The organism is Arthrobacter sp. ERGS1:01, from assembly GCF_001281315.1.
Taxonomy (GTDB): Bacteria; Actinomycetota; Actinomycetes; order Actinomycetales; family Micrococcaceae; genus Specibacter.
Genome location: NZ_CP012479.1, coordinates 3,782,994 through 3,898,336, shown reverse-complemented (window position 1 = coordinate 3,898,336; position 115,343 = coordinate 3,782,994). Strand labels below are relative to the sequence as shown.

Genomic DNA, 115,343 nt, shown 5'->3' with positions numbered 1-115,343 from the left:
CCAGCACCAACTCCGTCAATGCCGTGGGAGCCCCGCGGCCGTCCAGTGCGGCGGCCACGGCCCGCACCACCTGGCTCCCCAGCCAAAATCCCGCCCCGTCATCCCCGAGCAGCCAGCCCGTGCCGTCCGCCACGGCCGCGAGCCGGCTTTCCGTCACGCGCGCGGCAACCGCACCGGTTCCGGCTATCAAAGCGTATCCATTGTCCTGATAGGTGCCGGAGTAAAAAGCCGCTAATAGATCAGATTCAATCAGTACTTCATGGGCAAGTCCGAGCGTAATGAAGCGTTGCTGAAACAAATGTGTCGGCAATTCAAGGGATGCACCGGCCATTCCGAGGGTCACCGAATGGAACCGGTTGCCGGTGCCCCCGAGTGCCTTTTCGGAGGCCTCGAGGAGTGAGTCGATAGCCCCCTCAAATCCCCTGGAAACCGGGTTTCCTCCGCCCGAAATGCCATAGCCGAGGCACTCGCCGCGGGCACTTAAAAACACTGCCCGCGTGGAGGTTCCGCCGGCATCAATCGCAAGGTAATTAATCATCGTTACCATTCTGTGTCTGAGTGTGACTTGACTTACATCTGCCTCGATAATAGTTTTCAGTTAGCAATCAACGAAAAGAAACGGATTTTCACATGTCGACGTTCACGCATTCCCCCGCAGCAGTCAGCGCTGCCGGCGTCGTGAACCGCATTCAGGCAAAACTACCCGACATGCCCGCGGCCATGGCCAAGATCGGCGCGTTCCTTTTGGAGCATCCGCAGGCGCCGTTGGAACTGTCCATCATGGAGCTCGCCGAGCAGACCAAGACGTCGCCGGCAACCGTGACGCGTTTTTGCCGCCTGCTGGGTTACGCCGGGTACGTGCCGTTCCGCGTGAGCATCGCCTCCGACGTCGGACGCAGTGACGCCCGCGAATCCTGGAAGGCCGATATTGGCCGCGCGTTCGGCCCCGACGACTCGGCCCGCGACGTCCTCAGCACCCTGGTCAACGCCCATACGCGTTCGCTGGAAGAGACTGCGGCGCTCATGGACCTGGCGCTCATGAACAAGATTGCCCGCCGGATCGCCATGAGCACCCATGTGGACATCTACGGCATCGGCGGCAGTGCCGTCATGGCCAAGGAGCTGCAGTCGCGCCTTTACCGGATCGGCATCAACGCCCACCACTGGTCCGAGGTCCACGCCGGCCTGACAAGCGCCGCCATCCAGGACATGAACTCCGTGGCCATCGGCATTTCCAACACCGGCCGCACCGAAGAGACCATCCAAATGCTGCGCGAAGCCGGTGAGGCCGGCGCCCTGACGGTGGCATTGAGCAACAACCCCGGCTCGCCCCTGGCCGAGGGTGCCGACGCGGCAATCATCACCTCGGTGCACGAGCAGTTCCTGCAGCCCGACGACCTTTCCGCCAAGCATGTGCAACTGCTGGTGCTCGACCTGATCTACCTGCTGGTGGCCCAGGTGAACTTCTCCCAAACCACCTCGAAGCTGGCCGCGTCCGCGATGGCCGTCTCCCCGCACCGCCGCCCCACTCGCGCCGCCCGGCTGGAACTGGGCAACCACCGCGGGGCGCGCAACGGCGAAAGGAACCGCAAGAATGTCTGAATCCATCACCACCTTCAGCCGTGAGGTGTCATCCCGGCTGGATGCGCTGACCCAGTGGGCAATGGACGGCGGGGTTGCCGAGGCTGCCGATGCACTGGCCCAAACCCTGGCCGACGGCGGTGTCATTCAGGCTTTTGGTACCGGCCACTCCGAGGCGTTTGCCATGGAGATTGCCGGCCGCGCCGGCGGATTGATTCCCACCAGCAAGATCGCCCTGCGCGACCTGGTGCTGCACGGCACGCGCGAGGTTGGCGTGCTTGATTCCCTCGAGGGCTCCGTGCTGGAGCGCGAGACCGGTGTCGCCGAAGAACTTTTTGACCTCTCCCTGGTGGATCCGCGCGACATATTTGTCATCGCCTCCAACTCCGGAGTGAATGGATCCATTGTTGGTTTGGCCCTTGTTGCCAAGGAGCGCGGCCACAAAGTGATTGCCGTGACCAGCCTGGAGCACACCAACGCCGTCGAAACAAAACACCCAAGTGGTATGCGTCTCAGTGAGATTGCAGATATTGTTATCGATAACAGGGCGCCTTTCGGCGATACCACCCTTGAAGTTTCCGGCGGAGGAGGTGTTGGAGCGGTCTCATCGATCACGGCAGCGTACATAGCGCAGCTGCTGACCATTGAGACGGTCCAGAACCTTGTCCGAGCGGGGAAGAAACCGCCCATCTATATTTCGGCAAATATCCCGGGCGGGGACGAACACAATACCGCACTGGTAGGCCAGTATGTTGGCCGACTCAGGCGTGACGCGTGATACGCAACCGCATGCAAGTTGACGTCAGCTCCATCGCATGAAGTCAGCCACATGAAACGCATTGCCCGTACAAAAAGTACAAAGTAGTACCGATTTAGCGTTCGTACCATCAATGGAAGGCAGTACATAGAATGACTATTTTGAACAAGCCTCTGCAGCGTCGCGGTTTCCTCCGCGGTGCACTGGCCACCGCGGTTCTCGTGCCCCTCGGCGGCGCACTGGCTTCCTGCGCCGGCGGCTCCTCTTCCTCGACGAGCTCCGCACCCGCCGGTGCCGTCTCCGCCACCAACCCGTTCGGCCTCGCCAAGACCGGCGCACTCGACGCCGTCATCTTCAAGGGCGGCTACGGCATCGACTACGTCGACTTCGCCGGCGCCATCCTCTCCAAGGAATTCCCGGGCGTGACGGTCAAGATCAGCCCGTCCACCGACATCGCCACGGAATTGCAGCCGCGTTTCGTCGGTGGCAACCCGCCGGACCTGATCGACAACTCCGGCGCCAAGGCCATCGGCTTCAGCACCATCCTGGACCAGCTCGAGGACCTCACCACCGTCACCGAGGCGAACAACCTCGAAGGCACCAAGATTGCCGACACCCTGTACGCCGGCGTGCTTGCTCCGGGCACGTTCGACGGCAAGGTTGCCGCCATCAACTACGTGCTGACGGTTTACGCAATGTGGTACTCGGCCAGCCTGTTCAAGACGAACAACTGGAAGGTTCCCACCACCTGGGACGAGGCGCTGGCACTGGGTGCCGAGGCCAAGAAGCAGGGCAAGTACCTGTTCCTGTGGGGCAAGGAAGCCGCAACCTACTTCCAGGAAATGTCCATCGCCTCCGCCATCAAGGAAGGCGGCGACCAGGTTCGCCTGGACCTGGAAAACCTCAAGCCCAACGCCTGGTCCGCTCCGGCCATCCAGAGCGTCTTCGGTGCACTCGAGAAGATCATCAAGGCCGGCTACATCAAGCCCGGCGGCTCCGGAACCCAGTTCACGGCCGCACAGGCACAGTGGTCCAACAACCAGGACGCCCTGCTGTACCCGTCCGGTTCCTGGATCGAGAACGAAATGAAGGACCAGACCAAGGCTGACTTCCAGATGACGGGTGCACCGGTTCCGGTTGTCTCCGCCAGCCCGAAGATCGCCCAGACCGGCCTGCACTCCGCAGCCGGCGAGCCCTTCATTGTCCCCTCCAAGGCTGTCAACGTGGCCGCAGGCAAGGAATTGCTGCGCGTCATGCTCTCCAAGGAAGCTGCCACCAACTTCGCCAAGACCAAGCTGGCTCCCACCGTCGTCAAGGGCACCGTCCCGGCCGACGGCTTCGGCTCCACCGCGCTGGTCTCCCAGACGGCCATGCTGGACGGCGCCAAGGCTGACATCTTCACCTGGAACTTCATTGACCTGTACGGCATGAACGGCGACATGCTCGTTCCCTGGAACTCCTTCCTGGACAACAAGCTCGACACCGCCGGCCTGACCAAGGCCCTGCAGGACATCACCGACAAGGTGGCCAACGACAGCTCGGTCAAGAAGATTGAAGTGAAGTGACACAAGTAACAAACAAAGTGCAGTCGGGCAGCGGCGTTCCAGCCGCTGCCCGGCGGCGCCGGAAAAAACTGACATTCGACAAGGTCAGCTTCATGGTGGTCTTTTTGGGACTGCCGTTGGCGATCTATCTGGTCTTCGTCATCTCGCCGTTTGTCCAAGCGGTGTACTACTCGATGACCAGCTGGGGCGGCTTCAACAACAACATGCCGTTCGTTGGCTTCGACAACTACGTCAAGCTCTTCAATGACGACATTTTCATGCTTTCGGTCCGCAACAGCATCACCCTGGCCATCTTCCTGCCCGTGATCACCGTGATCCTGAGCCTGATCCTGGCCACACTCGTCACGATCGGCGGCAGCAGCCGCGGCCAGATCAAGGGACTCAAGGGTGCCGGTTTCTACCGCATCGTCTCCTTCTTCCCCTACGTGATTCCCGCCGTCGTCATCGGCCTCATCTGGGCACAGATCTACGACCCCAGCTCAGGTTTGCTCAACGGCATGCTCACCGGCCTCGGCCTCGACGGCTTTGCCTCCTACGCCTGGCTCGGTGACCCCCGCACGGCCATGATCGCCTCCATGGTGGTCATTGTCTGGGGCTTCGTTGGCTTCTACATGATCCTGTTCATCGCGGCCATCAAGGGAATCCCGGCCGAGACGTTCGAGGCTGCGCGCATTGACGGTGCCGGGCGTTTCCGCACGGCCATCACCATCACGATCCCGCTGATCCGTGACAACATCCAGACGGCGTACGTATACATGGGCATCCTGGCCCTGGACGCGTTTGTCTACATGTCGGTGTTGAACTCCACCGGCGGTCCCGCCAACTCCACCCTGGTCATGTCGCAGAAGCTGTTCTCCACCGCATTCCAGAAGGGCCAATTCGGCCTGGCTTGTGCCATGGGCGTGGTGCTGGCGGCAATCACATTGATCTTCTCGGCGCTCGTCTTCCTGGTGAACCGCCTCACGGGCGGCAGCAAGGATGTGTCTGAATAATGTCACTTAAACTTTCAAGGAAGCCGGCCGTTGCCGGACATGTGGAGCGCAAGGCCCAGGAGACCAGGGGCGACACGATCGTAGCGGGTGTTTCACACACCATGCTCAGCCTGTGGTCGCTGATGGTGCTCATCCCGCTGGCCTGGACCTTCATGTCGTCCTTCAAGACGACCAAGGAGATCTTTGCCTCGCCGTTCGCACTGCCCCAGAAGTGGCAGTTCCAGAACTACGTCAACGCGTGGAACACCGCCGGAATCGGCAGCTACTTCCTGAATACGGTCATCGTGGTCGGTTGTGCGCTGGTGCTCGTGATGATCCTGGGTGCCATGTGTGCCTACGTCCTGGCACGCTACGTCTTTCCGGGCAGCAAGGCCATCTACTACCTGATGCTGGCCGGCCTGACGTTCCCGATCTTCCTGGCCATCGTGCCCCTGTTCTTCATCCTGAAGAACATTGGACTCCTGGGTACGCTGCCCGGACTGATCATTGTATACGTGGCGTTCGCGCTGCCGTTCACCGTGTTCTTCCTGTTCTCCTTCTTCAAGGCTCTGCCGCACGAAATTGGCGAGGCCGCGGCGATTGACGGAGCCGGTGAATGGCGGACCTTCTTCCAGGTCATGTTGCCCATGGCCAAGCCGGGCCTTGCCTCGGTGGCCATCTTCAACTTCCTGGGCCTCTGGAACCAGTACCTGATCCCCGTGGCAATCAACGCCGGCAATCCAAACAACTGGGTGCTTTCCCAGGGCATTGCGGCCTTCGCGGGCCAGCAGGGCTACGCAGTGGACTTCGGCTCGCTGTTTGCCGCAGCCATCATCGTGGTGGTTCCGGTACTCGTCGCCTACATCATCTTCCAGCGCCAGCTGCAAGGCTCGGTGTCGGCGGGAACTATGAAGTAACCCCCAAACACCCCCGCAGTACCCCGGCCCGAGTGGGCGCCCGGTGGCAATGTTCCTCCAGACATTGTCATCGAGTGCCCGCTCGGGCTACTTCTTTTCCAGCTGACGACGCCGGTACGCGGCCACGTGGGCCCGGTTGCCGCAGTTCCCGGTGTCGCAGTACTGCCGGGAGCGGTTCTTGGACAGGTCGATCAGCACGGCCCGGCAATCCGGGGCCGCGCAGACCTTCAGCCGGCCCAGCTCCTTGCTGCGGATCACGTCCACCAGGGCCATGGCGGCCTCCACGCCCATGCGTTGGGCCAGCGGCGCGGCCGGGGCCGTGGCGTGCAGGTGCCAGTCCCATTGGTCGTGCCTGACCAGCTGGGGGAGTGCGTCTGCCCGGGCCAGCAGGGCGTTGACCATGGTGACGGCCAGGTCCTCGGGTGCCGTCCAGATGGTGCGCAGTTCCTCGCGCATGGCGCGCACGGCCGCAAGTTCGCCCGCGGTCCGCTCTCGGGATCCGGTGAACTGTTCCCGCAGCACAAAGTCGTCGAGCTCCGCCAGGTCCTCCAGGCTGTCCGTTCCCGGATCGCCCACGGGGGCGGTGTTGATCAGATTCGCGGCGGAGACCAGCGCCACTTCCGTGTCATTGGCAAAGACCATGTTGACTCCTGACATTTTGCGGGCGTAATGTCATGAGTCTAACGCCTTTTACTCATGACTTACGGATGTTTCCATGCCCTCGACGACGATCGCCTCCCCGCCCACCACCCGCCTGGCTCCGCCTGCCCTGCTGTTTGCGCTGGCCTCCGCGGCAACCTTTGCGCTGTCCGGATCCTTTGCCAAGTCGCTTTTTGAGGCCGGCTGGTCCCCGGGCGCCGCCGTGGCGGCCCGCATTGGCGGTGCCGCCGTCGTGCTGTTGATTCCGGTGATCGTGACGCTCGTGCGGCAGTGGGACACCGTGAAGGGTTCGCTGCTGCGCATCGCCGTGTACGGCGTGGTGCCCATTGCCCTGTGCCAGCTGTTTTACTTCAACGCCGTGTCCCATCTCTCGGTGGGGGTGGCACTACTGTTGGAGTACCTGTCGCCCGTGCTGCTGGTGGGCTGGGCGTGGCTGACCACGCGCACCCGGCCGCGCACGCTGACCATCCTGGGTGCCGTGTTCGCCATGTTCGGCCTGGTGCTGGTGCTCGATCTTGCCGGCGGCGCCCACGTCAGCGTCGAGGGAATCCTGTGGGGCCTGGCCGCAGCCGTGTGCTCGGCCGTCTTCTTCATCATGAGCGCGCGCAGCAATGACAACGTCCCGCCCATCCTCATGGCCGGCGGCGGCATGGCCGTGGGCGCGGTGCTGATCCTGGTGCTGGGCATCTCCGGCCTGATGCCGCTGGCGTTCACCACCTCCGACGTCCTCTTTGCCGGCCACCAGGTGCCGTGGTTCGTGCCCGTCCTGGGCCTGGTGCTTGTCACCACGGTGTTCGCCTACGTGGCGGGCATTGTGGCCACCCGCGGGCTGGGCTCGAAGGTGGCGTCGTTCGTGGCGCTCTTCGAGGTGCTGTTTGCCGTGGTGTGGGCGTGGATCCTGCTGGGCGAGATGCCGCGGCTCGTCCAATTGCTGGGCGGGCTGTGCATCATGGGCGGGGTGGTGATGGTGCGCCTGGACGAGCTGCGCGGCGTGAACCGGCGCGGCCCGTCCTATGCCGTGGACCTGGAAAATGCCGACGCCGGCCCCGCGGTCCGCGGCGAGCTGAACTAGGGTTACTTGCCGAAGCGCCGCAGCCGCAGCGAGTTGGCCACCACCAGCACGGAGCTGGCGGCCATGGCCGCGCCGGCGATCATCGGGTTCAGCAGGCCCAGCGCGGCGACGGGGATGCCGATCGCGTTGTAGAAGAACGCCCAGAACAGATTCGTCTTGATGGTCCCAAGCGTCTTCCGCGACAAGGCGATGGCGGTGGCCACCTGGCCGAGGTCGTTGCCCATGACGGTCAGGTCCGCTGCCGCAATGGCGACATCGGTGCCGGACCCCATGGCGATGCCGAGGTCGGCCTGGGCCAGTGCGGCGGCATCGTTCACGCCGTCCCCGGCCATGGCCACGGTGGCCCCAGCCGCCTGCAGCTTACGCACGGCGTCCACCTTGCCCTCGGGCAGGACCTCGGCAAACACGTCCTCCGGTGCGATGCCGACGACCGCTGCAACCTGGGCCGCCACGGCTGCGTTGTCGCCCGTGAGCAGGATGGGCCGCAGGCCCAGCTCCTTGAGCGTGGCGATGGCCTCCGCCGAACCGGCCTTGATGGTGTCCTCCAGGGCAATCAGACCGGCGGCCTCGCCGTCCACGGCCACCCAGATGGCCGTGGTGCCGCGCTGTTGCTGTTCGGCCAGGGCCGCACGGTCGCCAGCGGAAAGCACGACGCCGTTTTCCTCAAGCCAGCCTGCCCGGCCGGCCAGCACGGTGCGCCCGCCAACCGTGGCGCGCACGCCGCCGCCGGGTGCGGAGGCGAAGTCCTGGATTGCGGGCAGCTCGCCACGGGTCCGGGCGTGGGTGGCTATGGCGTGGGCGATGGGGTGTTCGCTGTGGGATTCCACGGCGCCGGCCAGGGCCAGGATGTCGGCCTCGGGCAGTTGGGTGAGGCTGACGACGTCGACCACGCCCAGCTTGCCTTCGGTGACGGTGCCGGTCTTATCCAGCAGGATAGTGTCAACCGTGCGGGTGTCCTCCAGGACCTGCGGGCCCTTGATCAGGATGCCCAGCTGGGCGGCCCGGCCGGTTCCCGTCAGCAGGCCGACGGGTGTCGCCAGGCCCAGTGCGCAGGGGCAGGCGATGATCAGGACCGCGACGGCGGCAGTGAACGCGGCCTGCACGTCGCCGCTGAGGAACAGCCACAGGGCAAAGGTCAGGACGGCGACGGCCAGCACGATCGGCACGAACACGGCGCTGATCCTGTCCGCCAGGCGGGCGATCGGAGCCTTGCCGGCCTGCGCCGCGCTGACCAGCCGACCCATCTGGGACAGCGTGGTCTCGGCGCCGACGCGGGTTGCCTTGACCAGCAGCCGGCCGGAGGTGTTGATGGTGGCACCCGTGACGGAATCACCCGTGGCGACGTCCACGGGCAGGGATTCGCCGGTGATCAGCGAGGTGTCGACGGCGGAGGTGCCGTCCGTGACGACTCCGTCGGTGGCGATCTTCTCGCCGGGGCGGACCACGAAGACCTCATCGACGGCCAGCTCGGCCGCCGGGATCTTGACCTCGACGCCGCCGCGCAGCACGGTGGCTTCCTTGGCGCCCAGGCTCAGCAGCGCCTTGAGGGCGTCGCCGGCCTTGGTCTTGGCCTTCGCTTCGAGGTAGCGGCCCAGCAGCAGGAACGTGACCACCACGGCGGAAACCTCAAAGTACAAGGGTGCGTGGCCGCTCATGTGCGCACCGTGCGCCGTCAGCATCGGGTTCAGGGCCAGGGTCGCCGCGGAGAACAGGAACGCCGCGCCGACGCCGATCGAGACCAGGGTGTCCATGGTGGAGGCGAGGTGCCGGGCGTTGATGGCCGCGGCGCGGTGGAACGGCCAGGCCGACCATGTGACCACGGGCAGTGCCAGCACGCCAACCACCCAACCCCATTGCGGGAATTGCAGGGCCGGGAACATGGAGATCAGGAAGATGGGGGTGGTCAGGATCGCGGCCAGGATCAGCCGGGGGCGCAGTGAGGCGGCCGTGCCGCCGTGCGCCATGTGATCCATGCCCTCGTGGTGTTCGTGCGCGGCCGGGGTGCCGGCGTCGTGCTTGGCAAGGGGGCATTCTTGACGGTGGCCTTATAGCCGGTGGCGTTGACGGTGTCGATGATTTGTTGGTTGGTAATGCCGGCGGGGACCGTGACCTGGGCTGATTCCAGCGGGAGGTTCACGGAAGCGCTGACGCCCTCGAGTTTGCCCAATTTACGCTCCACCCGGCTGACGCATGAGGCACAGGTCATGCCTTCGATGTCGATCTCGACCATGCGGGGTCCGGAGGTGGCGGTTTGGGACAACATGTCTGAGGCGCTCATGGCGCTCCTTAACTTGGTGGGTTAGGCGTTGGTGGCGACCATGAGGTAGCCGGCTTCGGCGATGGCTTCGCCGATCTCGGCCGGGTCCAGGGTCAGGGTTGAGGTGATGGTGACTTCCGAGAGGCCGCCGGAGTTCAGCTCGACGGCGACGTCCTGCACGCCCTTGAGTTCGGTCAGCTCCTCGGTGACGGAGCTGATGCAGTGTCCGCAGGTCATGCCGGAGACGTTGACGGTGGTGGTGTGGCTGTTCATGGTGCTTAGCTCCTGAGTAGGCGGGAAATGGCGGCGGTGGCTTCGGCGACCTTTTCGGAGACGATCTCCGGGTTGCCGGTTGTGGCGGATTCGTTGGCCGCCCCCACCACGCAATGGGCGATGTGGTCGTCCAGCAGGCCGATGCTCACGGCGTGCAGGGCCTTATTGACGGCGGCGATCTGCGTCAGGATGTCGATGCAGTATTTGTCTTCCTCGACCATGCGGGCGATCCCGCGGACCTGGCCCTCGGCGCGCTTGAGGCGTCGCAGATAAGCCTGCTTTTCCTCGCTGTAGCCGTGCGGGCCCGCGAGCTCTTCTTCTGTGGTGGTCATGCCCTCAATTTATACCCCCCTAGGGTATAAGTCAAGTACCCCCTGGGGGTATCCACTCAGGCGTCGGTGGGCTGCGGTTCGGTCAGCAGCGGGCCGATTCTCTCCGTGCTGGCCCGGGCCCAGGCGGTGGTGGCGAGAATGCCGAGCGCCGCAATGGCCAGCCCGCAGCCAATCACGATCCACCACAGCGGGTGGGTCGCCGCCGCAAAGGATGCCGAGATGGCGTGGGCGGCGCCCACCCCCGTCACGGTTCCGGCCAGCGCCACGCCCAGCGAGATGCCCGCCTGCCGGCTAGTCGACGCCAGCCCCGCCGCGACGCCCGCCTGGGACAGCGGCATGCCGGAGACCGCCGTCGTCGTAATGGGGGCGTTGAGCATGCCGAAGCCCAGACCAAACAGGATGTACGAGCTGAACAGCGCAGCGTTGGATGTGTGCGTGCCCAGGAACGTCATGCTCACCCCGCTCGCGGCCAGCAGGAGCCCCGCGCTGACCAGCGACGGACGGGTGCCGAACCTCCCCACCAGGCGCCCGGACAGCAGCGAAAAGACCAGCGTGGCCAGGGCCAGCGGGAGCATGTAGAGGCCCGTGTTGAAGGGTGAAAGGCCGCGCACGTCCTGCAGGTACAGGGCGTTGATGAACAGGAATGCGCCCCACGAGGAAAACCCGAGCACGGCCGTCAGCGTTGCAGAGGTGAAGGGGACGCTGCGAAAGAACCGCAGGTCGATGAACGGCTCCGGGGTCCTGCCCTCATGCCAAACCAGGACGACGACGGCGGCCGCCGCCACCGCGAACAGGGCCACGATGCGCGGAGAACCCCAACCGGTCCCGGGTGCCTCGATCAGCCCGTACACGAGGGCCACGAGCGCCGCCAGGACCAGGCCCTGGCCCAGCGGATCGAACTTGCGCGCCCGGGCGGCCCGGGATTCGGGCACGAAGGCCGCCGTCAGAACGATCGCGGCAAGGCCGATGGGAATGTTGACCCAAAACACCGCCCGCCAGCCAACGCTTTCCGTCAGCGCCCCGCCCACGAGCGGGCCGAACGCCATGGACACGCCCACCACGGCACCCCACACGCCCACCGCGCGGGCCCTCTCCTTCCGGTCCGTAAACGTGTTGGTGATGATGGACATGGCCACGGGATTCAGCATGGACCCGCCCAGGCCCTGGATGACGCGGGCCGCGACCAGGAAGCCGATGGTCGGGGCCAGGCTGCACAACAGCGATCCGATGCTGAAGACGAACAAGCCGATCTGGAACACCCGGCGCCGGCCGTAGCGATCGGCCATGGAGCCGGACAACAGCAGGAAACTGGCCACGGCCAGGGTGTAGCCGTCCACCGTCCACTGGAGTTGCGAGACGGAGGTGCGGAACTCGCGGCCAATGCTCGGCAGCGCCACATTGACGATCGTGGCGTCCATGGAAACGATCAGCAGGCTCAGGCAGCAGATGCCCAGCACCAACCCCTTGGGTGCAGGTTTTCGCTTCGCTTTTCGACTGGAGGCCACGCTGCGTGCGGACATAGTCCAACTCTCATTTCCTGCACCCGGGATGTCAAACGTTCCGGGGCGGAGGAATTCGCTTACCGGCGGGAGTAGGAGGCGATGATCACTCCCTTGGTGGTGGTGACGGAGCCGGTGAGCTCGAACTCGGTCAGCGGTGCGGTGCCCTCAAACAGGCGGGTTCCGCTGCCCAGGGTCAAGGGGTGGATCAGCAGCTGGTAATGGTCGATCAGGCCGGCGGCGTGCAATGCGCGGATCAGCGAAGCGCTGCCGATGATCACCAAGTCGTTTCCGGGCGTGGCCTTGAGGGCGGCGACCGTCTCGACGGCTTCCCCGCTCAGCAGGATCGAGTTCGGCCAGGCGTCGGCATCCTTGAGCGTCCGGGACGCGACGTACTTCGTGGCCGCGTTCATGTACGTGGTGAACGGGTTGCCGTCGGCTGCGTCGGCCCAGACGCCGATGAAGTCCCGCCAGGTCCGGTGGCCGAAGAGCATGTCACCGGGCTTGGACATGCCTTTGCCCATCTCCTGGCCCATGACTGCGTCGTTGTACTGCCCGGCCCAGCCCCCGAGGGTGAACTCGCCGCGGGTGTCCTCGTCCGGGCGGCCGGGACCCTGGACAACTCCATCGAGGGTGACTGACATGGTTGCCGAGATCGATCGCATGATCTGTTCCTTTCAACTTTGGGCCACTCGTCCGCGGCCCGGTTCACCATGGCGACGAACGGTCGCGGGGAAAATCGACAATTCCCGGCGAAGCAATTTTCTTGCCGTCGGTGCGCTCACCATTGGCGCGTAACTCTGGAGCGTTCAGTTGGATTGGTCCTTGGGATTTCCAGCATTGGCTGCGGCGGCAGCAGCCTCGCGGCCGGCGCGTTGGCCGCGGCGGCTGATGACCACCGTCAGGGCCATCGCCACAACGAACGCGACGATCGGCAGGACCTGGTTCCAGTTGTAGGCCGTCGAGAAGGATGTGGACGCGACGATCACGGCCGTGCCGCCGGCCTGGAGGAGGAAGATCGCCGCCCAGATAATGCTGATCTGATACATGCCGCGGCGAAATCCCGGGTAGGCAAGCCACATCTTGTCGAAGGCGTTCATCCCCTCGCGGCTGCCGTCCGTGCCGTACCGCTGGGCGAAATAAAAGATCACCGGGCGGGGCATCAGCACGCAGGACAGCCCAAAGACCAAGCCAACCAGCGCCGTCGTCGCACAATCCTTGTACAGCAACACTTTTGGATCAGTCCTGCCCACCACGGCCACAACCGCGGAAAGCGCGACGAACGCGAAGATCGCCGCCGAGGCGCCGCTGAACTTCCGCGAGCGGGCCCACACCACCAACGCGCCGAGCAGGGGAGCGATGCTGCCGATCAGGTACGCCGCAACGTCGCTCGCGCCGGCACCTTTGGCGAGATGGAAAAGCCCAATGCCACCGCCGATCTCCAACACCGTGACGACAATATTGAAGGCCACGCCCTTCTTCGCCGGGTGTTCCCTCAACGCCCGTGCGATCTCCTCGTGGTCTACCTGCTCCACTGTTCCGCCGTTCGGCGTGCGCTCAGCGTGCGTTCAGCGTCGGAAGGTGACGTGGATGGTGCCGCTCGGATCCGTCTCGGTTGTCACGGTGTGGCCGGCCTCGAGCCCGCGCAGGTCATCCCAGAGCCGGATCCCGCTTCCGAGCAGGATGGGCGTGATGCCAACGTGCAACTGATCGACGAGTCCTGCTTTCAGGAACTCCCGAACCACAGTGGGCCCGCCCCCAATGCGGACATCCATTCCGCCGGCGACGCTTTGCGCGCGTTCCAGAATTTCCTGGGGGCTGCCCGGGCTCACGAACTCGAACCTGGTGCCGTTTGCCATCTCGATCGGCGGGCGGGGAGTGTGGGTCAGCACGAACACGGGAACGCGGAAGGGAGGCTCGTCGCCCCACCAGCCATTCCAGTTGGGGTCATCCGGAAAATTGTGCAGCCCGAACATCCCGGCGCCCATGATCTCCGCGCCGATGCCCTCGAAGTAGGCGGCGCCGTACTTGTCGTCGACGCCGGTTGTCCCCTCGCCGCTGGTGTCGTGGAGCACCCGCTCGCGGAAGGTGCGGGTGGCCGTGTAGGCCGCAACCAGGCGTCCCCAGTCCTCGCCGAACGGGTTCTCGGGGGTCGCGTCGGTGGTCGTGGCGAAGCCGTCTAGCGAGATGTTGAGGTCGACGCGAACGGTCATGGTGAAAGGTCCTCCCGGTTGTGAATGTGTTAAGCAATGCCTACAGTGGCCGGGCCGCGGCCGTCAAGGTCTGAAGGTTCCCCTGCGTTCGCGCACGGCCGCCACGACCCGGGCAATCTGGGCGTCGAAAGCGTCAAGCTGCTCGGTTTCGGCGGCGCTCGCGGCGAAGGCGCGCCGATCACAGGCCGTGCCGCCGCGCCAAATCCGCTCAATGGCGCGGGTTTCGGTGATGTCCGCCAATGGATCGCCGGACACGAGGACCAGGTCCGCGCGCAATCCAACTTCCACCCGTCCGCGGTCAGCGAGGCCGAACACCCGTGCCGGTTCCGCCGTGGCAGCGGCGAGGGCCTGCGCCGGACTCAGGCCGCACCGGACCAGGAGCTCCAGTTCCCGGTGCAGGCTTGCGCCAAACACGGTCCCGGGGTTCGGGGCATCGGTGCCCGCCAACAGGGTGACGCCGGCAGCGGCAAGCCGCCGTGCATTGCCCTCGGCCCGTGAGTAGGGCGGCATGGCGCGGCCGCCCACCACCGGGGCGCCCGCCGATAACCGACGCACCCAGGCATCCCCAAGCGCAGCCGCGAGCCGGGGATCCCCGGCCACTGCTGCGCCACCAGGCTCACCGAGTGTGTTCTCGATCGTGGCCAGGGTCGGACCGACCGCGATTCCGGCGTCGGCAATGCGTGCGATCAAAACGTGGTCCAGCTCGGCGTCGGCCGGAACGTGGGCCAGAATGTCGACGCCGGCGGAAACGACCTCCTCGACGCCGGCAATCGAGCTGACATGGGCGACGACGAGCAGGCCGCGAGCGTGCGCGGCGTCGACCACGGCCTTGATGGTCGCGAAGTCGAGCGACGGCCACAGCCCACCAATGCCGGAGAAGATCTTCAGGAAGTCCGAGCCCTCCGCGATCCGATCCGCGACGAATTGTTCGGCCTGGTCTGCGGCGGCCAGAGTGGGGAACGGGGCGTACATTGCCGAGGGATGTCCGCCGGGAGCGGTCGCACCGACGCCCGCGGACCGCAGATCGGCCACATCCGGGCGCGAGGCGGCCTGTTCCCTGGCCCCGGCAACCATCTCGGGTTTGCTGAACATGTCGAGGACGGTGGTAACGCCGAAGGTCAGCGATTGCGCGAGGGCGCCGGGAACCAGATGCACGTGGGCGTCGACCAGCCCGGGAAACACGGTCCCGCCCGCCGCGTCGATCACGTCGTCGCCGTCTTGGGCGGCCGAGGCCGCCGAGCACTGGGTGATGAGACCTTCAACGAACCGGATTGACGTCCAGTCCCGCAGCGCGGTCCCGTCGAACACCTTCGCGTTCACGATGGTCGTTGCCTTGGCCATGGGGTCCTCTCTGCGCACCTGTCATTTCCGGCCCATGGACGGAATGTTCTGCCCCGAAGCTTGAATCAAACTTATCGCCAAGACCCGCACCGCGAAGTTACCCGGCTGAAACCCTTGATGCTTCAGCGCGGCGGTGATCGAATGGAACGCATGACAAGCAATGGAGCAATGTCGGAATCGCCCGCGCCAAAAACCGGGCACCTGTTGGCCGTGGGCACCAAAAAGGGCTTATGGCTGGGCACCAGCACCGACCGGAAAACGTACACGTTCACCGGCCCGCATTTCTTGATGCACGAGATCCCCAGCATCGGCATCGACACCCGCAACGGCGGCACCCGCATCCTGGTGGGCCTGCGCAGCGAACACTGGGGTCCCACCGTGGCCCACTCCGACGACCTCGGCGCCACCTGGACCGAGCCGGAGCACGGGGCCATCACCTTCCCGGCGGACACCGAAACCGCCCTGGAGCGGGTGTGGCAGATCCAGCCCGACAGCGCCGACCGCCCGGGCGTGGTGTGGGCCGGCTGTGAGCCCATCTCCGTCTGGAAATCGACCGACGGCGGCGAGCACTTTGAGCTCAACCGCGGCCTCTGGGACCACCCGCACCGCACCGAATGGGGTGCCGGATTTGGCGGCGCCGCAGCCCACACAGTACTGCCCAGCCCGGCCGATCCCAACACGATCCATGTGGCCATGAGTACCGGCGGCGTGTACCGCAGCACCGACGCAGGCGCTACCTGGCAGCCGAGGAACCTGGGCATTGGTGCCGACTTCATGCCGGACGAGGTGCCGGAATTTGGCCAGTGCGTGCACAAGGTCGCACGGGATGCCAATAACCCGGACACTCTGTACGCACAAAACCACGGAGGCGTGTACCGGACCGATGACAACGGGGACTCCTGGAATTCCATTGCAGCGGGCCTTCCCGCGGACTTCGGCTTCACCATCCTCACCCACCCCCGCCGCTCCGGGACCGCCTGGGTGGTGCCGATCAAGGCCGACAGTGAGCGGATCCCGCCACAAGGCCGGCTCGCCGTGCACAGGACCGACGACGCCGGAGCCTCCTGGGCCCGGTTCGACGACGGGATCTCGGAGCCCGACTTCAACGTGGTGTTGCGCGACGCGGCCGCGGTGGACACCGCGGAGCCCGTGGGCGTGTACTTTGGCACGCGCGGCGGCTCCGTGTACGCCAGCGCGGATGAGGGCGCGCACTTTGCCGAGGTCCTCGCGCACCTGCCGGACGTCCTGTGCGTCCGGGCCGCCGTCGTCGCACTCTAAGGGAGGCATCCGGTGGCCGGCGAGGTGAACGTGCTGATCCCCAGCCTGCTCCGCCCCCTGGTGGGCGGCCGCGAGGAATTGGCGCTCGAGGTGGACGAACAGGGCGCCACGGTGGCGGAACTGCTCGACGCCATTGGGGCCGCGCACCCCGTCTTCAACCGCCGGGTGCGCGATGAGACCGGTGCGTTGCGGCGCTTCGTGAACATTTACCTCGACGGCGACGACGTGCGCCGCAAGGACGGGCTGAAAACCCGCGTGGCCGCCGGCCAGGAGGTTTTGGTCATCCAGTCCGTCGCCGGCGGCTAGACGCCGTATCACTTTTGGTCCACTTCCAGCGGACGCGGTATCACCTTCGGTCGGGTTCCAGTCAACGCGGTATCACCTCTGAGCCTTGGCCATTCGGAGGTGATACGGCGTCGGCGGAAAAGCCGCCAAAGGTGATACGGCGTCAGCCGAAAGGCAACCAAAAGTGATACGGCGTCGGGGCTAGGGGCGGACCATGGCCTTCAGTGCGCCCGGGTTGGCGCCCGCCGTGAGTGCCGCCTCGACGTCGGAAAGCCCGTGCGTCGAGGTGACGAGCCCGTCCAGGTCGATGCTGCCCGAGGCGGCCAGCGCAATGGCGGTGGGCCAGGTATTCGCGTACCGGAATGTACCGGTGATCACGAGTTCGCGTCCCTGCAGCAGCGGAACCGGCAGCGCGATCGTGTCCGCGCCCATGCCCACCAACACGCAGCGACCCCGCGGGGCCAGCCGTGCCAGCCCGCCCAGGATGGCGGCTTCGGCGCCCGTGGCGTCAATGAACACGTCGAAGGCCGGTTCCACGGGCGGCTGGTTACCCGCCGTGAAAGTATGCGCAGCGCCGTACTTCTTTGCGACCTCCAGCCGTTCGGCCCGCACATCCGTCAGTGTCACGGTGGCGCCGGCCAGCTGCGCCACCTTGGCGATGAGCAGGCCGATGGGCCCCGCGCCGGCCACCAGCACGGCGTCGCCGATCCGGATCTGGCCTGCAGACCTTGCGGCCAGGGCCACGCTGAGCGGCTCCAACAGCGCGGCTGCGTCGTCGGACACCGAATCCGGAACCGGGTGGCAGAACGCGGCCGGGTGCACGGCGTATTCGGAAAACACGCCGTCAATGGGCGGGGTGGCGAAGAACCGCACCCCGGGATCAAGGTTGTAGCAGCCCGCCAAGGTCTGGGGCGAGAGCGGATCCGGGATGCCCGGCTCCAGCGAGACGCGCTGGCCCACGGAACGGTTGGCAACGCCGTCGCCCAGGGCAACGACGACGCCGGCCGGCTCGTGGCCCAACACCAGGGGGGAGTCCACCACGTACGGGCCGATGCGGCCCTCCGTGAAGTAATGGGTGTCGGAGCCGCATACGCCCACGGACGTGATTCGCACCAGCACCTCGCCGGGGCCGGGCGCCGGGATGGGCCGCTGTTCCGTGCGCAGCTCGCCGCGGCGCACCAGCACGGAAGCGGTCATGGATTCGGGCAGGGAGCCTGCAATCTGGTTGGTCAATTTACTTCACCGCACCCATCGACAGTCCGCGCACCAGCTGCTTTTGTGCGGCCCACCCGGCGATGACCACCGGCAGGGATGCCAGCACCGAGGCGGCGGACAGCTTCGCCAGGAACAGGCCCTCGCTGGTCATCTGGGACACCAGGAACACCGGTACCGTGGCGGCATTGGCGGCCGTCAGGTTCAGGGCGAAGAAGAACTCGTTCCAGGCAAAGATCACGCAGATCAACGCGGTGGCGGCCAGGCCGGGGTGACCATGGGGATCAGGATGGTGCGCAGGGTCTTGATGAGCCCGGCCCCGTCCATGGCGGCAGCCTCCAGTACCTCGCCGGGCACTTCCTGGAAGAAGGAGCGCATCATCCACACCGCGATGGGCAGGTTCATGGCCGTGTACAGCACCACGAGCGTCCAAATGTTGTCCAGCACCTTCAGCTGGCCGGCGATGACGTAGATCGGCATGATCACGGCCACCACGGGCAGCATTTTCGTGGAGATGAAGAAGAACAGCACGTCCTGGGTCTTCTTCACGGGACGGATGCTCACGGCGTAGGCGGCCGGCACGGCCAGGATGATCACGAAGATCGTCGAAACGCCGGTGGCGATGAGCGAGTTCAGGAAGTACGTGCCGGCGCCGTTGGCGAGCACGGCCTGGAACTGTTCCAGCGTGGGGGTGAAGAAGAATACCGGCGGGTTGGAGGCGGCGGCCGATTCCGGCTTGAACGCCGTCATGACCAGCCAGATCACGGGGCGAAGAAGATGAACGCGACAATCCACGTCACGGTGGTGATGCTGGAACCGGTGAACCGGCGTCGTGCCTCCCGGGACTTGCGCTCGGGGAGAGGGTGGTTTTGGGGGATTTCAGGGTGATGGTCACGGCTTAGTCCTTTGCGTCAAAGCTGCGGAAGATCAGGCGCAGGGCGAACGTGGCGATGATGATGGTGGCGATGACCACCACGACACCCATCGCTGCCGCCTGGCCAATATCGAAGCCCAGGAAGGCCCGCTGGTAGATGTAGAAGGGCAGGTTGGCGCTGGCGGTTCCGGGGCCGCCGGCCGTCATGAGGTAGATCTGGTCGAAGGTGTTGACCACGTAGATGGTGCCCAGCAGGACGCCGAGTTCAATGTAGCGGCGCAGTTGGGGCAGGGTGACCCAGAGGAACGTCTTGGTCCAGCCGGCGCCGTCGATCTGGGCGGCCTCCAGCACATCCTTGGGCTGGGATTGCAGCCCGGCCAGTACCAGCAGCATGGTGAACGGGGTCCACTGCCACACGAGGGCCATGAGGATGGAGACGATGGGGTGAGACGCCGTCCAATCGACCGGCGGGATCCCCACCAGGGAGATCACCCAGTTCAGCAGGCCAAAGCTGGGATTCAGCATGGACACGCTCCACAGGGTTGCCCCGGCCACCGGCATGATCAGGAACGGCGTGATGAGCATGGTGCGCACGATGCCCTGGCCGCGGAACTTGCGGTCCAGCAGGAGGGCGAAGATGATGCCCAGCACCATCGCCAGGAAAACGCAGCCGAGCGTGATGACGATGCTGTTGATGGCGGAGCTGCGGAAGGTGGAGTCCAGGAAGATGTCGGCATAGTTGGCCAGGCCGGTGAACTTGTTGGCGTCGGGGCGCAGCAGGTTCCAGTTGCGCAGCGAGTACCAAATGGTCACCAGGAACGGCAGCTGGGTGACGAGGATCGTGAACACCAGCGCCGGCAGCAGCGGGCCGCGGCGCCGCCAGCCTTCGGCCCGGGAGATCCCGGATTCCGGCCGGCCGGTCTTTAGCTTGTGTTGTTTGAGTTGGTGCCGGTCAACCAAGTTGGTAGCCATCACTTCTCTCCTTCTTGGTAGGACTGGGCCACGGGTTGTGCGTATTGCTGTGCCTGCTCCAGCGCCTGGTCAACGGTTTTTTGCCCGGCAATCGCGGCGGAAACCTGCTGGCTCACGCGGGTGCCGAGGTCTTGGAATTCCGGGATGCCCACGAATTGCAGCCCGGGGTAGGGGACGGGATTGACCATGCTGGTGTTCTGCGTGGCGCTGTACATGGCGTCGAGGGTGGGCTTGGCGTAGGCCTTTGCGACGTCGGCGTATTCGGGGATCTCATAGGTGGACTTGCGGCTGCCCGGGGGAACCCGCTCCCAGCCGATCTTGTTGCCCACCAGCTTGATGTAGTCCTTGTTGGTCATCCAGGAAACGAAGTCCCAGGCGGCGTCCTTGTGCTTGCTGGTGCTGGGGATGGCCAGCGACCAGCTGTACAGCCAGCCGGCGGCCTTCGTGTCCTTGACGGGAGCCGGGGCATAGCCGGACTTCCCGGCCACCAGGGAGGACGCCGGGTCCTCAATGCTGGAGACCATGGCCGTGGCGTCGTACCACATGGCCGCCTTGCCCTGGCTGTAACGGTTGATGCAGTCGCCGTAACCGCTCGTGGCGGCACCCGGCTGGCCGGCGTCGTGCAACAGGCTCACATAATCGGTGACGGCGGCCTTCACCTGCGGGCTGTCCAGCTTGGCGTTCCAGTCCTTGTCGAACCACTGGCCACCGTAGGTGTTGATGACGGTGTCCAGGGGTGCCATGACCTCGCCCCAGCCGGCCAGGCCGCGCAGGCAGATGCCGGCGAAGTCGTTGGCGGGGTCGTTGAGCTTGCGGGCAATCTCGCCGATCTGCGCCCAGGTCGGGTGGTCCGGCATGGTGATGCCCGCCTGTTTGAACAGGTCCTCCCGGTACACCAGGAACGACGATTCGCCGTAGAAGGGCACCGAGTACAGGTGGCCCTTGTAGCTCAGGGCGTCCTTGATGGTGGGGATGAAATCGGCGGTGTCATAGCCCGCGGTGGCGTCGGCCTGCGGCTGCAGATCGTCGATCCAGCCATTCTTGGCCCACATCTCGGTCTCGTAGTTGGAAATCATGACGACGTCGAACTCGCCGCCGCCGGTTGCCACGGAGGCGGTGATCTTGGCGCGGGCCTCATTTTCCGGCAACGTCACGAACTTCACGTTGACGTTGGGGTGCTTGGCCTTGAAATCATCCTGCAGGGAGATGGCGTCCTTCATCTGCGGGTTGGCCACGATCGCCACCACGATGGTGTCCTTGGCCGGGCCGGCCGGCGAACAACCCGACAGGCCCAGGGCGGCCACTGCGCCCAACGCCAGGGATGACAGGACGGTGCGGCGGGGCAGGGGTTGAATTGGGGGGAACTTCATTGGTCACTCTCAATCTTCTTGCTCATTTGAGAACACGATCACGCTCATTTGTTAAGTGACTCTAGTCATATATACTCATTTGAGCAAGACCAATAGCTCATATGTCACAGAGAGAAGGCTTCGGAGTGTCCGATCCAACGCATGAGGAACTGCTGGCAGACATTGGCCAGGCCTACTATCTGGACAACCGTTCCAAGGTTGAAATTGCCACCGACCACGGCATTTCACGCTTCCAGGTGGCGCGACTGCTCGACGAAGCCCGGGCCGAGGGCATAGTCCATATTGAGATCCGCCACCCCAACAAGGGCGTGGATGTTGATGCCGTGGCGCTCGCCGCCGCCCTGGGCGTCAGCCGCGTGGTGGTGGTCAAGACCGTGCCCGACGAGTTCCAGCAGCGGGACCTGCAGGCACGAGCCGCGGCCGATGAGCTTATGCGCGAGGCCCGTGCAGGCATGACCGTTGGCATTTCCTGGTCGCGGACCCTTGATCTGGCCGCCCGGCATGTGGATCAACTGCCGACCTGCAATGTGGTCCAGCTGGCTGGTGCGCTTCCCGTGCCCGGCGGCGGCAACCCCCTAGAGCTCGTGCAGCGCCTGGGCCGGGTGGCGCAGGGCAAGACCTGGCCCATGTGGGCGCCCCTGGTGGTGGACAGCGCCGCGACGGCCAACGGATTGCGCCGCCAGCCCGAAATTGCCGACGCCATGCGCATGGCCGATTCGCTCGACCTGGCAGTGGTGGCGATCGGCGCGTGGGGGCCCAACCTCTCCACCGTCTGGGATCGGGTGGACAATGCGGTCCGGCAGGACGGCCTCAACCACGGCGCCGTGGCCGAATGCTCCGGCCGGCTCATCACCGCCGACGGCCATCCCGTGAAATCGGAGTTGGACCCGCGCATCCTTTCCGTCACCGTTCCCCAACTGCGCCGCACCCCGCGCGTCATCGCCGTCGCCCAGGGCTCCGCCCGGGCCGAGGCCGTGCGCGCCTGCATTGCCGCGGACATCGTGCACACCCTGGTGCTCGACGAGGAACTGGCCGTAGCGCTTCGGGGCAGGGAAAAGCTGGCCGGCTAAGCGTCGCCGGCCAGCTTATTCGGGGGCCTTGAGTGGTCCGTACTCTTTATTTGCTGAGGAGGTATTCGAGCTCGTCGGGGAGCATCATGGCGAGCTCGCCGTCGACGACCTCGGTAATGGGCTGCACCGGTCCGCCGTTCCACCAGTAGAGGTGGGGGCTGAGCGCGTGCGGCATGTCGTCATACTGTGCCCGGGTCACCTGGGTCATGAAGAACAGGTCCTTCACGCTGGTGTCGTCATTGATGATGTGCAGGTTCATGGCGGATGCGGAGGGGACGGTCATGAGGATTCCCTTGGGACCGGCCGTCAGCTCGAGGGCGTCGAGGAGGGCGGCCGGGTAGGCCAGCCAGGAGGACTGGAAGATCGACTCGCTCATGATGCCCAGGAATGAGGCGCCGTCGGCGTCGGTGGCCTGTTGGGGCGTGCCGGTTCCCTCGGCGAGCAAGTTGGCAAAGGCCGTCTCCCACGCCTGGTCTTCGCCGACGCGCTCCACGTGGTCGTCCCGCAGGTAATTGACGGTTTCTTCGCCGTCGTAGGCCATCACGAGGGGAAGCAGGCCAACCCATCGGGTGTACTTGTAGTGGCGTTCGCCTTCTTCCTCGGTGATCTTGGCCGGGTCGATGATCGTTGCCACGGTCTTGGTGAGCAGCTCATCGGTGGGCATGTCGTCGAGAATGGACCGGGCGGTTTTGGCGGTCATCCGGGCGAAGTAGTCCTCGATCATGTCCTTCCATTCCCGCTCGGGCGCCTTGGGCAGCGTCCGGGCAATGGTTTCCAGGCCGAACATCCGGCCGTCGGAGAGCGTGACGTGGTCATCGGCGAGTTCGATGGCGTGACCCACGCCGGTCAGCGTCTCGGCGCAGATGCTGCGCATCTTTTCCCCCTGCTGCAGTGTGAGCTGCGGGAAGGTTGCGTCGAGTTCCTTGGGTTTCTTGCGGAAAAATGCCATGAGGTTGTTTCCTTACTACTTGTTGTGAATTGCAGATGGGGGGCCGGAACGGATCGTGGCCCCAAGAGCGTCAGGCGGGGTACGGGGTGGCGAGTTCCCGTGGGATCCAAGGCTCAGAGGAATCCGGGAGAAGTGCCGTGAGCTGGTCCCGGTCCACGGGTTTTTCGGCTAAGACATGGAACAGGTGGTCGCCGTGCTGTTCGCGGTGTCCTGTGAGATAGGGCGACACGATATCGAGCTGATCAGGACCGAACCACGTCCAGGACTGTGGGTAGGGAACGAATCCTTTCCATTCGCCACCGTGGATTGGCCAAATCTCCTTTTCGGCCCCGGGCAGCCGATCGCAGCTTCGAGAAACCCATTCGTAGTTCCGCAACACCTCCACCGAGGCAAAGTTGCTGTTGGAATTCAGTGCGAATGCGACGAAGAATCTCCGCAAGCTCTCCAGCCAGTTCGGATCGGACAGTGCGGCGCCGTCGAGATAGAGGCTTGTTTGCCCGACAGGCTTGTTGCGCTGGGGACCAGGCATTGATCCCCACGCGATCGGGTAATCGCAGTTGAAATACAGGGTGCTTAGAGGGTTCTCCCGCCACACGTCAGTGAATGCCTGGTCGCCGTCCCGCTCCAGGTTCCCTTGGGGTGGCTCGTAAGGGCCGAAACGCTTAGGCAACGCCTCTGGCAGGTATCTCCGCGCCAAGGAAACATATTTACCAGGCAGATCTTCTGGGACTTCACTCATGAGTGTGTAGAAGTTGACAGTCACGAGCTCGGTTGGCCGGGCCACCTCGCGGGGTCGGGCAACGCGACTGCCCTTTGCCTTGGGCCAAACCCCGTCAGTTTGTTCATCCAACATGGCCCCCTTGACCGCTTTGGCAAGTTTCCGCGCAAAACGGGCAGCGTGTGGAATCGACGCCTCTTCGCTCCCCTCGACGAGCACCTGATACATGGCCTTGGCACCAATGATCGAGGCTGTGATCTCTTCGGGGACGTCTTCGGCCTCCACCTCAAACGGGCCGTCAATCGTGAAACAGTATGCGCGGCGCGCGCCCCGGACCACCATCAGCGACTCGGCATCGCTGGCAACTGAGCCATCGACGTCGAACCCGGCGGTGCTGCGCACCAGCGCCAGCAGTTCCTCAAAGCCCAAAGGGGCAGCGGCGTAGACGGACAGGTCGTAAGACATGGGAAATACCTTTGTGGTTTCTTCAAAAGTGAAGATGCAGCCGGGATGCGGCGCGAATTATTGTGGGCTCTGCATGAGGAGAGCGCTGGGAGGGGAATGCGGCATCTACTCCGCTGTTCCCCCAACAGCGTGACCCTCGGGAGTTAACGGTACCCGCCATACCCGTGGCGTTACCAATTTTGGCCGTCGGCAAACGCCGTATCAGCTTTGGTTCCTTTTGCAGGAACCCCGTATCACTTCTGGTCGGCATTTCCGGAACGCGGTATCACCCTGAATGGCTGTCTCGCCAAAGGTGATACCGCGTGCGTAAAAAGCGCGCCAAAGGTGATACCGGGTCTATTGCGCGGGGCGCCGAGTGCGCCTACGCCCGGGTGGTCGCGGCGAACAACTTGCGCAGCGTGAAGAAGCACCCCAGGGCGCCGAAGAGCAGGGCACTGAGAATGCTTGTGGTGTATTCCTGCCAGAGTTCGCTGTTGTTGGCGAGGTTCTCGCCAAAGATGCTCCAGCTGTCCCCATCAACCAACGCCTCGAGCGGACTTCCGCCAAACTGGTGGACCATGTCGAGCCACATGCCGCCAAGGAACGCCAGCACCAAGGTCACGACGGTGACTACGAGAATTGCCCAGGCGCCGCGCCGGCTCGGGTTGCCGGCACCTATTGCGTACAACTTTGCAGCCGCGGCGGCCACAGCCCACGCGACCACGGAGGCGACTACGCCAAGATTCCAAATCACCAACCACAAGATGATGCCCAACGGGATGGCTGCGGCGGCAAAGATGGCGCCACGCACTACATCCTCCTGCGGTCGCGACGCGGGGTCGGGACCTATTGCAGGCAGTGGAATGAAATTGGCGTGATCCGGCCCTGGATATTCGGTCATGATGGTGTCCCCCTAATAATGCAACTGCGAAATGATCAACATAAAGTGTCCCATGCCTGGCGTGGCCCAACAGTAACTACGGGATTCATGTCCGCCACGAGGCGCGAATTGGTGGGGGCTCTGCTCGAGGAGATCACGGGGAGGGGACTGCGGCATCTACTCCGCCGTTCCCCCAAATGCGTGACGCTTAGGGGTTGGCGGTACCTTCCAGACCCCCGCTTTCGCCCAGTCGCGCCGCGACGTGCACTATGCCGCCAGCTCGGCCACGGCCGCCCGGGCGCCCTTCTCGTGCAGGGTCGCCAGGGTGCGCAGATAGGCCTCGGTGAAGCGCGGGTTGTCCACCAGCCCGCCAAAGACGTCGCGGTTGCGCAGGAACGCGAGCTTGTCCCCGCGCTGCTGTGCGGCCGCCGCCATGAGCGGCTCCTTGAGCGCGTCAACCACTTGGATCGGGGCGCCGGATTCGTCAGTCCCCTCGGCGTACCGCGCCCAGGAGGCGACGATGCCGGCGGAACGGGCGACGTCGCCGTCGTTCTCCAAATTCAGCCAAATGACCGGCACCAGCCACTTGGGGATGCGGTCCGAGCTCTCCGCGCACAGCCGGGCCAGCGTGTCGCGGACGTATTCGTTGGCGAAGCGCTCCAGCAGGGTGCGCTTGTACGCCGGCAGGTCGACTCCGGGCAGCGGGGCCAGCGTGGGCGTGCCTTCCTGGTCCATGTAGTCGAGCAGGAACTTGGCGAATAGCGGGTCCTGGGCCACCTCGTGCGCATACCGGTAGCCGGCCAGGTAGCCGAAGTAGCAAAGCGCCTGGTGGCTGGCATTGAGCAGGCGCAGCTTCATCAGCTCGTACGGTTCCACGTCCGCCACGAGCTGCACGCCGGCATCCTCCAGCGCGGGCCGGCCTAGGGTGAAGTGATCCTCCAGGACCCACTGGGTGAACGGCTCACACACCACCGGCCACTGGTCCGCCACGCCAAAGTCCGCGGCGATCGCTTCCCTGTCCGCATCCGTGGTGACGGGCGTGATCCGGTCCACCATGGAGTTCGGGAACGGCACGTTGCCCCGCACCCAGGCGCCCAGTTCGGGGTCCTTCAGCTCGGCAAACGCGGTGAACATCCTCTTTGCCACGTCGCCGTTGCCTTGGATGTTGTCGCAGGACATGACCGTGAACGGCTCAATGCCGCGGGCACGACGCCGGGCCAGGGCCTCGGTGACCAGGCCAAAGGTGGTGCGCGGGGTTGCGTTGGGTGCAAGGTCGCGGACCACGTCGGGGTTTCCGGCGTCGAACTCGCCGGAGACGTGGTGGAAGTTGTAGCCGCCCTCGGTCACGGTCAGCGACACGATCCGGGTGGCGGGGGAGGCCATCTTTTCAATCACGGCCTCCGGATCCTCCGGGGCAAAAAGGTACTCGGTCATGGAGCCGATGACTCGTGCCTCGCGGGTGCCGTCGGGGTGCTTGAGTACCAGCGTGTACAGGCAGTCCTGCGCGGCCATGACCTGCGCCATCTTCTCGTCGTGGGGCAGCACGCCGACACCGCAAATGCCCCAGTCCAGCCCCTGCCCGGCGTTCATGAGCCGGTCCAGGTACATGGCCTGGTGGGCCCGGTGGAAGCCGCCCACGCCAAAATGCACGATTCCCGTGGTGACCTTGCTGCGGTCGTAACCGGGGACGGCAACGTTCCCGGGCAGGTGGGCCAGGTTCTCGGCATTGAGTTGCGGCATTGCATGCTCCTAGGTCAAGGGACTTTTCGATATCGTATCAAATGAGCATTAACGCGATGCTCATTTGAGCGGAATGATTTGTCGGGCCACGGGACTATATTGATTTTGAGAGCATGTCCCCGGATCACCCAACCGCAGGAGTGTCACGTATGGCCAAGGAACTTGCCACCCAACTCATCGAACAATTGCAGTCCGCGGGAGTGCGGCGCATCTACGGGATCGTCGGCGACAGCCTGAACCCGATCGTGGACGCCGTGCGGAAAACCGGGGGGTCCAGCAACGGCGGAATCGACTGGATCCACGTCCGTCACGAGGAGGCCGCCGCGTTCGCCGCCGGGGCCGAGGCCCAGCTGACCGGCGAGCTGGCGGTATGCGCGGGCTCTTGCGGCCCCGGAAACCTGCACCTGATGAACGGCCTCTACGACGCAAACCGCAGCGGCGCACCTGTGCTGGCCATCGCCTCCCATATCCCCAGCAAACAGATCGGCAGCGGCTTCTTTCAGGAAACCCACCCCGACCGCCTGTTTGAGGAGTGCTCGGTGTACTCGGAGCTGGTCAGCACCTCCGAACAGGCTCCGCGCGTGCTGCACAACGCGATTGCCCATGCCGTGGGGCTGCGCGGCGTGGCCGTGGTGACGCTCCCCGGCGACGTGGCGAGCCTGCCGGCGTCGGCGCCGTCGCCCATGCAACGCCCGGTGCGTCCCGCAGCCCTGGTGCCCGACCCCGAAAGCGTCAAGGAACTTGCCGCCGCCATCAACGGGGCCGACAAGGTGGCCATTTTTGCCGGTGCCGGGGTGCAGGGCGCCCATGACGAGGTGGTGGCCCTGGCCGAAAAGCTCAAGGCGCCCATTGGGCACAGCCTGCGCGGGAAGGACTTCATCCAGTACGGCAACCCCTACGACATTGGCATGACGGGCCTGCTGGGTTACGGGGCCGCCGCGGAAGGAATCCAGGACGCGGACCTCCTGATCCTGCTTGGCACCGACTTCCCTTACGACCAGTTCCTGCCCGGCACCCGCACCGCGCAGGTGGACAGGGCGCCGGAGCACCTGGGTCGCCGCACGGATGTGGATATCGCCGTCCACGGCGACGTGCTGCCCACCTTGAACGCGCTCATGCCGCTGGTGGCAGCCAAGAAGAACACGAAGTTCCTGGACGCCATCTTGAAAAAGCATGACCGGCTCATGAACAAGGCCGTCGGCGCCTACACGCGCAAGGCCGATAAATTGGTGCCCATCCACCCGGAGTATGCGGCATCCCTGCTCGATGAGATTGCCGCCGACGACGCCATCTTCACCGCCGACACCGGCATGTGCAACGTCTGGACGGCCCGCTACATCAACCCGCTCGGCACGCGCCGGCTCATCGGCTCCTACCTCCACGGCTCCATGGCCAATGCGCTGCCGCAGGCCATCGGCGCGCAATCGTCCTTCCCCGACCGGCAGGTCATTTCCGTCTCCGGCGACGGCGGCCTGTCCATGCTGATGGGCGAACTGGTCACCGCGGCCGCACACAAGCTGCCCCTGAACGTGGTGGTGTTCAACAACTCCACCCTGGGCATGGTGAAGCTGGAAATGCTGGTGGACGGTCTGCCCGACTTTGGCGTGGACGTGCCCGACGCTAACTACGCCGCCGTCGCCGCCGCGCTGGGCTTCCACTCCGTGCGGGTCACCGATCCGGCCAAAATAGCCGATGCCTACCGGGCCGCGTTTGCCCACAACGGCCCGTCGCTGGTGGAACTGATCACCGACCCGCAGGCCTTGTCGATCCCGCCCAAGCTCAAGGGCGGGCAGGTGCTGGGCTTTGCCACCGCCATGTCTAAGATTGTGCTGAACAAGGGCGCCGGGGAGGCCGTCAGCATGGCCCGCAGCAACCTGCGCAACATTCCCCGCGGCTAGCCCGCCCTGATCCACCGAATCCCGACGCTCCGAAGGAGACTCGATGCTTACTGCAGCCCTGGTCCTGGCCGGTCTGGCCGCCCTGCTCCACATCTACATCTTTGTGCTGGAATCCGTGCGCTGGACGGACCCGGCCACCCGCAAAACCTTCGGCACCACCGCCGAGGAGGCCTCCGCGACCAAGGAAATGGCCTTCAACCAGGGGTTTTACAACCTGTTCCTGGCATTGATGGCGGTAGCCGGCATCATCGCCGCGGCCGCCGGGCACCACGGCGTTGGCGCAGCACTCATCCTGGCCGGCTGCGGTTCCATGCTGGCCGCTGGACTGGTGCTGCTCATTTCCTCACCGTCCAAGGCGCGCGCGGCCCTGACCCAGCTCACGTTCCCGCTGATCGCCGTCGTTCTGGTGCTGGTCTCACTGGCGGTCTAGGAAATAGTCGCGGCGGTGCCTGCTGAGGCGGCTATGCCGTGGTGCGGCGCAGTCCGACGGCGACCAGTCCCAGGCAGCCCAGGCAGAGCACGGCCACGGCCCCCAGCAGCACGGTGTAACTGGCGACGCCGGCCAGGCCCGCCAGCGCCATGGGCAGCAGGAAGCCGATGTAGCTGAGGCTGTAGTAGACGCCGGTGAGCCCGGCCAGATCGCGGCCCGTGGCGATCCGCTGGATCTCGACGAGTCCCGATACGAGCGCGATCCCATAGGAGGCGCCCAGCATGATCGCGGCCACGGCACCCGCCACGAGCGAGAGGTAGTGGGCGTTGACGGCCGCGATCACCAGGCCGGCCATCATGGCGGCCATGCCCACCAGCACGGCCCGGCCGTTGGTGGCCTTGTTGATGTGCGCCGTGAATGGCTGCACCAGCGCGCCGGTGCCAAGGGTCAGCACCGTCAGGAGGGTGGCGTAGCCCAGCTGCATGGTGCCCAGGCGGGCGCTTTCCAGCATGGGGATCACGGCATAGGCGACGCCGGCCGTCGCGAAGATCCACGGTGCGGCCGGCAACACCACCCTGCGGAAACGGTGGTGGCCGGCCAGCGGGACGCGGAGATCGGCCAGCAGGGACGTGGTTGGCCTGCCGGCACTAACCGTCTCCGGCGCCTTGGCCAGGGCCGCCAGGGCGGCGAGGCTCAGGACAATGTGCAGCACATACGGGGTGGTGGTGGGCCACGGACCCCACTGCGCCAACGCGCCCGATGCCCCGGCGCCCAGCCCAAAGCCAAGCGTGAGGGCCAGTGACGGTCGGCGGGCCCCTGCGGTCGCATCGGCGGCCGAATCAAAGGGTGGTGTGGAGAGTTCCTTGAGCCAGCTGGTGCCCACCGCCATGCCAATTCCGACGCCGGCCCCGGCCAGCATGCGTCCGGCGCACATGAGCAGTTCGTTGCGGAAGAACAGGGCCAGGATGATGCTGGCCGCGATGCCCAGGATGACGCCGACGGCGGTCAGCGGCTTGCGGCCGTACCGATCGGAGAGCGGGCCCGCCAGCAGCAGTCCGGGGACAAGGCCCAGGACGTAGGTGGCCAGGAAGAGGTCGACGCTCATGACCGAGTAGTGGCCGATCTCGCGGTAGAGGCTGAGCAGGGGAGTGAAGTGGTTCCCTCCCCAGGCCATGACGAAAACTGCGGGAGCGGCACGAAGCCAGGATGCGGCGCGGGCGGCGCGCATGGAAATCACTGTCCTTTGGGTTGCTGCGGGGTTGCTGCGGGGGGGGTGTGCGGAGCCGGGCTAGTTGGCGGTGACGTGGCGTTGCAGGAGGGCCTCGTAGCCGCGGTGGTCCGCCGCGGCCAGGAGCTCGGCCAGCTGTGCGTGTTCGGCCACGAAGCGCTGCAGTTCGGCGGTGTTGGCGCGCACCGTAAGGCAGGTTAGCCGGGCCAGTCGCGGCCCCAACTGGGCGTAGAAGTCATCGATGATCGGGTTGCCGGAGCCGGCCACCACGCGGGCATGGAATTGGTGGTCCGCCCGGGCAAACGCCGGCACGTCAAGGCGTGCGGCGGCGTCGCGCTGGATGTCCAGCAGGGTGGCAAGGTCGCCCGAGGTGGCGGACGGGCCTGTGCCGGTTTGGAGTTCCACGGCGCGGGATTCAAGCATGATGCGCGCCTGTAGCAGCTGGGCGGTTTCCGCGGGGTTGGGGGTGGTCACCACGGCGCCCTTTTTGGGGAACAGCCGCAGTAGGCCCTGCGATTCCAGCAGCAGGAACGCCTCGCGGACGGGCGTGCGGCTGACGCTTAGGCGCTCGGCCATTTCACCCTCGGTGATCAGCGTCCCGCCGGGCAGGCCGCCATCCACGATCTCGGCGCTGACGCTGCCGTAGACGCGTTCCACCGCGGTCTTGGCGGAGGTTGAATCAGGGTGCCAGGACCAGTAGCGGCTGATGTGCGGGGTTGATGCCATGACTCCATGATAGTTGATAAATACATTGATAAATGCAACAGCTTGGTCAAGGCTTCCAACCATTGAACCCGGCACGCAACAGGCATAGCGTTGAAGGACATCCAAGGGGGTGGCCAAAAATGGAGATTCATCTGTGGTGGCTTGAGCTGGACATGGGCGCCAAGGAGTGGCTGCGCGAGAACGCCGACGCCGATGTCCTGCCGGACCATGTGGCGGCGGCCGTGCTGGCAGCCGGTGGCGAAATGGCCAACGGCACCCTGACGCGGCGCGAGTGGGACTTCATCGAAACGCAGTCGGAGTTCGTCGATTGACCGGTCTTGATCACGCCCGGCCTTGATCCTGCGGCCGGGCGCACGCGCATGCCCGGCGCGGGCGGATCGTGTGAATAATGTGATCTTCGCGGCCAAGACGGGACATGGCGGGCCGGGTAGTGGAGAATGGAAAGGATGACTTCCCCCAAAAACACTCCCAGCCCCGCCGTCGACGCTTCTGCCGCGACAGCCACCAAGACACGTCCTGCCCGCCGTGCGGCCCAGGTCATGCCTGCCACCGAGGGCTGGAAGCAGGCGAAGGACCCGGGCGGACGCCCGCTGCTGCAGTTCAAGTCCCCCCGCGTATCCCAGCCGCCGGTGCACCTGGCCGACCTGACGCTGGCCGAGCGCGAGGAGAAGTTCAAGGAGATGGGCCTGCCGGCGTTCCGCGCCAAGCAGCTCTCCGTGCACTACTTCCAGCACTACACCACAGACCCCGAGCTCATGAGCGACCTCCCCAAGGACCGCCGCGCCGAGATCGTGGACACCATGTTCCCGAAGCTGCTGACCGAGGTCAAGCGCCTCACCACGGACAACGGCGACACCATCAAGTTCCTGTGGCGCCTCTTTGACGGCTCCCTCGTGGAGTCGGTGCTGATGCGCTACACCGGCCGCGTCACCCTGTGCGTGTCCAGCCAGTGCGGCTGCGGCATGAACTGCCCGTTCTGCGCCACCGGCCAGGCCGGACTGACCCGCAACATGTCCACCGCGGAGATCCTTGACCAGATCGTCCAGGCCAACCGGGTCATCGCCGAGGGCGGGCTGGGCCACCTGCGCCGCGACGGCGGGCACGACGCCGAACGCGTCACCAACATCGTCTTCATGGGCATGGGCGAGCCGCTGGCCAACTACAAGCGCGTCATGAACGCCGTGCACCGCATGGTGGCCGACGGCCCCGAGGGCCTGGGCATGTCCGCCCGCGGCATCACGGTCTCCACCGTGGGCCTGGTGCCGGCCATCAACAAGCTGGCCGAAGAGGGCCTGGGCATCACCTTCGCCCTGTCGCTGCATGCTCCGGATGACGAGTTGCGCGACGAGCTGATCCCGGTCAATGACAAGTGGAAGGTGGACGACGCCCTGGACGCGGCGTACAACTACTACAAGGTCACCGGCCGCCGCGTGTCGATCGAGTACGCGCTGATCAAGGACATGAACGACCACCCGTGGCGTGCGGACCTGCTGGCCAAGAAGCTCAACCAGCGGGGCCGCGGATGGGTCCACGTGAACCCGATTCCGCTGAACCCGACCCCCGGCTCCATCTGGACCTCCTCCGAGCCCGAGGTCATGCAGGAATTCATCGACCGGCTCATCGACGCCGGCGTGCCCACCACGCTGCGCGACACCCGCGGCAAGGAAATCGACGGCGCCTGCGGCCAGCTGGCCGCCGCGGAGTAATTTCCTTTTAGGCACCTAAGCAAGGACGACGGCGGAACCCAGGTTCCGCCGTCGTGCTTTTCTTTTGCGCGGGCCGGCTAGAACTCGGTGACCACATAGGCCGTGGTGGAGCCGGGCTCGATCTCGGTGCGGCCCGCGTCCTGGATCACGGGGCCGGCGGACTTCCGCTGCCCCTTGCGGAATTCCCGGGGGCCCGCGCGCACAATCCCCACGGGGAAACCGGCGGCCGTCCAGGCCTCAACGGCCGGTTCGCCGGCCTCCAACAACCACGCAAACAGCGCATGGGCAGCCTGTGCGGCGGACTTTCCCGTCGACATGCCCAGGGAATCGTTCAGGACAATGGTCAGCGGCTGCGGCGCCAACGGCTCGCCGGCGGGCAGCTGCGTGCCCGAAACCTGCAACTTGGCCAGCAGCTTGGGCAGGGCGTCGGCCGGCACGGGAGCCAGCCCCGCAGCGCTGGCCGGTCCGGACGTGGCCAGGACGTGCTCGGGGAATGCCGCCAGGACCTTGGCAAACATCTTGGCGTCGGCCCGGCGCACCGATTTTGCAAAGGCGCCCTCCGCCCACTCCCGCCAATCCGGATTTCGCGGATCCCGCAGGAACGCCTGCACGGACGCCAGTGCGGCGGCTGCGATTCCGTGGCCTTCGTCGGCGGGGTCCTCCCGGTCCACCAGAAGGATGATGGGCTGGACCAGTTCGCGGGGCAGGTGCTCGATTAATTCACTCACCGGACAAGCCTATGCCGGTGTTCCGCACCGGGTTTGCCACGTGCTTTTCCCCTGCGCGCGACACGCCGGCGGCGCCCGCGCCCACACCGTGGCTGCGGAGCCGAACCCGGTGTGTCGTGCGCATGGTCCGAGGCCCCCGGATCGCCCGGAACCGCGGGGCTTGATTCGGAAAATATAAGCGCTTACAGTTGTCGATGACGGTGCGACATCGCCACCGAATTTCTTGGCTGGAAAGGGCTGGTACGTGTCGCATGGCTAAGACTCAACGCGCCACAATTCAAGACGTTGCCGTGTTGTCCGGATTGTCGATTTGCACGGTGTCGCGGGCACTGCGGAATCTGCCCAATGTGTCCGAAAAGGCCCAGCGCCTGGTCGCCGAGGCGGCGCAAAAACTCGACTACAAGGCGTCCTCCGCGGCGTCCCGACTGGCCGGCGGCAGCACCGGCTCTATCGCCATCATCGCCCCCACCGCCACGGCCTGGTTCTTTGCCCAGGTGGTGGAGGCGGCCGAGGAGGTGTTTGCCGACAGCGGCTTCGACACCGTGCTGATCAGCCTGCGCAACTCGCCCAGCGTCCGCCAGCGGATCCTGGGCGACCTCGCCGGTTTGGCCCAGCGGGTGGACGGGGTGCTGCTGCTCAACATCGACCTGACCGCGGAGGAGATCGCCGAGGTGGCCGGCAGCGGCCTGGCCGTGGCAAGCCTGGGCATGACGGGGGTGCCGTGGGACAACGTCGGCATCGACAACGAGCACGCCGCATGGCTGGCCACCAGCCACCTGCTGGAATTGGGCCACTGGAACCTTGGAGTCCTGACCGGCCGCGAGCTGAACGGGAATTCCGTGCAGACCTCCGCGGACCGGCTGAAGGGATTCAACCGGGCCGCGGCGGAGAACGACCTGACGGTGCACCCGGACCTGGTGGTGTGCGCGGACTCCTCGATCGAGGGCGGGCGCCGGGCCATGACAGAGCTGATCGCCCACCGGACCCTGCCCAGCGCCATCTTTGCCGAATGCGACGAGGCCGCATTCGGCGCCCTGATGGCCCTGCGCGAACACGGCCTGTCCGCCCCCAAGGACGTCTCCATCGTGGGGCTGGACGACCACCCGATGAGCTGGTTCATGGGCCTGACCACCATGTCCCAACCCGTGGCCGACCAAGGCGCGTTTGCGGCAAACCTGCTCTGCGAACGCCTGCAAAACCCCGCCGGCCTGGGCGAACCGGGCCATCACCTGATGGCCACCAAACTCATTGAACGCAAAACCACACGACGGAAACGCTGACAAGGACCCGCCATGAAAACACAGACTGAAACCTGGGAGGGCGCCGCGGCGCTGCTCTTCGACCTCGACGGCGTGCTGACGCCCACCGCCGTCGTCCACGAAAAGGCCTGGCAGCAACTCTTTGACGGCTTCCTCGCCGCCACCGGGCATCCGCAGGGCTACCGGGAAAGTGACTACTTCGACTTCATCGACGGAAAACCGCGCTTTGACGGGGTGCGGGACTTCCTGACGTCCCGCTCCATCACCCTGCCCGAGGGCCCGCTCGACGACGACCCCTCGAACAACACCGTCCACGGCCTGGGCAACCGCAAGAACCTGGTGTTCAACACCATCGTGGAGACCGAAGGCGTACAGCCCTTCCCCGGTTCGGTGCGGCTCGTCGAGGCGGCACTGGAACGCGGCATCAAGCTCGCCGTGGTCTCCTCCAGCCGCAACGCCCCCGCCGTGCTGGCCGCCGCCGGGCTGGACCACTACTTCCCCGTGGTGGTGGACGGCCAGGTTGCCGCCGGCGTGGGACTTCCCGGCAAACCGGACCCGGCCACGTTCAGCTACGCCGCACAGCTCCTTGGCATCCCGGACACGGAGTGCGTGGTGGTCGAGGACGCCGTGTCAGGAGTCCAGGCCGGGCGCGCGGGCAACTTCCGTGCCGTCATTGGCGTGGACCGCGGCGCCGGACACCAAACACTGCTCGACGCCGGCGCCACGTTCGTCGTCGACGACCTTTCCGACCTCCTCTAACGCACGTCCCGAAGGATAAACTCTGCCCATGGCACTGATCAGCTCCGATCCCGTCCGTTTCCCCTGCGACCCGTGGAAACTGGTGGAAACGTCCCACGACCCCGCCGACGACGGCACCCTGGAGACGCTCATGGTGGTGGGCAACGGCCACCTCGGCATGCGCGGCGCCTGGAGCGTCGGCGGTGACGGCGTGCTTCCCGGCACGTTCATCAACGGCTTCCACGAGGTGTGGGACATCAAGCACGCCGAAAACGCCTTTGGCTTTGCCCGGACGGGGCAGCGGATTGTCTACGTGCCCGACGCCAACAACTTCACGGTCAGCATCGACGGGGAGCTCCTGTCGCTGGCCGAATCCACGGTGCTCGACTACCGGCGCAGCGTGGACTTTGCTACCGGACTGTACGAATCGGCCATCACCTGGGGCTGCCGCTCCGGGGCCACCGTGACCACCCTGGAACGCCGCGCCGTCGGCTTCGACTCGCGGGGCGTCCTGGGCATTGAACTGTCCATCATCACGGACCGTGAGGTGTCCGCCGACGTCACCTCCGCCGTCGTAAACCGGCAGGACCGCCCGGCCGCCGATCAATCCGCCCACGACCCCCGCCGTCCCGGCCGCCACGCGGACCGGGTGCTGGTGCCCGTGCAAATGCACGGCACCGACGGTTCACTGCGCCTCCTGTGGGAGACGGCCGCGTCCCGCCAGCGCGTGGCCGTGGCCGTGGACCACTGCGTCACCCCCGAACAGCAGCCGTTCGAGACCCTGGTGGATGAGGAGGAATCGAGCGTCAGGTACGTTTTGGCCATTGACGCCGGCGAGCGGTTCGTCCTGGCCAAGACCGTCAGCTACGCCGTCAACGGCGCCGACGCGCTCCACAGCGAACGGCTCGTCCAGGACGCCGAGGACGCCCTTTCCACCGTGGCGGAGATCTTCGCCGACAGCGCCGCGCACTACGCCCGGTACTGGGCCACCTCCGACGTGGTGCTGGGCGGGCAGCCGGCACTGCAGCAGGCCGTGCGCTGGAACCTGTTCCAGCTGGCCCAGGCCACGGCACGTGCCGGGGTCTCCGGCATCCCCGCAAAGGGCGTGACCGGTTCCGGATATGAGGGCCACTATTTTTGGGACCAGGAAATCTACCTCCTGCCGTACCTGACGTACACGAATCCCGGGGCGGCCCGGCAGGTGCTCGAGTCCCGGCACCGGATGCTTCCCGCCGCCCGGCGCCGGGCCACTGAACTGAGCGTGGACGGGGCGTTGTTCGCCTGGCGCACCATCAACGGCCAGGAGGCCAGCGCCTACTACGCCGCCGGCACGGCCCAATTCCACATTGCCGCGGCCATCGCGTTCGCCGCCAACCGCTACGAGTGGGCCACCGCCGATCCGAACTTCCAGAAGCAGATTGGCGCCGAGCTGCTCGTCGAGACGGCCCGCATGTGGGCGTCCCTTGGCTTCTTCGGCAAGGACGGCATGTTCCACATCCACGGCGTCACGGGCCCCGACGAGTACACGGCCGTGGTCAACGACAATCTCTACACGAACGTCATGGCCCGCTTCAACCTCCGGGCCGCGGCAGCCCTGGGCGACGCCGCCGGCGTCAAGGAATCCGAACGGTTGGTGTGGGGAGAAGCCGCGGACAGGATGTCGCTGCCCTTCGACGCGCACCTGGAGGTGTTCAGCCAAGACAACGACTTCATGACCCTGGAGCCGTGGGACTGGTCCACGCCGCGCTCCAAATACCCGTTGCTCCTGCACTTCCACCCGCTGGTCATCTACCGGCACCAGGTGCTCAAGCAGGCCGACACCGTGCTGGCAATGTTCCTGCAGTGGCAGGATTTCTCGGCGGAGGAAAAGCAGCGCGCCTTCGACTTCTATGACCCCATCACCACGGGCGACTCCACCCTGTCCGCCTGTGTGCAGGGCATCATGGCCGCCGAGGTGGGGTATGCGCGCACGGCCCTCAAACACTTCACCGACGCCGTGTTCATCGACCTGGACAACACGCACACCAACACGATTGACGGGGTCCACATCGCCTCTGCCGGCGGCATCTGGAGCTCCCTCGTATGCGGGTTCGCCGGCATGCGCGACCAGGGCGAGCACCTCCACTTCGACCCCCGGCTGCCCGCCGATTGGGACGGGCTGTCCTTCAAGCTGCTCGTGCACGGCGCCACCTTGTCCGTTGACCTGACGCCGGACGCCATCACCTTCCACCTGCAGGACGAGTCCGACGCCGACCCGCTCACCGTGGACGTGCGCGGCGAACTGGTGCGGGTACATGCCGGGCAGGCCGTCACCGTGCCGCTGGCGCCGGCCCCCGTGGCCGTGCCCACAGTGTTCCCCAGTTCCTTCCCCACCACCGGGATCCCCGTGATCGGGACGGGCCTTTCGTGACGGGAGGGTCCGGGACTGGTCAGTCCGGGGCTGGTCCGTCCGGGGCTGGTTTGTCCGGCCCGGGCCGCCTCACGGTGGCTGCCCGGGCCCAGGTGCCGCCGTTCGCCGTCATGGACATCCTCGCGCGCATTGCGCAACTGCGTGCCGCCGGGCGGGACGTCATCTCGTTCTGCGCGGGGGAGCCTGGAGGGGGAGCGCCGTCGGCCGTGTCCGCGGCGGCCGCGGCACTCCACGCCTCCGCGACACCGCTGGCGTACACGGCGCCGCTGGGCATAGTCGAGCTGCGCGACGCCATCGCGGGGCACTACAAGCGGTGGTACGGCTTGGACGTGCCGGAGCGGAACGTGGCCGTGACCACCGGATCCTCCGGCGCCTTCCTGCTGACCTTCCTCGCAGCGTTCAACGCCGGCGACCGGGTGGCACTGGCCCGCCCCGGCTACCCGGCCTATAAAAACATCCTGCGGGCGCTCGGCATCCAGGTGGTGGAACTGGACTGCGGGCCGGAGAGCCGTTACCAGCCAACGCCCGCCCAGCTGGATGCCGCCGCCCGCGAACACGGGCCGTTGTCCGGGCTGGTACTGGCATCCCCGGCGAATCCCACGGGCACCATGGTCACCCGGGACGAGTTGCATGACCTGACACTGTGGTGTGCCGCGAATTCCGTCCGGCTGGTCAGCGACGAAATTTACCACGGCATCACCTACCCGGCCGCCGGATCCGCGGACACCCGCGGCGTGTGCGCCTGGGAACTGGACCGCGCCGGCGTCGTCATTTCCAGTTTCTCAAAGTACTGGGGCATGACGGGGTGGCGACTGGGCTGGGCGATCGTGCCCGACGACCTCGTGGACGCGGTGGATGCGCTCGCCGGCAATGTGGCGCTGTGCCCGCCGGCCCCGGCCCAACTGGCGGCCGTGGCGGCGTTCAGCCCGGAATCGTATGCCGAGGCGGACGCCTTTGTGGCCGACTTTGCCCGCTCCCGCGCCTACCTCTTGGCCAACCTGGACCGCCTGGGCTGGGGCGGTGCGGCCCCGGCCGACGGAGCCTTCTACCTATACGCGGAACTGGGTGCGGCCATGGACGGCTTCGCCGATTCGGCCGCGTACTGTTCGACCCTGCTGGAATCCGCGGGTGTCGCCGTGGTGCCCGGCCTGGACTTTGACACCGTCCGCGGGCGCGGCACGGTCAGGCTCAGTTTTGCCTCTGGGTACGACGCCGTCCGTGAGGGTTTGGAGCGGATTGTCGCGTTCCAGGATGGCCGCCGGGCCGGGCACGCTGCCGCTGTTCCTCCACAGCCCCGGTAGCTCCAGGATCCGCCCACAAATCAGCCTTCCGGGCTGTTGGGGTGCCCCAACAGTGGAAAGGATGGAGTCCTAGGAAAGGAGCTCCAATGGAAGGGATGGTGCCGGGCAGTCCCGGCGTCTCTGGCGGTGACAACGCGGCCACCGGCATGGATGCGGAACTGCGGGAGATATCGGAGGCCATGACCCGGCCGCGACCGCATGAATGCGTGGCCTGCTACGTCTATCGAATGCTCGAATTTGGCTGCGACGGTCACCGGTGGGTGTCGCGGTACCGGGAACTGTCCGCTCCGCGGGCAACGGCACTGGAGCGGAGGTTGGCCGGCAAGGGCGGCTATTGCGACTGCGAACTGTTCATGAACGTTTTCTTTGCCAGTCCCCGCTTCTTCAAGACCAACGACGACGGCGACGTCGTTGAGCAGCCCATGCCCGGTTGCCGGGGCGTCTGGGGCGGGTCAAGCAAGGCTTGCGATTTGTGGGTGGGGCGCGATGAATACAGGTGGGCCTATCCCTACTGACACGTCCACCACCCGCCCCGAAGGGCAATTGGGTCCCCCTCAACCGAGCCGCTCAGTCCCACGCTTCCCAGGAACTCAACCCCACAGCCGCTTGACCTCTTCGGCCACCGAGAACGCCTGTGTACGGCCGGCCGTGGCTGCGGCGGCCCGAACGGCGGGGTCGAGGGAGTTCCTGCCCATGGCACTCTTTGCGGCGGCGTCCGGGGACAGCACGAGTGAGCGGACGCCGGGGCCGAGGGCGGCCAGCTGCCCGGCCACCGACCAGCGTTTTCTCAGCGCCATGGAGATGGGAGCCAGTACCAGGATCATGTCGCACCCGGCAGCAAGGTCGGTGTTCGTCGCCGAGAGCGAGCCGCCGTCGATGTACCGGTTCGCGCCGATCGTGACGGGCGGCCAGACGGTGGGGACGGCGCAGCTGGCGGCGACGGCGTCCGCCAGGAACACTCCGCTGTCCTTGTCGAAGACACGGCGCGCCCCGGTTTGGGCATCAAGGGCGGTGATCAACAACTCGGCCTGGGGCCAGCCGGCATTGCCCACGCGTGCGGCGATCACGGCGCGGCGCTCCGCCTCGGGGATGGTGGTGGCGCGCAGTGCGGCGCGGCCGATCCGGCGCGTTATTGCTGCGTCGTCGCCGGGCAGGAGCTGCGGGCCGAGAAGCTTTAGTATGTTGCGGAGCCCGAATTTTGCAGGAACTTCGTTCCCGGGGTCGGCAAGCTGTGCGGCATATGCGTCCTCGGCGGAGGTCCCGGACGTCAATTTCGCGGCGACGCTGGGTCCCGCCGAGGTACCGATGATGCGGTTGGCGGTGCGCAAGTCGATGCCGCGCTCGGCCAGGCCGGCGATCATGCCGGTTTCCCAGCCGATGCCGCTCACCCCGCCGCCACCGAGGACAAGGGCTCTGCTGCTCATGGTTCTCCTTGCTGGAACGCCGGCCCGCGAGGCGGGGGAGTCGCTTTGCTTCATCGTAGCCCCGGGCCGTGGTCCACCGAACCGCGAATGGGCAGTTGATGTGCGGATTTGGAATCCGCGCATCAACCGCCCATTCGCGGGGCCCGGGAAACCCGGGAGTTCTACTTAGGCGCGCTTGCCGCGGCGGCGCACCATCAGGACCGAGAGGGCCCCGCCAAGCAACAGCAGCAGGCCGAACAGCCCCGCAGCCGAAGCCGTGGCGCCAGTGCTGGCCAGCCCACCGCCGCCGGGAGCGGTCGACGGCGTTGTTGCCGCGGCTGTTGATTTACCTGTTGCGGACGCGCTGCCGGTCGAGGTGACCGTTGCCGTTGAAGTCGACGTGGCCGGCGCGGACGTCGACGGGTCCGTCGTGGCAGTCGGATCCGCGGTTCCGGTCGGCTCCGTTGTCGGGTCCTGGGTGGGATCCGTGGTGGCCGTCGGGCTCGTGCTCGGATCCGTCGTCGGCCCGGCAGACGTCGTCGGGTCAGTCGTGGGCTCCGTTGTTGCCTGCGCCGCCGTCACCGACAAGGGTGCCGTGGCCGTGACGGAACCCGCCGTGACGACGATCTGGTGCGTGCCGGCCTCCGTGTCGGCGGGAATCGTCACCGTCAGGGTGGCGGTTCCGTCGGCCTTGGTGGTGGCCTTGGCCAATTCCACGGGTGAGGAGTGCAGTTCCACCGTGACCGTGGTGTTGGCGACAAATCCGGAGAGCGAGAGCCCCAAGGCCTTGCCGGCTTCCACGGTTGCCGCGTCCACGACGACCGCAGGTGGAGCCGGTGCCACGGGAGCGTCAACAACCCAGCCCTGGGTGGCCAGCTTGGCGAACGTCTCCGTCAGCGACTTGCCACCGATCACCGGCGCCGCGCCGTCACCGTACGTGGTGACCGTGACGGGAGCGTCCTTGGTGCCGTATCCCCAGAAGTGGGTGTCGGAGGCGGCACAGTTGGTCCCGGCCTTGAAATGGATGGTTGCGCCGGTGGCGATCTCCGCCTGACGGAACTGCTCCAAGGAGTTGAACGGCCGGTCCTGGGTGCCCGTGCCCGCAACGGGCGCGAGGCAGTCAACGTAGAGGTCCTTCACCGCTGCCGGGGCGGCGGCGAGGGTCCCGTACAAGGAGACGTTGGAGAGGAAGGCGGGGGCGCGCGTCGCGGTGACGGTGATGCGGAACTCCTGGGCCGTCACCGTGGAGGCGAACTTTTGGATGCGCAGGACGCCGATGTTGCCGACGTCGGCCACCTTGGTCCAGGTGCCGTTGACCTTTGCCTCGACCGTGAAGTTCTCCACGGCCTCACCGTGGTTGAGGACGTCCTCGCTCAAGGCGATGCGGTCCACTGCGCGCGGAGATCCAAGGTCAATCCCCACGGTGCCGCCCTTGGCCAGGGCCTGGCTGGCACCGGTGCGGGCGTTGTCGTCGGTGATCAGCGCGGTTGACTCGCCGTTGATGGTGGCCGGGAGGCCCAGAGCGTAGTCCGCGGTAAGTGTCTTTTGGCGCTCCGCTGAGAAACCTTGCAGGGCCGTGACCGATGCCGGGGCAAACTTGCCCGTGGTGGTCGGGGGCACGTTGAGCAGCAGCACCGAGTTCCGCCCCACGGAGTCGTGGTACTTGGTCAACAGGGCTGCCGGCGTCTTCGGCACGTCGTTGGGGTGGGCAAACCAACCTCCCGTGAGCTTCATGTCGGCCTCGGCGGTCCACCAGTGCAGGCTGTTCGCGGCACCGGACTTCACCGATTGGATGACGGACGCACGGGCGCCGAGGTTGGCATCGGTTTCGTTGGGAACGGCGCTGATCTTGCCACCGTCCGTGGGGACGCTGACGGGGACCACGTTCCACTCGCTTTGGCGGGCGGTGCCGTCCTCGTTGCCGATCCAGCGGACGTCGTTGCCGCCCACGGCCACCACGGCCTTGGGCTGGAGCTTGCCGATCATGTCGTAGAAGGCGGGGTAGTCGTAGGTCTCGTGCTTCGCGGTGTTGCCCTGGGCGCCGTCGAACCAGACCTCGTCGACCTGGCCGTACTGGGTCAGCGTTTCGTACAGGGTGTTCAGGAAGTAGGCGCCGTAATCGGTGGCCTGGTACTTGAACTGGGGCAGGTTCTTGCCTGCGCGGTCATCGCCGGGCACCAGCGTGGGGATGGTGCGTTCGCTCTTGGCGCTGCCGTTGCCGAAGACGCCGAACTCTTCCTGGTTGGAGTCGGCCGGGGACATGTACAGGCCCACCTGCATGCCGTACTTGTGGGCGGCGTCGGTGAATTCCTTGACCACGTCGCCCTTGCCGTCGCGCCAGGGCGAGGAGGCGACGGTGAACTTCGAGTAGCGGGACGGGTAGGACATGAAGCCGTCGTGGTGCTTGACGGTCAGGATGGCCCGGCGGAAGCCGTTGTCCCGGAGCGTCTTGACCCAGCTGTCGGCGTCGAAATCGGTGGGGTTGAACCGCTTCGGGTCCTCGGTGCCGTTGCCCCACTCCTGGTCGTAGAAGGTGTTGATGCCAAAGTGCAGGAACGCCGTCTGGCGGGATTCCTGCCACTCAAGCTGCGGCAGCGTGGGGCGGACCAGGGCGGACTTGGCCAGGATGTTTTCGGAGCAGTCGGCGGTCGTGACGGAAATGTAGTTGGCCGGGTCTGCCAGCAACGGCGTGCAGTTTTCCGGCGCCGTCGTGGCGATGTCCTGGTAGGTGAAGGCGGCGGGCTTGTAGCCGTCCGTCAGCAGGGCAAAGCGGGTCTTGTTCAGGGAACCCTTGAAACCGCGGGAGGCGGAGGCCCCAACAAGGTCGTTGCCGAAGCCGACGGTCTGCGTGACGGCGCTGTTGCGGGTTGAGAGCCCAGATCCTTCAACGCTGGGAAGCTCGACGCCGTCCATGCCGGCGAACAAGGTCACCTTGCCGTCCGCTGTGGGTGCGTAGGCGATCGAAAAGGTGTGTTCCTGGTCCACGGCGGGCAGGGCGATGGAGTTCTTGAAGTCCACCCAACTGCCGCCGGCATCGGTGCTGTAGCCGTACTCAAAGGAGCTGCCGTTGGCCGAATACCGGGCAAAGAAGTTGCCGCCCACGGCGATCAGGGTGCCCTGGGCAACCTGTCCCGAAGTGGGCGTGAACACCGTTTCGGCCACGAAACCCTTGTCCAGGCTTGCCGTTCCCAGGGAGACATCGGTGGACGTAAAAGCGACGCCCTGGGTGCCGCCCGTGAGGGTGATCTTGCCGCCCGAAATGACTTCGGTGCCGGCCCGGGTCTTCAGCGAACCAAGAGCCAGCTCGGACGCGGTGGGGGCGTAGGCACCCGCGGTTGCAACGCCGTCGTACCCGACATCCAAAAGGTCGGTGGTGGCGGGCTTGGGCTGGAGCTCAAAGTCGCCGGCCTTGAACGCGGCGGTGGCCGCGGCCAGGCGGACCTCGTGCAGGGTTCCGGTGAAGCCGCGGCTGGAGCCCCCGGAGTTGACCTCGTTGCCAAACACGAACGCGGAGCCCTGGCCGGGAGAGTTCTGGGCCGGGGCGTCGCTGGTGACGGCCGGCAGGACGACGCCGTCGAGCATGACCGAGAGCGTGACGCCGGAGGGGGTGGGCAGGTAGTGGAAGGACAGCGCGTGTTCCTGGTTCAGGGCCGGGTAGTCCGCCTCCTGCATGTGGGTGGACCAGGACGACGTTCCGGACAGGGAATCGAAACCGTAACGGAGCTTGCCGTTCTGGGAGCGAATGTAGAAGTTGCCGCCCGCGGAGACGATCGTGGACATGGAGGCGGAGGCCGTGGGCGTGAACCGGACCTCGCCGAGGAAGCCCTTGTCGGCCTTGTCGGTGCCCGTCGTCAAGTCCGTGGGGTCGTAGCGAATGCCCTGTGTTCCGCCGGCAAGCCTGACGCCGGATTGGGCAACCTGCGTCTCCGCGCCGTCGATCCGGTGGAGCACGCCGTGCATGATCTCGGTGCCCGTGGTGGTGTAGGCGGTGGTGCCGACGAGGGAGCCGTTGAAGCCGACCCTCAGCGAATCCGTGGCCGCAGCCTGGGCCGACATGGCCGGCACGATCAATGCGGCAACGAGTCCTGCGGTTGCGAGCGAGGCTATTACGGGTGTCTTGCGCGACCGTTTGGGCGGTTCCGCGTTCGGTCCGGGTTTCGTGAAAACCATAGGTGATGTCCCCTTGTGTGCGATTGGTCAGGAGCAGCACCGGGAATTCGAAGATCAAAGACGGCGCCGTCCCACTTCACATCCGCTTAAACATCGGATGTATCGCAGTTACCGTATCAGCCTATTCACAGCTTGTGCGGAAATTAGCACAAAATTACGCGCAAATAGTGCCAGTTGGGGGAAGCCTTCGGACAAGCGGATCCGAAAACATCCGATGCGTGTTCGGGGATTGGATGTTGAGGAGCCGGAGCCTTGGCGGGTACCCGTCCCGTGCGCCGCAGTCGTCCCCTTAAAAATCGAACGGGCATTTAATGCTGATGTCGGTCAACAACATCAGCATTAAATGCCCGTTCGAAGCGTGGTGGCGCTACTTTTGCAGGTGGTCCACCAGCGACTCGGCGATGCCGATGTACGTGCCCGGGGTCAGGGCCAGCAGGCGGTCGCGGGCGGCGTCGGAGAGGCCCAGGCCGGAGACGAACTCCTGCATGCGGGCGGCGTCGACGCGGTGTCCGCGGGTCAGGTCCTTGAGGCGCTCGTACGGGTCTTCCATGCCCTCGACGCCGGCGATGGCCTCGGCGCGCATGACCATCTGGATGGCCTCGGCGAGGACCTCCCAGTTGTGGTCGAGATCGTCGGCCAGGACAGCCTCGGCGGTGTCCAGCCGGCCCAGGCCGCCCAGGACGTTGTTGATGGCCAGCAGGGAGTGGCCGAAGGCGACGCCGATGTTGCGCTGGCTGGAGGAGTCGGTGAGGTCGCGCTGCCAGCGGCTGGTCACCAGGGTGGCGCCGAGGGTGTCCAGGAGAGCGTTGGAGATCTCCAGGTTCGCCTCGGCGTTCTCGAAGCGGATCGGGTTGACCTTGTGCGGCATGGTCGAGGAACCCGTGGCGCCCGGGACCGGAATCTGGGCGAAGTAGCCGATGGAAATGTAGCTCCACACGTCGGTGCACAGGTTGTGCAGGATCCGGTTGAAGCGGGCCATGTCGGCGTACAGCTCGGCCTGCCAGTCGTGGGATTCGATCTGCGTGGTCAGCGGGTTCCAGGTCAGGCCCAGCGCTTCGACGAAGCCCTTGGCGACGGCTTCCCAGTCGGCGGCCGGCACGGAGGCGTAGTGGGCGGAGTAGGTGCCGGTGGCGCCGTTGATCTTGCCCAGGAATTCGGTCTTGGCAACGCGATCCAGCTGGCGGGAAAGGCGGTGCGCGGTGACGGCCAGTTCCTTGCCGAGCGTGGTGGGCGTGGCGGGCTGGCCGTGCGTGCGCGAGAGCATCGGCACGGCGCGGTTTTCCTGTGCCATCTCGGCGATCTTGGCAACCAGGGCACGTGCGGCTGGCAGCCACACGTCCTCCACTGCACCCTTGACCCCCACGGCGTAGGAGAGGTTGTTGATGTCTTCGCTGGTGCAGCCAAAGTGGACCAGCGGCTTCAGGCGCTCCAGGCCCAGGGCGGCCAGGCGGTTGCCGATGAAGTATTCCACGGCCTTGACGTCGTGGACGGTGACCTTTTCGATGTCGGCCAGTTCCTTGACCGATGCTGCGTCAAACTCGGTGACGATGGCGCGCAGGCCGGCCTGCTGCTCAACCGTCAGCGGCTCGGTGCCCGGCAGTACAACGTTGTTGGTCAGGTGGATGAACCACTCAACCTCCACGCCCACGCGGTCGCGGTTAAGCGCGGCCTCGGAGAGGTAGTCGACCAGCGGCGCCACGGCGCCCGAGTAACGGCCGTCGAGGGGTCCCAGGGCGATCTGCTCGGAGGAAGCGGCCAGGGACAGGCGGCCGGAAGGGATGCGGGCTGTGGCGGAAGCGGATTCAGACATGGGTCAATTCTTTCACGAACCGGCATCTCCTCCACAGCCGGGGCCGCAGGCCGGATGCTTCACAATTCGGGAGGTTGGCCTGTCGGCCGGGTTCGGGCGTGCCTAGGCTCAAAAATACGGGAGGAAAAGAGGCGGCCATGGGCGGTTGGATTGAGGGTCTGCAGGGCGGTTTCGCCGCTGCAAGTTCGACGACGACGGCGGCTTCGTCGGTGCAGCCGGGACCTTCGCCGGAGTCCCTGGAATCGGCGGCCCGGCGCCTTGCGGCCATTGCCGGGGACGTCGACGCGGTGCGGCTGGAGATGGGATCGCTGGCGGTGACCGATTGGAAGTCGCCGGCCGCCACCGCCTTCCGCGACGCCTTGGCGGAGCAGCTGGCCAACGCGGCCCGGGCCGTGCTGGACATCCAGGACGCCGCCGCGGCGGTAAGGCTCTACGGGCGGAGCGTGGCGGCCGCAAACGCCGCAGTGGTCCAATCGGGCGCGCACCACCTGGCTCCGGGATTCGGTTCCGGCATGGGGGCCGCCTTCGACGGCGGGACCGGCCCGTGCAGTTTCTGGCCGCCACCATGACCGCCACGACCGGGGGTGAAGGGCCCGGCACAACGTTCTCGGTCACCGGCGGAGTCGGGTCCATCCAGTACACGCTGGAGGAGATTGCGGATGCGGGAGCAAGGTTGGCCCGGCTGGGCAGTGAACTGGCGCCCATGGTCGACCGGTTGAGGGCGGAATGGTCCTGGCTGTGCGACGCCGGCGACGGTGCCGCCACCTACCCCTACGCGGCGACTGATGCGCTGCGGGCGGCCCTCTATGCGGCCATGCACGCCCAGGCCGGAACGGCAGACCTTGCCGCCAAGGCCTCCGTCGCCGCCCGTAACTATGCCCGGACGGAGGCAGGCAATTCGGCCCGGGCAGCCCAACAGGCCAGGTTGGGTGCGCTGGAAAACGGATTCCAGGTTTGGGCGTGGGGTCCACTGGCCCCGCTCAAGCTCGGGCTGGACGCACTCGGCGTGCGGGGCGCGGCCGGAAGGCACGGGTGGCGCGACGAGGCGGAGAGTCTGCTCAACAACGGGCCGGCCTATCTTGCGGGCCTGGCCGGGCCCGGCGCCGGGATCGCGTACCTTCTGTCCCATCCCGGCGCGCCCGACCCGGCGACCGCCGGAGCGGCACCGGCCGTCGCCTTGCGCAAATTCCTGGATGCCTCGGGCATGACCGTGCCCGGACAGCTGGAGTTGAGGCGGGTACCGACCGCCGAATGGGACACGACGGCGCCATGGCAGCCGGGCCGTGCCGTGTCGGCGCCCTTGGGCGGGGAGCCGGCAACGGTAGAAGCCACCCCGGCGGGCGTACTGGCCGGCAGCAGGGATGCCTACGGCTATCCACCGGGGTCCATTGGCGTCGACCGGCTCGACCGCCCGGACGGGACGCGGGCATGGATTGTGCACCTGCCGGGAACAGAGTCGTGGTGGCCGCTGGACGGCGGGAATCCCTGGGACGTCGAAGGCGACATGGAGGGCATGACTGCCGGGTCGAAAACCGCCTTTGCCCAAAAGGAGGTGCTCATCCAGCAACTCATCAAGTCGGCGCTCGCGGACGCCGGGGAGGTTTCAGGAGAGGACGTCATGATCACCGGCCACAGCGGCGGCGGCATCCACGCGGCTGCGGCGGCCGCCGACCCCGCATTCCTGGCGGACGTCAACGTCAAGATGATCGTGATTGCCGGTGCCCCGGACAAGAATCAACACGTCGCCGCGGGCATCGACGTCCTGGACCTGGAAAACGGCAACGACATCGTGCCGGCCGCGGACTTTGGCCCATCGCCGGCCACCGGCACATGGGTGACGGCAACATCGCACCGCCCCGGCAACGGATCCGAGGGGTTGAAGGCCTTCGGGGACGCCCACGATCTGGACAACTACCTTGCCGACGCCCGCGCATTGCAGACCGTGGACGATCCGGCCATCCAGGGCTCACGGAACGCCATCAACGCTTTCCTGGCCCCGGCGGCGGGCGGCGTCGTCGCAGTGTCGAGGTTCGTCTACCAAGGGCGGGACGTCAACAACCCGCAATCGGGCAGGACAGGGAACAAGCCAGGGACGGAGGTGCGCTCCGGCAACAATGCACGGCAGGAGGGCCGCTGAGATGAGCAGGGCTCCCGCGCTGCCACCGCCCGGTGGACCGGACCAGCTAGCGGCGCCTGGATGCCTTGGTGAGGCCACCGGCCAGCATGGAGACAATGCTGATGATCACGGCCGCAAGAATGGCAGTCCAGAAGAAGCTGTCAATCGTGAAATGGACGGGGGTGTAGGAGCTCAGCCACGACGTCAGCCACAGCATCGCCGCGTTGATGACAATCGTGAAAAGGCCCAGGGACAGGATGGTGACGGGCAGCGACAAAACCTTCACGACCGGCTTTACCAGCGCATTGACCACGCCGAACACGAGGCCGATGAAGATGTAGGCCAACGCCGTGTTCACCGTCGCGTTGGAGGTTTCCAGTCCGGTGGAGCCTGTTTGCACGATGGCGATGCCTGGCAGGATCCACCCGGCAACCCACAGGGCCACCGCGTTGACAAGTATTCGCACCACAATTCTTAGCATGGTGCCATGCTTTCACAGTTCGGTCCGCCGCGGACAGAACGGTTGATGCATGCCGCGTACGCCCGTTGGTGCCCGCACTGATTTAGGCTGGAGGACATGACCGACGAATCCCGCGCCCAATCCTCAGGAATCCACCCCCGCCCAGTAGTGGGCCGGCTGCCCAAGTACGCCGCGGGCAAGCCGCCGGTGGCCGTTGAGGGGTTGGAAAGTTTCAAGCTGTCCTCCAACGAGAATCCCCTGGGGCCCGTGCCGGCCGTCATGGACGTGCTGCGCGGCAACGTTGACATTCACCGCTACCCCGACACCAGCTCCACGGCGTTGCGCAATGCCCTTGCCGACTTCCTTGACATCCCGGCCACGGACGTCGTCACCGGCGCCGGCTCTCTGGGCGCGTTGAACCAGATCCTGGCCGCGTTCGCCGGCCAGAACGACGACGGCACCCCGGATGAGGTGGTGTACGCCTGGCGCTCCTTCGAGGCGTACCCGATCTGCGTTGGCCTGGCCGGAGCAGCCAGCGTCCAGGTCCCGCTGAAGGCCGACGGCACCCACGATCTGCCGGCCATGGCCGCGGCCGTCACGGCAAACACGAAGGTGCTGCTGCTGTGCACCCCCAACAACCCCACGGGGCCGGTGCTGCACACGGCCGAAACCGAGGAGTTCATCCGCAGCGTCCGCTCCGACGTCGTGATCGTCATCGATGAGGCGTACCAGGAATTTGTCCGGGACGAGGAAGTCGTGGACGGCATTGCCATGTACCGCAAGTACCCCAACGTGGTGGTCCTGCGCACCTTCTCCAAGGCCCACGGGCTGGCCGGCTTGCGGGTTGGCTACTCGGTCTCGCAGCCCGAACTCACCCAGTACCTGCGGGCCGCAGCCACGCCGTTCGCCGTCTCCGGCATCGCCGAACAGGCGGCCGTGGCGTCCCTGGCCAACTATGACCAGGTTGTAGAAAGAGTACAAAGCCTCGTCGATGAGCGGGACCGCGTCACCGCCGGGTTGGCCGCCCTGGGCTGGGACGTGCCGGATGCCCAAGGCAACTTTGTCTGGCTCAATCTGGGCCCCGACACCCCCGAGTTTGCCGCACTCGCCGATGCCCATGGGCTGTCCGTGCGTGCGTTTGGCTCGGAGGGCGTGCGGGTCAGCATCGGCGAGGTCGAGGCCAATACCCGTTTCCTGGAGATCTGTGCCTCCTATACAAAAGCGCCACGGCGTTCCTAGCGATTAACAAAGGCATGGTTAGCCGGGGACAACGGCTACAGTTGTAATTCGAAAATGGAAATATATGCACTCAACGGAATACATTCCCGGTGAGGCATATATCGATACCAACGAGTCGATGCGGCGGGCCCAAGACCCGCGCGCGAATTGGCAAACGAGGAGACGGTATGGGCGCGGCCCAGCAATCTGCCACCGGCACGGAAACGTCCGGCCACGGCACCAACGGCGGGGACGCCCTGCGTCCAAATCCCGGCACCTCCGCCGGAGTGCTGAACACCAACGCGGTGGGCGAGGCGGACATGGTCCAGCTGCTCGACGCCGACGGCAACCGCCACGCCGACGCCACCTTTGGCCCATACGTTGACGCACTGGACTCCGAGGCCCTGCGCGGTTTCTACCGCGACATGGCCACCGTGCGCCGTTTCGACACCGAGGCCACGGCGCTCCAACGCCAGGGCGAACTGGCCCTGTGGGTGCCGGTGGTGGGCCAGGAGGCCGCGCAGATCGGCTCCGGCCGTGCCATGCGCCCCGCCGACTACGCGTTCCCCACCTACCGGGAGCACGGCGTCGCCCTGACCCGCGGACTGGACCTCGCCGATCTCCTGAAGCTCTTCCGCGGCGTGTCCAACGGAGGCTGGGACCCGCGCGAGAAGAACTTCCACCTCTACACCCTCGTGTTGGCCGCCCAGACGCTGCACGCCGTCGGCTATGCCATGGGAATCTCCCGCGACCTGGCGGCCGATCCCACCACCGAGCCGGCCGCCGTCGTGGCCTACTTTGGCGACGGTTCCAGCAGCGAGGGCGACGTCCACGAATCCATGGTGTTCGCGGCCTCCTACAACGCCCCCGTGGTGTTCTTCTGCCAAAACAACTACTGGGCCATCTCGGTGCCGTTCGAGGTCCAGTCCCGGGTTCCACTGGCCAACCGTGCGGGCGGCTACGGTTTCCCGGGCATCCGGGTGGACGGCAACGACGTCCTGGCCGTGTACGCCGTGACCCAGTGGGCGCTTGACCACGCCCGCGACGGCCACGGCCCCGTGCTGATCGAGGCCTCCACCTACCGAGTCGGCGCGCACACTACGGCCGACGATCCCACCAAGTACCGCATGAACGCCGAGGAAGAGGCCTGGAAGGCCAAGGACCCGCTGACCCGCCTCGAGGCGTACCTGCGGGCCGAGGGCCTGGCCGACGACGCCTTCTTCGAGCAGGTCAGGAACGACGGCGACGAGCTGGCAGCCCACGTGCGCCGCGCCACACTGGCCCTGGGTGGGGCGGACATCCGGCAGAAATTTGCCACCGTCTATGCCGAGGCGCACCCGCTGGTGGCCGAGGAACTGGCCTGGTTCGAAAAGTACGAGGCGTCCTTTGCCGATGCCGATTCCCAGACCTCCCAGGGCGGTGCCGCATGAAGACAATGACCATTGCCAAGGCGATCAACGAAGGCCTGCGCGCCACGCTGGCCAATGACCCCAAGAGCTTCATCATGGGCGAGGACATCGGCTCCCTGGGCGGCGTCTACCGCGTCACCGAGGGGCTGAAGGCCGAGTTTGGCGCCCACCGCGTCATGGACACCCCGCTGGCCGAATCGGGAATCATCGGCACCGCGATCGGCATGGCCCTGCGCGGGCACCGGCCGATCTGCGAGATCCAGTTCGACGGCTTCGTGTTCCCCGGCTTCAACCAGATCACCACGCAGATGGCCAAGATCCACACCCGCTCCGACGGCCAGCTCAGCGCACCCGTCGTCGTCCGCATTCCCTACGGCGGCGGCATCGGCAGCATCGAGCACCACTCCGAATCCCCGGAGGCGCTGTTCGCCCACACGGCCGGGCTGCGCATCATCACCCCGTCCAACGCCAACGACGCCTACTGGATGATCCAGCAGGCCGTGGAATGCAAGGATCCCGTGATCTTCTTCGAACCCAAACGCCGATACTGGCTCAAGGGCGAGGTGGATACGGAGAACTCACCCGGTGACCCGTTCAAGGCCCATGTGGTCCGCGAAGGAACCGACGCCACGATCGTCGCCTACGGCCCGCTGGTGCCGGTGGCCCTGGCCGCCGCCAACGCCGCGGCCGAGGACGGGCGCAGCGTGGAGGTCATCGACCTGCGCTCCATCTCCCCGATCGACTTTGATACCGTCGAGGCGTCCGTGAAGAAGACCGGCCGGCTGATCGTCTCCCACGAGGCCCCCACCTTTGGCGGCATCGGCGGCGAGATTTCGGCCCGCATCAGCGAACGCTGCTTCTACTCCATGGAGGCCCCCGCCATCCGCGTGGGCGGCTTCCACATGCCCTACCCGGTGGCCCGCGTCGAAGAGCACTACCTGCCGGACATCGATCGCATGCTGGAGGCGTTGGACCGCGCCTTCGCATACTAGGAAGGCCACACATGTCGACCCTGAATTTCTTCAAGCTCCCCGATGTGGGCGAAGGCCTGCTGGAGGCGGAGATCGTCTCCTGGAAGGTCAAGCTGGGCGACGTCGTTGCCATCAACGACGTCATCGTGGAGATTGAAACGGCCAAGTCCATCGTGGAACTGCCCTCGCCGTACGCCGGCATGGTGGCCCAGCTGATGGTGGCCGAGGGCGACACCGTGGAGGTGGGCACGCCCATCATCGCGATCGGCTCCGACGTCTCGGCACCGGCCGCTCCCGAAGCTGCCCCCTCGGAGCCGGCCCCCGCGGCCGCCCCCGAGGAGGAGGTCATGAAGCCGCTGGTCGGTTCGGGCCCCAAGGCCGACGCCGTCAAGCGCCGCCCGCGGCTCGGCTCGGCTCCCGCCGTGGTCCAGGCTGCGGCACCCGCGCCCGTTGCGGCGCAGGCGCCCGTCGCCGCCCTGCCGGTGGCGCCGGCGTCGACCGCTTCCCGCGACGCCGCCAGGGCCAACCGCGTGCTGGCGAAACCGCCAGTGCGCAAGGCCGCGAAGGACCTCGGCATCAACCTGGCCGACGTCTCGCCCACGGGCCTGCGCGGCGAGGTGACCAAGAAGGACCTGCTCAGCTACCAGGACCAGCGCACCGCCGAACAGGACGGCGCCGGCACGTTCTGGGCGCCCGCCACCGGGTCCGGCCTGGCCGACGACCCCCGCGTGGAGCGCATCAAGGTCAAGGGCGTGCGCAAGGCCACCGCCAAGGCCATGGTGGAAAGCGCGTTCTCGGCCCCGCACGTGAGCATCTTCGTGGACGTCGACGCCTCCCGCACCATGGAATTCGTCAAGCGGCTGAAGGTATCGCGCGACTTTGAGGGCATCAAGGTCTCCCCGCTGCTGATCCTGGCCAAGGCCGTCATCTGGGCCGCCGCCCGCAACCCATCCGTCAATGCGACCTGGACGGGCGATGAAATCATCGTCAAGCACTTCATGAACCTTGGCATCGCGGCCGCCACGCCGCGCGGGCTCATGGTCCCCAACATCAAGGACGCGCAAAACCTTTCCCTGAAGGAGCTGGCCATTGCGTTGAACGCGCTGGCCACCACGGCGCGGGCCGGCAAGACGCAGCCCGCGGACATGCAGGGCGGCTCGCTGACCATCACGAACATCGGCGCGCTCGGCATCGACACCGGAACGCCCATCATCAACCCAGGCGAGGTGGCCATCGTGGCGTTTGGCACCATCAAGCAAAAGCCCTGGGTGCTTGACGGTGAAGTCATCCCGCGCTGGATCACCACCCTTGGCGGTTCCTTCGACCACCGCGTGGTCGACGGCGACCTGTCCGCCCGCTTCATGGCGGACGTTGCGGCCATCATGGAGGAGCCCGCGCTGCTGCTCGACTGATCCCCAGCCCCGGAGCTCGCAGGCTCGGTGGTTGAGCTTGTCGAAACCCGATAACCGGGAGACCGGAAAACCGGTTATCCGCCCCGGTTATGACATGGTCCACTGTGGCAATGTCGGTGCGGCCCCTTAGGATTAGTCCGATCGGGCTCGCCGATTTTGGGATAGGGGACAATTTCATGACTACCAAGAAGGGCCGCGCGCGAAGCGTGCGGCATCACTTGACCGCGGCCGGCGCCACCGCCGGCGTCGCGGTCCTGCTGGCGGGCCTGCTCGCCGGCCCCGCGGCCTACGCCGACCAGCCTGAACCGGAGACCTCGGCCTCCGCGTCGGCCAGCGTTGAACCGGCAGCTCCCGTCGATCCGACGGAGGCGCCCGCACCGGAGCCTACGGCCTCCGCGCCGGCCGGCGCTGATTCCGCTGCAACGGACACTCCCGCAGCCCCGGCCGCACCCGCCGTCGTTACCGAGGTCAACGCACCCGTGATCGACGGCGATCCCGTGGTGGGCGGCACGCTCACCTCCACGGGCGGTGAATGGGACGGCGCCGCCTGGCTCCACTTCACCTGGACCGCCAATGGTGACACGGTCCTGACGGAGTCATTGCCAGTCGGGGGGAAGTCCACCCTTCAACTGATGAACGGCCTGGCCGGCGCAACCATCCACCTCTCCGTGGTGGCCTCCCTTGACGAGGACGGTGCGGGCATCGAGGCCGGCGCCTCCGACGTCACTGTCGGCACCGGCACCTTCCAAAATGTCAGCTGGAGCGGTGCCGTGAGCGGCACGCCCAAGGTTGGACTGGCCCTGTCCGTGACCGCACCGGTCTGGAACGGCCCGTTCGGCATGCGCGCAAACATCGGCTACCAGTGGTACCGCGGCACGGCGGCGATCGCCGGAGCAACCGGCGCCGGCTACACCGCGGCGGCCGCCGACTCCGGCCAGCTGCTCTCGGTGAAGACCACGCTATCGCTCTCCGGCTATACGCCGCTGGTGCTTTCATCCAAGCAGCTCAGCGTTGCCGCGGGCACCTTCACCACGGCCCCCGTTCCCACGATTTCCGGGACGGCCCGGGTCGGCCAGGTCCAGAGTGCCAATGCCGGCAACTGGGCTCCCACCGGCGCAGCCCTGAGCTACCAGTGGTACCGCGGAACGGCCGCCATTGCGGGCGCCACGGCGCGGACGTACACGGCAGCGGCAGCCGATAACGGCAAGGCGCTCAAGGTCCGCGTGCGGGCCACCAAGGCCGGATTTGTCACAGCCGAGAAGTACTCGGCCGCGCGAACCATCGCCGCAGGCGTCTTCACCGCCACAAAAAACGTCACCATCACGGGCACTGCCCGCTTTGGCCAGACCTTGCGGACCTCGCAGGGCTGGTCCCCGGCTCCGACGTCGACCAGCTACCAGTGGTACAGCAACGGCAAGGCGATCAGGGGTGGGACGTACTCGTTCCTGAACCTGAGCTCGAGCCTCATCGGAACCAAGATCACGGTCAAGGTCACCGTGGCCAAGGCCGGATTCACCTCCAAGGCCACGTTTAGCGCGGCCACGGTTGTCCGCAACGCCGTCTTCACCACGGTGACGGCGCCAAAGATCACCGGCACCCTGAAGGCGGGCTCCGTACTGACCGCCAGCAACGGCAGCTACAAGCCGGGCCCGTCATCGGTGAGCTTTCAGTGGTACCGCAACGGTGCAGCGATCTCCGGCGCACGGAACCGCACCTACAAGCTGGCCTCGGCCGACAACGGCAAGTCGATCACCGTGCGGGTGACCGCCCGCAAGCAGTACTACGACGCCAAGGTGGTGGCCAGCGGCGCCGTTGCCGTTCCAATGCCCCCCGTCATTGCCATCAAGGGTGACGGCACGTATCGCGTGGGATCCGGCCTCAAGCCCGGACTCTATAAGGCCACCGGCGCCGGTAATAGTTGCTACTGGGAACGCTTGAGCGGTTTCTCCGGAAGTTTGAGTCAGATCAAGGCGAACTACTTTGGCCCAGCCCACACCTATGTGCAGATTTCTGCGGGTGACGTGGGATTCCATACCTCCGGATGTGGCAGTTGGACTACCGTCACCTCCACAGGCGCCAAGGCAACCAGGATTACCGCCGACGGCACCTACCGGGTGGGAGTGGACGTCCTGCCCGGCACCTACTATGCCTCGGGCAGTGGAAACTCCTGCTATGCCGCAATTCTTAGCGGTTTTGGTGGCTCGCTCGACGAGATCATTGACAATTACTACGGTTCTGCGCAGATCATCGTTGAGATTCCCTCATACGCGAAGGGATTCACGATCCAGCGCTGTGGCACGCTGACCCGCTACTAGGGGTAACGTCGCACGGGGGCCTCGTCGGGCTCGACCACCGCTGGTCGAGCCTGACGAGGCCCTTGCTGCATGGAGGAGACTCATAAGAAACCTTCAGCGGGCGTTCGGGATCGGCGCAAGCTGGCGGAACACCCTTGGGGTATGAAGGCTCACCCGGATTTGCGCACCCTGGCCGAAAGGCTTTCGCAGTGGCGGGGCCGTTTCGCCAGCGCCATCTCCGTGGTGGTGGTCCTCCTGGTGGTGGTCTTTGCCGCCGACGCCTACGGTTCCGTGCCCCGGGTGGACCCCGTGGCCACCGTCCACGTCGATGTGATCGGCGATTCCCTCAGCACCGGGTTCAGGACGCCGGGGGTCACCTGGCCCGCCGAGGCCCAACCCCTCCTGGCAAGCCAGGGTTTGAAGGCGCAGATCACCAACGCCTCCGAAAACGGTGCCGGCTATGTGCAGCCCGGTGAGGACGGAGACGTGTTCCTGGACCTCGTCAACCGCATCGTGAACTCGCAGTCGCAGGTGGTGGTGCTGTTTGGCTCCGACAACGACACCGGCGACGCGGGCGTTGCCGCCGCCATCCAGGCAACGCTGGCCCGGGTCAAGGTCCTGGCCCCGGACGCGACGGTGATCGTGGTGGGGCCGACCTCCGAATCCGACGACGACCAGGGGCTGCTGTCAACCATTCGCGAGTCGCTGGCGGACGGTGCCGCCGGCATTGGCGCGAAGTTCGTGGACCCCGTGGCCCTCGGCTGGTTCCAGGGTGCGGAAAGCACGGACCTGGCAAGCGACCTGGAACACCCCAACCTGGCCGGGGAACAGTTCCTGGCCCAGCATATGGCGGCCATCCTGGCACCCGCCATCCGCGGCGCAATGCAGCAGGACAAGATGCCTCCCGGGCGCCGGCACGCCCTTGAGCTGGCCCCGGATGCGCAGGGCTGAGTACCGCTACGCCGCCCCGGCGATGGCCTCGGCCAGCACGGGCGCCAGCCGTTTGACGCCTTCGCGCAATGATTCCGGCGGGACGGCACTGTAGGCAAGGCGCAGCTTGTTGCTGGGCCCCTCGGTGGCCGTGAAAGCGGCACCGGGCACAAACACCACGCCGGCGTCGATCCCCTTGTACAGCAGGGGGTAGCTGTCAATTCCCTCCGGCAGGGTCAGCCAGACGAAGAAGCCGCCCTCGGGCCGGGTCCAGGAGACCCCCTCCGGCATGAATTCCTCAAGCGCCGCAAGCAACGCCGCGCAGCGTTCCTCATACAGGCTGCGGTAGGTGCGGATCTGCCCCATCCAGTCGTAATTGCGCAGGTAGTCGCTGACCAGCAGCTGGTTGAACGTGGGCGGGCACAGCGTGACGGCCTCGCTGGCCAGGTAGTAGCGCTGCAACAGGTGCTCAGGGACCAGTGCCCAGCCAATGCGCAGTCCGGGGGCAAAGATCTTGGAGAACGAGCCCAGGTAGAGCACGTCGTCGGGGTTGGCGGCACGCAGCGGGGCCGGCAGCACGCCGTCGAACTTCAGCAGCCCGTAGGGGTTGTCCTCCAGCACCAGAATATTCGCCTCGCGGCATATGTCCACGATCTCCTGGCGCCGCTCGGGGGCCAGCATGACGCCCGAGGGGTTGTTGAAGTTGGGGATCGTGTACAGCAGCTTGATGGTCTTCCCGGCCGCCTTTAGCGAAGCGATCTTGGCCCGCAGGGCCGACGGAATCAGGCCGTGCTCATCACCGGCCACGGCTTGCACGTCCACCTCGTACGCCTCAAAGGTGTTCAGTGCGCCCACATAGGTGGGGTCCTCCAGCAGGATCACGTCACCGGGATCGCAGAACACCTTGGCCGCAACGTCCTGGGCGGATTGGGAGCCGGCGGTGATGACCACGTTCTCCGGGCGGGCATCGTGGATGCCCTCGGCGGCCATGACCTCGCAAATTTGGGTGCGCAGTTCCAGGGTGCCCTGCCCGCCGCCATATTGCAGCGCCTCGAGGCCGTGCTCGGCAATGATCTGCGCGGCGGTGTCGGCCAGGTGGTTCAGTGGCAGCGACTGCAGGTACGGATTGCCGCCGGCCAGCGAAACTAGTCCGGGCTGCATGGAAATCTCAAACACGTCGCGCACCGCGGACTGCTTGATGTTGGCCGCCCGTGCCGACAGCAGCGCCTCGTGCGGGTGCGGCTGCGGCTCGGCGGGCGCGTGGTGCCCCTGGGCGCGGGCAAGCGCGTCGACGGTTTCTTCGGACAGGGTTTCGGCGGCAGCATTGGCGCCAACGTCTGGAGTGTTCACGTTGTCAGGATACAACTGTTGTTGCTAAATAGGCATCAAAAGTTTTTTCAGCAGGCCTTTATTTTCGGCCCAGCGCGGCACTCAACGTCTTACCGTTGACGGTGACGTCCACCGGCCCGCCCGCCGCGACCCGCGCCGTGAGCAGGATTTGCTGGTCAATGCGCGGAATGTCGCATGCCCCGCCCGGAACCAGCGTCCCGACCAGGTTGACGGTGATGACGGTGCCGGAGCGGTCGATGTTCTTCACCGACAGCCGGGATGCCCACAGTGCGTTGTCCAAGCCGGATTCGCCCACCTGTTCCTGGTGGTCGGCGAGAAGGATGCGCAGCGCCCCCTCCACGGGGTCGGTGAAACTGATGGCACCGCTGGTCACCGCCACGGCGCTGTCGCCGCAGCCCACCAGGATTCCGGTCTCGCCGCCGTCGCCCGGCGCCACGTAGTAGACCGTGACGGATGCCGTGGTGGCCATGACGGTGGGATCGGCGCCTGCCGTGTCCGTTCCGTCCGCCGCCGCCGAATCTGACGCCGCCGAGTCGGTGGTCCCTGAAGCGGCCGACGCCGGTGCCGGGCTTGCGCCGTCGGCCCGCGTGGCGACTACGGAAGGTCCGGAGCAGCCGGCCACGACGAGGACCGCCCCCGCAAGTGCCGCAACTGCCAGGATCCTGCGTCGCCCGCCCATGGTGCCCTCCCCGAATTCCACCTGGCGGTGGCGCCGCCCGGCGGAATCAGCCTAGGCAGGGGATCGGGCCGGGGGTAGGCGCCGCAGAATCCGGGCGCCAAACCGCAACGTGGTTGCGGGCAGGTCACGGCATGCCGGGGGCGGCTTGAACCAGGGCTGCTTGAATCAGGCGATTGCTCCTAGGCCGTGGGCTTGCCGAGGAATCCGGCGATTCGGGCGGCCATGGCCTCCGGCTCCCAGCTGTGGTTGGCCGCCGCGATGGTTTCCTTCGTGGAGGTAGGGATGGCCGCGGTGATGGAGTCCGCCGCGGGGTGCATGATGGGCAGCGTATGCTCGCCCACCAGCGCCAGCACGGGAACGTTCACGGACGCAAACAGTTCGGAGCGGGGTGCGGATTGGGCCCAGGCGAGGGATTCGGCGTCGGCCTCCAGCGACGGGCCCATGGCCGTCATGACCGGCCAGCCGGGGCTGTTCCGCGCACCGTCGAGCCACTCGGCCGGCATGTCCTTCATGAAGTACGCAATCGTGTCGTCGGGGGAGCCGTTCGCAAGCGTGGCCTGCAGCCCGGCCAGGTTCTCCGCGCCATCCGTGCCGCCTTCGGAGCCCAGGGGCACCTCGAATACCACCACGGCGGAGACGGGCAGGCCGGCGGCGGCTGCGGCCAGCGAAATGGCCCCGCCGGAGGAATTGCCGAACAGTGCGGCCGGCGCGCCCGCCGCCTCGATCAGCGCGGAAAGGTCGGCAAGGTTGTCCGCCAGCGTGCACGACCCCGCCGCGGCGCTGTCGCCACGGCCGCGGCGGTCGAAGTTGATCACGGTGAAGCCGTGCGCACCCAGCAATTTGGCCATGGCCACGGTGTTGGAATCGAAGCCGCGGAACTGCATGGCCCCGCCCACCAAAATGACTGTGGGTCCCGATCCGTCGCTGTCGTAGCCGATCCGGGTTCCGTCCGCGGACGTCACAAAGCTGGTCATGTTGGGCTCCTTGATGGGGTGTCGCGGGCGGCGGCGTTGCCGGTTGGTTTCACGTCCGAACGCTACTGCGGGCGCACGGGACTGTCCAGCAGGGCTCCATAGGGATGATTTTTAATGCTAAATAGGATTCAAATAGCGTCATGTAACAGCATTGTGATCCATAGCACTTTGGATTAGGCTCAGCCCGTTGACGTCGGACGTCCTATTTGATGCCGCGTCGGCCCTCATCGCACGCATGATCCCTGGGAGAGCGCATTGAGTACCTGGTTGAGAAGATCCATGTCCGTCGCCGTGGCGGCGTGCATGCTGGGCGCCCTCGGTGCCCCCGCACACGCCGTACCGCTGGCTGCGGGGTCCGCACCCGCCGTCGTCCCCGCAGCGGCGACGCCCGTGTCCACCCCGGCGCCCTTGGAGCCGCTGGCGAACGTCAAGAAGACGGACATCGCCACGCACCAGGACGGCGCATACCGCCAATACCGGATTCCGGCCATGGTGGTCACCAAGGACGGCACCGTCATCACCGCCTATGACGGACGCAAGACCGTGGCGGACATCCCGTCGCACATTGACGCCATGGTACGCATCAGCAAGGACGGCGGCACCACCTGGGCCCCGCAGACCGTGGCCCGGGGCGGCGACTACCCGGAGGGCTTCGGCGACCCGTCGCTGGGCTACAACCCGGACACCAACAGGGTCTTCCTGTTCTACGCCGGCTCCCGCAAGACCGGTTTTGCCGCCGGCGCGGTGGGCAACACCGACGATCCCAGCATCGTGCAGCAGCTGGTCAGCTACTCCGATGACAACGGCGCCACCTGGCAGCACCACAACATCACCCCGGAGACGAAGGACCCCGCCTGGGCGGGCACCTTCGCCTCTTCCGGCATGGCAACCTTCATCGCCACCGGCCCCTACAAGGGCCGCCTGGTGCAGCAGTACGTGGTGCGCACCGGCGGCCGCAACGCCGCCGTGAGCGCCTGGACCGACGACAACGGCGCCACCTGGCAGCACGGCGCCCCCACCCCCGGCAACGCCGATGAAAACAAGACCGCCGCCATGTCCAACGGCAATCTGATCCTGAGCAACCGCAACGGCGGCACCCGGCAGCGCGCCTTCTCCACCGACGGCGGCGCCACCTGGGGCCCCATGATCAACGACCCCGCCCTGGTGGACCCCGCCAGCAACGGCTCGCTGACCCGCGTGTTCCCCACCCTGCCCGAAAGCGATCCGAAGTCGAAGTGGATGATTTCCACCAACAACTTCGACTCCCAGATCCGCATGAACACCACGGTGCGCCTCTCGTGCGACGACGGACTTACCTGGCCCGTTTCCAAGGTCCTGGAAACCGGCGCCTCCGGCTATTCCACGGCCGCCATGGTCAACAACAGCACCGTGGGCGTGCTCTACGAGCGCAACGGCTACGCCAACATCACCTTCGCCTCCTTCCCGCTTTCCGAGCTTGACGGCGCATGCGCGCCGCTGTCCATCCCCACCACCACCAAGCTGTCGGTGGGCGCAACCACGTCCGTTCCCGTGACCGTGACCAACCAGGGCGCCGCATCCCTGCCGGCCGGTTCGCTGGCGGTCGACGGCGGCGGCTACATCGCAGGCACCGTCGCCACACCCGTGATCGCCGCCGGCGCACAGGCCGTGGTCAACGTCCCCGTGGCCACGAGCAAGGACAGCGCCGTGCAGGCCGTCACTGTGAAGGCCACGTACACCTCGGGCGGCAAGAGCTCCACCGTCATGGTGCCCCTGGCCACCGTGGCCGGCACCGGCAGTGCGGCCGACACCGTGGTGTACGAAAACAACACGCCGAAAACCTACGACGGCAGCGCCCTGACCGACGTCACCACCGACATCCTCGCCAAGTTGAAGAACCTGGACAACGGCACCGTCTCCGTCACGTTCAACAGCACCAACACAGGAACCTCTGTCCCGCAGACCTTGTTTGGCGCCGTGCAGCAGGGCGTGGACGACCACGACCTGCTGCTGACCGTCAACAGCGGAAAGAACCCCTACTTTGAAATCCGCCCCTCCCGGGCGCAGGGCTACCTGGCCAACCAGAGCCCGGCCTCCACGCTTAACGTCATGGACGGCCAAGACCACACGGTTGCCCTGACGGCCGCGAACGGCACCACGAAGTACTTCGTGGACGGAACCGAAATCTACTCCAAGACGGGCCAGTACTTCTTCAAGTCCCTGCCCAACCTGGACACCGTGACCATCGGCGGGGTGCACTTCAAGACCGGGTCGAACCCCGCACCGATCGACCAGTGGATGTTCAAGGGCACCATCAAGAACGTCAAGATCACCACGAGCGCCGTGACGGCCCCCGCCGATCTGACCCCCGCCCCGTCGGTGAAGATTGAACCGATCCTCGACGTGTTCAACTACGCGTCCCCGCCCGGCCTTGGCATCAAGGACAAGGGCTCCTACGTGGTGCGCATCACCAACGACGGCAATGTGCCGCTGAGCAACATCGCCGCCACGTCCAACATCGACATTGCCGGCTGCTTCAGCGGCACCCTGGCACCGGGAGCCAACCTGATCTGCCGGGCCAAGAAGCACACGTTCACCGCCGACGACGTCGCGGCCCGCGGCTTCACCCCCCAGCTCACCTTTACAGCCACTGCCGCAGGGGCACCCTTCACGGCCTCCGCAAACGGCGAGACGGTGACGCTTCCGGCGCCGTTTGAACTTCCCACGGCACCTGCCGCGGTGACGGCCATTCCGGCCGGCTGCGCGCCGGCGTCCGCCCGCCCCGTGTCCGCCACGGCAAATTCGGAAGAGTCCCTGGCGCACTACGGCTCGGAAGACACCCCCGCCTCCAATGCGATTGACGGAAACTCCAACACCTTCTGGTCCTCCGGCTGGTCCGTGGGCACGGAAGACTTCCCGAACTCGCTCACCGTGGACCTGGGTGCCAGCAAGACCCTGTGCGGGGTGAACTACCTGCCGCGCCAGAACAACACCAACGGCAACATCGGCGACTACCGCATCTACGTCTCCAACGACACGAAGAACTGGGGCGCACCCGTTGCCGGAGGCGCCTTCGTCACCGGTAGCGCCAAGCAAAGCGCCTACTTTGCCCAGGCCGCCACGGGCCGCTACGTGAAGCTGGTGGCGTACTCCGATATTGGCGCCGCGGGAACGGACACCACCACGGTGGCCGAATTCTCCGTCAACGAGGTCAACCCGGACTACGTGGCCCCCACCGGGCTGCCCGCCCTGATCCCGGAGCCGAACTCCGTGGTGACCGGCAAGGGCCCGCGCTTTGGCCTGACGAAGAACACGCCCATCGTCACCGATGCCGCGACAGCCACGCTGGGCAGCTATCTGGCCAACGAGCTCAAGCCCGCCACGGGCTTCGCGCTCACGGTGGGCCAAACGGCGTCGAGCCTGTACCCGGCCATCACGCTGGCCGCCAACGGCCCGGAATCCCTGGGCGCGCAGGGCTACACGCTCAGCGTCAAGGGCACCGGAGTGGCCATCACCGGCCACACCGCCGAGGGCGTGTTCAACGGCATCCAAACCCTGCGCCAGCTGCTGCCGGCCCAGATCAACGCCGACACGGTCCAGGCGGGCGCCTGGACCGTGGAGCCCGTCGAGATCACGGACAAGCCCCGCTGGGAGTACCGCGGCGCCATGCTGGATGTGGCCCGCCGCTTCTACCCGGTGGCGGACGTGAAGAAATACCTCGACTACATGGCCGACTACAAGCTCAACGCCTTCCACTTCCACCTCACCGAGGACCAGGGCTGGCGCATTGCGATCGACGCCTACCCGGCCCTGACCGGTGTCGGCGCGTCCGTGCAAAGTGGCATCCCCGCCGGCACGGTGGACAACGGCGTGGCCGGTCCCTGGTTCTACAGCAAGGCCGACTACAAGGAAATCGTGGACTACGCAAAGGCGCGGTTCATTCAGGTCATCCCGGAAATTGACGGGCCCGGCCACGCCGGCGCCGCCATGTCCTCCGTGGCCAACCTGAACTGCAACAACACCGTGATCCCGCCGTGGACCAACTTTGGCCGCGGCCCGAACTTCTGCCTCCAGGACGCCGCACATCTGGGCAACGTCAAGGACTTCCTGACGGCCGTCATGGCCGACGTTGCCGGGCAGACCACCACGAGCGACTACATCCACGTGGGCGGCGACGAATCCGCCGGCCTCTCCCACCAGCAGTTCACTGACTACACGTCGATCGTGAACAAGATCGTCACCGATACCGGCAAGAAGGTCATCGCCTGGAACTCGTGGGCGGACGGCGAGGGCCTGCCCGCCGGCGGCGTGTTGCAAAACTACGCCCAGGAATCCGGCGACCCCGCCCTGACCCCCAACGTTGCCCACGCCCTGGCCGCCGGCAACAAGCTGATCATGTCCCCGGCCGACCACACGTACATCGACATGAAGTACGATTCCAGCACAAAATACGGCCTGACGTGGGTCAACGGCGGCTACATCAACCTGGCCCGCGCCTACCAGTGGGATCCCACCACGGCCGTTCCCAACGTGACCGGCGGCGGCAAGATGGCCATCACCGACAGCCAGATCCTTGGCGTGGAGGTGGCCCTGTGGGCAGATGCGACCAACCAGAACGGCAGTGTCCCGTGGACCGCGGCCAAGCCCTTTGATTCGGTGCGCACGTACATGAACCAGATGCTGTTCCCGCGCTTCCCGGCCGTTGCCGAGGTTGCCTGGAGCGCCAAGGCCGACCGGCAGAACGATCCGGCCCAGCTGGCGGACTTCACGGCCCGGCTGGTCAACGTGGCCCAGGGCTGGGACGCGGCCAAGATCGGCTACTACCGCGCACCGGACGTGCCATGGAAGGCCGTTGGCGCCCCCGCGCTACCGGCCGCGGCGGCAACGACCCTGACGGATCTGTCTACCACGGTCTCCTTTGACGCCGCGGGCAAGCCGGTCTTCACGGCTTCCGGCACGTTGGCGGGAGTCAGCGGCACCGTCACGGCCACGGTCAACGGTATTGCCCACCCGATCACGGCCAACGGGTCCTTCATGTTCAGCGTCCCCGCCGTTGCGGGTGAGAACACGCTTGCGTTCTCGGCCCTGGACGCCAACGGTGCACTGTCCGTGCTGGACCAGAAGTCGGTGGCCCGTGTGGGTGTGCTGACCGCGGCCGCCACGGCGTCCGGTTGGAAGGTTTCCGGCACCGGGTTCACCCCGGGGGAGAAGGTGGCGCTGACCCTGCATTCGGATCCGCTGCCGTTGGGAACTGCCACGGCCGACGGCGACGGCGCATTCAGCGTTGACGTCACGACCCCGGCCGGTGCGCCGGCCGGGGACCACCAGATCCAGGCCGCGGGTGCCAGCAGCGCCGGAGCGGCCGCCGTGACCGTCGCCGAGGTTGTTGTCCCCACGGAAACCCCGACGCCGTCGCCCAGCGCGACACCGACGACCGATCCGACGGTCGGTCCGACCACGGATCCCACCACGGGTCCGACGGTTTCGCCGACGACCGACCCGACAACCGAGCCGACGGGGAGTGCCACGGCCACGCAGTCGACGGCGCCCAGCGCCACGGCCTCAATCAGTGCGACGTCAACGGGCTCGGCGTCGGCCGGCGCGACCGCGACGAAGGCACCTGGGGCGGGAACGCCGTCGAGCGCTGCAGCCTCGGCAGTTGCGACGCCGGCGCCGGGGAATGATCTGGCCAGCACGGGCGCGAACGTCTCGCTGGTGTCCGGCCTGGGCCTGATCTCCCTGCTGATTGGCGTGGGGATCGCCGTGAACCGCAGGCGCCGAAGCCGCCACGCGTAGCGCCACCAGGGTGTGAAAAAGGCGGGGCCGGCGGGATCAACAATCCCGCCGGCCCCGCCCTTTTGTTGCTAGACCAGCTGGCGCCAGTCGGCGGCGAGCGGCAGTCCGTGCGCGGTGGACACCGAGTGGTGCGCCACCTGGCCGCCGGCCACGTTCAGGCCCGCGGCCAGGGCGGCGTCGGCCTCCAGTGCCGCGGCGACGCCCAGGTTGGCCAGGGCCACGGCGTAGCGCAGGGTCACGTTGGTCAGCGCGTAGGTGGAGGTGTTGGGGACCGCGCCGGGCATGTTGGCCACGCAGTAGAACACCGAGTTGTGGACCTTGTAGGTAGGGTCCGCGTGCGTGGTGGGGCGCGTGTCCTCGAAGCAGCCGCCCTGGTCAACGGCGATGTCCACCAGGACTGAACCGGGCTTCATGCGGGAGACGAGGTCGTTCGTGACGAGCTTGGGCGCCTTGGCCCCGGGGATCAGCACCGAGCCGATCACCAGGTCAGCAGCCAGGAGGGAACGTTCGATTTCCAGGGTGTTGGAGGCGACCGTCTTCAAGCGGCTCTGGTACTGGGCGTCCAATTCCTGCAACCGGCTGATGTTGATGTCCAGGATGGTCACGTCGGCGCCTGCGCCAATGGCCATGGCGGCGGCGTTGGTGCCGGAGACACCGGCGCCCAGGATCACCACGTTGGCGGGGCGGACCCCGGGAACGCCGCCGAGCAGGATGCCCTTGCCGCCGGCCGGGGCGGTCAGGCATGCGGCGCCCACCTGCACGGACAGGCGCCCGGCAACCTCGGACATGGGTGCCAGCAGCGGCAGGGTGCGGCCCACCTGGACGGTCTCGTAGGCGATGGCCGTGACGCCGCTGTCCATGAGCGCGCGGGTCAGTTCCGGCTCGGCGGCCAAGTGCAGGTAGGTGAACAGCACCAGGCCCTTGCGGAAGTACGGGTACTCGACGCTGATGGGCTCCTTGACCTTGACCACCATGTCGGCCCGGCCCCACACCTCGGCGGCGTCGGTCACCAGCTCGGCTCCGGCGTCGGAGTATTCGGTGTCATCAATGCTGGAGCCCACGCCGGCGCCGCGCTCGATGAGCACGGTGTGGCCGTGGCGGGTGAGTTCGTGCACGCCGGCGGCCGTCATGGCTACGCGGAATTCGTTGTTCTTGATTTCCTTGGGAACGCCGATGATCATTTTGTGTGTCCTTTTGTTGTGGGCGCCGGTGTGGGCCGGTGTGTGGCCAGTTAGCAAAAGACTACGTCCGGGTTGTGAAGCAATTCATAGCTCCCGTCCCGGCCCGGATTGTGGGATGCCCGGAATTCCGGGAACTTTTCGCGGTCAGTCTCGACAAATGTCGAATCCTTGCGGGGCAAGTGTCGCCTGCTGTCTGTCCCCGGCCGTACGCTGGTTGCATGCGAAATCCGGAGATCGAGGACCTTGTGGAGCAGCTGGCCCTGGAACTGGGCCGCGGGCTCTCCCTGGAGGACCTCGACGGGCTGTTGCTGGCCTACAGCGCCAACCAGTCCCATGCCGACCGGGTTCGGGTGAACTTCCTGCTGAGCAAGCGGGTGCCGGCCGACGTCAGCGCCTGGCAGCTCTCGCACGGGGTCTCCACCGCCGTCCGCCCCGTGGTGGTCCCGGCCAACGAGGAACTGGGCATGCTGGGCCGGGTGTGCGTGCCGCTTCTGGTGCGCGGCTTCCGCGTGGGCTACCTGTGGGTGCAGCAGGACGTCGAGGAACAAAGTGCGACGGCGATCCTGGCCCAGTTGCCGGCCGTGCGCGACTCGCTGGACCTGCTGGCCACGCTGCTGCTGGATTCCAACACGGCCGAATCCAGCCTTCGGCGCGACCGGGAGCAACAGTTCCTGGCCGCCGCGGACGGGGACAAGCACGCACTCGGGGTCATTGCCGAATGGCCGGAGATCCGCCAGCGCGGCCCCTGGCAGGCCGCCACGGTCTACGCCGGTCCCGGGCTGGAGCGGGTGACGGCGGGCGCGCCCGCACGGGACCCGCTCGCCGCGGCACTCGTGCACCGCAGCGCCGGGCTGCAGGCCACGGTGGGCATTGACGACGCCCTGTTCAGTGCCGGGCTGGGCACGCATGCCGTGTTGCTGTTCCGGTCCACGCCGGGCCGGACCCGGCACGCCGCCGTGCGGGAGCGCTACGCGGCCGAGTTGACGAAGCGGTTGGGGGTGCCGGCGTCGAACGTGGTGATGGGCATCAGCGAGCCGTTCACGTCCCTGCGTGCCCTGCCGGCCGCCTGCCGGGAATCACGGATCGCGGCCCAGGCTGCCGTGGTGGATCCGGCGCTGGGGCAGATCCTGGATGTGCGCGGCGCCGGCGTCTACGAGGTCCTGGCCGGCGGCGCCGCGAACCCGGAGGACAGCGTGTACTACCGGCTGATCCGGGATCGGGACGGCGCCGCGGAACTGTTCCCGGTGCTGGAGCTGCTGTACGACAGCGACGGCACCGTGGCCGGAATCGCCGACCGGCTGCACCTGCACCGATCCACCGTGTACAACAGGCTCTCGCGGGTGCGCGGGATCATCGGTGCTGACCCGCTGGCCGGCCGGGTCCGGCTGGAACTGCACCTGGCGCTGAAGGCCGCGCGCTGGGCGGCCCGGCCGCGGATCTAGGTTTCAGTCCTCGCGGCGGTCAAAGACGAGCCCGCCGGGCACCTGGGAAAATTCCTGCAAGAAATATATCGGTCAGGCTCTTGACCCCTCAACGTGAGCCACATTACAGTCATGCCATGGAAGTTGCACTGAATGAAAATGAACTCTCAGTGAGTGGAAGTCCAAAGACAAGCTACATGGGTCGAATCCTGGACATCCTCGAACTGGCAACAGTCTCCCCGGATGGACCGCTCACACTGTCGGAGATCGCCGCCCAGGCTCACGTGCCGTTGTCGACGACATCCCGCCTGCTTGCCCAGTTGGAGGAGTGGGGATTTCTCACCGGCAACGACGCCGGGCGCTACGAGCCCGGCGGGCGACTAGTCAGGATGTCGGTGACCGTCGCGGCCCAACTCCACAGCCCCGCGCATCTATTGGAAGCAACCAAGTCTCTAGCGGCCGCAACAGGTGAAAGCGTCACCGGTGGACTGATCGTTGGAACAAAGATGATCATCGTGGCAAGGACCGAAAGCGAACACCCGTTGCGCGCCGTCAACAGGATTGGCGAGCTCATCTCACCCGTGCGGGCAGCTCTCGGCAAAGCCGTCATGTCCCGGCAAAGCGAAGAGCAGCAACTTGAGCTGCTTCGCGGCGCGGGCTATGGGGATCCGGCTGCGGAACTGGCGAATCTCTCCGATGAACTCGAAGAGGTGCGCCGGGTTGGGTATGCGGTCGACGAAGAAACCTTTGCCCCGGGTCTGCGCTGCCGCGCGGCACCGATCCTGGGCGTCGACGGCCGCGCCATTGGGGGATTGTCGATTGGCGGCCCGGCCTCCAGGTTTACCCGCGAGATCGCAGCCGACACCATCGCGATGCTCTTTGAACAGACGCAACTTCTTTCCGGCATTGGCAAGGGTTAACGGCACGTTCCTGACGGCTAGGTAAATGCAATTTCTTTAACGTAGAACGAGGAAATAACTATGCATTCTCAAGAAAAAGACATTGAAGTCAGTGACTTGCGCAAGGTGTACGCCGGCGGAGTCGTGGGACTTGACCGCATTTCGTTGAACATCAAGAAGGGCTCGTACTTCTCGCTCCTTGGCCCGTCGGGGTGCGGAAAGTCCACCCTGCTTCGCATCCTCTCCGGCTTGGAAGAACCCACGGCCGGGACGGTGAAGATCCGCAACGAGCCGATCCGTGCCGCCAGCGGCCGCCAACGGGCCACCAACCTGGTCTTCCAGCGGCTGGCGCTCTTTCCGCAAATGACCGTCGCAAAGAACATTGCTTTTGGGCCAAAAGTCCACGGAAAGTCGCGAGCCGAAATCAAGCGGATCGTGGCGGAAAAACTCGAGTTGGTCGAACTTTCCGCCATGGCCAACCGCTATCCGCACCAAATATCCGGCGGCCAGCAGCAGCGGGTGGCCATTGCACGGGCCCTGGCCAACGAGCCGGCCGTGCTGTTGCTGGATGAGCCGCTTAGTTCCCTTGATTTCAAGCTCAGGGTCCAAATGCAGCACGCCCTCAAAAAGATCCAAAAGAATTCCGGCACGACTTTTGTCTACGTCACCCATGACCAGCTTGAAGCGTTCACCATGTCCGACGAAATTGCCGTCATGAGTGCCGGAAAAGTCGAACAGGTGGGCAGCCCGCTGGAAATTTACAACAACCCGGCTACCGAATTTGTCGCCACTTTCGTGGGGGACACCAACGTTTTCCGCGGAGAGATGAAGGACGGCCGATTCCATACGGAGGGTCTTGCCGTTGACCTCGATGAGCCAGGCCGGGTCATCACCGTCAGGCCCGAATTCGTCTCGCTTTTCGAGGGTGCCGCGCCGGAGGCACCCAACCGCTTCGACGGCACCATCTCGGAAATAACGTTTGGCGGATCCCGCATCCGGTACGAAATCCGCCTGGCCGGAGGACGTACGGTGCTGTCCGAACGGCCCACCGACGCGTCGTTCCTGCCAATTGTCGGGCAGCGCATCAAATTTGGCTGGACTTCCGGCTCTGCAGTGATCTTGGCCCATTAATTGCTTGTGAGATTTGAAGGAGAACCACATGTTTTTTGAAAAATCTGCAGATGTCACCTCTGCGAAATCAAAGCAGCCCGAACTTCGGTTGAGCCGGCGAAGCTTCCTGGCCGGAGGCGTCGCAACCGCGGCGGCGGCCTCCCTGGCGGCCTGCGCCTCACCCTTTGCCGCCGGCAGCACCGCATCCGGCGGCGGAAAGAAAATGACCCTGACCATGTTTTGCTTCCTCGGCGGCGACCTGGCAAAGATGCCAAAGGAATTCGCCAAGGAGTACCAGGCCTCGCACCCGAGCGTGGAGATTAAATTCTATGAGCAGTCGAATTCCGTCGGCTATGGGAAGATGTTGGCCCAACGCAAGGTGGATCCGTCACAGCCGTTGGTGAACTTGGGATTCTTCAACACCAACACCACCGTCCAGGGCGCCGGGGACAAAATGTGGCAGAAGCTGGATTACTCCGCGATGTCGAACGTTGCCGACATTGCGCCAAGCTTTCATCGGAAGGATCAGTTTGGCATCGGCATCGGCGCCGACCAATACGGCCTAGTGACCAACAAGACGGAGCTGCCAACGGCGCCGGACAGTTGGTCGGCACTGTGGGATCCGGCCTTCAAGGGCAAGATCAGCATGTTCGGCTTTCCCTGGTACGTGGTCTTCATGGCCGCCAAAATGAATGGCGGAAGTCTGGAAAACATGGAGCCGGGGTGGAAGCTGTGGGAGGAGAAGGCCTCCCAGATCAAGTTGATCGTCGATTCCAACCCGCAGTACTTGAACGTCCTCAGCTCGGGGACCACGCCCCTCACGTCATACTTCAACGGCACGTCGTACCAATGGATTGAGGGCGGGGCGCCGTTGCAGTACACGATCCCGAAGGAAGGCGCCATCCCGCTGCCGGTGATGCTGCAGTCGGTGGCCGGCCAAAGCGACGCAGAGTCCGAGGCTTGCCAGGACATTGTCAACGAAATGCTCTCGCCAAAGTGGGCTGCACGGTGGGCCGAAACGGCTGTCCAGCTCCCGGCTAACAGCAAGTCGGTGCTTCCGTCCAAGCTGGCGTCCCTGCCGGCCTTTCAACCCTCGACTGTCGAAGGTTTCATTGACATCGATTGGGACATTGTGGGCAAGAACAACGCGGCCTGGACCGATCGTTGGAACAGCGACATCGTCTCGAAGATCTGACCCATGTCGACCTTGGTGAATTCTAAGTCGACGCACGATCCGGTGGAGGACCGGCAGGCCAGCGAGCCGCACGAACAGCCGCCGCGCAGGCGCGGACTGTTGCGCGGTGCTTCGGGCTGGATGCTTGCGGCACCAAGCCTGTTCCTGCTGGCCACCCTCTTCCTGGGTGCGATGGTCATGCTGTTTGAAAATTCGTTCCACGTTGTCCGGTTCGGCCAGCCTGACCAAACCGGATCGATCGGCACATGGGCTGAGTTCCTCACCAGCGGCTACCGGTGGGGCGGGGTGCTTGAGACCCTCCGGATTGCGTCACTGTCGACCGTGATCGCGGTGGCCGTGGGAGTTCCAACGGCCTACGGCCTGCACAAGATCAAGAGCGTGCCGTGGCGATATGTGGGACTCTTCATCGTATTTGCGCCGCTGATGACAAGCGTGGTGGCCAGGACGTATGGATGGAGCCTGCTGCTGGATGACCACGGCCTGCTCAACTCCATGCTGACCTCGGTGGGCTTGCCCGCCCTGCAATTGCTGTACGCACGCCCCTCGGTGGTGATTGCGCTGGTACACATATTCCTGCCGTTCATCGTGTTTCCCGTGATGAGCTCGCTGGGCCAGCTCGACGGCGCGGTGGCGGACGCCGCCGGCGATCTGGGGGCATCGCGCATCACGACGTTCAGACGGGTGACCCTGCCGCTCATTGCGCCCGGGATTATTGGCGGTGCACAGATTGTGTTTGCCATGTCGATGAGTTCCTTTGCCACCCCATCCCTCCTGGGCGGAGGGCGGGTGGCAGTGCTGGCAACCATGGTGTATTCGGACGTCAACAACGTTCAATGGCCCATGGCGTCCGTCACGAGCTTTGTTCTACTGGTCCTTGCACTGGTGGTTCTGGGACTGTTCACGGCGGCGCAAAAGAAATTCTCCTTTGGCGGGCAGCTTGGCGTGACCGGCCTTGGCGACACGAAGGGCCTGCGCATCGGGATGAAGGTGTGGCTCACCGCAATCTACATATTCGTTTTGTCCCCACTTTTCATTATTGTCGTTTCGTCCTTCTCATCGGCCTCCTACGGTGCGTGGCCCATCCCCGGATGGTCAATGAAGTGGTACCAAAACCTGATGACCCAGGACGGTCTTGCCGAGGCAACATACGCGAGTTTGTATATCGCCGTATGGTCCACGGCCATCGTGATGGTAGTGGGCACCATGGCCAGCCTGGCGTTCCACCGCTATTCCTCAAAAGTCATGAACGGTGCCCAGGTGTTTAGCTTGGCACCCATGGTTGTGCCGAAGGTGACCATCGGCCTGGGCGCCTTCCTGCTGCTAAATACCGTAGGAGCCTTTCAGGGAATCACGGGTGTCATCCTGATGCACGTGATCATCATGTTGCCATTCGTTGTCATCGTTCTGACCGCTGCCCTGGCCAGGACGGACGCCACCCTCGATGAGGCGGCGCGGGACTTGGGTGCGAACCCGTGGATGGCGTTTAGGGCTTCGACGCTCTTTGCGATCAAGCCGTCATTGATCGCCGCCACGATATTTGCTTTCATCATCAGTTTTGACGAAGTAGACATGACGGTCTTCCTGTTGCGGCCGGGCCAGGAAACCCTGCCCGTCTGGATGTTTGTTTACATGCAGAAATACCAGGACCCAACCTTGGCAGCCCTGGCCACGATTCTCATCAGCCTTTCCCTCGTCCTGGCGGCGGTTGCCGCACTGTTCCTCTTCAAAGGAACCAGGAAGCCCGCCCGCCCATAATTCACCATCGAATTCTTCATCCAAAAAATTATCAAGGAGATTGAAATGACCAGTAAAGCCTCGCGCACGATTGAATACGTTCCCGTCACCACCATGGGCAGCGGGCATCGGGTGGAACTCGCCGTGCACCGGCTCAGCAGTGGCAAACCCGGCCCCACGATCGTGTTGTTTGGCGGAATCCACGGCGACGAAGCAACCGGTGTTGAGGCAGTGCGACGGATCGTGGAAGCCATCGAGATCGATCGCCTGATTGGAACCGTCGTTGCCGTGCCCGTGTGCAACCCGTACGCCTACGAGACCATGACCCGCCACACCGTCCAGGACGGGCTGAACTTGAACAGGATCTTCCCCGGTGACAGAAACGGCTCGCTGACCGAACAGCTCGCCGCCGTGCTGACGGGAATCCAGGAGGAGGCGGACTTCTTCATTGACTACCACTCCAGCGGTTTGTACTCGACCGTCGACTATGCCTACGTTCACAAGGAAGGTCAGGCCATGGCCGAGGCCTACGGCACCCCGGTGCTGTACCACCACGAACCGTACCCCGGCTCCTCCACGGAAATGGCGCTCACCACCGGAGTGCCGGCCATGGTGAGCGAACTTGGCGGCGGCGGGCAGCGGACAGTGGAATTCCTGGACCGTGCGGTTGCCGGAACGTTGAACGTCCTGCGCACCGTGGGGATCCTGGAAGGAGCCGTGGTTCCGCTGTCGAAGCCCCAGAAGGTCCTGAAGACGCTCACCACTTTGCGGCCCACCAAGGGCGGCATTCTGCTCTCGAACTACACGCCGGACTCCTTGCTGCACGAGGTTCCCCGGGGAACCGTTTTGGGCAAGGTGGTCAACGCCCACAACTTCGAGGTCGAGGAAGAGCTGGTGGCACCGTTTGAACCCACCATTGTGGTGCTGACCCGCGAGGAATTTACCCGCATCGAGCCCGGCGACTACGGCTTCATGGTGGGCGACGGTGACACGACGAGCTCCCTGGAGGAGGTTTTCGCCAGTTAGATGTCGGTTGGGGTTCCGGTGGGGCGTCGGCAATCGCTGCGCCCAGCCGGAACCCGTCCGTGAAGCGGTATGCCAAACGTAGAGAAAGGTATCGGGATGATGTGGGGATCGGCTCAGCGGTTTGCCAAGTCCGGCGGATTCGTTGGAAATTTAGGTTTGGGCGGGATGCGCCTGTCCATAGAGGGCCGGCCCGATGCGGACCGGGCAAAAGCGACAATCAATGCGGCACTCGACGCCGGCTTGACGCTCGTGGACACTGCGGATGCCTACCATGCGGGTGCCCAGGACCGCGGCCACAACGAGACCCTGATCGGAGATGTCCTCGCAGCCCGGGGGGACGCAGACCGTGTCCTTGTGGCGACCAAAGGGGGAAAGGTTCGCCCCGGTGATGGCCGCTGGTTGATCGACGGCCGGCCGGATCACCTGAAATCGGCGGCCCGCGAATCGGCCCGGCGGCTGCGATGCGAATCCATTGGGCTGTATCAATTACACGCTCCGGATCCCGGAGTCCCTTTCGCAGAATCCATCGGAGCGTTGAAGGACATGGTCGACGACGGACTCATTGAACGGGCGGGAATCAGCAACGTCTCGGTGGCCGAAATTGGCGTGGCCCACGGCATTCTGGGTCCGCTCCTTGTTTCCGTTCAAAATGAATTCTCGCCCACCGCGGTGGACGGGTTTGGGACTTTCAAGAAATCCCAACAATTGGGTTTGATGTTTATGGCCTGGCGCCCGTTTGGTGACCAGCAAAAGATTGCATCCACCGACAACCCGTTTGTCGAGATGGCGCGCAAGTATGGCGTGAGCCTTCATCGGTTGATATTGGCTTGGGAGTTGTCCTTGGGAGTCGGCATGGTTCCCATTCCGGGGGCAACCAGGACCGAGACCATTCGTGATTCCGCCGCCGCGCTGAACCTGGAATTGGACTCGCTCGACGCCGAACGGCTGGCGAATTACGCGCTTTTTGGTGACACAGCCCTCGATGAAAATCTTCGAAAGGATGAAGTAAATGCTTAGAACAATTTTGATGCTCAACGTTGCCCCCGAACGTGTTGGCGATGTCCTTCAGCGCTACGACGACGAGCAGATTCTGCAATATTCGCTCGATCATTCTGACGCCATATCCTCAGAGATTTCGGTGGCAACCGATGCTGCCGGCACAATCCTGGTCACCGCCGTATGGCCGGACCAGTCGGCCTACGACGGGTGGGTCGAGAACCCGTTCCGGGCCTCGTCCAACGGCCGGCTGGCCGAGCTCCTCAAGGATTCCGCGGTGGGAATTGGCCGGACGTTCAAGATAGTCCACGAGGTCAAGAAGTCATGAACCTTGCAAAGAGCGGCAGCCTGAATATCTTCAACGCCCTCATCTTTGACGGCAACTCGGCGGACCTGGTCAGGTCCTCCATCCAAATCGCCGATGGCCGGATCGCGGGTTTCGGGGAACCCAACGACGCTTGGCCAAGCGTCGACGCGGGGGGCAGGTTCGTGATGCCGGGACTGATAGACGCCCATTTTCACGCCTACGGGATCAGCCTCGATGGCTTCTACAATGACACGGCGCCGTTGAGCTTTCTGTCCTTGGTCGGTGCCAAACGGCTGGCAGCGGCATTGGCCCGAGGTTTCACGAGTGTTCGTGACGTCGCGGGCGGCGACATCGGGCTGGCGATGGCGGTCACGGGAGGGCATATCGAGTCCCCGCGATATTTTTACACCGGCCCTGCGCTGAGCCAGACGGGCGGCCACGGGGATCCGAGATCAGATGAAACCTCCGTCGACTTTGTGTGCGGACACTCCAACGAGATCGTCGACGGAGCGGACAACCTCCGTCGCGCGGTCCGTGAGCGTTTCAGGACCGGAGCGCACGCCGTGAAGATCATGGCGTCCGGCGGTGTCATTTCACCTTCGGATCCCATCCGCGTCCCGCAATACTCCGCCGGTGAGATCCAAGCCGTGGTGGAAGAGGCTGAGCGGCGGGGCAGCTACGTTGCCGCGCATGCGTATTCGTCCGAATCGATCGTGCACGCGGTAGCCAACGGGGTCCGTTCGATCGAACACGGAAACCTAATGGATGACGCAACGGCGGCGTTCATGGCCGAGCGCGGAAGCTTTCTGGTTCCCACCCTTGCCGCCTACGATGCCATGAGCCGCCGAGGTGAGGAGATGCGCATGACCGAGGTGGCCAAGGAGAAGAACGCATTCGTTTTGGACGCGGGCAAAGTTGCCGTGGCCCGGGCGCACGCCGCAGGCGTGCGGATCGGCTTCGGCTCGGACCTCCTTGGCGCGCTTGAGTCCGAACAACTCCGCGGATTGCGGCTTCAATCGGAGGTGCTGGGCATGCTGGATACCCTGCGTTCCGTCACGTCAGTAAACGCCGAGCTGATGAATTCCCCGACACTGGGACGGCTCACGGGTGGTGCGGTGGGGGACATCCTCATCCTTGATGCGAATCCCCTGGAAAACCCGAGTTCCCTTTGGGACGAGGATTCCCCAAGGACGGTCATCCAAAACGGAAAGGTGGTCCACGATGGCCTGGGCCTGAAATCGCGTGTTCTTCTCGAGGCACATTAGGGCTGCGCCGGGCCGAAACCCCAGTGGTCCGGCCCGGCCGCGGATCTAGGGTTCAGTCCTCGCGGCGGTCAAAGACGAGCCCGCCGGGCACCTGGAACGTGGGCATGAGTTCGAGCATCCCCACGTTTACGTGCCGGGGCGCCTCGATGGCGAAGTCCAGGGCGTTGACGATGTCGTCGGTGGTCAGCGACTCGTAGCCTTCGTAGTACGTCTTCCAGGCCTCGTCCATGGCCTCGGGAGTGCCGCCCATGTTGCGGCCAAAGATCTCCGTTTCGACCCGGCCGGGCACGATTTCCGTGACCCGGATGCGCTTGCCGACCGTATCGTTGCGCAACTGCCGCGACACCTGGTGCACGGCCGCCTTCGTGGCGTGATAGACCGTGTGACCGTAGAAATTGTAGTGCCCGGCGATCGAGCCGATATTCACAACATGCCCCAGGTCGCGTTCCACCATGCCCGGCAACAGCAGCCGGGTCAGCTGGAGCAGCCCGCGCAGGTTGACGTCGATGAGGTCGTCGACGTCGTCCGCCGAGGAGTCCAGCAGGTTGCCGGGCCGCGAGACGCCGGCACAGTTGACCAGGACGTCGATGTTCAGGCCGGATACCTCCTCCGTCAGCGCCCGGGTGTCGGCGAGGTCGACGACGTGGGTGATGGCGCCGGTTCGGTCGGCAATTTCGGCCAGCCGTTCAGTGTTGCGGGCGACGGCGTGCACCGTCAGGCCCCGCTTGGTGAGGCGCTCGGTGATGGCCGCGCCCATGCCGGTTGATGCGCCGGTGACGAGGGCCGTGGTGTAGTCCGAAAATGGCATGTTGTGCTCCTGGAAACGCGGAAGTTGTGGGGTGCCGGCGTGGCCGGCGTGGCCGGCCGGGTGTTGCGAAAGGTTAGGCGTCGCGCAGCGGTTCGTGGGCGCGGTCCTTGACGGTGCTGACGGCCACGAGCGTTCCCAGTGCCGTAATGACGGCGTAGAACGCGGGCATGTAGATGTTGCCCGTGGAGGAGATCAGCCAGGTCATCAGCAGGGGCGCGGTTCCGCCGAAGACTGCCGAGGACAGGTTGTAGCCAAGACCGTAGGCCGAGTAACGGACCCGAGTGGGGAAGAGCTCAATGAGCAGGATGTGGACGACTGCCGTGTGCCCGGCAAAGACCACGGCCATGATGCAGGCACCCAGGATAGCCAGGCCCATTTCGCCGGTCGCGATGAGTGAATAGGCCGGGATGCCGACCACGGCCATGGCGATGGCCGATCCGGCGATGACCTTCTTGCGGCCGACCCGGTCCGAGAGGGCTCCCATGAACGGGATGGCGATGCAGATGACCACCAGGGAGCAGGCGGTGATGAGCAGGGCCTGGCCGATGCTGAAGTTCAGGTTCTTGCCCTTCAGGAACGTGGGCATGTAGGAGAAGAGCACGTAGTAGCCGGAGCCGTTCATCAGCGGGATGAACAAGGCCAGCACCATGGCGCGGCGGTGTTCGGCGGAGGCGAAGGCCTCCTTGAGCGGGTTCTTGGACAGTCCGCCCTCGGCCTTGAGCCGTTCGAAGTTGGGGGTGTCCTTGATGGCCTTGCGGATGTACCAGCCAACGATTCCCATGGGGATGGCGACCAGGAACGGCACCCGCCAGGCCACCGAGGCCAGGCCGCCGCCGTCGATCGCGTCCTGGGTAAGCCACGGCGACATGGTGAAGGCCACCATGGTGCCGGTGAGCAGCGCCGCGAAGGAGGCGATCTGTGCGTAGGAGGTGATGATGCCGCGCTTCCCGGCTGGGGCGTGCTCGGCCAGGAACGTCATTGCTCCGGCGGCTTCACCGCCCACCGAGAAGCCCTGGACCAGGCGCAGGGAGATCATGAGGGCAGGCGCCGCGATTCCGATGGCCGCGTACGTGGGCAGCAGGCCGATTCCGGCGGTTGCGGCGCTGATCAGCAGGATCACGAAGACCAGGAGCTTTTGGCGGCCCAGCTTGTCTCCGAGGTAGCCGCACACGACGGCGCCCAACGGACGGACAAAAAAGGAGATGGCGTAGCCGGCGAAGACAAACAACAGTGCCGCGCTGGTGTTTCCCGGGGCCAGGAAGACCATCGCCAGCGTGCCGGCCATGAACGCAAAGATGCCGTTGTCGTAGAGCTCGGCGAAAATGCCGACGCAACCGGCCAAGACAACCTTGCGTGTTTGGCGTCCGTCGAGGTGCTGCTGGGGTACCGCACGAATTGCTGAAGACATGACTGGTTCCTTATTTCATGGGAAAAGTCTAAATCCCTTTGGGTGTGGTCGATGGTTTTCAAACCGTTGGAGTTAGAAGCCCGCCGCGGAGGCATGGTGCTGCCACCAGTGGGCCGTGGTGCCGATGCCCAGCGAGGCGAAAACGGTGGTGACCGCCTGGCGGAGCTGGTCGATTTGCCGCTGGGTACTGCGGCACTTCGCCGCGGCCTCCCCAATGGTGGACTTGCGGAAGGTGACGTGTTGACCGGGCCTGGCTTGGGCGAGCGTGTCCAGCGACGACGACGTGACGACGGCGAGGACCGGGTATCCGGCCGTGACGCCGCGGCCGCGGTGCAGCACCAGCAGCTCGTCGCGGGAGGGAACCTCGATGGCGCCGACCGGAACGCCGCGGGACAACAGTTCGGTATCCGTGACGCGTTGGGGCAGCTCCCCGCCCAGTCGCAGGCCGATGTGGTTGCTGCGGCCGCTGACCGTATACGGCTTGGCGAACAGCAGTTCCGCCGAGTCGCCGAACTCCGCCAGGTCGGGCCCGTCCGTCACGTCGACCGTGAGGTCCGGCCCGAAGGCAGGGGTGGAAAGCCCAAAGCGGAACAAGGGCAGGTCGAGGTAGGGCTGGCGGAACGGGGCGCAGGACCGCAGCGCCGTCAAGGTGCTGCCTTCGGCCAGTTTCAACCCGAAGCCGATCACGGTGTCGGGGGCGCAGCTGCCCAGCAGCAGGGGCGCCTCGACGGCGCCGTGCACGGCGATGTAGGCGCGCAGCCCGGAGTGGATGCCCCGTACGGAGACTGTCTCCCCGGCCCGGACAGCAACGGGTTCCCATTGCTGTTGCGGGCGGCCGCCCACGCTGAACGTCAGCGGGGAGCCCGTGACGGAAATGAGGATGTCCGTATCCGTGCGCATCCGGAAATCCAGCGCCGTCACCTCGATGAGCGGGGAGTTGTCCGCGTTGCCCACCAGGACATTGGCGATGCGGGCGGAAAACTGGTCCAGCGCACCATTGACGGGCAGCCCGTAACGGGCGCCGCGGAAACGGCCAAGATCGGTCACCACGGAGTTGCCCGGCTGCAGGACGGTGAGGATCCCGCTCATCGGAGTGCCTGCAGGTAGCGTCCGGACAGGCCCTCGAATTCGACGGCCGCAATGGGGCGGAACGTGATGGTGTCGCCGGGCAGGTACGGAACCAGAGGGTCCCGGGTGATGTCCAGGACGGTTAGGGGGGTACGGCCAATGACGCACCAGCCGCCCGGCGCCGCGGCCGGGGCGATGACGGCCTGGCGCCCGGCCACCGCAACGGCACCGGCGGGAACGCTGATCCGCGGGTCCTTGAGCCGGGGGACGGGCAGCGGAAAGTCCGGACCGTCCATCATGGGGGACCCGGCGGGTGCGCCGAGGCAGCGAACCTTGTACGGGCCCGCCGAGTGCAGCGCAACCACCTGCTCGGTGGTCAGGCCCTGGTGGCGGGCCACATCGGCGAGGTCGGGGCCAAAATCGCCGCCGTAAACCACGGGCACCTCGAAGCTGCGCGGTTCCCGGGTGGGAGTGTCCTCATGCCCCAGCTGCCGCAGGCCGAGCTGGATGAACGCGCCGACCTGACGGGCCGACGTCGTCAGCGGGTCGAACTCGACCAGCGCGGAATCGTAGGTGGGTGCCGCCCCGTGCACGCCGTCGGCGCCCGAAGCCTCCAGCCACTGCGCCAGCCGGTGCACCAGCGACCAGTTGAGTTCGGCGTCGTCCAGGGTGGCCACCACCCGCAATGCGGAGTCGCCGGATTCGAAGATCTCCACCATGGACCCGGCTGCGGTGCTCATCGGGACCCCGCCTTCGCGGCCAGGACCTCGGACAAGGGGGCAATGCGGACTCCGGCGGCCGTCAGCTCGGCGCGGATGAGCCGGGCAAGCGCCACGGCGCCGGCGTTGTCGCCGTGCAGCAGCACGCTGTCCGCCTGGATCGGGATATCGACGCCGTTGACGCTTTCGATTTCGCCGTCAAGGACCATCCGCACCGTGCGCCGGGCCACCTCGGCGGCGTCGTGGATGACCGCGCCGGGCTGTGACCGGGGACCAGGGTGCCGTTGTCCTGATAGGCGCGGTCCGCGATGCCGACGATGCCCACGGCCAGTCCGCGGATCCGTGCGGCCTGCGCCAACTCGCCGTCCTGGGCCACGATGATGAGGCCGGGATCGACGCCGGCCGCGGCGTCGGCCACCGCTGCGGCATAGTCCGCCCGGGTGCCGACGAGATTGCCGAGCCGGCCGTGCGGGGCAACATGGGCCACGCGGGTGCCGTGGAACGCCGCAAAGGCTGACAACGCGCCCATTTGGTACGTGACATCGGTGCGGACCTCGGCGGCCGAGCAATCCATGGCCCGTCGGCCAAAACCGCGCAGGTCCGGGAAGCTGGGGTGGGCGCCTACGGCCACGCCGCGTGCCACGCAGGCGGCAACGGTGGCGTCCATGATGTCCGGGTCGCCGGCATGGAATCCGCAGGCGATGTTGGCGCTCGAGACGATGTCCAGCAGGGCCGCATCGTCGCCGAGGGTGTACGCGCCAAAACCCTCACCGAGATCTGCCACGAGATCAACCATTCGAGTCATGTCTGCGCCGCCTAAGCTGGTAAAGGGGTGGATAAATAATAAGTGCCCGGCGCCCGGAAATAATTGAAGAATGAATTCAGGCCATTTCGGGATCCGACGGCGTGAAATAAATGTTCGGATAATCGAAGTTCATTTATTCCCGCCTTGGTAGTAAAATTCTTGCATTGAGGCTTGGATCACACAAAGACATATTCGGTGTTACGTGATAGCAAATCCTTATGGACCGCCACCCCGTGGGGGCGGAACGCACAGCAGTGACGGACGCCGGCTTCGGCGACGCGACGACGGAAGATGATGGCGTGGATACCAGGAAGTTGGCGTACTTTGTCCAGATCGTTGATTCGGGCAGCATCACGAAGGCCGCAGCGGCCCTGCACGTGGCCCAGCCGGCCCTCAGCCAGCAGCTCTCGGCCCTGGAAAGCGAGCTCAAGCAACGGCTCCTGATCCGTAGCAAGAAGGGTGTGGAGCCCACGGCCGCCGGCCATACCCTGTACCGCCACGCGCAAATCATCCTGCGCCAAGTGGACCAGGCCCGGGCCGACGTCGAGGCCTCGGGGGCCGCGCCGTCGGGCCGGGTTTCGATTGCGGTGGCCCCTTACAGCATGGCCTCAAGCCTGGCGCCGCGGATCATCACGGAGGTCAACCGCCGCTATCCGGACATTGTGGTGCACCTGAGCGAAACGTATGGCGGCGTGCTCAGCGAGGCCATCAAGAACGGCCGCCTGGACATGGCGTTGATCTATGAACCCGGGGAGATTCGCGGCGTCCAGTTCACCACCATGATCGTGGAGGACCTCTACCTGGTGGCCAACGCGGCCGCGGACCTTGAGCCCGGGCGGCGGGAGATCAGCCTGCGCGAGGTCTCGGACATGCCGTTGTTCCTGCCGGAGAAGATCCACACCCTGCGCCAGCTGGTCGAGGCGGGCCTTGGCGAGCACCAACTGCCCCTGCGCCTGATGGGCGAGGTGGAATCGGTGCCCGCGCTGACCCGGCTCCTGGAGGCCAACATTGGCGCAACCATCCTGCCAAAATCGGCTGCCGAGGCACTTTTTAGAAAAGGCGAATTCCATGCCCTGCGCATTGTGGAGCCAACACTGCGATGCAAAATCGCCTTATGTACGCCCGACCACGAACCTTTGTCCGAGGCGGCGTCCGCCGTTTTGTTGATTTTGCAGGAAGTGCTCCTGGAAATGCTCGAGGGAAAAGTCGCCGGCTAATTCCGGAATGGGATTTATTCCTTTTGTTTATTCCTCAACCAGCAGGCCCTTGGCCTTCAGGACATCGGTGAGCTTGCACAGCTCAATGGTGGTGCCGCCGTCGTGGTACTTCTTGATCAGCTCGCGCTCGGCGTCGTCGCGGGCCTGCGATAGAGCGATGACCTCCTCGGCCTCCTCACGGCGGATCACGACGACGCCGTCGGCGTCCCCGCGCAGGATGTCACCGGGGTAGATGATCTCGTCGCCAAAAACCAGCGGGTGGTTGATGGGTCCAAGGGTCTCTTTGACGGTGCCCTTGATGCAGACGTTCGCGGAAAAGACGGGCAGCCCCAGTTCGATCAGGTCCGCCGTGTCCCGGACCCCGGAATCGGTGACCATGGCGGCAATGCCCTTCGATTTCATGGCGTTGCCCAGCACGTCGCCAAAGGTTCCGGCCTCGGTGTATTCGCCGGCGCCCACCAGGACCACGTCGCCCGGCTCGGCGTAGTGGATGGCGACCTGCAGCATCAGGTTGTCCTGCGGCGCGCAGCGAACCGTGACGGCCGGTCCGCAAAAGGACATGCTGCGGTCGATCGGCTTGATCCGTGAGCTGAGGGCGCCCTTGCGGCCCTGCGCCTCATGGATGGTGGCGGAGGAGAACGCGGCGAGGGCGCTGACGACGTCGGCGTCGGGCCGGGTGATGGTGGTCTTTACGTGGATCATGGGAGTGTTCCTGTCTGCAATGGGGGATTAGGAGAGGGTGCGGACGGCCTTGTCGATGGCCTCGACGGCCTCCTCGACGGTGTCCAGGCCGGTGGCGAAGGAGATGCGGAAATACGGGCCCAGGCCGTAGGCGGAGCCGTGGATCACGGCGACCAGCGAGGAATTGAGCAGGTAAAGGGAGAAGTCCTCGTCGGTGGCGATGACGTCGCCGTCCGGGGTGCTTTTGCCGATCACGCCGGCGCAGTTGACGTACGCGTAGAACGCGCCGTCGGCGACGGTGCAGCTCAACCCGTCGATCGCGTTAAGTCCGGCTACGGCGGCGTCCCGGCGGCCCCGGTAAACCTCGACGCTCTCGCGGACGAAGGCCTGGTCCCCGGACAGTGCGGCGGCCGCGGCGGCCTGGCTCACGGACGACGGGCAGGAGGACATTTGGGACTGCAGCTTGTTGATGGCGGACACGAGTGCTGCGGACCCGGCGCCGTAGCCCAGCCGCCACCCCGTCATGGCGTACGCCTTGGAGACGCCGTTGACGAGGAAGATGCGTTCCCGCAGTTCCGGTGCCACCTGGACCATGCTGGCCATCCGCCCTTCGCCGAAGTAGATCTCGTCGTAGATTTCGTCGGTCAGGATGTTCACATGCGGGAAGTGGGCCAGGACGTCGGCCAGGGCGCGCAGCTCCGGGCGGGTGTAGACAGCGCCCGTCGGGTTCGACGGCGAGTTGAGGATGATCCACCTGGTGCGCGCGGTGACGGCGTTGCGCAGGGCCGCCGGGGTCAGCTTGAAGCCGGTTTCCTCGGTGCCGGCGACGATCACGGGCGTGCCCTCGTTGGCCAGCACCATGTCCGGGTACGACACCCAGTAGGGTGCGGGGATGATGACCTCGTCGCCGGCATCCAGGGTGGCCATGAGCGCCATGAAGATGACCTGCTTGGCGCCGCCGCCGATCGTGATTTCGTTCGCCGCGTAGTTGATGCCCGTGTGGCGTTCCAGCCGGCCGATGATGGCGGCCTGGAGTTCCGGGGTGCCGCTGACCGAGGTGTACTTGGTTTGCCCGGCGGTGATGGCGGCAATCGCGGCGGCCTTGATGTGGTCCGGGGTGTCAAAATCCGGTTCGCCCACCGTGAGGTCGAGGATTCGGCGCCCCTCCGCCCGGAGTTCACGCACCCGTGCGGCGGCGGCGACGCTGGGGGAGGATTTGATGCGCTGCACGCGCCCTGCGGGCGAAAAGTCTTCCATGGTCTCTTCCAGGTTCGTCAGTCGGTGAAACCTAGGGAACGGTTCCTTCCTACCGAGCCTAGGGACTGGAAGACGTGTTGGATAAGACACATTGTGCGTGGACGGATAAGCGTTTCTTATGACGCGGGAGGGTGTGTAACCCCGAATTTACTCCGACGCCGCGGGCTGGTGTTTTTGCCCGGCCAGCCACGCCATGATGTCCTCGCGGCGGATCCGCCGGTGCGAGCCCCGGTACTGCACGGGGATCTCCCCGCGATCCGTCATGTTGCGCAGGAAGGTGTGGGAAATCCCGGCCAGTTCCGCTGCCTGCGAGGTGGTCAGCAGCTCCGCCACGCTCGCCACCGTCACGGCGTCGCCGCCCGCGAGCCGCTGCAGAAGATCGACGACGGCATCCCTCGCCTCGGGTGCCAGGCGGTGGGCCGTGCCGTCGACAAACATCGTAATATCGTCGCTGCCGGCCAAAGTCCGGGCCAGGACGGCCTGGTCGGCGGGGCTCAAACCGGAACAAATGCGGGGACCAAGAAGGCTCATGGGTCATACTTTAGCGCGCCCGGCATGGCCCGGTAGGGTATGAGCCATGACACAAAACATCCGCACGGCACTCCTGGGTTTCGGCCTGGCCGGCAGCGTCTTCCACGCCCCGTCCATCGCCTCGCTGGCGCGCTACAGCCTCGACGTGATCGTGACCTCGGATCCCGCACGCCAGGCAGCCGCCCGCGCAGCCTTCCCGGAGGCGCGCGTCATCGGCCGAGCTGACTGGGACCCCGCGACCGCCGGCGTGGACCTGGTGGTGGTGGCCACCCCGCCGGCAAGCCACGTGCCGCTCGCGCAGGCCGCGCTGGAAGCCGGCTGCGCCGTGGTGGTGGACAAACCGTTCACCGTGACAAGCGAGGAGGGCGATGCCCTGATTGCGCTCGCCAAGGAGCTCGGACTGGTCCTCAGCACCTACCAAAACCGGCGCTGGGACGGCGAATACCTGACCCTGAAAAAGCTGCTCGCCGACGGTTCGCTCGGGGAAGTGCGCCGTTATGAGTCGCGGTTGGAGCGCTGGCAGCAGGGCATCACGAAGGAATGGAAGGCGCAGGCCACCCCCGCGGACGGCGGCGGCATCCTGAACGACCTCGGCACGCACCTGGTCGATCAGGCCCTGCAACTCTTCGGCCCGCCCGTGCGCGTCTATGGCGAGGCCGCCGCGCGCCGGCCGGAGGAGTTGTCCGACGACGACGCCTTCATCGCGCTGGAACATGCCGGCGGGGTGGTCTCCCACCTGTGGATGAACCTCAGCGTGCCGCAACTGGGACCCCGGCTGCGCGTCCTCGGCTCCGAGGCCGCCTACGTCAAGGCCGTGGCGGATCGACAGGAGGCGCAGATCCAGGCCGGAATCCTGCCCGGAAATCCGCTGTACGGCGTCGACCCGGAGGAAAACTGGGGCGTGCTGGGCCGCGACGGCGCCACGGTCCCCGTGCCCACCGAGCGGGGCAATTTCAGCCAGTACTACGAGGAATTGGCCGCCGCCCTGCACGACGGCGGGCCCGTGCCCGTGGATCCGGCCGACTCCGTGGCGGCGCTGCGGATCATCGAGGAAGTCCGCGCCCAGGTGGCGGGCCGGCAGCCTTAACTTTCACCCCCGGCGTCGGGCGTGCCCAGTAAGCTGGGGCCAGGGAGCGGCAATCCCAACGTCAATGAAGGGCTGGGGCATGGTGGCGGGCAGCGAAACAGGTTCACAGGGCAATCCAACGGCAGGCAGTGTGGCGCTCACCGAGCCAACCGTAACGGTCCGGCACCGCTGGACGACGTCGGTGGTGCTGGTCAACGTCGGCATCAACGCGGCGTTCTTCGGTCCCATCCAGGTGCTGCTGGGCCAGCAGGCCATCCACTTCAGCGAACCGGGCAAGGAAGGCATCCTGGCCCTGGTGACCGGCGCCGGCGCTGCTGTGTCCCTCGTGGCAAACCCCTTGTTCGGCACGTTCAGCGACAGGACCGTCTCCCGCTTTGGCCGCCGGGTGCCCTGGGTCTTCATCGGTGCGCTCCTTGGCACGATCGGCCTGCTGGGGCTCACGGTTGCCCCGAGCGTTGCCGCCATGACGCTGCTGTGGTGCCTGGTGCAGTTGGGTTGCAACGGAGCCCTGGCCGCCATCACGGCCGCCGTGCCTGACCAGGTGCCCATCCGCCAGCGCGGCAGCATTGGCGGGCTGGCGTCCATGGGGACCGTGGTGGGCATCTTGTTTGGTGCCGCCATCGGCGCGGTGGTGGCCGGCAACTTCGCCCTCGGGTACGTCTTGTGCGCCGTGGCCCTGGTGGCCGGGATGGTGCCCTACCTCTTCTTCTCCAACGACCAAACGCTGCACCCGTCCCAGCGCCCGCTGTTCACCTGGGCCGCCTTCGCCAAGGGTTTCTGGATCTCCCCGCGCCGCTACCCGGATTTCGGCTGGGCCTGGATCACCCGGTTCCTGGTCAACGTGGGCAACCACCTGGTCACGCTGTACCTGCTGTTCTTCCTGCGCGACGCCGTCGGCTTCAAGAACCCCGAATTCGGCGTGCTGATCCTGACCGGCATCTACGCGGTCCTGACCCTCGTCACGGCCATCATTGGCGGCCGCTGGACGGACAAGGTGGGCCGGCGCAAGCCGTTCGTCATCGGCTCCTCGATCATCATTGCTGTCTCCGCGCTGATCCTGGCGTTCTGGCCCACCTGGACCGGGGCGGTGGTGGGTTCGGCCGTGCTGGGCATCGGCTACGGCGCCTATTTGGCCGTGGACTTTGCGCTGCTCACCCAGGTGCTGCCGTCGGCCGGCAGCCGCGGCAAGGACCTGGGCGTCATCAATGTGGCGAATTCGCTGCCGCAGGTGATTGCCCCCGTCATCGCGTACCCGCTGGTGTCGATGTTTGGCGGCTACGTGACGCTCTACGTGGTGGCCGCCGTGATCGGCCTTCTGGGCGCCGTTTTCGTGGTGCGGATCAAGGGAGTCGATTAGGCCCGGGATGCGCGGCGCGGCCGCCGGGGAATAAGGGCACGTTTTCATTGCGGAATGGCTTGACAGGGTGTCACCAAAGCTGATTGGGTAAGGGTAACGTTACCTAACTTTGGAGTTGTCCCATGTCTGCATCCGCCGCATCCGCCGCATCCGCCGTCCCCGAGGCCGGGGAGCCGCTGTCCCAGGAATTGAAGTCGCACACCGCGGCCGCACACCGGGATGCCGAGGAGTCGACGTTCGTGGCCGAGTTGATGGGTGGCACGCTCGACGTCGCCGCGCTGGCGGCCCTGCTCGCCCAGAGCCTCGTCATTTACCGGGCCCTGGAATCGGCGCTGGCCACCCTCGCCGGAGACTCCCAGCTGGGCGGCTTCATCGACCCCGGGCTGGCCCGGGTGGCTGCCCTCGAGGCGGACATGGCGTTCCACTTTGGCGTCGATTGGGAGGCGCAGCTGGCCGACGGCCGCATCGTGATCGTCCCCGCCACCGTCGCCTACGCGGACAAGTTGGCAACGCTGGGCCGGGAGTCCATCGAGTTCCTGCTGGCCCACCACTATGTGCGCTACATGGGGGATCTCTCCGGCGGGCTGATCATCTCCCGCATGGTCCAGCGCCACTACGGGGTCTCCGAGGCCGGCCTGAACTTCTATGACTTCCCGGAGATCCCCAAGCCCAAGCCGTACAAGGACGCCTACCGGGAGCGGCTGGACGGCACCGATTTCAGCCGGGCCCAGAAGGACGCCATCCTCGCCTACGCGCAGGAGTCCTTTGAGCTCAACCGCGCGGTATTTGTGGACCTGGCCGCCGAACGCGCAAGCTCCGTCGCGGCGTAACCCGTCGGCGTAACCGGTCTGCTTAGCCGGCGTCCCGCTTGGCCACCTGGTAATGGCCGTCGGCATAGACGGTGGTGAAGCGGGTGCCCGGGTAGCGGGCCTCCGATTCGGTGGCCGCCGTCGAATCGGGGGTGCCGAGCCGGCCGGAGACGTCGATCAGGACGTATTCGGGGGCGGGGTTCTTGTTGCCGATCCAATACACCTCGGTCCGGTCCACCAGGTAGCTCATGAGGCTGATGTCGGTTTCCACCGTGACGCCGTTGGGCACGGCGGCCAGGGCGCGGGTGGCGGAGGCGTTGCCTGCCTGCGAGAAGGACGTGGCGGGATCGTTGAGCCGATTGAACGCGTACTGGCCCGTCAGCGACACCGCGATCAGGGCGATGGCCGCCCCCGAAAGCAGCCGCAGCCTTGCAGAGTCAAGGACCTTCCGCCGTGAGAGGGCGTCGATGGCCGCGCAGAAAACGATCGGCATCAGCACGGCGCTGTACTGCCAGTCCTGGCCCCAATAGGCGGGCAGGTCCGACAGGAAGCGCCAGGCAAGCGTGGGCAGCACGATCGACGCCAGGGGTGAGAAGAGGGACAGCCCGGCCGTGATCGCCACGAGCAGGAATACCGTGGTGACCTTGTCCTTTTGGAACAGCGACGCCGGATCGCTCAGCAGCCCGCTGAGGTCCAGCTGGCTTTGGTATGCCCACGTGTCGGACGGGTTCATGGCCGGCAGGATCACCTTGGTGGCGAGCACAAACCAGGCGACGCCCCATGCGGCCAGCCACAGGCCCGCGGGCTTGCGGGCGCGCAGTGCCATGACCAGGCCGATCACGAACACCGTCAGGCCAAGGTCTTCCTTGATGAAGACCAGCAGGGCCGCCCAGATCCAGGCGGAGCGCCACTTCTCCTCCATCAAGGCGCAGAGCGAAAGAGCCAGCAGCGGCACGGCGAATGCGATCTCGTGGAACTGCGAATCGATGGCCGATTGCAGGCCCCAGGCCAGGGCGTAGGCGCCGCCAATGCAGACCCCGGGAATCCGGCCCAGCCGTTTGATGGCCAGGTGGCTGATGACCGCAACCGAGAACGCAAACAGCAGGTTTTGCAACACTAGGAGCGTGAAGGCGCTGGGGAACACGCGGTACACCGGGCCCAGCAGCACCAGCAGCGGGTGGAAGTGGTCGCCCAGCAGGTTGTAGCCCTGGCCCTTGAGGCTGACGATCGGCGCCTGGAACTGTGAATAGTCCTTGGCCAGCTGGGTGAAGATGCCCAGGTCCCAGGAGCGGATGGTGAAACTTGACCACTGCAGCCACGAATAGACCGTGTAGAGAACAAAGGCCGCCACGCCCACGAGGCCGGCAAGGGCCGTCGTCGACCGGGCCCGCCGGGCCAGGCCCCCCAGGAACAGGGCGCCGCCGCCCGCGGCCGGTGCGGCCGGGGCCGTCTCCGAAATTGCGGGGGTGGCGGGTGGGGGCGGGCTACTGAGTTTCGTGGCAGTCACCCTTGCAAGTCTAGGCCGTGGGGTTGGCAATCAAGGCATTGTGAATGGTGCCCGCGGATGCTCAGCGGCGCGGCAGGACGATGCTCCGGCCCGTGACCGGGTGGGCCATGACGTCGATCCCGTGCCGGTAGACGCGGCTGAGCAGCTCCGCGGACAGCACATCCGCGGGGGTGCCAAGCGCCGCCAGCCGGCCCTGTTCCAGCACGGCCACCTTGTCCGCGTAGCCGGCCGCAAGGTTGAGGTCGTGAAGGACCACGACGACGGCGTTCCCGGCCTCCGCGCGGCGCCGCGCCACGGCCAGCACCTGTTCCTGGTGCCGCAGGTCCAGGGCCGCCGTCGGCTCGTCAAGCATGACGACGCCGGTGTCCTGGGCCAACACCCGTGCCAGCGCCACCCGGGCCTTCTCGCCGCCGGACAGTGCCGAAAACTTGCGTCCCGCAAATACCGTGACGTCGGTGTCGGCCATGGCCGCGGCCACCAGTTCGTCGTCGCGGTCCGCCGCCGCGGTGTTGGACCACGGCGCCCGCCCCATCCCCACCACCTCGCGGACGGTGAAGGGAAAACTCAGGGACACGTGTTGGAGCAGCACGGCGCGGCGCAGGGCAAGCTCGGCCGGCGACCAGTGGTGCAGCCGCTCCCCGGCAAGCTCGATGTGGCCGGCGCGCAACGGCACGTCCCCGGCCAGGGCGGCCAGCAGGGTGGACTTTCCGGCGCCGTTGGGGCCCACGAGCGCCAGGACCTCCCCGGCAATCACGGGCAGGGTGACATTCGTCAGGACGTCCCTGCCGCCGCGTTCCACCGTGGCACCGGTGACCTCCATGGCGGGCCGGCCCGGGAGGGTTGCCTGGGGCATCGCCGCCGGCGGGGTGCGGAAGGCGTCGAGCAGGCTCATGCCCAGCCTCCCTGTTCGTTGCGGGTGCGCCGCAGCAGCCAGAAGAAGAACGGGCCGCCAATGAGCGCCGTCAACATGCCCAGCGGCAGATCGGAATAGGGGACCAGGGTACGGGCGCCCAGATCGGCCAGCAGCACCAGCAGGGCACCGCCCAGCGCACTCGCGGGCAGCAGCAGCCGGTGCCCGGGCCCGGCAATGATGCGGATCAGGTGCGGCACCACCAGGCCCACAAAACTTACGATGCCGGTGAAGGCCACGCCGGCGCCCACCAAAAGGGCCACCGTGACGATCATTCGCATGCGCAGCCGCTCCACGTTGACGCCAACATGCCGGGCGGGGCGTTCGCCCAGCGCCAGCAGATCGAGCTTGGGGGCCGCCGCAAAGGCCATGGCCAGGCCGGCGATCAGCAGCGGCAGCACGGAGGCCACGCTGACCCAGCCGGCGCCGTTGAGGCTGCCCAGCTGCCAAAAGATCAGTTGTTCGCGGGCGTTGGGATCGGCAACGAAGGTGTAGAAGGCGATCATGGCAAAGGTGAAAGCGTTCACGGCAATGCCCGTCAGTACCAGGGTGACCACCTCGGTGCGGCCGCGGCTGCGGGAGAGGCTGTAGACCAGCAAGGTGGTGATGAGGCCGCCGAGGAAGGCGAAGGCGGCAACCACCCAGTTGCCGTAGCCGGCCAGGCCCGTCACGATCGCCGTGCTGGCGCCCACTGCCGCGCCGGAGGAGACGCCGACGACGGCCGGTTCCGCCAGCGGGTTGCCAAAGACCCCCTGCATGACCGTGCCCGAGCACGCCAGCGCGGCGCCCACGATCATGGCGAGGGCAACGCGCGGAAAACGCACGGTCCACAGGGTCTCGTAGCCGCGGGCGTGCCCGGGCAGCGGGCCGATCCCGAAGGGGCTTTGCACGTTCACGCCAAAGTAGTCCAGCCAGCCCTGCACCCAGTTGTTGAAACCGTGGGTGATGGTGCCCAGCACCTCCAACGGGGCAATCCCCAGCTGTCCGCTGCCGGCGGCAACCACCGCGGTGACGGCCAGTGCGGCGCCCAGCACCGTCAAGATCAGCGTGTCCTTCGCGGAACGGCTCCGGCCTGCGGCGGCCAGGGCGGGCTCGCTGGCCGCCGTCGTCGTTGGGCGGGTCAGGGTCACGGCGTTGCCCCGTAGACCGCGGCGGACAGGGCCTTGATGACCTGGCCCGTGCGGGGGCCGAAGCCGAGCAGTGAGCCGTCGGCGACGTCGACGATCCGGCGCGACGCCCCCGCGGGGGTTTGTGCGATGCCCTGGATTTTCAGGAGGCCGTCCACCCCACCCACGGATTTCAGGCCGCCCGTCATGAGCAACAACACGTCCGGCTCCGATTTGATCAGGGCCTCGGAGGTCAGCTGCGTGAACGGCATCGTCAGCCCGATGTCCGTGCCGACGTCCGTGGCGCCGATCGCCTCGATCATGTCGTCGGCGCCGGACCCGGGCCCGGACATCAGGTAGACGCCCGCCGTGCCGCGCACGTACAAGAACGCGATGCGCAGCGCCTTGCTTTCGTGCGGGACCATGGCCAGTGCGGCCGACATGTCGGCGCCCACCGCGGCGTTCAGTTCCGTGCCTGCGGCGGGGACGCCCAGTGCGGCGGCAACCGCGTTGATCTGGTGGCTGATGCCCGGCAGGGTGCGGGCCGGGTCGAAGAAGATTACCGGAATGCCGATGTTTCGCAGCTGCTGCTGGACCTCGAGCGGGCCAATCGTTGTGTCTGTGAGGATCAGGGTGGGGTCAAGGGCCGTGATGGCCTCGGCGTTGAGGTCGTGGCCGGATGGGGTGACCACCTTGCCTTTGGCGGCCTCGGGGAAGTCCGCTGCCCGGTCATGGCCGACGACGTTGGCGCCGAGTCCCAGCCCGTGCACGATTTCGGTCAGGGTCCCGTAAAGGTCGATCGTGACAATCCGGCTGACGTCCGTGACGGAAACGGCGGTGCCGTCGCAGGAGGTCACGGTGACGGGAAGTTGCGGCGTGGGTGCCGGGGTGACCATGGGCAGCGTGATGCCGGACGTTTTGGCGGTGGCCGGACCCGTGGCGGGACTGGCAGCCGGCCGCGCGGAAGTTGTGGCGCCCCATTCGGACTTCAGCGGCAGCTTTCCGGCCGTGCCGTCGGAGCAGGCTGCAACGGGGCCGCGTGCGGTGGCGCCCGCGGGGCCGGCCGCCGAGCCCGCGGCGTCCCGAGCCTGCGGTGCGCAGCCGGAAACGGCCAGGGCAAGGACCAGCGCGACGGGCAGCGCAGCCGGCAGCACGGCGGCCCGGAAACCCGCACGGGCGCGCAGGGCAGCTAAAGCGAATTTCATTGATTCCCCAGTTTGAGGCCGTAAAGGCGTACATGGCCCGACGCCGGGCCACTGGCCGGCGTCGATTTGCTTAAGTAAGCCTACCCTAGGTTAGGTTAGGGTTACATCAAGAAAGTGTTGCGTAATTGGCGGCACCGCCACGGCGCCAGCACAGCACTTCATCAGCACAGCACTTCATCACTGCACCGCGCTCATCACCTGCATCAACGTCCACGCATCCTTCCCAAGGCCGCGCGGCGATGGCGCGCGGCCGCACTCGCACCGATTCCAAGGAGAAGCATGAGGGGAACCACCGGCCGGACAGCGGCCAGGACACCAAGTATGGGGAAAGCCGGGGTAGTGGCCAGGACCGCCGCGGCCGTGGGATTGGCAACCGGACTCGCGCTCGTTGCGGGGGCCGGAGCCATGGCCGAATCCGCGGGCGGAGCAGGCGGGCAGCAGCTCACCGTGGACCGCGGCACGGGCCTGAAGGCAGCCGGTGATTCCGTGCAGGTCAGCGGTTCCGGCTATGACCTGGCCAAGGGCATCTACGTTGGCGTGTGCGTCTTCAACGGCGCCGGCGCCGTGGCCACCCCGTGCCTGGGCGGCGTGGACACCTCCGGCGGCAGCGGAAGCTCCGTGTGGATCTCCTCGAACCCGCCCGCCTACGGCCAGGGCCTCGCCCAGCCGTTCACCGAGGCCGGCGGAAAGGGCTCGTTCTCCGTGGCACTGTCCGTGCAGGCCGCCGACACCATGACGAATTGCGAGGACAAGGCCAAGGCCCCCAACGGCTGCGTCATCGTCACCCGCGCCGACCATACCCGTAGTGCCGACCGCAGCGCCGACGTCATGATCCCCGTCAGCTTCGGTGACGCGGCGGCACCCGCCGCCGCGGAATCCCCGGCGGCCGCCCCCGGCAGCGCCACATCCGGCAGCGCCGCTAAGGGCCTGGCGAAAACCGGCGCCACCACGGGCATCGTCCTGGCCGGCGGAGCAGTGCTGCTGGCCGCCGGTGCCGGCGCCGTCGTCGTGTCCCGCCGCCGAAAGGCAGGTAACTGACCATGCCCACTTCACAAACACGGAGGAATTTCGTGGCACCTGCTTCCCGCGCGCCCTGGTGGCGCAAGCCCCTGGGCCTCCTGGCCGCGCTGGCCATTGCCGGCTCGGGCGTGGCCGCTACCGCACCCGCCGCCCAGGCCGTGGAAGCGGCCGCCGGCACCGTCGAATTGACCGGCGGACAGCTCGACTGGGGCGTCAACAAGGCGTTCCGCAACTACATTTCGGGCAACATCGCCAAGGGCACCATCACCACCGCCGGCGGTGCCGCAACGAATGCCGACGGCACGTTCGCCTTCCCGGCCACCGGCGTCGACCCCGCCGCACGGACGGCCGCCTTTGGCGGTTCCGTCGCGTTTTCCGGCCACAACGGGCTGCTGGCACTGACCATCTCGGACATCCGGATCGATTTGGCCAACGGCCTGCTGCTGGCCGACGTCGTCAGCAAGTCCATGTCCAGCGGCGAGCTGGTGACGTACGACGACGTCAAACTCGCCACCGTCGGCGCCGGCGCACAGGAAACCGGCTCTGCCTTTGCTGGCACGGCGCTGCCCACGGCCCTGCACGCCGACGGCGTAGCCGCGTTCTCCGACTCCTACGACGCCGGGGCGGCTTTTGACCCGCTGACGTTCAACGTCGCGTTCACGACGACCGTTGCCGCGCCCGTCGTGGGCACGTCGCCGTCGCCTGTGAGCGTTAACGCCGGCGAAACGGCAACCTTCACCGCCGCGGCCGCGGGCCACGAATCCGTTCAATGGCAGCTCTCCGCGGCCGGCACCGGCGCCTGGACCGACATCCCCGGCGCCACAAGCGAACAGCTGATGCTCACCGCCGACGAAGCCCATAACGGCAATCTGTACCGCGCAGCCTTCACCAACACCGGCGGCGTGGTCTACTCCGAGGCCGCCGCACTGACCGTGAAGGCTCCCGCCAAGGTGTGGACGCCTGCGTTGGCTGTCTTTGCCGCCGATGGTGTGACGCCGTTGACCTCGGCGGTGCCGGAGGGGACGAAGGTTGTGGTTCGGGGTACTGGTTTTGATCCGGAGGCGAACCTGGCTCCGGCGGGGGCGCGTCCGCCGATTTCGGCGGGCAAGCCTGCCGGCGTGTATGTGGTGTTTGGCAAGTTTGCTGATGCGTGGAAGCCGTCGGCCGGGGCTCCTGCCTCCGCCCGTGTGGTGGGGGATCAGAAGTGGGCCATGAGCCAGGCGGCGTTGGATGCCGTTGCTCCGGCGTACCAGTCCGCGATCAAGGGCCAGTGGGTTGAGGTTTCAGCGGATGGTTCCTTTAGTGCCGAATTAACGGTGCAGAAGAAGACGGTTTCCGGTGCTCCCGTTGAGTGGCCCGAGACCGGGAACTTTGGTGCGTATACCTACCCGGCCGGCGGCACCACGAACGCCGCCCAGGAACTCTACGCACCCATCACCGTGGGGGACGCTCCCAAGGTGTGGACGCCTGCGTTGGCTGTCTTTGCTGCCGATGGTGTGACGCCGTTGACGTCTGCGGTGCCGGAGGGGACGAAGGTTGTGGTTCGGGGGACTGGTTTTGATCCGGAGGCGAACCTGGCTCCGGCGGGGGCGCGTCCGCCGATTTCGGCGGGCAAGCCTGCCGGCGTGTATGTGGTGTTTGGCAAGTTTGCTGATGCGTGGAAGCCGTCGGCCGGGGCTCCTGCCTCCGCCCGTGTGGTGGGGGATCAGAAGTGGGCCATGAGCCAGGCGGCGTTGGATGCCGTTGCTCCGGCGTACCAGTCCGCGATCAAGGGCCAGTGGGTTGAGGTTTCAGCGGATGGTTCCTTTAGTGCCGAATTAACGGTGCAGAAGAAGACGGTTTCCGGTGCTCCCGTTGAGTGGCCCGAGACCGGGAACTTTGGTGCGTATACCTACCCGGCCGGCGGCACCACGAACGCCGCCCAGGAACTCTACGCACCCATCAAGGTAGGGGAGAAGGCACCCGAAACGCCGGCCCCCGTCCTCACCGTGGCACCCGCCGACGGGCTCAAGCACGGCTTCACCGTCAGCGTGACGGGCAGCGGTTACGCTCCCGGCCGCTGGATCTACGTCGCCGAAGTGGCCCAGGGTCCGGGCGGAAACGCCCGCCCCGCCCTGTACGAACGCGCCCAGCGCGTGCAGGTCCGTGCCGATGGAACGTTCGGCCCGCTGGAAACAACCGTCACTACCGTCTTTGAAAACGGCGGGTTCACCGCAGTGAAGGACAAACTGTTCATGGCCACCTTCAACTCGCCGCTGGCCGGGGACAACAAGGACCATGACTACACGAACGACAGGACCCAGGACGCGTTCACCGCACTGTCCTGGGCCGATCCCGCAGCCCCTGCCGATCCCGAACCGGAAGTTCCCGGAGCCGTTCCGGCGCTGTCCGCCACGGCGAAGAGCGTCGAGGCCGGCAAGTCCGTCACGTTCGCCGGCAGCAACTTCACCCCCGGTGCGACGGTCGCGTTCAGCAACGGCGACACGGCGCTGGACGTTGCGGCGCCGTCGTCGAACACGGCAACAGGGGGCCTCGACTGGGGCGTGAAGGAATCGTTCCGGAAGTACCTGGCCGGCCCCATCGCCAAGGGCACCATCAGCACTACCGACGGCGCCAAGGCCAACGCGGACGGCAGCTACCACTTCCCCGCCACCGGCTTCGACGCCGCGGCCAAAGTGGCCGACTTTGCCGGCACCATCACCTTGAGCGGCCACGACGGCGCCCTGGAAGTGACCTTCAGCAAGCTGCGCCTCGACGTGAAGAACAAGGTCCTCACGGCCAACGCGAGCAGCAAGTCCATCGACGGCGCCGCGCAGACGTTCAGCAACGTGGTGCTGGCGGAACTGGACACGGCCGCCGTCACGACCGACGCCGTTGGCGTCAAGGGCGCCAAGCTGCCGGCCGTCCTTTCAAAGGCGGGCGCCCCGGCATTCGCCAACTTCTACGAAGCCGGCGAGGCACTCGACCCCGTCAGCTTCGAGGTTGCGGGTGCTCCTGCACAGGCCGTGACCGTGGGCAAGGACGGCACGTTCAGCGCCGCCTGGCCCGTTCCGGCCGGCCAGAAGCCGGGCCGTTACGCCGTGACGGCCACCGCAACGTCCGCCCAGCCGAACGTCGCAGCAGCGGCCCGGGCGGCACTTGTTGAAACCGCAACGGCCGCCATCGAGGTCACCGCCGCGAGCAAGCCCGTGGAAACCCCGAAGCCGACAACACAGCCGACAACTCCTCCGACCACAACTGCGCCGATGACGCCGGCCAATCCGGCCGACGTGAAGTGCACGGCGGGGACTGTCACCAACGGCACCCTGGCCTGGGGCGTGAAGGACTCCTTCCGCAAGTACATCACCGGCAACATCGCCAAGGGGAAGATCACCTTCAACGGCAAGGCAGCCGGCGCGGACAGCGTGTTCACGTTTACCGGCGGTAAAGGCACCATCGACGCCGTCAAGCGCACGGGCACAGTCGGTTTCGACGGCACGGTGGCGTTCACGGGCCACGACTACGGCTCCGGCCCTGTCCTGTCCGTTACGTTCAGCAACATCAAGCTGAGTCTCAACGGGGACGAAGGAACCCTGAGCGCCGACGTGCTCAGCCGCTCGCTGGAATCGGCCACGGCCGGTGCCAAGCCCGGCACGGACACCTCCTACAAGGCCGTGGTGCTGGCCAATCTTGACCTGCGCACGGCGGCCCTGAATCCGGCGAAGAACGTCTACGCGGCGACTGCCGCACCCGCCGTCCTGGCGGCCAGCGGGGTAGCCCCGTTTGCCGACTTCTACGCGGCCGGGGATGCCCTTGACGGCGTCGGATTTGCGCTGGGCTGCAACGCCTCGGCGGACCTTGGCACCGGCAACACCGGCACGCCTACGGGCTCGGGAACCGCCGGCTCGGGAAGCACGGGAAGCGCCGTGGTGCCCGCCGGAAGCGGTGTGACACCCGCGGCCGGACTGGCCAAGACCGGTGCCATGGGCCTTGACGCCTCGGTCATTGGTGCACTGCTGGTCCTGCTGCTCGGCGCCGGCACCATGGCCGGAAGCCGGCTGGTGCGCCGCCGCCACTAGGCGGACACCAGCTGCCGGCTAACAGTGGCCGGAGCCCGGGAAAGAATTCCGGGCTCCGGCGCGGCTCTGGCAGGATGGCAGCATGGATGCGCAGATCGTGTGGACAGTTATATGTGGCCTCGCCATTGTGGTCGGTGCGGTCGGCGTCATCATTCCCGTACTACCCGGGAGCCTGCTGATCGCGGGCAGCCTGCTGGCGTGGGCGCTCGTGGTGGGCGGCCCCGTTGGCTGGGTCGTTTTTGGCGTGGGGGCCGTCTTCGTGGCGGCCGGAATGCTTTCCAGCGCCGTCCTGACGGGCCGGGCCATGAAGGCCCGCAAGATACCGGGCCGCTCCGTGGTTGCCGGGCTGGTCCTGGGCATCGTCGGATTTTTTGTGATCCCCGTAGTGGGGTTGCTCATCGGCTTCGCCGTGGGCCTGTTCCTCTCCGAACTCCAGCGGCACAAGGCGTTCCGGCCGGCGCTGGAATCATCCGGGGCCGCGCTGAAGGCCACCGGACTGGGCATGGTGGCGGAGTTCGGCTTTGCCTCACTCGCGGCTGGAACCTGGGCGGCCGGCGTCGTCGTTTATTTTGTGGGCCGGTAATTAAGGTACGCGGACCACAACGCGCATGGTCCCCATGGGTCCGCCGCACTGTTCGGTGCCGCCCACCCGGGTCCAGTTCAACACATTGCTTTGCTGCGACAACATGTTTCCGGCAACGTCAAAGGTCCGGAACGTCACGGACGACGGCGGCACCGAGCCCACCGTGAACAGCCATGAGCCGTCCTCCTGCCGGGAAAGCAAACCGTTGCCCGCCGAGGCGTTCTTGGCAAAAGTGGGTGCCGGCGGAATGCACCGGGCCCCCGTACATGCGGTGATCGCTGCCGCCTCGTCAACCCGGGCCTGGTTCCCGGCCAGCGTCAACGCGATGTGGTTGTGCCAGTTGCTTGGCGGGCAGGCGCCCGAATCCCTGTCGATGACAATGGCGCCGATGATGAAGGCCATGCACAAGGCAGCCATGAAGGGAACCAATACGAGTTCCACACGGCGACGTGGTGGCGTGGCAAGGGACATAGGGTCATCGTATCCAATGGTTCTGGACGTTTCCCGCGAATTGTCAGGGGCCCCTGGCGCTAGGATCGCACTATGCTGATTGCCGCCTCAGAAATCCAGATTCCGCAGCAACCCCCGTACCCGATCCACACCAAACGGCTCCGCCTGCGCCCCGTCACGGTGGAAGACCTCGACGCCGTCAACGCCTACCGCTCGCAGCCGGACGTGGTCCGCTACCTGCCCCATCCGCCGCAGTCCCTGGCCGACACCGCGCTGACCGTGAAGTCGATGGCCGCACAGTCGCCCCTGACGGAACCGGGGCAGTGGCTGGACCTGGCCGTTGAATTCGGCGAATCCAGCGAACCCGTGGGCGAGGTCCTGTTGAAGTGGAACGCCGACAATCCCCGGCTCGGCGAGATTGGCTTTGTGTTCAACCCCGAGGTGCAGGGAAAGGGAATTGCCTTTGAGGCGTGCACCGCCGCGCTCAACCTTGCCTTCAATGACTTTGGCTGGCACCGGATCGAAGGGATCTGCGACGCCCGCAATGACAAGTCTGCCGGGCTGATGACCCGACTGGGCATGCGCCGCGAAGCATTGTTCGTGGAATCCGATTGGTCCAAGGGCGAATGGGTCTCGCTGCTGCACTTTGGCATCCTGGCCCGCGAATGGCAGGCCCGCGGGTGAGCATTGACCCCGCACTGGCAACACTGAAGGTGGCTGGCGGCTCCGCGAAGCACGCCCAAACCGGGCAGTGGGTGGCGGAGGTGCTGCGCAACAGCATCACCGACGGCGCACTCACCCCGGGCACCAAACTGTCCGAACAGTCGCTGGGGGAGGTCTTGGGAGTTTCCCGGAACACCCTGCGGGAGGCCTTCGCGGCGCTGAGTGCGGAACGGATCGTCACGCGCATTCCCAACCGTGGCGTCTTTGTGGCCCGGCCGTCCGCGGCGGAGGTCCGCGAAATGTACAGCGTCCGGCGCATGCTCGAACCCGCGGCCCTGCAGTTCGCGCCGCCGCCTTCCCCGAACGCCCTGGCCGCACTGGCCGCGGTGGTGCGGCGCGGCCGGGAAGGACGCGCGCACGCCGACGTCGCCGCCATGGCCGGCGCGAACCAGGAGTTCCACCGGCAGGTGGTGGCACTGTCCGGCAGCGACCGGCTCGACGCCCTCATGGCGCAGGTCCTGGCCGAGATGCGCCTGGTCTTCCACGCCATGGCCGGCGAACCGGCCTTCCACGAACCCTTTGTCACCGAGAACGCCCGCATCCTCGAACAGTTGGAGGCGGGCCGCCGCGAGCAGGCGGCGCGGGACATGGCCGGCTACCTGGACAGGGCTGAATCCGGCTTGCTGGCCGTCCTTGAAAGCTGAAGGAACCCCGGAGCCTAGCTAAACCAGCGGGCCGTGGTGCCCACGATGCCAAAGACGGCGTAGGCGCTGACCGGCACCAGCAGCATCCACTCCCGGTAGGAGCCGGCGTTGCCCAGCACCGGAATGGCGACGCTGCCGTTGCGCTTCCACACGTTCCGAACCAGCGGAATTTTCCGGGCAAACTTCGGCGGGCGCAGGCTCAGCGGCCACATCAGGTTGCACCCTCCCGTGGTGAGCATGTCCCCGGCAATGTGCACGGCCACGCCCAGGGCCACGGCCAGCGGGAACCAAAACTGCTCCTGCGGGGCAAAGAACGTGATGAACGCGCCCAGCGCCAGGCCGAGGATCCACGGGAACTTGCGCATGGTATCCGGGATGAACTTCAGCGCCTTCGCGGCAAAGGCGCCCAGCAGCACCGACAGGATGCCGGCGCCCGGATAGATGGTGCCAAACGGTGCCAGCTGGGCCGTCCACATGCCGGCCAGCAGCGCGATGCCCACAAAAACTGCCATGCCCAGCACCGAGTGGGTGCCGTGCCGGTGCCCGCCGGAAAGCCGGCCCACCTCGATGCACATGGCGTTGGAGAGGGGAGGCAGCGAGTGGGCGATCGTCGCATGCCGGTGGTCGGCGTCGGGCAATAGCGCGGCACCGGCGGTGACGATGGTGCCGGCCAAGACGCCCGAGGCGCTGACAGGCAAAAGGCCCAGGCCCACGTCGATCCCGGGCGGCAGGAACGCGAGCGTGTGCGCGGCCCCGGTCAGGTCAATGTGGAAACGGGTGGTGACGGCCAGCCAGGCGGCGGCGCCGCATGCGGCGTGGTGGGGTCCCATCATGGCAATTCCTTTCGGCGTGAGTGAAAATCCCTCAACCGCGTGGAGGAAAATCTGCAAGGACCACAGTAGGGCCAGGGGCTGACATTTCCCTACCGGCGCCCGTTCCCGACGGTAGCGTAGGTGCATGGACATTGCGGAAAAGGTTCCCGAAGCGCACGACGACGGCGGCACCCGGCTGACTGTGCACGTCCCCATGCGCTGGGGGGACATGGACGCCTACGGGCACATCAACAACGTGGAGGTGCTGCGGATTCTCGAGGAGGCACGCGTCCACGCCTTCGGTCCGCCGGCCGGCACGGGACTGCCCGGGGTGGACGTGGAGCGGCCCATTTTCACCGACCTGCCCGCGGGCACCCAGTCGCTCGTGGTGGAACACCGTGTGAAGTATCTCTCGCCACTGAACTACCGCAACATCCCCGCCCGGATCGAGGTGTGGGTCAGTGCCGTCAAGGGTGCCAGCTTCACGGTGGCCTACGCGATCTTCGACCCGGTGGCGGGCACCCGGTGCGTCATTGCCGAGACCGTCCTGGCATTCTTCAATGAGGTTAGCGGCACACTGCTGCGCGTCGCCCCCGAAAAGAAGGCGCAGTTGGCGCCCCTGCTGGGCCCCGCCAACTTCCGCTGACGCCTTGGCGTCCGGGGGCTCACGCAACGTGGCGTAATACGTGAAATAACCTTCGGCCGGCCACTGTTCCACTGGCATGACAACCATAGGAATCATCGGAGCAGGACACATTGGCAGCCAGATCGCACGCAAGTCCGTGCAGCTTGGCTATGACGTCGTCATCAGCAACTCCCGGGGGCCCGAAACCCTCGCCGAGCTGGTGGCGGAACTGGGGCCGCGCGCCCGGGCCGCAACGGCCGGCGAGGCAGCGGCGGCGGCCGATTTCGCCGTCGTCACTGTGCCGCTGAAGAGCTACCGGGACGTTCCGGCGGACGCTCTGGCCGGGAAGGTCGTGATTGACACGAACAACTACTACTGGGAGCGCGACGGCCACATCCCCGCCCTGGACGACGGCGAGGCCACCACCTCGGGGCTGCTCCAGGAACATTTGGCGGATTCCCGGGTGGCCAAGGGCTTCAACCACATCGCGGCGCCCGACATCACGAGCGACGGCACCCCCGCCGGCACCGAAAACCGGCGGGCGCTGGCCACGGCAAGCGACCACGCCGACGCCGCCGCCCTGGTGACGGGCCTCTACGACGAGTTCGGCTTCGACACCATCAACATCGGCCCGCTGTCCGAGAGCTGGCGCGTGGAACGGGACCGCCCCGCCTACGTGGTTCGCCAGAACGCCGCCGAACTCACCGCGAACCTGGCCAAGGCGCCCCGCACAATCTAAGCCTGCTCCGGCCCGGCTTGCCCGGCGCGCTTGCCAAGTTCGGCCAGCGCCCGGGCCCGGTGCCGGTGTCCAATCCGTTCGTCCACCACTATGGTCGCCGCCGGGGCGGCCAGCACCAGAAGCAGGCACAAGGTGAGCGACAGCCCGGCCGCGGCAAGCACCACGGCCAGGGCCGACGTCGTCGTTAGTCCCGCGCCGAGCCACACATGGAGTGGGTCGAGCTGGACCATGGCCGCGTACAGGACCGTCAGGGTCACGGCGAAAAGCACCACGGGGACGGCCACCGAGGCGACCACCGCGGCCGGCCCAATGTGCGTTTCGCCCTGGAGGTAGAGGGCATAGACGCGCAGTCCCGCCCCGGTGGCCGTGATCGAGGCGAAGATCAGCATGTGCGCGTAGCCAAAGATGAACGCCCTGTTCCGGCGCAGATGCAGTGCCTGGCCGGCCGGGAAGATGAAGTACAGCCACCACATGGCAAACGCCAGGCCCGTTCCGGCCAGTCCCACGACGGCGGTGTCCGGCTTCCAGCCGCCGGTCAAAACCACTGCGCGCAGGGCGTCGATGGTGCCCACCAGGCACTCACCCAGGGAAATGATGGCCAGCAGGCTGTAGCGCTCGGCAATGTGGTGTGCATGCCAGGGCGTTTGGGTCTTGCGTTCGGCGATCACCGGCGTTGCCATCTCGAGCAGGAACAGCGGAATGGCCATCAGGAACATCACGCCGACGCTCGTGTTCACCACGATCACCAGGATCCAGCCCACTTGCGCCACCGCTAGGTACTTGGCATACCTCAGGCAGGTGGCCCGGCGCCGCGGATCCTGCTTGGCCGCCCGCAGCCATTGGAAGAGCAGCGCCAGGCGCATCACAACGTAGCCGGCCACCATGACGCTGTTGTCCACGTGGACACCGGCCTGGATGGAGCTGAACATGCGGTCGATGCCCATGGCCAGGATCAGCACGCCGATCATCTGGACCATGGTGACAAGGCGGAACACCCAGTCGTCGGTGTCGTAGGCGCTCGCAAACCAGCTGAAGTTGATCCACGCCCAAATGACGGCGAACATGGCGAACGCGAAACTGATCAGCCCCGTGCCCACGTGCCCTTCGGCGAGGCTTTGGGCGAACAGGCCGGCCGCGACGCCAAACGCGATGGCGAACGTCAGGTCAAAGAAGAGCTCCAGGGGCGTGGAGGCGCGGTTTTGCTCGTGGGGGTCGCGCCCGCCCATCCGGGCGACGGCGTGCCGCAGCGGGTTCTCGGGCATGTGCGCTCCAATCTTTCCTGGTCTTTCCGTCCCTGCTCTATGCGAGGGCTAGCGTTCCACCACGATGCCGTCCGCGTCGGCGTAGACCATTGCGCCCGGGCGGATCGTGACCTGGCCAAGGCTCACCGGCACCTCGCTTTCGCCGGTGCCCGCCTTGGCGCTCTTGGTGGGGTTGGTGCCCAGCGCCTTCACACCCAGCGGCAGGGTGTTGACCACCACGCTGTCGCGGATCGCGCCGTTGATGATGACGCCCGACCAGCCGTTGTCCACCGCGGATTGGGCAATCATGTCTCCCATGAGGGCCGTCTCCAGCGAGCCGCCGCCGTCGATCACCAGGACTGCGCCGTTGCCGGGGGTTGCCAATGTCGCCTTGACGATGGCGTTGTCCTGGAAGCAGCGGACGGTGCGGGCCGGGCCGCTGAATTGTGCCGGCGTGCCGAACATCCGGAACTGCACGGACACGGCCGCCAGTTCCGGGCCCCGTTCATCCATGAGGTCTGCGGTTGTGAAAGTCATGCGGCTCCTTGGTGGGTGGACTGCCGTGGCCGGCCGGGCTTCGCGGCGGTGTAACTGGTGCCAGCATAGACGCTTGGCTCCGGAGTTTGACGGGTTCCTTTGGATTTTTGCCGGGTTCGACGGCGGCTGCGTTCGCGTTAGGGGCTGCTGGCTGGATGGCGGCCGTTCAGGGGGATCCTTCCGGGCGCGTTCGGGGTGGTTGATTCCTCCACAGCCGGGTGCCAGGGTTTTGTTCTCCACAGATTCACCTGCCGGGCTGTTTTTGGGTGGTTTGTGTCGGTGCCACGATCTAGAATTTATGTAGCAGGAAGTAAAATTCTTCTCAAACACTGATTCTTATTTGGCACTGTTGCGGGTTAAGTGTTGCTTCTGTTTGAGGGGTTCGCAGGGTTTCTTTGGATTCGCGGGCGGGTGATGAACATGGCGGCACCGGAGTGGTTGGACCCCTCCCACCTCACTACCCCTGCGGTGAATCCCTCCAGCCCTGGTGCCGGCGACGATCCTGCCACCGCGGTCACACTCGATCGCGCAGGTGGCGGCTCCGGGCACCCCGCGCACACCATGAGCCTGGTCAGTGACAGTGACAGTGACAGTGACAGTGGCGCAACCGTCCAGGCCGGCCCCGCTTCCGAGGCCCCGGTGGATGGCGACCTGTCCGCCGGCGTATCCGTCCCCGGTGTGGCCGCCGTGGCGGCCTCGGCCACGACCCTGGGGTTGGCTGGTATCCAGTCCGCCGACTGCCGGGAGGATCCGGTGGACTGTGGCGCCCTGGTCGGGGTGGCAACCGCGTTGACCGCCGGGTGTTCGGCGTTTTTTGATCCGGTGGTTGTGGCGCAGCTCGATGCGGCCCTCGCCCACGTGTTAGCGGACCGGGCGGCCGTGCGGGCCGGCGACGCTGATGATCTGCTCCGCAACGCCCTGGGTGAGGGGCGGTCGTTGGAGGCGGTGGCGGATCTGGCCGGCCACGCCGGCGGCACCAAAACCGCCGCCACGAAGGCCGCGACCCGGGCCGGTGATGCCACGGCTGTCCTGGCTGCCCTGGGTGGGGTAGTGGAGGCGGGGGTGGGTTTTGACCCATTCGTGGTGGACCGGGTGGATCCCGGCGCCCTGGTCGATGTCATCTCGGCCGCTGAAGGGGCGAAGAACGCCCTGTGCGCGGTCCAAGCCCGGGCCGAAGTTCTCTTGATGGCCCAGCAACGCCTCACCCAGGCCCGGTCCGGGATCGAGACCAACAAACTCGGCCAGGGTGTGGGGACCCAAATCGGATTAGCCAGGTCGGAGTCGCCGCATCGGGGCCGACAACTCTGTGAACTCGCCCAAGTCCTGGTGCGGGAACTACCCCACACCCTCACCGCCCTAGGGACCGGAGCGTTGAATGAGTACCGGGCCGGAATCATCGCCCGCGAAACCGTCTTCCTCACCCAAGACCACCGAGCCGCTGTTGATAACCAACTCTGTACCGACCCGAGACAACTATCCGGGTGGGGGAATCGTGAACTGGCCGCCCGGGCCCGCAAAGCCGCCTACCGGTTGGAACCGGAAGTCTTCGTGCAGCGGTTGGAGAAAGCAGAAACCGACCGCTATGTTTCCCTGCGTCCGGCCGCGGACGGCATGACCCTGCTCACCGCACTCCTACCCCTCCGCCACGGCGTGAAAGTCCTCGCGACCCTGACCCGGATCGCCGACAACGCGAAAGCCGCCGGCGACGTGCGGGGCAAGGGCCAACTCATGGCCGACACCCTCCTGCACCGCCTCACAAACCACACCCCCTGCACCCCACACCCAAACCCAGACCGGACCCCTGACCCGACACTCGAAGGATCCTCAGACCCCTCGGAAACCCCGGGGGTGAGGGGCGACGGGACCCCTCCCACCCCACTCACCGGTACCACTCCGGCCACCGCTGACGGCCCCTACATCCCGGGCATCCGGAGTCCCCGGACCGGGGGCAGCGCGGTCACTGATGCGTGGGTCGCCTCGTGTACGCAGGTGGTGGAGCCGGAGATCCTGGTGGAGTTGATCATGACGGACCGGGCCCTCTTCGACGGCGCCAACGACCCCGCGATCCTGACCGGCTACGACCCGATCCCAGCCCCCACCGCCCGCACCTGGATCCTAGGCACCACCAATGCCACCAGTGAAAACAAGGCCCCTGGTGGAGGCTCCACAACGGAGGATAGTCCGGGCCCGGCCGGCGACAGCGACGATCGTGTCGGTGGCGGTGGCGGTGGCGGTGGCGGTCCGGGGCCGCGGGTGTGGTTGAAACGGCTCTTTACCCACCCCGGCAACAACATACTGTTGGCCATGGATTCGAAAGCGAGGTTGTTTCCGGAGGGCATGAAGGAATTCCTGCGCCTGCGCGATCAACGCTGTGCGACGCCCTGGTGTGATGCGCCGATCCGCCAATACGACCACATCAAGGCCTACGCCGCCGGCGGACCCACCACCGTATCCAACGGCCAGGGACTGTGCACCGCCTGCAACCAAATCAAGGAAACCCCCGGCTGGCACACCCACACACACCAGCCAGAAAACCCGGACCCCGACGTTGACCACTACGCCGACAACACCAGCAAGGCCAGCCCAACCCACCACGGCACCACCATCGATGACACCACCGCCGACGGCACCACCCTGCCCGGCACCCGAATCACCACCCCCACCGGCCACCACTACACCACCCAACCACCACCCCTCCCCGGCACGACGGCGTGAAAGAGACCGCCGGAGCCCGAGGCCAAACGCCACGGCAAAGCGGCAACCACGCGGGCAACTGCACCGAATCCTGGGGTATTGCGGCCATCTGTGCCCCGTGCCAGACTCGTCAGCATGGCTATCCCACAGGTGGTATCCGCCGACGAATGGCGGCAGGCTCGCGAAAAACTCTTGATTGCGGAGAAGGAGGCAACCCGCGCCCAGGACGCACTGGCAGCGCGCCGACGCCGGCTGCCAATGGTCGCTTTCGACAACTACACGTTCACCTCAACCACGGGCGAGGTGACGCTGCTCGAACTGTTCGGCGAAAACGACCTGCTGGCCCTCTACCAGTTCATGGATGTCGGCCCGGAAGCCCTGTGTCCAGGCTGCACCCATTTCACCAACAACGTCACCGCCCTGGACGTGCTCGCCGACAACGGGACGTCGTGGGCCACCGTGTCCAATATGCCAATCGAGCAGATCGACAGGGTCAAGGCTGAAAAAGGCTGGACCTTGCCGTTCCACTCCTCGCGGGACACATCGTTCGCCAAGGATTGCGGAGCGGACGGAGGATTTCTGCTCAACGTCTTCTTCCGTGACGGGGACCAGATCTACCGGAGCTACTCGACAACCCAGCGCGGCGTCGACAGGCTCCTGTTCGTCAACAACATCCTCGACCTGACGGCGTACGGCCGTCAGGAAGACTGGGAGGATTCACCCGAAGGCTGGCCGCAGCATCCCACTTATGGCTGACGGAAGTGGGCTCAGCCGCCCAGCGCCGCAGCCAGCCGCTCGCGGGCCGTGGACAGGTGCGCATCCAGGGTGGCGGCGGCAGCCTCGGCGTCGCCCGCGGCCAGGTGCTCAAGGATCTGCTGGTGTTCGGAGTGAATCGTGGCGCGCTCCAGCAGGTGGAGGGATTGCACCCGCGTCATGCACAGCCGCACCTCACTGACCAGTGACCTGTACATGCGCGAGGTTCGTTCGTTCCCCACGGCATCCACGAGTGAGGTGTGGAAGCGCATATCCGGCTCCACCAGGGCCATCTCGCCCGCGTCCGCCAACTCAAGGATGTCCTGGTTGGCCTGCACTGCGCCCGCGGGCACCACTTTGCCCGCGGCCAGGCGTCGGAGGATCTCACTTTCCAGGTAGGCGCGGGCCAGGTAGATGTCGCGCACGGAATCCGGGCCAAGATCGGCAACCCGGGCGCTCTTATGGGTCCCGCGGACCAACAGGCCCTCGGCCACGAGCTTCTCAATCGCGGCCTTCGCCGTGGGCCGGGCCACCGAATAGAAACCGGCCACCTCCGACTCCGTGACGGCCTCGGCCGGGGATAGTCTGCCGGAGAGGATGCGCGCGCGAAGGTCGTCGCTGACCGCCTCGACAATCGATGTTGCCGTTACCCGTGCTGCCATGGTGCGCCTTTCCCTCGGAGGTCAATTGTTCCAGATCCGCATTTGTGGTCCGCAACGGCTGACACGGAAACCAATTTGAGTATACTTGTCTGACAATCGAGCGTAGGTATCCGACAAGTTAGGGACACAGCATGGCATTGCAGACCCGCCGGCCCACTGAGGGCGAGAACCCGGCCCTGGCCCGCATCCGGGCAGCAATGGCGGCGCCGGAGCAAAGCAAGACGCGGCCCCTGGACCTGCATGCCAACGCCCACGACGCCTCCCACTTCCTGCTGATACCCCAAGCCGTCGCAGTGCCGTCCAACGCAACGGAGGTCGCGAAGCTTCTGCAAGTCAGCGCCGCCACGAACATGCCGCTGACCCTGCGCTCGGGCGGCACCAGCCTCAGCGGCCAGGGCGTCACCGACGGCCTCCTGGTGGATGTTCGCAAGAACTTCCGCAAGATCGAGGTGCTCGACGGCGGCGCCCGCATCCGCGTGCAGCCCGGTGTCACGGTCCGGGCCCTCAACGCCCGGCTGCTGCGCCACGGCCGCAAGTTCGGCCCGGACCCGGCCAGCGAAGCCGCCTGCACCATTGGCGGCGTGGTGGCCAACAACTCCTCCGGCATGGCCTGCGGCATCACCGACAACGCCTACCAAACCCTCGAATCCCTGACCGTGGTGCTGCCCGGCGGCACCGTGATCGACACCGGCGCGGACGACGCCGATGCCCGCCTCCGCGCGCTGGAACCGGACGTTTTTGCCGGGCTTTTGGAACTCCGCGAGCGGGTCAGCGGCAACACCGAGTCCCGAAAAATCATCGAGCGCCAATTCGCCATGAAAAACACCATGGGCTACGGGCTGAACTCCCTGCTGGACTTCGAAAGCCCCGCGGACATCCTGGCCCACTTGATGGTGGGCAGCGAAGGAACACTCGGTTTTGTTGCCGAGGCCGTGTTCCGCACGGTGCCCCGGCTGGCCCACGCCACGTCCGGGTTGCTCGTTTTCAAGGACCTCGAGGCGGCCAACTCGGCGCTCCCGGCCCTCGTGGACAGCGGCGCGGCCACGGTGGAACTGATGGACGCGCTGTCGCTGAAGGTGGGGCAGGGCCTGACCCAGGTGCCCGGCGTCGTCCGCGACCTCAAGGTACAAGATCACGCCGCATTCCTCGTGGAATACCAGTCAGACGATCCGTCCGAGCTGGCGGAGTTGACCGCAAAGGCCGCCGGACTCGCCGCCACCCTGGGCCTGGATTCGCCGGCCCGCTTCAGCCCGGACGCCCAAGTCCGCGCGGACCTCTGGCACCTGCGAAAGGGCCTGTACACCTCGGTGGCCGGGGCCCGCCCGCACGGCACCACGGCGTTGCTGGAGGACGTGGTGGTCCCTGTCCCCGTCCTGGGCCGCACCTGCCTGGAACTGAACAAGCTTTTCGCCCGGTACAGCTACGAAAACTCCGTGATCTTCGGCCATGCCAAGGACGGCAACATCCACTTCATGCTCACCGACAAGTTCGCCAGCGCCGGAGAACTTGACCGCTACGCCGCCTTCACCGAGGACATGGTGGAGCTGGTGCTCGGCGAGGGCGGATCACTCAAGGCCGAACATGGCACCGGCCGCGTCATGGCCCCGTTCGTGCGCCGCCAATACGGGGATGAGCTCTACGACGTCATGCGCCGCATCAAGGCCCTGTTCGACCCCGCCGGCATGCTGAACCCGGGCGTGCTGCTCGACGACGACCCCACCGCCCACCTGCGCCACATCAAGCCCGCCCCGCCCGCCGTCGACGCCGAGGTGGACCGCTGCGTCTCCTGCGGCTATTGCGAACCCGTGTGCCCCAGCAAGGACATCACGCTGACCCCGCGCCAGCGCATCGTGACCCTGCGCGCCATCGAGCAGGCCCGCGCGGACGGCAACGCCGAGCTCGCCGCGGCCCTGGAAAAGGACTACAACTACGACGCCGTGGATACCTGTGCGGTGGACGGCATGTGCCAAACCGCCTGCCCCGTGGACATCAACACCGGCAACCTGGTCAAGCATCTGCGCCGGGACGCGGCGGGCAGGCTGGAAAACGGCGTCTGGGAAACTGCCGCCAAACACTGGAGCCCCGTGACCCGCGGTGCCGGGCTGGCACTGAGCGTGGCCGCCAAGGTGCCCGCCGCCGTCGTCCTCCCGGCCAACAAGCTGGGGCGGAAGGTGCTGGGCGCAGACACCCTGCCGCTGTATTCGCCGGAGCTTCCCGGTGGTGGCAAGGCACGACGCCGGCCCGCGCCTTCCAGCGAACCGGCGGCAGTGTATTTCCCCGCCTGCGTCAACGCCATGTTCGGCCCGGCCGATTCCGGGCAAGGGACGGATGGGCAGGGCGTGCAGCTCAGTTTTGAGCAACTGTGCGAACGGGCCGGGGTGCGCCTGCTGGTGCCGGAGGGCATCGATGAAGCCTGTTGCGGTACGCCGTGGTCGTCCAAAGGCATGACGGCGGGGCTCGAAAGCATGCATGCCCGAACGCTTTCCATGCTGCGCGCGGCCACCCGCGACGGCGAACTGGACATCATTTGTGACGCGTCCAGCTGCACCGAGGGGCTGATCCACACGATTGGATCCGAGCCCGTCGTGCCCGGCCGGAAGCCGCTGCGGGTGGTGGATGCCGTGGCGTTTACCGCGGAGCGTCTGCTGCCGGAGCTGGGGGAGGGCTGGGCCCGTATTGAGTCCCTGGCCCTGCACCCGACGTGCTCCTCCACCCGGATGGGACTGAACCCGGCGCTGGAGAAGGTGGCGGCCGCGGTGGCGAAGAACGTGCACATTCCGGACAACTGGGGCTGCTGCGCATATGCGGGCGACAGGGGCATGCTGCACCCGGAGCTGACGGAGTCGGCCACCTTGGCCCAGGCCGCGGACGTTGCCGTCCTGGATGCCTCGGCGCACGCCTCCTGCAACAGGACCTGCGAGCTGGGTATGACGCGCGCCACCGGTGAGGATTACCGGCATGTGTTGGAATTGTTGGCGGAAACTTCGGCCCCCAAAAATACCCGGGGTTAGTTGCCCCACGATTAAGACTTAAAACGGTATTCCTTGGCTAAAGTAGTCAATCAGTAAAGCTTTTCACGGTCCAAAACAAAAGGATGTAAGAAAATGGCGGGAATTATCATCGTCGGTGTCGACGGCAACTCAACTTCCATGAAGGCCGCCCGCGTTGCGGCCAACCTGGCCAAGTCCCTGGGCTCGACCCTGCGCGTCGTCACGGCCTTCGGTGAGGACCGGACCGAAAAGGTTGAGATCGGCAATGACGAATGGTTCCTTTCCACCGCGGATGAGGCCGAGCGTGTGGCCCAGCGCGTTGCCGAGGAATTGAAGATCAGCGGCGTCAAGACCGAATACTCCTCCGCCCTGGGCAAGCCGGCCGACGTCCTCCTGGAGGAAGCCACCAAGCTCAACGCCGACATGATCGTCGTTGGAAACGTGCGCATGCAGGGCCTGTCCCGCCTGCTGGGTTCGGTTGCCAACGCAATTTCACACAACGCCCCGTGCGACGTGTACATTGTCAAGACCGACAGCTAAGAGCCCTTAGCGTTCCGCACGGACCCCGCAGCCAAACGGCTGCGGGGTCCGTGCGCGTTTAACGGTATTTGCGGTGCTGGTTTTCCTGCGTCGATGCCCCGGGAGTGGCATCGGCGATCCACGGCCCGGTCCCCTCGGAGGGATCAAGCACGCCCTCCTCCAACCAGGCGAACTCGCCCTTGAGGAGCGACGCGGCCAGCGTTGCGTCGGCGTCGTCGGTGTTGTGCCAGAGATCGTTGAACAGCGCCTCCACACGCAGCCGCGACTGCCCGGCAAAGGCGTCTGCCAGCGTCGTGGCGCTCCGGCCCTGCACGGGGTCCTTGAGGCGCAGCATTTCCGCGCGGCTGCAGCAGGCGGCAATGGCAAACAGCTCGGCGCCAATGTCCACGATCCTGCCCAGGAAGGCCTGCTTGTACTCAAGCCGCCCCTGCCACCGGCCCATGCCGTAGAAGGTCTGCCGGGCCAGCCGGCGGGATTCCCGTTCTACAAATCGCAGGTGTTTGGCCAGCGGGCCAAAGTCGTTGTAGGAGCGCGGGTCCATGCCCTTGCCCACCACCAGCTGCGGCAGCCACTTGGCATAGAAGCCGCTCGCCGCCACGGCCGCCTTGCCTTTTTGCTGCAATGTGGCCGTGGTGGAGGCGAGGTCGCCCGCCGCGGCAAGGTGCGCGTCCACGGCCTCGCGGGCAATGAGCAGGTGCATGATTTCCGTGGACCCCTCAAAGATCCGGTTGATGCGCAGGTCCCGCAGCAGCTGCTCGGCCGGGACGGCGCGCTCGCCGCGGGCGGCCAGCGACTCGGCCGTCTCGTAGCCGCGCCCGCCGCGGATCTGGACCAGCTCGTCGGCGCATTTGTAGGACATTTCCGAGGACCACAGCTTGGCCAGCGCGGCCTCGATCCGCACGTCCTTCATGCCGGCGTCGGCCAGCGCGGCGGAGAGCTCAAACACCGATTCCAGGGCAAAGGTGGTGGCCGCCATGAACGCCAGCTTCTTGCCCACGGCCTCGTGCTCGCCCACGGGGTGGCCCCATTGGGTGCGGGCGGCGGACCATTCCCGGGCGATCTTCAGCGACCACTTGGCCGCTCCGGCCGCCATGGCCGGGATGGAGAGCCGCCCCGTGTTCAGCGTGGTCAGCGCGATCTTCAGCCCCTGCCCCTCGCGTCCCAGCCGGTTTTCCGCCGGGACCCGCACCTGGTGGAAACGGGTGACGCCGTTCTCAATGCCGCGCAGACCCATGAACTTGTTGCGGTGCTCCACGGTTATGCCGGGGGAGTCGGCCTCCACCACGAACGCCGTGATGCCGCCGGTCTTCCGGCCCTGGGCGTCGAGCCCGCGCGAGGGCACCAGGGCCATGACCACCACCAATTCGGCAATGACGCCGTTGGTGGTCCACAGCTTCACGCCGTCCAGGATGTACTCGCTGCCGTCCTCGCTGGGCACGGCGGCACAGGCCATGCGCGCGGGGTCGGAGCCGACGTCGGGCTCGGTGAGCAGGAACGCCGTGACCGCACCGGCGGCGCACCGGGGCAGGTACTTCTGCTTTTGCTCGGCCGTGCCAAACACCTTCACCGGCTCCGGCACGCCGATGGATTGGTGGGCCGAGACCAGCGCGCCAAAGGCCGGGTGCACGCTGCCCAGGATGGCCAGCGCCCGTCCGTAGTACGTCAGGTTCAGGCCCAGGCCGCCGTACTCCTCAGGAATCTTCATGCCGAAGACGCCCAGCTTGGCCAGCCCGGCCAGGTACTCGTCGGGGATTTTCGCGTCCCGTTCGATCCTGGCGCCGTCCATGGTGCGTGCGTAGGCCTCGACCTCGGCCAGGAAGGCGTCTCCGCGGGCGGTGTCCGCGGCGGAGGATTCCGGGTGCGGGTGGATGAGGCCCAAATCAAAGTCGCCCAGGTACAGGCCCTTGGCGAAGCTGGGCCGCTCCCAAGTGGTTTCCCGGGCGGCCTCGGCGGCATCGCGGGCGTCCTGCGCGGTGACATTCGCCGTATGGGGAGCCGCGCCGGATTCGGGACCGGAGAGATTGGTGACCATGACTGC

At 66.2% G+C, this 115,343-nt stretch carries 95 protein-coding genes and 3 pseudogenes (1 of these 98 only partly in view); 51 read left to right on the top strand and 47 right to left on the bottom strand.

Annotation, left to right across the window (positions count from 1 at the left end; genetic code table 11):
* A protein-coding gene (locus AL755_RS22695) for an N-acetylglucosamine kinase (protein WP_160318948.1) crosses the window boundary here: on the bottom strand, positions 1–538 show its 5' portion. Its footprint begins 461 nt before the window's first position; 538 of the gene's 999 nt are visible here — the first part of the coding sequence; the start codon lies at positions 536–538; the stop codon falls past the left edge of the window.
* A gap of 92 nt (positions 539–630) precedes the next feature.
* On the opposite strand from AL755_RS22695, the gene AL755_RS21535 reads away from it, so the two are divergent.
* The 5 genes from AL755_RS21535 to AL755_RS21515 all read left to right on the top strand — a co-directional run bounded on the left by AL755_RS21535 (position 631) and on the right by AL755_RS21515 (position 5,791).
* Positions 631–1,602: a MurR/RpiR family transcriptional regulator gene (locus AL755_RS21535; RefSeq protein ID WP_054012766.1), complete on the top strand. Its 972-nt coding sequence runs from the start codon at positions 631–633 to the stop codon at positions 1,600–1,602.
* Positions 1,595–2,359, top strand: a complete 765-nt coding sequence (locus AL755_RS21530; protein WP_054012765.1) for a sugar isomerase domain-containing protein — start codon at positions 1,595–1,597, stop codon at positions 2,357–2,359. Before AL755_RS21535 ends, AL755_RS21530 begins: the two co-directional genes overlap by 8 nt.
* A gap of 131 nt (positions 2,360–2,490) precedes the next feature.
* Positions 2,491–3,903 carry an N-acetylglucosamine/diacetylchitobiose ABC transporter substrate-binding protein gene (ngcE, locus tag AL755_RS21525; protein ID WP_054012764.1) on the top strand — a complete coding sequence of 471 codons (1,413 nt, stop codon included), beginning with the start codon at positions 2,491–2,493 and terminating at the stop codon, positions 3,901–3,903.
* 92 nt (positions 3,904–3,995) lie between these two features.
* A complete protein-coding gene (locus tag AL755_RS21520; protein WP_082369645.1) occupies positions 3,996–4,895 on the top strand; it encodes a carbohydrate ABC transporter permease in 900 nt (299 codons plus the stop codon).
* Between the two features lie 101 nt (positions 4,896–4,996).
* Positions 4,997–5,791, top strand: coding sequence for a carbohydrate ABC transporter permease (locus AL755_RS21515; protein WP_237762752.1), 795 nt, complete (start codon positions 4,997–4,999; stop codon positions 5,789–5,791).
* 87 nt (positions 5,792–5,878) lie between these two features.
* On the opposite strand, the gene AL755_RS21510 is transcribed toward AL755_RS21515, so the two are convergent.
* Positions 5,879–6,433, bottom strand: coding sequence for a CGNR zinc finger domain-containing protein (locus AL755_RS21510; protein WP_054012761.1), 555 nt, complete (start codon positions 6,431–6,433; stop codon positions 5,879–5,881).
* A gap of 73 nt (positions 6,434–6,506) precedes the next feature.
* Here AL755_RS21510 and AL755_RS21505 point away from each other — a divergent pair, with 73 nt between their 5' ends.
* Positions 6,507–7,523, top strand: coding sequence for an EamA family transporter (locus AL755_RS21505; RefSeq protein ID WP_082369486.1), 1,017 nt, complete (start codon positions 6,507–6,509; stop codon positions 7,521–7,523).
* 2 nt (positions 7,524–7,525) lie between these two features.
* Here AL755_RS21505 and AL755_RS21500 read toward each other — a convergent pair.
* The 8 genes and pseudogenes from AL755_RS21500 to AL755_RS21465 all read right to left on the bottom strand — a co-directional run bounded on the left by AL755_RS21500 (position 7,526) and on the right by AL755_RS21465 (position 15,438).
* Positions 7,526–9,786, bottom strand: a pseudogene (locus AL755_RS21500) (heavy metal translocating P-type ATPase).
* A 36-nt stretch (positions 9,787–9,822) separates the two neighbouring features.
* Entirely contained in the window at positions 9,823–10,053 is a 231-nt protein-coding gene (locus AL755_RS21495) for a heavy-metal-associated domain-containing protein (RefSeq protein WP_054012760.1), read from the bottom strand.
* A gap of 5 nt (positions 10,054–10,058) precedes the next feature.
* Positions 10,059–10,385: a metal-sensitive transcriptional regulator gene (locus AL755_RS21490; RefSeq protein ID WP_054012759.1), complete on the bottom strand. Its 327-nt coding sequence runs from the start codon at positions 10,383–10,385 to the stop codon at positions 10,059–10,061.
* A gap of 56 nt (positions 10,386–10,441) precedes the next feature.
* Positions 10,442–11,905, bottom strand: a complete 1,464-nt coding sequence (locus AL755_RS21485; protein WP_082369485.1) for an MFS transporter — start codon at positions 11,903–11,905, stop codon at positions 10,442–10,444.
* 59 nt (positions 11,906–11,964) lie between these two features.
* Positions 11,965–12,549, bottom strand: a complete 585-nt coding sequence (locus AL755_RS21480) for a dihydrofolate reductase family protein (protein WP_054012758.1) — start codon at positions 12,547–12,549, stop codon at positions 11,965–11,967.
* 144 nt (positions 12,550–12,693) lie between these two features.
* Positions 12,694–13,419 (bottom strand): VC0807 family protein, encoded by a 726-nt coding sequence (locus AL755_RS21475; protein WP_150117205.1) that lies wholly within the window; start codon positions 13,417–13,419, stop codon positions 12,694–12,696.
* Positions 13,420–13,452: 33 nt separating this feature from the next.
* On the bottom strand, positions 13,453–14,097 hold the full coding sequence (locus tag AL755_RS21470; RefSeq protein WP_054012756.1) for a dihydrofolate reductase family protein: 645 nt from the start codon (positions 14,095–14,097) through the stop codon (positions 13,453–13,455).
* 63 nt (positions 14,098–14,160) lie between these two features.
* Positions 14,161–15,438 (bottom strand): amidohydrolase family protein, encoded by a 1,278-nt coding sequence (locus tag AL755_RS21465; RefSeq protein WP_054012755.1) that lies wholly within the window; start codon positions 15,436–15,438, stop codon positions 14,161–14,163.
* 168 nt (positions 15,439–15,606) lie between these two features.
* On the opposite strand from AL755_RS21465, the gene AL755_RS21460 reads away from it, so the two are divergent.
* Positions 15,607–16,716, top strand: coding sequence for a WD40/YVTN/BNR-like repeat-containing protein (locus AL755_RS21460; protein WP_054012754.1), 1,110 nt, complete (start codon positions 15,607–15,609; stop codon positions 16,714–16,716).
* Between the two features lie 12 nt (positions 16,717–16,728).
* Complete coding sequence (locus AL755_RS21455; protein ID WP_237762575.1) at positions 16,729–17,022, top strand: MoaD/ThiS family protein; 294 nt, start codon at positions 16,729–16,731, stop codon at positions 17,020–17,022.
* Between the two features lie 180 nt (positions 17,023–17,202).
* On the opposite strand, the gene AL755_RS21450 is transcribed toward AL755_RS21455, so the two are convergent.
* From AL755_RS21450 to AL755_RS21435, 4 genes and pseudogenes are all read right to left on the bottom strand, one after another.
* Positions 17,203–18,234, bottom strand: coding sequence for an NAD(P)-dependent alcohol dehydrogenase (locus AL755_RS21450; RefSeq protein WP_054012753.1), 1,032 nt, complete (start codon positions 18,232–18,234; stop codon positions 17,203–17,205).
* A gap of 1 nt (position 18,235) precedes the next feature.
* A pseudogene (locus tag AL755_RS21445) lies at positions 18,236–19,022 on the bottom strand (carbohydrate ABC transporter permease).
* A gap of 89 nt (positions 19,023–19,111) precedes the next feature.
* Positions 19,112–20,059 carry a carbohydrate ABC transporter permease gene (locus tag AL755_RS21440; RefSeq protein ID WP_054012752.1) on the bottom strand — a complete coding sequence of 316 codons (948 nt, stop codon included), beginning with the start codon at positions 20,057–20,059 and terminating at the stop codon, positions 19,112–19,114.
* On the bottom strand, positions 20,059–21,429 hold the full coding sequence (locus AL755_RS21435; RefSeq protein ID WP_054012751.1) for an ABC transporter substrate-binding protein: 1,371 nt from the start codon (positions 21,427–21,429) through the stop codon (positions 20,059–20,061). Before AL755_RS21435 ends, AL755_RS21440 begins: the two co-directional genes overlap by 1 nt.
* Positions 21,430–21,554: 125 nt before the next feature.
* Here AL755_RS21435 and AL755_RS21430 point away from each other — a divergent pair, with 125 nt between their 5' ends.
* The gene (locus AL755_RS21430) at positions 21,555–22,499 is read left to right on the top strand and encodes a sugar-binding transcriptional regulator (protein ID WP_237762574.1); all 945 of its coding nucleotides are present in this window, start codon (positions 21,555–21,557) and stop codon (positions 22,497–22,499) included.
* A 46-nt stretch (positions 22,500–22,545) separates the two neighbouring features.
* On the opposite strand, the gene AL755_RS21425 is transcribed toward AL755_RS21430, so the two are convergent.
* The 4 genes from AL755_RS21425 to AL755_RS21410 all read right to left on the bottom strand — a co-directional run bounded on the left by AL755_RS21425 (position 22,546) and on the right by AL755_RS21410 (position 27,230).
* On the bottom strand, positions 22,546–23,448 hold the full coding sequence (locus AL755_RS21425; protein WP_054012749.1) for a hypothetical protein: 903 nt from the start codon (positions 23,446–23,448) through the stop codon (positions 22,546–22,548).
* A 70-nt stretch (positions 23,449–23,518) separates the two neighbouring features.
* Positions 23,519–24,631: a hypothetical protein gene (locus tag AL755_RS21420; protein ID WP_054012748.1), complete on the bottom strand. Its 1,113-nt coding sequence runs from the start codon at positions 24,629–24,631 to the stop codon at positions 23,519–23,521.
* Between the two features lie 361 nt (positions 24,632–24,992).
* On the bottom strand, positions 24,993–25,421 hold the full coding sequence (locus AL755_RS21415) for a hypothetical protein (protein WP_054012747.1): 429 nt from the start codon (positions 25,419–25,421) through the stop codon (positions 24,993–24,995).
* Between the two features lie 336 nt (positions 25,422–25,757).
* Positions 25,758–27,230, bottom strand: a complete 1,473-nt coding sequence (locus AL755_RS21410) for a mannitol dehydrogenase family protein (protein WP_054012746.1) — start codon at positions 27,228–27,230, stop codon at positions 25,758–25,760.
* Positions 27,231–27,379: 149 nt separating this feature from the next.
* Here AL755_RS21410 and AL755_RS21405 point away from each other — a divergent pair, with 149 nt between their 5' ends.
* The gene (locus AL755_RS21405) at positions 27,380–29,128 is read left to right on the top strand and encodes a pyruvate dehydrogenase (RefSeq protein ID WP_054012745.1); all 1,749 of its coding nucleotides are present in this window, start codon (positions 27,380–27,382) and stop codon (positions 29,126–29,128) included.
* A 43-nt stretch (positions 29,129–29,171) separates the two neighbouring features.
* Entirely contained in the window at positions 29,172–29,558 is a 387-nt protein-coding gene (locus AL755_RS21400; RefSeq protein ID WP_054012744.1) for a DUF1304 domain-containing protein, read from the top strand.
* A gap of 31 nt (positions 29,559–29,589) precedes the next feature.
* Here AL755_RS21400 and AL755_RS21395 read toward each other — a convergent pair whose 3' ends face one another.
* Complete coding sequence (locus tag AL755_RS21395; protein ID WP_054012743.1) at positions 29,590–30,786, bottom strand: MFS transporter; 1,197 nt, start codon at positions 30,784–30,786, stop codon at positions 29,590–29,592.
* A 60-nt stretch (positions 30,787–30,846) separates the two neighbouring features.
* On the bottom strand, positions 30,847–31,512 hold the full coding sequence (locus tag AL755_RS21390) for a GntR family transcriptional regulator (RefSeq protein WP_160318947.1): 666 nt from the start codon (positions 31,510–31,512) through the stop codon (positions 30,847–30,849).
* A gap of 119 nt (positions 31,513–31,631) precedes the next feature.
* Between AL755_RS21390 and AL755_RS21385 the strand changes: the two genes are divergently transcribed.
* Together AL755_RS21385 and rlmN are read left to right on the top strand one after the other, a co-directional pair.
* A complete protein-coding gene (locus AL755_RS21385; protein WP_054012742.1) occupies positions 31,632–31,823 on the top strand; it encodes a hypothetical protein in 192 nt (63 codons plus the stop codon).
* A 135-nt stretch (positions 31,824–31,958) separates the two neighbouring features.
* Positions 31,959–33,218: a 23S rRNA (adenine(2503)-C(2))-methyltransferase RlmN gene (gene rlmN, locus AL755_RS21380; RefSeq protein WP_054012741.1), complete on the top strand. Its 1,260-nt coding sequence runs from the start codon at positions 31,959–31,961 to the stop codon at positions 33,216–33,218.
* Positions 33,219–33,295: 77 nt separating this feature from the next.
* Here rlmN and AL755_RS21375 read toward each other — a convergent pair whose 3' ends face one another.
* A complete protein-coding gene (locus AL755_RS21375) occupies positions 33,296–33,946 on the bottom strand; it encodes a peptidyl-tRNA hydrolase (RefSeq protein WP_054012740.1) in 651 nt (216 codons plus the stop codon).
* Between the two features lie 251 nt (positions 33,947–34,197).
* On the opposite strand from AL755_RS21375, the gene AL755_RS21370 reads away from it, so the two are divergent.
* From AL755_RS21370 to AL755_RS21350, 5 genes are all read left to right on the top strand, one after another.
* Entirely contained in the window at positions 34,198–35,226 is a 1,029-nt protein-coding gene (locus AL755_RS21370) for a LacI family DNA-binding transcriptional regulator (protein ID WP_054012739.1), read from the top strand.
* A gap of 12 nt (positions 35,227–35,238) precedes the next feature.
* Positions 35,239–35,964: an HAD family hydrolase gene (locus AL755_RS21365; protein WP_054012738.1), complete on the top strand. Its 726-nt coding sequence runs from the start codon at positions 35,239–35,241 to the stop codon at positions 35,962–35,964.
* 28 nt (positions 35,965–35,992) lie between these two features.
* Positions 35,993–38,353, top strand: a complete 2,361-nt coding sequence (locus AL755_RS21360) for a glycoside hydrolase family 65 protein (RefSeq protein ID WP_054012737.1) — start codon at positions 35,993–35,995, stop codon at positions 38,351–38,353.
* Between the two features lie 50 nt (positions 38,354–38,403).
* Entirely contained in the window at positions 38,404–39,654 is a 1,251-nt protein-coding gene (locus tag AL755_RS21355) for an aminotransferase class I/II-fold pyridoxal phosphate-dependent enzyme (RefSeq protein ID WP_445290486.1), read from the top strand.
* A gap of 86 nt (positions 39,655–39,740) precedes the next feature.
* The gene (locus tag AL755_RS21350; RefSeq protein ID WP_054012736.1) at positions 39,741–40,169 is read left to right on the top strand and encodes a DUF2695 domain-containing protein; all 429 of its coding nucleotides are present in this window, start codon (positions 39,741–39,743) and stop codon (positions 40,167–40,169) included.
* A 75-nt stretch (positions 40,170–40,244) separates the two neighbouring features.
* On the opposite strand, the gene AL755_RS21345 is transcribed toward AL755_RS21350, so the two are convergent.
* The 3 genes from AL755_RS21345 to purB all read right to left on the bottom strand — a co-directional run bounded on the left by AL755_RS21345 (position 40,245) and on the right by purB (position 47,037).
* A complete protein-coding gene (locus AL755_RS21345) occupies positions 40,245–41,078 on the bottom strand; it encodes a patatin-like phospholipase family protein (RefSeq protein ID WP_054012735.1) in 834 nt (277 codons plus the stop codon).
* 165 nt (positions 41,079–41,243) lie between these two features.
* Positions 41,244–45,227 (bottom strand): alpha-L-fucosidase, encoded by a 3,984-nt coding sequence (locus tag AL755_RS21340; RefSeq protein ID WP_150117203.1) that lies wholly within the window; start codon positions 45,225–45,227, stop codon positions 41,244–41,246.
* 367 nt (positions 45,228–45,594) lie between these two features.
* Positions 45,595–47,037 (bottom strand): adenylosuccinate lyase, encoded by a 1,443-nt coding sequence (gene purB, locus AL755_RS21335; RefSeq protein ID WP_054012733.1) that lies wholly within the window; start codon positions 47,035–47,037, stop codon positions 45,595–45,597.
* A gap of 137 nt (positions 47,038–47,174) precedes the next feature.
* Here purB and AL755_RS21330 point away from each other — a divergent pair, with 137 nt between their 5' ends.
* Positions 47,175–47,606 (top strand): WXG100 family type VII secretion target, encoded by a 432-nt coding sequence (locus AL755_RS21330; RefSeq protein WP_054012732.1) that lies wholly within the window; start codon positions 47,175–47,177, stop codon positions 47,604–47,606.
* Positions 47,603–49,174: a hypothetical protein gene (locus AL755_RS21325; protein ID WP_150117202.1), complete on the top strand. Its 1,572-nt coding sequence runs from the start codon at positions 47,603–47,605 to the stop codon at positions 49,172–49,174. The genes AL755_RS21330 and AL755_RS21325 overlap by 4 nt, the downstream gene beginning before the upstream one ends.
* A gap of 46 nt (positions 49,175–49,220) precedes the next feature.
* Here AL755_RS21325 and AL755_RS21320 read toward each other — a convergent pair whose 3' ends face one another.
* Positions 49,221–49,634 carry a phage holin family protein gene (locus AL755_RS21320; RefSeq protein ID WP_054012730.1) on the bottom strand — a complete coding sequence of 138 codons (414 nt, stop codon included), beginning with the start codon at positions 49,632–49,634 and terminating at the stop codon, positions 49,221–49,223.
* Positions 49,635–49,730: 96 nt separating this feature from the next.
* Here AL755_RS21320 and AL755_RS21315 point away from each other — a divergent pair, with 96 nt between their 5' ends.
* The 6 genes from AL755_RS21315 to AL755_RS21290 all read left to right on the top strand — a co-directional run bounded on the left by AL755_RS21315 (position 49,731) and on the right by AL755_RS21290 (position 57,868).
* Positions 49,731–50,852: a histidinol-phosphate transaminase gene (locus tag AL755_RS21315; RefSeq protein ID WP_082369483.1), complete on the top strand. Its 1,122-nt coding sequence runs from the start codon at positions 49,731–49,733 to the stop codon at positions 50,850–50,852.
* Positions 50,853–51,019: 167 nt separating this feature from the next.
* On the top strand, positions 51,020–52,261 hold the full coding sequence (pdhA, locus tag AL755_RS21310; RefSeq protein ID WP_237762573.1) for a pyruvate dehydrogenase (acetyl-transferring) E1 component subunit alpha: 1,242 nt from the start codon (positions 51,020–51,022) through the stop codon (positions 52,259–52,261).
* Positions 52,258–53,232, top strand: coding sequence for an alpha-ketoacid dehydrogenase subunit beta (locus AL755_RS21305; protein WP_054012728.1), 975 nt, complete (start codon positions 52,258–52,260; stop codon positions 53,230–53,232). The genes pdhA and AL755_RS21305 overlap by 4 nt, the downstream gene beginning before the upstream one ends.
* 11 nt (positions 53,233–53,243) lie before the next feature.
* Positions 53,244–54,623, top strand: coding sequence for a dihydrolipoamide acetyltransferase family protein (locus AL755_RS21300; protein ID WP_054012727.1), 1,380 nt, complete (start codon positions 53,244–53,246; stop codon positions 54,621–54,623).
* 176 nt (positions 54,624–54,799) lie between these two features.
* Positions 54,800–56,938, top strand: a complete 2,139-nt coding sequence (locus AL755_RS21295) for a hypothetical protein (RefSeq protein ID WP_237762572.1) — start codon at positions 54,800–54,802, stop codon at positions 56,936–56,938.
* 141 nt (positions 56,939–57,079) lie between these two features.
* Positions 57,080–57,868 (top strand): SGNH/GDSL hydrolase family protein, encoded by a 789-nt coding sequence (locus AL755_RS21290; protein WP_160318946.1) that lies wholly within the window; start codon positions 57,080–57,082, stop codon positions 57,866–57,868.
* A 6-nt stretch (positions 57,869–57,874) separates the two neighbouring features.
* Here the strand turns inward: AL755_RS21290 and AL755_RS21285 are convergent, their stop codons facing one another.
* From AL755_RS21285 to AL755_RS21275, 3 genes are all read right to left on the bottom strand, one after another.
* Positions 57,875–59,197, bottom strand: a complete 1,323-nt coding sequence (locus AL755_RS21285; protein ID WP_237762571.1) for an aminotransferase-like domain-containing protein — start codon at positions 59,195–59,197, stop codon at positions 57,875–57,877.
* Positions 59,198–59,255: 58 nt separating this feature from the next.
* Positions 59,256–59,876: a hypothetical protein gene (locus AL755_RS21280; protein WP_150117201.1), complete on the bottom strand. Its 621-nt coding sequence runs from the start codon at positions 59,874–59,876 to the stop codon at positions 59,256–59,258.
* A gap of 179 nt (positions 59,877–60,055) precedes the next feature.
* A complete protein-coding gene (locus tag AL755_RS21275; RefSeq protein ID WP_054012723.1) occupies positions 60,056–60,850 on the bottom strand; it encodes an alpha/beta fold hydrolase in 795 nt (264 codons plus the stop codon).
* 279 nt (positions 60,851–61,129) lie between these two features.
* On the opposite strand from AL755_RS21275, the gene AL755_RS21270 reads away from it, so the two are divergent.
* Positions 61,130–66,625 carry a family 20 glycosylhydrolase gene (locus AL755_RS21270; RefSeq protein ID WP_054012722.1) on the top strand — a complete coding sequence of 1,832 codons (5,496 nt, stop codon included), beginning with the start codon at positions 61,130–61,132 and terminating at the stop codon, positions 66,623–66,625.
* Between the two features lie 68 nt (positions 66,626–66,693).
* Here the strand turns inward: AL755_RS21270 and ald are convergent, their stop codons facing one another.
* Positions 66,694–67,806 (bottom strand): alanine dehydrogenase, encoded by a 1,113-nt coding sequence (ald, locus tag AL755_RS21265; protein ID WP_054012721.1) that lies wholly within the window; start codon positions 67,804–67,806, stop codon positions 66,694–66,696.
* 218 nt (positions 67,807–68,024) lie between these two features.
* Here ald and AL755_RS21260 point away from each other — a divergent pair, with 218 nt between their 5' ends.
* From AL755_RS21260 to AL755_RS21220, 9 genes are all read left to right on the top strand, one after another.
* On the top strand, positions 68,025–69,248 hold the full coding sequence (locus AL755_RS21260) for a PucR family transcriptional regulator (protein ID WP_054012720.1): 1,224 nt from the start codon (positions 68,025–68,027) through the stop codon (positions 69,246–69,248).
* A 149-nt stretch (positions 69,249–69,397) separates the two neighbouring features.
* Positions 69,398–70,147, top strand: a complete 750-nt coding sequence (locus AL755_RS21255) for an IclR family transcriptional regulator (protein WP_160318945.1) — start codon at positions 69,398–69,400, stop codon at positions 70,145–70,147.
* A gap of 60 nt (positions 70,148–70,207) precedes the next feature.
* Positions 70,208–71,257: an ABC transporter ATP-binding protein gene (locus AL755_RS21250; protein ID WP_082369480.1), complete on the top strand. Its 1,050-nt coding sequence runs from the start codon at positions 70,208–70,210 to the stop codon at positions 71,255–71,257.
* A 28-nt stretch (positions 71,258–71,285) separates the two neighbouring features.
* Positions 71,286–72,431, top strand: a complete 1,146-nt coding sequence (locus tag AL755_RS21245) for an ABC transporter substrate-binding protein (protein ID WP_054012717.1) — start codon at positions 71,286–71,288, stop codon at positions 72,429–72,431.
* A gap of 3 nt (positions 72,432–72,434) precedes the next feature.
* Entirely contained in the window at positions 72,435–74,186 is a 1,752-nt protein-coding gene (locus tag AL755_RS21240) for an ABC transporter permease (RefSeq protein WP_054012716.1), read from the top strand.
* 45 nt (positions 74,187–74,231) lie between these two features.
* A complete protein-coding gene (locus tag AL755_RS21235) occupies positions 74,232–75,191 on the top strand; it encodes a succinylglutamate desuccinylase/aspartoacylase family protein (protein ID WP_054012715.1) in 960 nt (319 codons plus the stop codon).
* 69 nt (positions 75,192–75,260) lie between these two features.
* Positions 75,261–76,208 carry an aldo/keto reductase gene (locus AL755_RS21230; protein ID WP_237762570.1) on the top strand — a complete coding sequence of 316 codons (948 nt, stop codon included), beginning with the start codon at positions 75,261–75,263 and terminating at the stop codon, positions 76,206–76,208.
* Positions 76,201–76,515, top strand: a complete 315-nt coding sequence (locus AL755_RS21225; protein ID WP_150117200.1) for a hypothetical protein — start codon at positions 76,201–76,203, stop codon at positions 76,513–76,515. The genes AL755_RS21230 and AL755_RS21225 overlap by 8 nt, the downstream gene beginning before the upstream one ends.
* Positions 76,512–77,759 (top strand): metal-dependent hydrolase family protein, encoded by a 1,248-nt coding sequence (locus tag AL755_RS21220; RefSeq protein ID WP_054012713.1) that lies wholly within the window; start codon positions 76,512–76,514, stop codon positions 77,757–77,759. The genes AL755_RS21225 and AL755_RS21220 overlap by 4 nt, the downstream gene beginning before the upstream one ends.
* Positions 77,760–77,811: 52 nt before the next feature.
* Here AL755_RS21220 and AL755_RS21215 read toward each other — a convergent pair whose 3' ends face one another.
* The 5 genes and pseudogenes from AL755_RS21215 to AL755_RS21195 form a co-directional block, all read right to left on the bottom strand.
* On the bottom strand, positions 77,812–78,567 hold the full coding sequence (locus AL755_RS21215; RefSeq protein ID WP_054012712.1) for an SDR family oxidoreductase: 756 nt from the start codon (positions 78,565–78,567) through the stop codon (positions 77,812–77,814).
* 73 nt (positions 78,568–78,640) lie between these two features.
* Positions 78,641–79,975 (bottom strand): MFS transporter, encoded by a 1,335-nt coding sequence (locus AL755_RS21210; protein ID WP_054012711.1) that lies wholly within the window; start codon positions 79,973–79,975, stop codon positions 78,641–78,643.
* A gap of 72 nt (positions 79,976–80,047) precedes the next feature.
* Positions 80,048–81,064 (bottom strand): 5-oxoprolinase subunit C family protein, encoded by a 1,017-nt coding sequence (locus AL755_RS21205; RefSeq protein ID WP_054012710.1) that lies wholly within the window; start codon positions 81,062–81,064, stop codon positions 80,048–80,050.
* Positions 81,061–81,783 carry a 5-oxoprolinase subunit B family protein gene (locus tag AL755_RS21200; RefSeq protein WP_054012709.1) on the bottom strand — a complete coding sequence of 241 codons (723 nt, stop codon included), beginning with the start codon at positions 81,781–81,783 and terminating at the stop codon, positions 81,061–81,063. Before AL755_RS21200 ends, AL755_RS21205 begins: the two co-directional genes overlap by 4 nt.
* Positions 81,780–82,567: pseudogene (locus AL755_RS21195) on the bottom strand (LamB/YcsF family protein). Before AL755_RS21195 ends, AL755_RS21200 begins: the two are co-directional and overlap by 4 nt.
* A gap of 299 nt (positions 82,568–82,866) precedes the next feature.
* Here AL755_RS21195 and nac point away from each other — a divergent pair.
* Positions 82,867–83,784, top strand: coding sequence for a nitrogen assimilation transcriptional regulator NAC (gene nac, locus AL755_RS21190; protein ID WP_054013243.1), 918 nt, complete (start codon positions 82,867–82,869; stop codon positions 83,782–83,784).
* A gap of 27 nt (positions 83,785–83,811) precedes the next feature.
* Here nac and AL755_RS21185 read toward each other — a convergent pair whose 3' ends face one another.
* The 3 genes from AL755_RS21185 to AL755_RS21175 all read right to left on the bottom strand — a co-directional run bounded on the left by AL755_RS21185 (position 83,812) and on the right by AL755_RS21175 (position 86,253).
* On the bottom strand, positions 83,812–84,486 hold the full coding sequence (locus AL755_RS21185; protein ID WP_054012708.1) for a 4-carboxy-4-hydroxy-2-oxoadipate aldolase/oxaloacetate decarboxylase: 675 nt from the start codon (positions 84,484–84,486) through the stop codon (positions 83,812–83,814).
* A 27-nt stretch (positions 84,487–84,513) separates the two neighbouring features.
* Entirely contained in the window at positions 84,514–85,722 is a 1,209-nt protein-coding gene (locus AL755_RS21180; RefSeq protein ID WP_054012707.1) for an aspartate transaminase, read from the bottom strand.
* Positions 85,723–85,869: 147 nt separating this feature from the next.
* On the bottom strand, positions 85,870–86,253 hold the full coding sequence (locus AL755_RS21175; RefSeq protein WP_054012706.1) for a helix-turn-helix domain-containing protein: 384 nt from the start codon (positions 86,251–86,253) through the stop codon (positions 85,870–85,872).
* 46 nt (positions 86,254–86,299) lie between these two features.
* Between AL755_RS21175 and AL755_RS21170 the strand changes: the two genes are divergently transcribed.
* The 3 genes from AL755_RS21170 (at position 86,300) to AL755_RS21160 (ending at position 89,527) form a co-directional block, all read left to right on the top strand.
* Positions 86,300–87,340 carry a Gfo/Idh/MocA family protein gene (locus AL755_RS21170; RefSeq protein WP_054012705.1) on the top strand — a complete coding sequence of 347 codons (1,041 nt, stop codon included), beginning with the start codon at positions 86,300–86,302 and terminating at the stop codon, positions 87,338–87,340.
* 79 nt (positions 87,341–87,419) lie between these two features.
* On the top strand, positions 87,420–88,697 hold the full coding sequence (locus tag AL755_RS21165) for an MFS transporter (RefSeq protein ID WP_054012704.1): 1,278 nt from the start codon (positions 87,420–87,422) through the stop codon (positions 88,695–88,697).
* A 122-nt stretch (positions 88,698–88,819) separates the two neighbouring features.
* Positions 88,820–89,527: a biliverdin-producing heme oxygenase gene (locus AL755_RS21160; protein WP_054012703.1), complete on the top strand. Its 708-nt coding sequence runs from the start codon at positions 88,820–88,822 to the stop codon at positions 89,525–89,527.
* 22 nt (positions 89,528–89,549) lie between these two features.
* Here the strand turns inward: AL755_RS21160 and AL755_RS21155 are convergent, their stop codons facing one another.
* The 4 genes from AL755_RS21155 to AL755_RS21140 form a co-directional block, all read right to left on the bottom strand.
* A complete protein-coding gene (locus AL755_RS21155; RefSeq protein WP_054012702.1) occupies positions 89,550–91,013 on the bottom strand; it encodes a DUF2079 domain-containing protein in 1,464 nt (487 codons plus the stop codon).
* Between the two features lie 61 nt (positions 91,014–91,074).
* Positions 91,075–91,905: a heme ABC transporter ATP-binding protein gene (locus tag AL755_RS21150; protein WP_082369478.1), complete on the bottom strand. Its 831-nt coding sequence runs from the start codon at positions 91,903–91,905 to the stop codon at positions 91,075–91,077.
* Positions 91,902–93,047 (bottom strand): iron ABC transporter permease, encoded by a 1,146-nt coding sequence (locus tag AL755_RS21145; RefSeq protein WP_054013241.1) that lies wholly within the window; start codon positions 93,045–93,047, stop codon positions 91,902–91,904. Before AL755_RS21145 ends, AL755_RS21150 begins: the two co-directional genes overlap by 4 nt.
* A gap of 2 nt (positions 93,048–93,049) precedes the next feature.
* Entirely contained in the window at positions 93,050–94,234 is a 1,185-nt protein-coding gene (locus AL755_RS21140) for a heme/hemin ABC transporter substrate-binding protein (RefSeq protein ID WP_054012701.1), read from the bottom strand.
* A 279-nt stretch (positions 94,235–94,513) separates the two neighbouring features.
* Here AL755_RS21140 and AL755_RS21135 point away from each other — a divergent pair, with 279 nt between their 5' ends.
* From AL755_RS21135 to AL755_RS21125, 3 genes are all read left to right on the top strand, one after another.
* Positions 94,514–95,272: an LPXTG cell wall anchor domain-containing protein gene (locus AL755_RS21135; RefSeq protein ID WP_150117199.1), complete on the top strand. Its 759-nt coding sequence runs from the start codon at positions 94,514–94,516 to the stop codon at positions 95,270–95,272.
* Positions 95,273–95,304: 32 nt separating this feature from the next.
* Positions 95,305–99,312: an HtaA domain-containing protein gene (locus AL755_RS21130; protein ID WP_054012700.1), complete on the top strand. Its 4,008-nt coding sequence runs from the start codon at positions 95,305–95,307 to the stop codon at positions 99,310–99,312.
* Positions 99,313–99,394: 82 nt separating this feature from the next.
* Positions 99,395–99,895 carry a DUF456 domain-containing protein gene (locus AL755_RS21125; protein ID WP_054012699.1) on the top strand — a complete coding sequence of 167 codons (501 nt, stop codon included), beginning with the start codon at positions 99,395–99,397 and terminating at the stop codon, positions 99,893–99,895.
* Here AL755_RS21125 and AL755_RS21120 read toward each other — a convergent pair whose 3' ends face one another.
* A complete protein-coding gene (locus AL755_RS21120; RefSeq protein WP_160318944.1) occupies positions 99,896–100,312 on the bottom strand; it encodes a hypothetical protein in 417 nt (138 codons plus the stop codon). It lies immediately after the preceding gene.
* A 126-nt stretch (positions 100,313–100,438) separates the two neighbouring features.
* Here AL755_RS21120 and AL755_RS21115 point away from each other — a divergent pair, with 126 nt between their 5' ends.
* Together AL755_RS21115 and AL755_RS21110 are read left to right on the top strand one after the other, a co-directional pair.
* Entirely contained in the window at positions 100,439–101,029 is a 591-nt protein-coding gene (locus tag AL755_RS21115) for a GNAT family N-acetyltransferase (protein ID WP_054012697.1), read from the top strand.
* A complete protein-coding gene (locus AL755_RS21110) occupies positions 101,026–101,712 on the top strand; it encodes a GntR family transcriptional regulator (protein WP_054012696.1) in 687 nt (228 codons plus the stop codon). The genes AL755_RS21115 and AL755_RS21110 overlap by 4 nt, the downstream gene beginning before the upstream one ends.
* 14 nt (positions 101,713–101,726) lie before the next feature.
* Here the strand turns inward: AL755_RS21110 and AL755_RS21105 are convergent, their stop codons facing one another.
* Positions 101,727–102,545, bottom strand: coding sequence for a metal-dependent hydrolase (locus AL755_RS21105; protein WP_054012695.1), 819 nt, complete (start codon positions 102,543–102,545; stop codon positions 101,727–101,729).
* A gap of 124 nt (positions 102,546–102,669) precedes the next feature.
* On the opposite strand from AL755_RS21105, the gene AL755_RS21100 reads away from it, so the two are divergent.
* Together AL755_RS21100 and AL755_RS21095 are read left to right on the top strand one after the other, a co-directional pair.
* Entirely contained in the window at positions 102,670–103,170 is a 501-nt protein-coding gene (locus AL755_RS21100) for an acyl-CoA thioesterase (protein WP_054012694.1), read from the top strand.
* A gap of 76 nt (positions 103,171–103,246) precedes the next feature.
* The gene (locus AL755_RS21095; RefSeq protein ID WP_054012693.1) at positions 103,247–103,888 is read left to right on the top strand and encodes an NADPH-dependent F420 reductase; all 642 of its coding nucleotides are present in this window, start codon (positions 103,247–103,249) and stop codon (positions 103,886–103,888) included.
* Here AL755_RS21095 and AL755_RS21090 read toward each other — a convergent pair.
* Together AL755_RS21090 and rraA are read right to left on the bottom strand one after the other, a co-directional pair.
* Positions 103,885–105,150: a low temperature requirement protein A gene (locus AL755_RS21090; RefSeq protein ID WP_054012692.1), complete on the bottom strand. Its 1,266-nt coding sequence runs from the start codon at positions 105,148–105,150 to the stop codon at positions 103,885–103,887. The genes AL755_RS21095 and AL755_RS21090 overlap by 4 nt on opposite strands.
* Before the next feature lie 48 nt (positions 105,151–105,198).
* A complete protein-coding gene (rraA, locus tag AL755_RS21085) occupies positions 105,199–105,666 on the bottom strand; it encodes a ribonuclease E activity regulator RraA (protein ID WP_054012691.1) in 468 nt (155 codons plus the stop codon).
* A gap of 420 nt (positions 105,667–106,086) precedes the next feature.
* Here rraA and AL755_RS21080 point away from each other — a divergent pair, with 420 nt between their 5' ends.
* Together AL755_RS21080 and AL755_RS21075 are read left to right on the top strand one after the other, a co-directional pair.
* Positions 106,087–108,381 carry an HNH endonuclease gene (locus tag AL755_RS21080; protein WP_160318943.1) on the top strand — a complete coding sequence of 765 codons (2,295 nt, stop codon included), beginning with the start codon at positions 106,087–106,089 and terminating at the stop codon, positions 108,379–108,381.
* A 114-nt stretch (positions 108,382–108,495) separates the two neighbouring features.
* Positions 108,496–109,116, top strand: a complete 621-nt coding sequence (locus AL755_RS21075) for a DUF899 family protein (protein WP_054012689.1) — start codon at positions 108,496–108,498, stop codon at positions 109,114–109,116.
* Between the two features lie 11 nt (positions 109,117–109,127).
* Here the strand turns inward: AL755_RS21075 and AL755_RS21070 are convergent, their stop codons facing one another.
* Positions 109,128–109,775, bottom strand: a complete 648-nt coding sequence (locus AL755_RS21070; RefSeq protein ID WP_054012688.1) for a GntR family transcriptional regulator — start codon at positions 109,773–109,775, stop codon at positions 109,128–109,130.
* Between the two features lie 131 nt (positions 109,776–109,906).
* On the opposite strand from AL755_RS21070, the gene AL755_RS21065 reads away from it, so the two are divergent.
* Both AL755_RS21065 and AL755_RS21060 read left to right on the top strand, forming a co-directional pair.
* Entirely contained in the window at positions 109,907–112,786 is a 2,880-nt protein-coding gene (locus tag AL755_RS21065) for an FAD-binding and (Fe-S)-binding domain-containing protein (RefSeq protein WP_082369476.1), read from the top strand.
* A 93-nt stretch (positions 112,787–112,879) separates the two neighbouring features.
* Positions 112,880–113,305: a universal stress protein gene (locus AL755_RS21060; protein WP_054012687.1), complete on the top strand. Its 426-nt coding sequence runs from the start codon at positions 112,880–112,882 to the stop codon at positions 113,303–113,305.
* 58 nt (positions 113,306–113,363) lie between these two features.
* Here the strand turns inward: AL755_RS21060 and AL755_RS21055 are convergent, their stop codons facing one another.
* Positions 113,364–115,337 carry an acyl-CoA dehydrogenase family protein gene (locus AL755_RS21055; protein WP_054012686.1) on the bottom strand — a complete coding sequence of 658 codons (1,974 nt, stop codon included), beginning with the start codon at positions 115,335–115,337 and terminating at the stop codon, positions 113,364–113,366.
* Positions 115,338–115,343 lie beyond the last annotated feature (6 nt).

Bases quoted from the DNA above. Each gene is read 5' to 3' on its own strand.
- AL755_RS21535 (WP_054012766.1), top strand. From the start codon at position 631: ATGTCGACGTTCACGCATTCCCCCGCAGCAGTCAGCGCTGCCGGCGTC.
- AL755_RS21530 (WP_054012765.1), top strand. From the start codon at position 1,595: ATGTCTGAATCCATCACCACCTTCAGCCGTGAGGTGTCATCCCGGCTG.
- ngcE (WP_054012764.1), top strand. From the start codon at position 2,491: ATGACTATTTTGAACAAGCCTCTGCAGCGTCGCGGTTTCCTCCGCGGT.
- AL755_RS21520 (WP_082369645.1), top strand. From the start codon at position 3,996: ATGGTGGTCTTTTTGGGACTGCCGTTGGCGATCTATCTGGTCTTCGTC.
- AL755_RS21515 (WP_237762752.1), top strand. From the start codon at position 4,997: ATGCTCAGCCTGTGGTCGCTGATGGTGCTCATCCCGCTGGCCTGGACC.
- AL755_RS21510 (WP_054012761.1), bottom strand. From the start codon at position 6,433: ATGGTCTTTGCCAATGACACGGAAGTGGCGCTGGTCTCCGCCGCGAAT.
- AL755_RS21505 (WP_082369486.1), top strand. From the start codon at position 6,507: ATGCCCTCGACGACGATCGCCTCCCCGCCCACCACCCGCCTGGCTCCG.
- AL755_RS21495 (WP_054012760.1), bottom strand. From the start codon at position 10,053: ATGAACAGCCACACCACCACCGTCAACGTCTCCGGCATGACCTGCGGA.
- AL755_RS21490 (WP_054012759.1), bottom strand. From the start codon at position 10,385: ATGACCACCACAGAAGAAGAGCTCGCGGGCCCGCACGGCTACAGCGAG.
- AL755_RS21485 (WP_082369485.1), bottom strand. From the start codon at position 11,905: ATGTCCGCACGCAGCGTGGCCTCCAGTCGAAAAGCGAAGCGAAAACCT.
- AL755_RS21480 (WP_054012758.1), bottom strand. From the start codon at position 12,549: ATGCGATCGATCTCGGCAACCATGTCAGTCACCCTCGATGGAGTTGTC.
- AL755_RS21470 (WP_054012756.1), bottom strand. From the start codon at position 14,097: ATGACCGTTCGCGTCGACCTCAACATCTCGCTAGACGGCTTCGCCACG.
- AL755_RS21465 (WP_054012755.1), bottom strand. From the start codon at position 15,438: ATGGCCAAGGCAACGACCATCGTGAACGCGAAGGTGTTCGACGGGACC.
- AL755_RS21460 (WP_054012754.1), top strand. From the start codon at position 15,607: ATGTCGGAATCGCCCGCGCCAAAAACCGGGCACCTGTTGGCCGTGGGC.
- AL755_RS21440 (WP_054012752.1), bottom strand. From the start codon at position 20,059: ATGGCTACCAACTTGGTTGACCGGCACCAACTCAAACAACACAAGCTA.
- AL755_RS21435 (WP_054012751.1), bottom strand. From the start codon at position 21,429: ATGAAGTTCCCCCCAATTCAACCCCTGCCCCGCCGCACCGTCCTGTCA.
- AL755_RS21425 (WP_054012749.1), bottom strand. From the start codon at position 23,448: ATGGCATTTTTCCGCAAGAAACCCAAGGAACTCGACGCAACCTTCCCG.
- AL755_RS21420 (WP_054012748.1), bottom strand. From the start codon at position 24,631: ATGTCTTACGACCTGTCCGTCTACGCCGCTGCCCCTTTGGGCTTTGAG.
- AL755_RS21410 (WP_054012746.1), bottom strand. From the start codon at position 27,230: ATGCCGCAACTCAATGCCGAGAACCTGGCCCACCTGCCCGGGAACGTT.
- AL755_RS21405 (WP_054012745.1), top strand. From the start codon at position 27,380: ATGGCCAAGGAACTTGCCACCCAACTCATCGAACAATTGCAGTCCGCG.
- AL755_RS21400 (WP_054012744.1), top strand. From the start codon at position 29,172: ATGCTTACTGCAGCCCTGGTCCTGGCCGGTCTGGCCGCCCTGCTCCAC.
- AL755_RS21395 (WP_054012743.1), bottom strand. From the start codon at position 30,786: ATGCGCGCCGCCCGCGCCGCATCCTGGCTTCGTGCCGCTCCCGCAGTT.
- AL755_RS21390 (WP_160318947.1), bottom strand. From the start codon at position 31,512: ATGGCATCAACCCCGCACATCAGCCGCTACTGGTCCTGGCACCCTGAT.
- AL755_RS21385 (WP_054012742.1), top strand. From the start codon at position 31,632: ATGGAGATTCATCTGTGGTGGCTTGAGCTGGACATGGGCGCCAAGGAG.
- rlmN (WP_054012741.1), top strand. From the start codon at position 31,959: ATGACTTCCCCCAAAAACACTCCCAGCCCCGCCGTCGACGCTTCTGCC.
- AL755_RS21370 (WP_054012739.1), top strand. From the start codon at position 34,198: ATGGCTAAGACTCAACGCGCCACAATTCAAGACGTTGCCGTGTTGTCC.
- AL755_RS21365 (WP_054012738.1), top strand. From the start codon at position 35,239: ATGAAAACACAGACTGAAACCTGGGAGGGCGCCGCGGCGCTGCTCTTC.
- AL755_RS21360 (WP_054012737.1), top strand. From the start codon at position 35,993: ATGGCACTGATCAGCTCCGATCCCGTCCGTTTCCCCTGCGACCCGTGG.
- AL755_RS21350 (WP_054012736.1), top strand. From the start codon at position 39,741: ATGGAAGGGATGGTGCCGGGCAGTCCCGGCGTCTCTGGCGGTGACAAC.
- AL755_RS21345 (WP_054012735.1), bottom strand. From the start codon at position 41,078: ATGAGCAGCAGAGCCCTTGTCCTCGGTGGCGGCGGGGTGAGCGGCATC.
- AL755_RS21340 (WP_150117203.1), bottom strand. From the start codon at position 45,227: ATGGTTTTCACGAAACCCGGACCGAACGCGGAACCGCCCAAACGGTCG.
- purB (WP_054012733.1), bottom strand. From the start codon at position 47,037: ATGTCTGAATCCGCTTCCGCCACAGCCCGCATCCCTTCCGGCCGCCTG.
- AL755_RS21330 (WP_054012732.1), top strand. From the start codon at position 47,175: ATGGGCGGTTGGATTGAGGGTCTGCAGGGCGGTTTCGCCGCTGCAAGT.
- AL755_RS21325 (WP_150117202.1), top strand. From the start codon at position 47,603: ATGACCGCCACGACCGGGGGTGAAGGGCCCGGCACAACGTTCTCGGTC.
- AL755_RS21320 (WP_054012730.1), bottom strand. From the start codon at position 49,634: ATGCTAAGAATTGTGGTGCGAATACTTGTCAACGCGGTGGCCCTGTGG.
- AL755_RS21315 (WP_082369483.1), top strand. From the start codon at position 49,731: ATGACCGACGAATCCCGCGCCCAATCCTCAGGAATCCACCCCCGCCCA.
- pdhA (WP_237762573.1), top strand. From the start codon at position 51,020: ATGGGCGCGGCCCAGCAATCTGCCACCGGCACGGAAACGTCCGGCCAC.
- AL755_RS21305 (WP_054012728.1), top strand. From the start codon at position 52,258: ATGAAGACAATGACCATTGCCAAGGCGATCAACGAAGGCCTGCGCGCC.
- AL755_RS21300 (WP_054012727.1), top strand. From the start codon at position 53,244: ATGTCGACCCTGAATTTCTTCAAGCTCCCCGATGTGGGCGAAGGCCTG.
- AL755_RS21295 (WP_237762572.1), top strand. From the start codon at position 54,800: ATGACTACCAAGAAGGGCCGCGCGCGAAGCGTGCGGCATCACTTGACC.
- AL755_RS21290 (WP_160318946.1), top strand. From the start codon at position 57,080: ATGAAGGCTCACCCGGATTTGCGCACCCTGGCCGAAAGGCTTTCGCAG.
- AL755_RS21280 (WP_150117201.1), bottom strand. From the start codon at position 59,876: ATGGGCGGGCGACGCAGGATCCTGGCAGTTGCGGCACTTGCGGGGGCG.
- AL755_RS21275 (WP_054012723.1), bottom strand. From the start codon at position 60,850: ATGACCAGCTTTGTGACGTCCGCGGACGGAACCCGGATCGGCTACGAC.
- AL755_RS21270 (WP_054012722.1), top strand. From the start codon at position 61,130: ATGTCCGTCGCCGTGGCGGCGTGCATGCTGGGCGCCCTCGGTGCCCCC.
- ald (WP_054012721.1), bottom strand. From the start codon at position 67,806: ATGATCATCGGCGTTCCCAAGGAAATCAAGAACAACGAATTCCGCGTA.
- AL755_RS21260 (WP_054012720.1), top strand. From the start codon at position 68,025: ATGCGAAATCCGGAGATCGAGGACCTTGTGGAGCAGCTGGCCCTGGAA.
- AL755_RS21250 (WP_082369480.1), top strand. From the start codon at position 70,208: ATGCATTCTCAAGAAAAAGACATTGAAGTCAGTGACTTGCGCAAGGTG.
- AL755_RS21245 (WP_054012717.1), top strand. From the start codon at position 71,286: ATGTTTTTTGAAAAATCTGCAGATGTCACCTCTGCGAAATCAAAGCAG.
- AL755_RS21240 (WP_054012716.1), top strand. From the start codon at position 72,435: ATGTCGACCTTGGTGAATTCTAAGTCGACGCACGATCCGGTGGAGGAC.
- AL755_RS21235 (WP_054012715.1), top strand. From the start codon at position 74,232: ATGACCAGTAAAGCCTCGCGCACGATTGAATACGTTCCCGTCACCACC.
- AL755_RS21230 (WP_237762570.1), top strand. From the start codon at position 75,261: ATGCCAAACGTAGAGAAAGGTATCGGGATGATGTGGGGATCGGCTCAG.
- AL755_RS21225 (WP_150117200.1), top strand. From the start codon at position 76,201: ATGCTTAGAACAATTTTGATGCTCAACGTTGCCCCCGAACGTGTTGGC.
- AL755_RS21220 (WP_054012713.1), top strand. From the start codon at position 76,512: ATGAACCTTGCAAAGAGCGGCAGCCTGAATATCTTCAACGCCCTCATC.
- AL755_RS21215 (WP_054012712.1), bottom strand. From the start codon at position 78,567: ATGCCATTTTCGGACTACACCACGGCCCTCGTCACCGGCGCATCAACC.
- AL755_RS21210 (WP_054012711.1), bottom strand. From the start codon at position 79,975: ATGTCTTCAGCAATTCGTGCGGTACCCCAGCAGCACCTCGACGGACGC.
- AL755_RS21205 (WP_054012710.1), bottom strand. From the start codon at position 81,064: ATGAGCGGGATCCTCACCGTCCTGCAGCCGGGCAACTCCGTGGTGACC.
- AL755_RS21200 (WP_054012709.1), bottom strand. From the start codon at position 81,783: ATGAGCACCGCAGCCGGGTCCATGGTGGAGATCTTCGAATCCGGCGAC.
- AL755_RS21185 (WP_054012708.1), bottom strand. From the start codon at position 84,486: ATGATCCACGTAAAGACCACCATCACCCGGCCCGACGCCGACGTCGTC.
- AL755_RS21180 (WP_054012707.1), bottom strand. From the start codon at position 85,722: ATGGAAGACTTTTCGCCCGCAGGGCGCGTGCAGCGCATCAAATCCTCC.
- AL755_RS21175 (WP_054012706.1), bottom strand. From the start codon at position 86,253: ATGAGCCTTCTTGGTCCCCGCATTTGTTCCGGTTTGAGCCCCGCCGAC.
- AL755_RS21170 (WP_054012705.1), top strand. From the start codon at position 86,300: ATGACACAAAACATCCGCACGGCACTCCTGGGTTTCGGCCTGGCCGGC.
- AL755_RS21165 (WP_054012704.1), top strand. From the start codon at position 87,420: ATGGTGGCGGGCAGCGAAACAGGTTCACAGGGCAATCCAACGGCAGGC.
- AL755_RS21160 (WP_054012703.1), top strand. From the start codon at position 88,820: ATGTCTGCATCCGCCGCATCCGCCGCATCCGCCGTCCCCGAGGCCGGG.
- AL755_RS21150 (WP_082369478.1), bottom strand. From the start codon at position 91,905: ATGAGCCTGCTCGACGCCTTCCGCACCCCGCCGGCGGCGATGCCCCAG.
- AL755_RS21140 (WP_054012701.1), bottom strand. From the start codon at position 94,234: ATGAAATTCGCTTTAGCTGCCCTGCGCGCCCGTGCGGGTTTCCGGGCC.
- AL755_RS21135 (WP_150117199.1), top strand. From the start codon at position 94,514: ATGAGGGGAACCACCGGCCGGACAGCGGCCAGGACACCAAGTATGGGG.
- AL755_RS21125 (WP_054012699.1), top strand. From the start codon at position 99,395: ATGGATGCGCAGATCGTGTGGACAGTTATATGTGGCCTCGCCATTGTG.
- AL755_RS21120 (WP_160318944.1), bottom strand. From the start codon at position 100,312: ATGGCTGCCTTGTGCATGGCCTTCATCATCGGCGCCATTGTCATCGAC.
- AL755_RS21115 (WP_054012697.1), top strand. From the start codon at position 100,439: ATGCTGATTGCCGCCTCAGAAATCCAGATTCCGCAGCAACCCCCGTAC.
- AL755_RS21105 (WP_054012695.1), bottom strand. From the start codon at position 102,545: ATGATGGGACCCCACCACGCCGCATGCGGCGCCGCCGCCTGGCTGGCC.
- AL755_RS21100 (WP_054012694.1), top strand. From the start codon at position 102,670: ATGGACATTGCGGAAAAGGTTCCCGAAGCGCACGACGACGGCGGCACC.
- AL755_RS21095 (WP_054012693.1), top strand. From the start codon at position 103,247: ATGACAACCATAGGAATCATCGGAGCAGGACACATTGGCAGCCAGATC.
- AL755_RS21090 (WP_054012692.1), bottom strand. From the start codon at position 105,150: ATGCCCGAGAACCCGCTGCGGCACGCCGTCGCCCGGATGGGCGGGCGC.
- rraA (WP_054012691.1), bottom strand. From the start codon at position 105,666: ATGACTTTCACAACCGCAGACCTCATGGATGAACGGGGCCCGGAACTG.
- AL755_RS21080 (WP_160318943.1), top strand. From the start codon at position 106,087: ATGGCGGCACCGGAGTGGTTGGACCCCTCCCACCTCACTACCCCTGCG.
- AL755_RS21075 (WP_054012689.1), top strand. From the start codon at position 108,496: ATGGCTATCCCACAGGTGGTATCCGCCGACGAATGGCGGCAGGCTCGC.
- AL755_RS21070 (WP_054012688.1), bottom strand. From the start codon at position 109,775: ATGGCAGCACGGGTAACGGCAACATCGATTGTCGAGGCGGTCAGCGAC.
- AL755_RS21065 (WP_082369476.1), top strand. From the start codon at position 109,907: ATGGCATTGCAGACCCGCCGGCCCACTGAGGGCGAGAACCCGGCCCTG.
- AL755_RS21060 (WP_054012687.1), top strand. From the start codon at position 112,880: ATGGCGGGAATTATCATCGTCGGTGTCGACGGCAACTCAACTTCCATG.
- AL755_RS21055 (WP_054012686.1), bottom strand. From the start codon at position 115,337: ATGGTCACCAATCTCTCCGGTCCCGAATCCGGCGCGGCTCCCCATACG.